We start from the raw sequence: 115,343 nt of genomic DNA, 5'->3' as shown, positions 1-115,343 counted from the left end.
GAGTTCCATCGCTGGCGTTGTGAATATCCGTAAGAACGTTTGCAGCGGCCTTGTCCAGCAGATACTGCACGTCATCCACAATAAGCGGACGCCGGGATGTTGAAAGCTGAACCGCGATCTGATCGACCATGTCCGACAGAGTGCGACCGGGCAGAATACTCATATCCCGTAAGACGGCCCCCAAGAAAGCTTTCTTGGTCCAGACCTCTCGGCACTCCACGTAGTAGCAGCGGTGCTGATTTGCTGCAAAGGCGGCGGCGGCACTCTTGCCGTAACCAGTTTTGCCATACAAAACAACTATTCCTGGCAAATCCGTTGGGCGAGCTTGTGCACGCCCCATTGCCCCAGAAAGCAGACCGACATTTGTCAAAGGAACGATTTTGGTTACACTCACTGTGCTTCTCCTGTTTGTCTGGCGTGTTGGCGCACGCCGACTTCTTCCTAAACGGGCTTTGCTTAGCCCGCCTGTTGTTGAAATACCCGTTTCATCGCGACGAAGTCTGGATGGCTTGGATAGCGTTCATGCCACCTGGCTTCGTCTGCGGTGATTTCTTCTCCAGCGTTCTTCCGTTGATCCAACCGAACCCAAAGTCGATACCGCGCCACGTCGTCGCTCGGAACCACAAAGCTCGGCTTTTGTTGCTCAAGTGTTTTTGCGTACTCTCGGGCTTCCTCCAGGGCCTCCACCGAAAGGTTTGCGGACGGAGCTGTCGTAGGTGCGATCATTTCAACCCGATGACCTGTCAGCGTCTCCACCTTGCCCACCGCACGCTTGAATTGGCCCTGCTGTCTTTTTTCACGGGCTTTCTCAAGCATCGTTTGAGGCATGTAATCGGTGCTGTTTCCATCAAGTTGGGCGGCGCCAATCAGCTCGCCTTCAAGCGTGTATGCCCAGACCTGGCTAGCATCTCTAACGTCGTAGGCAACGCGTATTTCTTGTCCATGCAAGTGCGTTAGATCTGCCATGAAGTAGTTATTACCAGCCCAAGAAATTTCCCCTCGGCGGGTAGTTCTAATCACTTGCGGCCGCATCAAGGACTCAACCAATTCCGGGGTGGCGACTATTGGCTCCCAGCCTTGATTAATCGCGGCCTGCCAGGCCTCGTCGGGGCTCGGATGCCGCTGAATTCCCGTATAAGGGTCACGAATCTTTTGTAAGCCCCGATGCGGTGTTCTGTTGTAGGTGGCTATCTCGTCCTCAACCCCAGCCATGAACTCTCCGAAGGTCGGCATCAGACGCGTAGTGCCAGTTTCCTTGAGTTGCTTGCGGCTCAGTCGGTGCACTCGGGTACCCGCGTGCTTATCCATGTCTACGCCGATATAGCTCGTCAGCTTCTTGGCTGCCCGAACCCACATCGTCTGGTGGCCACGCTCCGACAGCCCCCGCGCCTGGCTGTTGTATGGGATAGAGTGCTGCATTGTGCCGCCCAGACGGTCGACCACCTCTCGAACCATGTCATTGTCGAAGCCCGAGCCGTTGTCGACATAAAAGATGCCGAACATGCATTTACGCACTGCGTCACGCAGGGCATCGAGTACCCCGATTGCAGACTCAGCTTCGCCAACAGAAATGCCGACCACACGGCGCGTCGCGACGTCCAGGACGGTAGTGATCTCCGGCCTATACGGTTTTCCCGTAATCGGATTAATGATTTCCGCATCGAACTTGTGACCGTCTGCCGTGTACACATCGCCAGGAAACAAGTTCTTCGTATCCCGGCGCCGGAAGGGCTGGAGCATCTTCAGCTCTTGAGGGCTCATCCGGCCGGCTTGCAGGGCCTCAGGGGATAGTTTTTTCAAGAAACGTTGTACAGCGTGGATGCTGGGCACGGCGCCTTTATACCCACGCGCAAACTCGGTGTAGCTCGCAGCAACGCTGGGTTTAGTTGGCCGCTGGTAGCAACGCAGAAAATCCTTGGCCCAATCAGGAATAGTCAGGTCCTGCCGTTGGCGTAGCGGGGCAAGCCCAATCTCTCCGTTGGTGCGATATGCAGCGATCCAGCGTTTGAGGCTACGCTCCGATAGAGTCCTGCCACCCGACTTCTTGTGATTTGCCAGTTCAAGACGATCTTTCAGATACGGGCTCAATGCGCCGTCATGCGCCTGTCTGACCAGTATCTCAATCGCCCGTCTCTGGGTGCCCACGACACTCATCCGTTCAACTTCACGAATGAAGCAGAGTCGAGCCAGCATGACTTTCCTTTGCGAGTCATTCAGCCGTGACACCGATTTAGGTGCTACCGGCTTTGTTTTAGCCGCTAAAACCTCTTTCGACGGAGCAGTCGCAGGCGCTTCTAGTGGCACCGCCTCGGAAACTGACTGAGCCATCAATGCAGCCTGGGTTTCGGCTGGCAAGCAGGCAAAGGGGTACTCAACTGCCTTGCTTCCCGCGCGTTTCTGCCCTTCCCATCCAAGGCGCAAGGCAAGCTTTCGTATACCAGGCACGGAGCCTGGGAGCCCTGGGAGTCCTGCAAGCTCTTGCGACGAATACCAGTTACGCATCGGAGTCTTTCCGCTGGGTTTTACTGTGACCAACCGGACCTTTTTCGGTATGCTTTCGATATACCGAATTGGACTCAGCTCGGTTCGGACGCTGGCGAATTGGCATGCCATCTTCTTTCCAGCGCTCTGGCCAGATCTGAACCGGCTCAAGGCCTAGGGCCTTGGCTATTGCCCGCTCCACGCTCGGATATGGTCGTTTCTTTGCGTTGCGGATCGCCCGGTCGTTGAGACCGTGGTCTCGTGCCAGCTCGGCAAGATTTGTTCCGCGTAAACGGAGCTGGAACTTTATCCACTCCCAGCGAGCCTCGATATCAAGCGGTATGTCGAAGGGTTTCATTGCACAACCATCATTTAAGGGTGGTTTTTTTCGGCCTTCTAACGGCCGGTTCAGGACAATATATCCCGTATGCGGGATGCAGTAAACCGAATTCGGGAGTTTTTATTTCCGTATTCGGGTCTTCACATCGGTAGCACTGGGAAAAAACTCGTGGAATCAGTGACTTACACAGAAAAGAAACATCCGCCGCTGGGCGAAAACGCAGTTTCTTTTCCGAATACGGGAATAGAAACCCGTATTGCGGCAGTGGCTGACCTTTTCGAATCCCGAAAACAGGCTGCCGCAGCAGCGAACGTCGGTTTGTCCTCGCTCCATCGCTGGATTGCGGGGGAAGGTGTGCCAGCGTTTAACTCGTTGGCCCTTCTTGCGTCGGCAGTCGGGGTGTCCTTGGACTGGATTGCGTCGGGACGAGGGGAGATGCGGCCTAGCGAGGGCCTGCCGGCGCAGGCGGACAATGACGACGTGTACGCCTATGTCCCTTTATATGACGCCTACATCAGCCAAGGTCACGGCGCATGGAGTGAGGGCGCCCGAATCCTGACAATGTTGGCGTTTACTAAGTACAGCTTGCGCAAGAAAGGCCTGGTGCCTTCGGAGCTTGCAGCAGTGCGCGTGGATGGCGATTCGAACGAACCATTCATGAAGGACGGCGACACTGTAATGGTTGACCTTTCCCGCAACGTCATCCAGGGAGAGGGGTTTTATGTGATACGGCTCGACGATCTGCTTTACGCCAAGCGGCTACAGCGTCAGTTGGACGGCGGTGTCATGGTGATCAGTGCCAATACCGCCTACCCTCCGATCAGTGTTTCGGCAGATCGCCTGGAGCGCCTACAGGTTGTCGGCAGGGTTGTCTGGTCAGGCGGCTGGATGATCTAACCCAGTGCCAAAAGGCCCGCTAAAAGCGGGCCTTTTCATTCTTGCCAGGTTGTTTTGCTTTCGCACCTCAATTGGCACTTATTTGACCTGCCTAAGAGGTTCAAACCCCCGTCCTTCCTGCCTCACCCAGTTTCTTCCCTGTTCTTCCCACCAGTTTCCTTTAGTGCCATATCTCTCACCGCCTCACAAGAGATCGGGCCCGACAGACGCCAGCCCTCCTGATTGTAAGCATTTTCACAAAAAGACTTGGTTTATGGATGTAACACTAATTAGAATCAGTCTCATTAACACCCTTACGCTCAGGTTCTCTCCCATGATTGAAGCCACGACGCCAACGGAGCACACCCTGCATACCCTGTACCGCGATCACGGCAGCTGGCTGGAAGGCTGGCTGCGGCGGCGCATGGGCAACGCCTGGGATGCCGCCGACCTGAGCCAGGACACCTTCCTGCGGGTGTTGTCCAGCGCGCAGCCGCTGGTCGAGCTGCGTGAGCCGCGGGCGTTCCTGTTGACGATCGGCAAGCGCCTGCTGAGCAATTTCTACACCCGACGCAGCCTGGAACAGGCCTATCTGGAAGCCCTGGCCCAGTTGCCCGAGGCGTGCGTGCCGTCGCCGGAGCAGCGCTGGGTATGGCTCGAAACCCTGCAGGCCCTGGACGAACTGCTCGATGGCATGCCGGCCGTGGTACGCCGCGCCTTTCTTTGGAGCCAGCTCGAAGGGTTGGGCTATCGCCAGATCGCCGAGCGCCTGCAGGTCTCGGAGCGGACCGTCAAGCGCTACATGGCCCAGGCCTACGAACACTGCCTGCTGGTGGAACTCTGATGTATTCCAATGCTACGCCCGAGGCCCGTGCCGTGGCCCGCGCCGCGGGGCAATGGCTGGCGCTGATGGAATCGGGTGCGGCCAACGAGGATGACCGCCGCAAGCTGCAGCACTGGCGCGAAAGCAGCAGTGCCCACGAGTCCGCCTGGCAGAAGGCGCAGTTGTTGCGCCAGCGTTTTTCCGGGTTGCCCACGGCGCTGGCCATGGCCACCCTGGATCGTCCGGATCCGGGGCGACGTGCCGTGCTCAAGCGTGCCCTCGGCGTGGCGGCGCTGGTACCGGCCGCCTGGCTGATCGGTCGGCAACTGCCGCTGGAGGTCTGGCGGGCCGACCTGCAGACCTCCACCGGCGAGCGCAAGCGCATACCGCTGGCCGACGGCAGCACCCTGCAACTGAACACCGCCAGCGCGGTGAACGTCGACATGAAGGCCCGGCGGCTGACCCTGGTGCGTGGCGAAATGGCCCTCAAGGTGCCGGGCGGCGACGCCCTGACCATCCAGGCGCCGTACGGGCGTATCGTCGTCAGCCGCAGCGAGGTCTGCGTGCGCCTCAATGCCGAGGATTGCCGGGTGTCGGTGGTCAGCGGTTCGGTGCAGTTGCAGCCGTTGCAAGGCCCGGCGCTGTCGTTGGGCGAGGGCCGGGAAATCAGCCTGCGTGCCTCCGGCGCGGGCGCGGTGGGCGCCTTCGACGGGCAACTGCCGGGCTGGCGCGACGGCGTGCTGATGGCGCAGAACCAGCCGCTGGGCGACTTCCTGCGTGAACTGGGGCGTTATCGCAGCGGCCTGCTGCGCTGGGAGCCGGCCCTGGAAACGCTGCGCCTGACCGGCAGTTTCCGCCTCGACAACACCGATCGCATCCTCGAGCTGTTGACCGCCAGCCTGCCGGTGGATGTGCACATGCGCACCCGCTATTGGGTCACCCTGGTACCTCGTAAAAAAGTCGCGGAAAAAAATATTGCCTGAAGGCTGTCCCTTTTTTTCACCTCGCCGGTCATTCCAGGTAAGTGAACAAAATATGAGAGCTTTCTCCCATGTCCGCAGTGCCTCCCTTGCGTTTGCGTCCCCTGTTGCGTTTCGGCCTCGTGCTGAGTCTGAGTTCCACACCGTTGCTGGTTGCGCCCGCCTGGGCGGAGAACGGTGTCCGTCGTAGCTATGAAGTCCCGGCTGGCAGTCTCGGCGCGGCCCTGACCCGTTTCGCCGGGCTGGCGGGGGTCAACCTGTCGGTCGACCCGGCGCTGGTCAGCGGGCACAACAGCAACGGCCTGTCCGGCGAGTACGAGGTGGAGGAAGGCTTCGCCCGCCTGCTGCAGGGTTCGGGGCTGCAACTGGTGCCGGTGGGCAACCAGGCCTACACCCTGGTGCCGGCCCCGCAGGGCAGCGGCAGCGTACAGTTGCCGACCACCTCGATCCTCGGTGCCGATGGCGCGGCCGGTGGCCAGGCCTATGCCGGTGGCCAGGTCGCGCGCCGTGGTTCGCAGGGGATGCTCGGCTCACGGGACTTCATGGAAACACCGTTCAGCATGACCACCTACACCAGCGAGGCGGTCAAGAACCAGCAGGCCCGTACCCTCGGCGACCTGATCGCCAGCGACCCCTCGGTTCGCGCCACCAACCCGGCCGGCGGGCGCTACGAGCAGTTCACCATCCGCGGTTTCAGCCTGTTCAACAGCGACGTGTCCTATAACGGCCTGTATGGCGTGCTGCCGACCTACACCATCGACATGGAAATGGCCGATCGGGTGGATATCCTCAAGGGGCCGACCCAGTTGATCAACGGTATCTCGCCGCGTGGCAGCGTCGGCGGTGGCATCAACGTGGTGCCCAAGCGGGCCACCGACAAGCCGATCACCGAGTTCACCGGCAGCTACGCTTCCGACAGCCAGACTGGCGGTGCCGTGGATATCGGTCGGCGGTTCGGTGACGAGAACCAGTTCGGTGTCCGTTTCAACGGGGTGAAGCAGTCCGGCGACACCACCTGGGATCACCAGAGCGTCGATCGCGAGATGGCGGTGCTGGGCCTGGATTTTCGCGGCGAGCGCCTGCGCCTGTCGACCGATATCGGCCATACCGAACGTGACACCGACGCGCCGCAGGAGCGGGTACAGATTGGCGCCAACGCCAAGGTGCCCAACCCCAACGACGTGCACAGGAACTATGCGCAGGCCTGGAGCTGGGCGCACACCAAGGACACCTTCGGCACGCTGAACGGCGAGTACGACCTCAGCGATTCGGTGATGGTCTACGGCGGTGTCGGCCTGCGCAAGAGCAACCACGACTTTCTGCGCCACGCCGTGTCGATCACCAACAATGCCGGAGATTTTACGGTCTCGCCGCGGGATTTCACCCGGGACGAGAATGTCCGCACCGCCACGGCGGGCGTGCGCAGCTGGTTCCACACCGGCTCCGTCAGCCATGAGCTGAACCTGGCGGCCAGTGACTTCTACATGGACTTCACCAACGGCGGGGCGCGTTACGCGACGGGCCGAAGCAACCTCTACAACCCGGTGCAGACACCGGACCCCCTGACGCCCACCCGCTACGACGACAAGGTTTATACCGAGAACCGCTTCACTGGCGTGGCACTGTCCGATACCCTGGGCTTCTTCGATGACCGCCTGCTGCTGACCCTCGGCGCCCGCTGGCAGCGGGTCAAGGTCGACGACTGGACCAACGGCGTCAAGGGCGATACCTCCTACGACGAGGAGAAGGTCTCGCCATCGGGTGGCATCCTGTTCAAGGCCACCGACGAGCTGTCGCTGTACGCCAACTACATGGAGGGCTTGAGCCAGGGCAAGATCGCCCCGTCGACCTCGATCAACGAGGACGAGATCTTCCCGCCGTTCATCAGCCGCCAGCTCGAGATCGGTGCCAAGTATGACTTCGGCCCTGTCGCCCTGACCGCCGCGGCCTTCCAGATCCGTCAGCCGGCCTACGAGACCAATGCCGTTTCGCGGGTCTTCGGCCCGAACGGCAAGCGCCAGAACCGCGGTGTGGAACTGAGCGTGTTCGGCGAACCGCTCAAGGGCTTTCGCCTGCTCGGTGGTGTGATGTACATCGACAGCAAGCTGAACAACACCACCAACGGCGCCTTCGACGGCAACCGCGCGCCGGCCACCCCCGAGTACAACGTCAACCTGGGCGCCGAGTGGGACATCCCCGGTGTCGAGGGGCTGACCCTGACCGGCCGTGGTATCTATACCAGTTCGCAGTACCTGGATCAGGCCAACAGCAAGGAAATCGACAGTTGGGAGCGTTTCGACGTCGGTGCCCGCTACGCCTTCAAGATCGACGACAAGTCCATCACCTTGCGCGCCAGCGTCGAGAACGTGATGGACAAGCGCTACTGGAGTTCGGCCGGTGCCTCGGATGACAGCGAGCCCGGCCTGACCCTGTCGACCCCCAGGACCTATCTGCTCTCGGCCACCGTCGGCTTCTGACTCGGGGCGGGTGCGCCAGGGATCGGCGCCTGCGCAGGATCATTGCGCGTTCCGCGGTTCGGCAACAGCAGCGAATCATTTGACGATATGCAAGTTGGATAATGCCTTGAACATATAACGGCACCTGTTGTTTTTATATTGAAGATGCATAACGCACGCCGCGCATCTTTGCATATTACAAGTTTATAAGACTTGGGTATCCGGCTGTCTGATGTTTTTTGCGAAGTTTCCGCAAGTTTCATGAATTTTTAAATATTCAGGAACTAACAGTTGCACTTGTCAGTCATTGGTAATAATTTTCATTCAGGAATTATGGAGGGTGAGCAGATGTTGAATGATGGCCTATTGCATTCTAATCCTGTGCGGCAAACCAATGCCGATTATCTGGCTCGTCAAGGCAAGTTCGAATCCAATGTGCGCAGTTATCCGCGCAAGTTGCCGCTGGCGATTGCCAAGGCCCATGGCGTCTGGGTGACGGATGTCGAAGGCCATACTTACCTCGACTGCCTGGCCGGTGCCGGCACCCTGGCGCTGGGGCACAACCATGCGGCGATCATGGGTGCCCTGGACAGTTTCCTGTCTTCGGGCCTGCCGATGCACACCCTCGACCTGACCACGCCGGTCAAGGATGCCTTCAGCGAAACCCTGCTCGGCCTGCTGCCGGGGCAGGGACGGGACTACTGCCTGCAGTTCTGCGGGCCGTCCGGGGCGGATGCGGTGGAGGCGGCACTCAAGCTGGCCAAGACCTTCACCGGGCGCAATACGGTGATCAGCTTCAGCGGCGCCTATCACGGCATGACCCATGGCGCCCTGGCGCTGACCGGCAACACCGCGCCGAAAAATGCCATCGCCACGCTGATGCCGGGGGTGCAGTTCCTGCCGTATCCCCATGAATACCGCTGCCCGCTGGGTATCGGTGGCGAGGCCGCGGTCGAGGCGCTGGGCTATTACTTCAGCCAGTTCATCGAGGACGTCGAAAGCGGCGTGTCCCTGCCGGCCGCGGTGATCGTCGAGGCGGTGCAGGGCGAGGGCGGGGTCAACAGCGCGCCGGCCAGCTGGTTGCGCCGGATCCGCGAGGTCACCCGCCAGCACGGCATCCTGCTGATCCTCGATGAAGTGCAGGCCGGCTTCGCCCGTACCGGCCGGATGTTCGCCTTCGAGCACGCCGGGATCGAGCCGGACATCATCGTCATGTCCAAGGCGGTCGGCGGTGGCCTGCCCCTGGCGGTGCTGGGGCTCAGGCGCGAATTCGATGCCTGGTCGCCGGGCAACCACGCCGGTACCTTCCGTGGTAACCAGATGGCCATGGCCACGGGTCTGGCGACCTTGCGCGTACTGCAGAAGCAGGACCTCGCGGCCCAGGCCGAAACCCGCGGCCGCTGGCTCAAGGAGCAACTGCAGTTGCTGCAGGCACGCCACCCGGCCATCGGCCAGGTCCGCGGGCCGGGCCTGATGCTGGGTATCGAGATCGTCGACGAGCGCCAGCCGGCCGACCGTCTCGGCAGCTTCCCCGGTGATCCGCAACTGGCGGTGGCGATCCAGCAGCACTGCTTCCGGCAGGGGCTGCTGCTCGAACGCGGCGGACGCCACGGCAACGTGATTCGCCTGTTGCCGCCATTGATCATCGATGACGAACAATGCGGACTGGTCATCCAGCGGTTTGAAAAGGCCCTGGCGGCCGCCCTGTTGCAGGTACGCGGCTGAAGTTGTTCGCGACACTGTTTGCCCAATATTGATGAATGCTGAAAACCCACCGCGATGATTGATGCGGTGCACTTGGCTGTTGCCTGGCTCCGGTCATCAAGGGGCAACTTCAGGTAGTTGCAGAGTTTGTCGAATATCCACTTCGAGTTATCTGCTTATTATGGAAAGAAACTGGCTGTTTTCTGGCAATGAATGCCACGTGTCGTCATTGCGATATCACGTCCCCGGTGAGGCTGCGGCCAATGTGGAGCGACCATGAATAATCCCGATCGTGCTGTTATTTCGAAAATGGTGAGTGAGTTGGCGAGCACTCGCGCGTTGCTCAATTGCCTGATCAAGGAATTCGCGCTACCCGAGAACTGCCTGCGTTATGAATGGCCGCAGCAGATGGAGGGCATCGCTCCCGGCTGTTACCTGGAGGGGCTGGCCTGGAAGGGCATTCCGCTGACCATCAGCCTGCCGAACCAGCAACAGTTCTTCGTGCTGGTGGATCGCCGCGACCGCCTGGGCAGCCATCGCTACCTGTCCGACGTCTATGCGCGCAAGGGGCCGGGTGTCTGGCATTGCCTGGCGTTCCCCGAATTCGTCGAACAGCTGCTGGCGGCCTGCGAGCACATGACCAACGCCAGCAACGACGAACTGCTCGATCAGGTCCTGCAGAGCCAGCACCTGACCGCGGCCATCGTCGCGCACAATCTCGACGAGCAACGGCCGGACCCCCTGCGCGACTACCTCGCCAGCGAGCAGGGGCTGTGGTTCGGTCATCCCAACCATCCCGCCCCCAAGGCGCGCCTGTGGCCGGCCCATCTGGCCCAGGAAACCTATGCCCCGGAGTTCCAGGCACGCACGGCGCTGCACCTGTTCGAGGTACCGCTGCAGGGCCTGCGGATCACTGCCAACGGCTTGAGCGAGGAACAGGTGCTGGCCGGTTTCGCCGACCAGCGCCGGGCCCGGCCAGGCCACGCCATGCTGTGCATGCACCCGGTACAGGGGCAACTGTTCATGCAGGACCGTCGGGTCCGGCGCCTGCTGGAACAGGGCCAGATCTTCGACCATGGCACCACCGGTCCATTGGCCAGCCCGACCGCCTCGATGCGCACCTGGTACATCGAAGGGCATGACTATTTCATCAAGGGTTCGCTGAATGTGCGCATCACCAACTGCGTGCGCAAGAACGCCTGGTACGAACTGGAAAGCACGCTGATCATCGACCAGTTGTTCCAGCGCCTGCAGCAGAGCACGCCGCAGACCCTGGCTGGCCTGTCGACCGTGGCCGAGCCCGGCTCGGTGAGCTGGGCACCGCAGCAGGCCGACGAAGCCGATGCCCACTGGTTCCGCGAACAGACCGGGGCGATCCTGCGGGAGAACTTCTGTCGCCGGGCCGGTGCCGATCGCAGTGTCATGGCCGGCACGCTGTTCGCCCGCGATATTCATTCGCGGCCGCTGGTGCACGGCTTTCTGCAGGGTTTTCATGACCAGCCGCTGGAAGACAGCCAGTTGCTGGACTGGTTCGAGCGCTACCAGGCCCTGCTGCTGAGGCCGGTGATGGCGCTGTTCTTCAACCACGGTGTGGTGATGGAGCCGCACCTGCAGAACACCGTGCTGATCCACGACGCCGGCCAGCCCCGGCAACTGCTGCTGCGCGACTTCGAGGGCGTCAAGCTGACCGAGGAGCTGGGTGCGGGCCATATCGAGGTCGGCCTGCATCCGCGGGTCCGGCAGTCATTGCTGTATTCCCGTGCCCAGGGCTGGAGCCGGATCAGCTATTGCCTGCTGATCAACAACCTGTCCGAGGCGGTGCTCGCCCTGAGCTGGGAGCGGGCACACCTGGCCCCGCTGATGTGGCGGCAGGTGGAACGGCAACTGCGCAGCATTCGCGAAGAACTGGTCGGCCCGGCGCCGGAGCTCGACGCGCTGATCGCCGGCCAACCGATCGCCTGCAAGACCAACCTCAAGGTGCGGCTGGCGGCCGCGGCTGACCGTCAGGCGGGTTACGTCAACCTGCATTCACCCTGGAGCGAGGAGGTTCGCTATGGCTGAGTTGCCTGAAACCGTTCTGGGCGCGATTCGGGACGCCCGGGCCATGAGCAGCGATCCGCTGGCGGTGTTCATCCACGACCTCGATGCGCTTGTCGGGCATGTGCACCAGGTGATGGCGGCGCTGCCGGCCGGCGTCGAGCTGTACTACGCGATCAAGGCCAACAGCGAGGCGCCGATGCTCGAAGCCCTGGCGCCGCTGGTGAGCGGTTTCGAGATTTCCTCGGGGGGCGAGATCGAGCGGGTGATGGCCTGTCCGACCCGCAAGCCCTACGTGTTTTCCGGCCCGGGCAAGCTCGACTCCGATCTGCGTGCGGCACTGGAGCATCAGGTCGAGGCCATCCATGTGGAAAGCCTCAACGAGATCGAGCGCCTGCAACGGCTGGCCAACCAGGTCGGACGGGTGCAGCCGGTGTTCATCCGGGTCAACCCGCAACTGCCACCGACCCTGTCGAGCAAGCTGGCGATGGCCGGCACTGCCACGCCGTTCGGCATCGACGAGGCGGACCTGGCCCTGGCGGTGCAACGGGTCGACAGTGCCAGTCACCTGAGCCTCAAGGGCTTCCATGTGCACGCCATGTCCCATCAGTTGTCGGTGGAGCGCCATGAGCAACTGCTGGATTTCTACCTGCAACGCTGGGAGCAGTGGCGGGCGCTGGCGGCCTATCCCGAGCAACTGACGCATTTCAACGTCGGCGGTGGTATCGGTGTCGACTACCTGGGCGGTCCACAGTTCGACTGGCAGCGCCTGTGCCGCTACCTGGAGCGCCGGCTCGCCGGGCAGGCCGATGCCCCGGTGCTGCGCTTCGAGCCCGGGCGCTTCATCAGTGCCTTCTGTGGCTACTACGTGATCGAGGTGCTGGACCGCAAGAGCAGCCACGGCGTGAACTTCCTGGTCTGCCGTGGCGGGACCCACCAGTTCCGCCTGCCGGCGGCGCAGAGCCATGATCATCCGGTGTTGCACTTGCCGCGCACGGCAGTGTCGGCCCATGCGCCGCAACGGCTGTACACGGTGGTTGGCCAGCTGTGCACGCCCAAGGATGTGCTCAGCCGCGCCCGGCCGCTCAAGGGGGTCGAAGTCGGTGACCTGCTGGTACTGCCGCTGGCCGGGGCCTACGGCTACAACATCTCCCATGCCGACTTCCTCTGTCATCCCAGGCCGCCGCAACTCTTCGTGCGCCAGGGCGAACTGCTGCGGGGCAACGGCCAGTGGGCGTGAGGTTCGCCGTGCCGCGGCGCTGGGTGGTGTTCAACGTCCTGTTGGGGACGCTGACGGTCAGCCTGAGCAACAGTTCGCTGAACCCGGCGTTGCCGATGTTCATGAACGTGTTCGGGATCGGCCCGTTGCTGGCGACCTGGATCGTCGCCGGGTTCATGACCAGCATGGGCATGACCATGCCGCTGACCAGCTTCCTCAGCCAGCGTCTGGGGCGCAAGCGCCTGTACCTGTGGGGCGTGGCACTGTTCGTCGGCGCCTCGCTGCTCGGCGCCGTGGCCAATTCGATCAGCCTGGTGATCACCGCCCGGGTGGTGCAGGGCATTGCCAGCGGGCTGATGATTCCGCTGTCGCTGGCGATCATCTTCTCGGTCTACGCCAAGCCCGAACGGGGGCGGGTCACCGGCCTGTGGAGTGCGGCGGTGATGCTCGCCCCGGCACTCGGGCCGCTGTGCGGCAGCCTGCTGCTGGAGTGGTTCAGCTGGCGCTCGCTGTTTTTGATGAACGTGCCGATCGGCCTGCTGGCGCTGGTGCTGGGGATGGTGGTGCTGCCGGATTCGGAGCCCGCCGAGCGGCAGCCGTTCGACCTGGCCGGCTACCTGCTGATCGCGGCTGGTATCGGTCTGCTGATGGTGTCCATCAGCGGCCTGCGCCACGCCAGCACGCTGCTCGATCCCCTCGACCTGGGCATGCTGCTGGCCGGTCTGCTGTGCCTGGTGGCGTTTGTCCGGGTGGAGTTGAGCCGCCAGGCGCCGCTGCTGAACCTGCGGATCTTCGCCCTGCGCGGTTATCGCCTGAGCGTGGTGATTGCCGTGGTGCAGTCGGTCGGCATGTTCGAATGCCTGGTGCTGTTGCCGTTGCTGGTGCAGGTGGTGCTGGGCTACAGCGCCATCTGGACCGGCCTGGCGCTGCTGTGCACGGCGGCGTTCGCCAGCCTGTTCGGGCAGATGGGCGGACGCATCCTCGACCGCCACGGACCGCGCACGGTGGTGGCCTGCGGTCTGCTGCTCACTGGCCTGTCGACCCTGGCTCTGGGCCTGCTCAAGGCCGACGCGGCGATCGCCGTGGTGTTCGCCCTGATGATGGTCCGCGGCGCCGGCCTGGGCCTGTCCTACATGCCGGTGACCACCGCCGGGCTCAATGCCTTGCCCGAGCCGATGGTGACCCAGGGGGCGGCGATGAACAACATCTCCCGGCGCCTGGTGGCGTCCCTGGCCATCGTCATCGCCTCGCTCTGGCTGGAGTGGCGCATGGGGCCGGCAGGGCAGGCGGCCAGCCCGGCGGCCATCAGCGAGGTGTTTATCGCCACCGGCATCCTGATCCTGCTGGCGCTGCCATGCGCCTGGCGTTTTCCGCAGCACGACGAAACGGCCGAGGCCCGGCCCGCCGCCGTCGAGCAGCGATGACTCTTCTTTTGACACTCTTTTTCAAGGTACGGACATGACGACTTTCGAATTGGCAACCGCTCAATGGCTGAAAACGCCACTCGGCCACCCGGCCAGCACCGCCTGGCTGGCCACGGTCGACAAGCGCTGCCGGGTCACCGTGCAGCAGCGGGTGGTCGGGCAACTGCTGCAGACCCTGCTGTATGAAGCGGTTCTGCCCTATGAGGCGCAACCGCTGGGCGACGGCCTGCATCGTTTCACCGTACACGGCCGTGATGCCCGACAGGCCGCAGTGCAGTACCACTGCAATGGCCTGCTCAGCGACAGCTTCGCGGTGATCCGCCTCGAACATGGCAGCCTGGAGCGGGTCGACGGCAACGGTCAGCGCAGTACCCCGGACCTGCACCAGGCCCTGGCCGAATGGCTCGGCGAGTTCCGCGACAGCCCGCACCTGGCCCGTTTCATCCTCGAACTGGAGCAGACCCAGCTCAAGGACCTGCAGGCCCGCAGCCAGGGCTATGCCGCCGCGGTGCCGGCCCATGAACTGGACGTGGATGCCCTGGAGCAGCATTTCATGGACGCCCACAGCTATCACCCCTGCTACAAGTCGCGCATCGGTTTCTCCCTGGCGGACAACCTCCGCTACGGGCCGGAGTTCGCCACGCCGATCGCCGTGGTCTGGCTGGCGGTGGCCAACTCGCGGGCGGCGGTCAACCACTCGCGCAACCTCGACTTCGCGGCGTTTATCCGCCAGGAGTTCGGTGCCGCGCGCTGGGAACAACTGGCCAGCAGCCTGGCCGGGCAGGGGCGCAGTATCGACGATTACCAGTTGCTGCCGGTGCACCCCTGGCAGTGGGAGAACACCATCGTCGCGACGTTCTACCCGGAACTGCTCAGTGGCGAGCTGATCTACCTGGGCACCTCCGACGATACCTACAAGGCCCAGCAGTCGATCCGCACGCTGGCCAATGCCAGCGTCAGGGAGCGCCCGTACGTCAAGCTGGCGATGAGCATGACCAACACCTCCAGTACCCGCATCCTGGCGCGGCATACGGTGATGAACGGACCGATCATCACCGACTGGCTGCAGCAGCTGATTGCAAGCGACGCCACCGCCCGCGCGCTGGATTTCGTCATCCTCGGCGAAGTCGCCGGGGTCAGCTTCGACTACGACCACCTGCCCGAGTCCCGTGCGCCGCAGACCTACGGCACCCTCGGGGCGATCTGGCGCGAGAGCCTGCACCCGTACCTCAGGGCCGACGAGCAGGCGGTGCCGTTCAACGGCCTGAGCCATGTGGAGAATCGTTACGGCGAGGGCACGCAGGCGCCGTTCATCGATGCCTGGATCCGCCAGTACGGCCTGCAGGCCTGGACCCGCCAGCTGCTGCAGGTCACCGTGCCGCCGATCATCCACATGCTTTACGCCGAGGGCATCGGCATGGAGTCCCACGGCCAGAACATCGTGCTGATCGTCAAGCAGGGGTGGCCGCAGCGTATCGCCCTCAAGGACTTCCACGACGGCGTCCGCTATTCGCCGGCCCATCTGGCGCGCCCGGAACTGTGCCCGACCCTGGTCCCGCTGCCGGCCAGCCACGCCAGGCTCAACCGCAACTCGTTCATCATCACCGACGATGTCGAGGCGGTACGCGACTTCTCCTGCGACTGCTTCTTCTTCATCTGCCTGACCGAAATGGCGATCTTCCTGCGCCAGCAGTACCAGTTGGACGAAGCGCTGTTCTGGCAGATGACCGCCGAGGTGATCCTGGCCTACCAGGCGGCCCATCCGCAGCACCGTGAGCGTTTCGCGCTGTTCGACGTATTCGCGCCCAGCTACGAGGTCGAGGAGTTGACCAAGCGCCGGCTGCTCGGTGACGGCGAGCGGCGCTTCCGCTCGGTACCCAACCCGCTGCACGCCTACAGGCCGCAAGCATGCTGAGGACCAACCAGCTCAAGCGCAAGTTGCAGGCGGGCGAGACGGTCTACGGCCTGATCAGCTCGATCCCGGCGGCGGCGGCCATCGAGCTGATCGCCGAGGCCGGTTTCGACTTCGTGATCATCGACATGGAACATGTGCTGATCAATCCGGAAACCGTCGAGCACATGATTCGCACCGCCGAATCCTATGGTCTTACGCCACTGGTGCGGGTCGCCGATCTCAACCCCAAGACCCTGCTGCGCCTGCTCGATGGCGGAGCCCAGGGCATCGTCCTGCCGATGATCGAAAGCCCCGGGCAACTGGCCGAGGCCATCGCCGCCTGCAAGTACCACCCGCTGGGGCGGCGCAGCCTCAACGCCGGGCGCCCCGGCGCGTTCGGCAAGCACAGCCTGGCGCAGTACGTCGGCGAGGCCAATGAGCAGATCATGCTGGTGGCGATGATCGAGAGCGCCGAAGGCGTTCGTCGCGCCGCCGAGATCGCCGCGGTACCGGGCCTGGACATGATCCTCGAAGGCGCCGCCGACCTGTCGCAATCGCTGGGCATGCCCTGGCGGATCGACCAGCCGGCCGTGCAGCAGGCATTGCTCGACACCTGGCAGGCCGCGCAGGCCGCGGGCGTGCCGTATTGCACCATCCCCCGACAACCCGGTGATGCCGCCCGCTGGCAGGAACGGGGCGTGCGCGCCTTTGTTCTCGGCGATGAGCGCGGTATTGCCTTCCGGGCGCTGCAAGCGCGCCTGGCCACCCTTTCTGCAGAAGGAAAATGACTCGATGAACTTCACTTCACGTGCCGCCGATCTGGTGATGCAGGATCTGGTCGACTGCCTGCTGGCGGAAGACTTCTTTGGCAGCGAACCGCTGAACCTGGTGGACACCGCCCACTGGCAACTGGCTCATCCGCAGGCGCCGCTGCTGGCCGAGGCGAGCCCGCAGCAGCGTATCTGGGAGTGGTGTTGCGATGCGGCGGAGCAGCGCTTCATCAGCATCGCCCTGCGTCCCGGCATCACCCAGCAATGGGAGAAGGTGCCAGGTACGCCGGTGCTGGCGCGCCAGGGCGAAAGCTGGGCCCGGCTGTCGCCCGAGGACTTCATGCAGCGGGTGTTCAGCGGCCTGGCGCCGCGCCTGCAGGACAATGAAAAGGGCCTGGCGCTGTTTCTCGAAGTGCTGCGCATCAGTGTCTGGCAGACCGCGCTGTCGCTGGAACACCGCATCGACCACCAGGACCTGATGGCACAGGATGGCGCGACCTTCTTTCGCACCATGGAGCAGTGGGCGTCGCTGCGCGATCGTCCGTACCACCCGCTGGCGAAGGCCAAGCAGGGCCTGGACGAGGACGAGTACCGGCGCTACCAGGCCGAGTTCGCCCAGCCGGTGAGCCTGCATTGGGTCGCGGTGGACAAGACCCTGCTGCAATGCGGCGACGGGGTCGGGGACCTCGAACAGTCCTTCCCGGCGCGCTACCTGCTGCCGGAGAACCTGCAGGCCGAGCTGGAACAGGAACTGCGTGGGCTGGGGATCGAGCGCAGCCACGTCGCCCTGCCGGTTCACCCCTGGCAGTTCGAACATGTGCTGGAGGCACAGCTGGGCTCGGCGTTCGCGCGCGGTGACTGCCGCCGCCTGGCCTTCCAGGGCGCGCCGGTGTTCGCCACGTCGTCGCTGCGGTCCATGACCCCGTGCTTCGCGAGTGCCGACTACCTCAAGTTGCCGATGGCGATCTACTCCCTCGGTGCCTCGCGTTACCTGCCGGCGGTGAAGATGATCAACGGCGGCCTCAGCGAGAACCTGCTGCGCCAGGCGCTGACCCGCGACGAGACCCTGGCGCGCTCGCTGCACCTGTGCGACGAGGGCAAGTGGTGGGCGTTCATGCCGCCCGAGGCGACCTTGTTCGACGAGGCGCCGCGGCACCTGTCGGCGATGGTGCGGGGCTATCCGAAGGCATTGCTCGACGATCCCGAGTGCCGCCTGCTGCCGATGGCCGCGCTGGGCACGCCGCTGCCCGACAGCGACCGGCACTTCTTCGACGAGTGGCTGGAGTATCGCCAGTTGCCGCGCAACCAGGCTTCGGTGCTGACCCTGTTTCGCGAACTGAGCCACAGCTTCTTCGACATCAACCTGCGCATGCTGCGCATCGGCATGCTCGGCGAGGTCCATGGGCAGAACGCGGTGCTGGTGTGGAAGGCCGGCCAGGCCCAGGGCCTGCTGTTGCGCGATCATGACTCGCTGCGCATCTTCGTGCCGTGGCTGGAGCGCAACGGCATGGCCGACCCGGTCTACCGGATCAAGAAGGGCCATGCCAACACCCTTTACCACGAGCGTCCCGAGGATCTGCTGTTCTGGCTGCAGACCCTGGGCATCCAGGTCAACGTGCGGGCGATCATCGACACCCTGGCGCAGGTCTATGCGGTGCCGGTGACGGCCTTGTGGACGGTGTTGCGCGATGTGCTCGAAGGCCTGTTGCAGAGCATCGAATTCGACGACGAGGCCCGGGCGATGATCCAGCGCCAGTTGTTCGAGGTACCGCGCTGGCCGCAGAAGCTGCTGCTGACGCCGATGATCGCCCGCGCCGGTGGGCCGGGCAGCATGCCGTTCGGCAAGGGCGAGGTGGTCAACCCGTTCCACAGGTTGCGCCGTGAAGTCTGAGCGTTCCTGGCATCCTTCCAGGCGCAGCGTGCTGCGCCTGTCCCTCGGCCTGCTGGCCCTGCCGACCCTGGCCCGGGCCGAGGGGCCGCGGCTGGTCACGCTGTTCCAGGGCGCCACCGACTGCGCCGTGGCCCTGGGGCTGACGCCGGTCGGCGTGGTCGACTCGCCTACCGAGAAACCGACGTTTCGCTACCTGCGTCCGGCATTGGCCGGTGTCGCCCATGTCGGCCTGGAAACCCAGCCGAGCCTGGAGGACATCGTCCTGCTCAAGCCGGACGTGATCGTCGCCTCGCGGTTTCGCCACCAGCGTATCGCGCCGTTGCTGGAGCGCATGGGCAGGGTGCTGATGCTCGAAGAGGTTTTCGAGTTCAAGCGGACCCTGGCGCTGATGGGCGTGGCGCTCAACCGTCAGCAGGCGGCCAGCGACCTGCTCGGACAGTGGCAGCAGCGGGTCATCCGCCTGCGCGAGCAGTTGCAGGCGAAGTTCGCCGGGCGCTGGCCGCTGACCGTCTCGGTGCTGGATGTGCGCGAAGACCATGTGCGCAGCTACCTGCCGGGCAGCTTCGCCGGCTCCGTGCTCACCGAGCTGGGTTTCGACTGGAATCCGGTGGCCCGTGGCGCGCATGGCACCTATATGAAACTCACCAGTAAAGAGAGCCTGCCTGTGGTCGATGCCGACCTGTTTTTCGTTTTCCAGCGCACGGACAGCCAGACCGTGCAGCACAACTATGAGCGTCTGCTGCATTACCCGTTCTGGCAGCACCTGCGCGCTCCGCGGGATGGCCAGGTCTGGCGGGTCGACAGCATCGCCTGGAGTTTTTCCGGCGGTATCCTCGGGGCCAACCAGATGCTCGATGACATCGCCCGGGTGGTGGCCTCCTCATGAGTCGTGGTTCGAAACTGAGCCTGGCGCTGCTGCTGATGTTGCTGTCCTGCCTGTTGAGCCTGGCGGCGGGTGCCACCTGGATCTCTCCGGCACAGCTGTTGAGTGGCCTGATGCAGGCCGACAGCCTGAGCGCCGGCGAGCAACTGATCGTCAGCACCCGCCTGGCGCGGACCCTGATGGCGATCGCGGTCGGCTCCAGCCTGGCCGTGGCCGGCGCGCTGATGCAGGCATTGACGCGCAACCCGCTGGCCTCGCCGGGGCTGTTCGGGGTGAACGCCGGTGCGACCTTTTCGATCATCCTCGGCTCGTCGCTGTTGGCCCTGTCGTCGATGCAGCAATGGCTGTGGTGCGCCTTTCTCGGCGCGGCGCTGGCCGGCGCCCTGGTGTGGCTGATCGGCAACCGGGGCGAGAGCAGTCTCAGCCCGTTGCGTATCGTGCTGGCCGGGGCGGCGGTGACCGCGCTGTTCTCCGCCTTCAGTCAGGCCTTGCTGGTGGTCAACGAGGAGGGCCTGGACACGGTGCTGTTCTGGCTCGCCGGTTCGCTCTCCGAGCGTGATCTGGCGATGGCCGCACCGCTGCTGGTCGGCGTGTCGTTCGCGTTGTTCGGCGCCTGGCTGCTGGCCGGCCAGGTCAATGTGCTGAGCGCCGGCGAGGCGATCGCCACCGGGCTGGGGCAGCGTACCGGCTCGATCCGCCTGCTGATGAGCGTGCTGATCGTCGGCCTGGCCGGCAGTGCGGTGGCACTGGCCGGCAGTATCGGTTTCATTGGTCTGCTGGTGCCGCACATGGTGCGCAAGAGCCTGTCCGTCGATCATCGCTGGCTGCTGCCGGGCTGCGCGGTGCTCGGCGCGACGCTGCTGTTGCTGGCCGATACCCTGGCGCGGGTGGTGATCCTGCCGCAGGAGGTGCCAGTGGGGGTGATGACCGCGTTCTTCGGGGCGCCGTTCTTCATTGTCCTGGCTCGACGGGGGGCTCGTCATGGCTAGGCCTGTGACCGTGCGTAACGGGGTCTTTTCCCGGCAGCTCGACCTCTCCAGCCTGGGCCGCCTGGTGCTGGCGTTGCTGCTGACCCTGCTGGTGATGCTCGGCGCGCTGGCGCTGGGCAAGATCAACCTGTCGCCGCTGACCGTGTTGCGCGTGCTCGCCGGCGGCGCGGACCCGGGGCTGACCTTCATCGTCGAGCAACTGCGCCTGCCCCGTCTGGTGCTGGCGGCTCTGGTGGGGGCGGCGCTGGCGGTGTCCGGGCTGATCCTGCAGAGCATCATTCGCAACCCGCTGGCCTCGCCGGACCTGCTGGGCATCACCAGTGGCGCCAGCGCCGCGGCGGTGGGCTATCTGTCGTTCTTCTCGCTGGCCCTGGGCTCGCAGTTCCTGCCGCTGGCGGCGATGGCCGGAGCCGGCCTGGCCGCGCTGGCGATCTACCTGCTGGCCTGGAAGCAGGGCACGTCGCCGCTGCGCCTGGTGCTGATCGGCGTCGGCGTGTCGGCGCTGCTGGCGGCGGTGACCACCTTCCTGCTGGTGTTCAGCCCGTTGACCACCACCCTGTCGGCCTATGTCTGGCTGACGGGCAGTGTCTACGGCGCCAGTTGGCCGGAGCCGCGGGCCCTGGCCGGCTGTCTGCTGGCGATCCTGCCGTTGCTGCTCTGGCTGGCCCGGCAGGTGCGGGTGCAGCAACTGGACGACGACCTGGCCCGGGGTATCGGCGCCCGGGTGCAGTGGCTGCGCGCCGGGCTGTTGCTGGTCAGCGTGGCCCTGGCCGGTGCGGCCGTGGCCTGGGGCGGGGCGATCGCCTTCGTCGGGCTGGTCGCCCCGCATATCGCCAAACGCCTGGTGGCGCCGGGGTTTGCCGGGCAGGCGCTGATGTCGGCGCTGGTCGGCGCGAACCTGGTGATGCTGGCCGACCTGGTCGGGCGCACGCTGTTTCTGCCCCTGGACCTGCCCGCGGGTATTTTCGTCGCGGTGCTGGGCACACCGTTCTTTCTCTATCTCCTGATCAACCAGCGGCACTGAGGAATTGCAGATGGCATCCATTACAGCCCAAGGCCTGACCCTGAGTTACCAGCGCCAGGCAATCATCGAAGGGCTCGACTTGCAACTGCCCCAGGGCCAGGTGTCGGTACTGATCGGCAGCAACGGCTGCGGCAAGAGCACCCTGCTCAAATCCTTCGCCCGGCTGCTCAAACCGCAGCAGGGGCGGGTGATCCTCAACGGCACCGACATCCATCGCAAGTCGACGGCGACGGTGGCCCGCGAACTGGCGATCCTGCCGCAGATGCCGAGCGCGCCCGAGGGTATCAGCGTGCGGCAACTGGTGGCGCTGGGGCGCTACCCGTACCAGAACTGGATGCAGCAGTGGTCGCAGCAGGACGAGGCGATGGTCGAGCGCGCCCTGCAGCAGACCGGCACGCTGGAGTTGGCCGAGCGTCCGGTGGACGCGCTGTCCGGCGGCCAGCGGCAGCGGGCGTGGATCGCCATGACCCTGGCCCAGGACACCGAGATGGTCCTGCTCGACGAGCCGACCACCTTTCTCGACCTGGCTCACCAGATCGAAGTCCTCGACCTGCTGCGCGACCTCAATCGCCAGGAGGGCAAGACCATCGTCATGGTCCTGCACGACCTGAACCTGGCCTGCCGCTACGCCGACCACATGGTCGCGGTGCACCAGCGCACGGCCTTCGCCCAGGGGCGCCCGACGGACATTCTCAGCGAGGCGCTGGTCAAGCAGGTGTTCAACCTCAACTGCCGGATCATCAGCGACCCGTTCTTCGGAACACCGCTGTGCATCCCGTTTGGCCGGGAATTGCCGCAATGACCCTGGCCCATCTGTTCACCGACGCACAGTGGGCGCTGCTGTCCGGGGCGCTGCGGCTCAAGCCGTTACAGCAGAGCGACCCGCGTTCGCTGCCGGCGCGGGCCCTGCTCGATGAGACGACCTGCGAAGACCTGCTGCAGGCGCTGGGACCGGTGATCGGTTCGCCGACCCTGGCGATCACCGCTTCGCTGCTGGCCAAGCGTTTCTCCTTTCTCGGCACCGGCGCCTGCCTGTACGCGATGTCGGTGTACGACAAGGGCCTGCTGCTGTCGCTGGACAACTGCCGGGTCGAGTACGGGCATGATGATGGCCTGTGGACCTCGTCGATGCCGCTGGATCAGCCCCAGGCGTTCGGCTACGCGCCGGGGCAGCGCGAGGCCTGGCGCGAGTCCATCGTCTCCAGCCTGTTCGCCGGAACGTTCCAGCCGCTGTGGCAGACTTTCTACCGAGTCACCGGCATTTCCCGCAGGATTCTCTGGGAGAACACCGCGGTGCGGGTCTATTCGCTGTACGAGAAGCGCATGGCCAAGGTCGAGGACCCCTTTATTCGCCAGCGCTGCGAGGCTGATTTCCACTGGCTGCTGAACGAGGCCGAGCCGGCCTTGTTCGGCCTGGACTACAACCCGCTCCGGCATTTTCGCCGACCGCCGACGATCCTTGAAAACGAAGGCAAGCGCATCCGCTTTCGACGCACCTGCTGCTTCTACTACGAGGCGAGCCATCCGGTCGAATACTGTTCCACCTGCCCCCTGCTGAGGCCGAAGAAATGTCGCTGAACCCACGAATCGCACCGCGTCGGCAACTGGTCGACGCAGCACTGCTGCTGCAGTACCGGAGTATTTCCAGCTCCACCATCGGCCATGTGCTCGACACGGGCTACCTGCGGGGCCTGAGGCCGTTGTTCGAGGGCATCCACATGATCGGCAACGTGGTGACGGCCAGGCTGCGCACACCCGATGGCAGCATCCTGCGCGATGCCTTGCTGTGTTGCGAGCCGGGTGATGTGCTGGTGATCGAATGCGAGGGCGACCGCGAGTGTGCCTGCTGGGGCGAGTTGCGCACCCTGGCGGCGCTGATCAAGGGGTTGGCCGGCGTGGTGGTGTCCGGCGCGGTGACCGACGTCGCGGCGCTGCGCGAGCACCGTCTGCCGATCTTCAGCCGAGGCGTCAGCGCACTGACCACCCGCAGCCTGGGGCAGAGCGGCGAACTCAACCTGCCGGTGCGGGTCGGTGACGTCCAGGTCCAGCCGGGTGACCTGGCCATCGGTGACGATGATGGGGTGTTCATCCTCACGGCGCAGCAGGCCCGGGAACTGTTGCCGCAGTTCGTGGCGAAGGAAAATGCCGATCGCCTGCGCCGGGCGGGGCTTCTTGCCAAGTTGATCGCCAAGGGGGCCTGATTCTGCAAGGTGGAAAGCAAACGGTGACAACGATCGCAGCGGACGACAGACAACTCTGGTAAAGTTCGTTAGCTTACTACATATCCAGTTGCCTACCTGTAATCGAGACACCCGCAATGAGCAATGTCCTGAGCGAAGAGGAGATGCGCCTGGCGCTGTTCGGCTCCCTGCGCCCGAGTGCTGAACCGATCTCCCCGCAAGTACCTGAACCCAAGCTTGTCGTCACCCCGGCAGCGCCCGCCAAACCCCGGCCCGTCGCCAAGGCTCTGTCGCCAAAGCTGCGGGTGATCCTGCACGCGACCAAGGAGTTCGAAGGCGAGATCGAGGAGTTGGTGTACGACGCCAACACCCTGAGCACCTTCACCGCCGAGCAGGAGGCCAAGGCCGCGGCGAAAAAGAAGAAGTTTCGCTACTTCGAGGTGATTTCGATCAAGCCGATCTAGGTCTTCAGTCCCGCTCCTGATAGTCCCTGGGCGACTCGCCCAGCAGGCGCCTGAACATCGCCGAAAAGGCGCTCGGGCTGGCGAACCCCAGGCTGTCGGCAATGCGATTGACCGGTTCGCCAGCCTCCAGCAGGGTCAAGGCCCGGGCTACCCGGACCTGCTGTACCCACTGCCGGTAGGTGATGCCGGTTTCGCTGATGAATAACCGGATCAGCGTCCGGCTGCTCGCGCCGACCACCTCGGACCATTGCTCGATGGTCTGTGCCTTGCCCGGCTCCTCCAGTATCTGCTGGCAGATCGTGACCAGACGGCGGTCCCGGGGCCAGGGAATCTCCAGCGGCACCGTCCGCGAATGTTCCAGCTTGTGCAGGATCAGCGTGACGATGCTGCGGTTGGGCGGGTCGTCCGGATACAGCATCGGCTGCTCGGCCAGGGCCAGGATCAGCTCGCGCAGCAGCGTGTCGACCTCGATCACCTTGACCCGCTCACCGAACCGTTCGGCCTGGCTGCGCTCGACGTAGATCGTGCGCATCCGCGTGTCGCTGAGCATCACCTGGTCGTGCACCACCCCCGCCGGAATCCACAGCCCGCGCTGGGGTGGGATGTACCAGATGCCCTGCTCGCTGGCGACCCGCATCAGGCCCTTGCTGGCATAGAGAAACTGCCCCCGCGGATGGCTGTGCGGCGCGTTGTAGCTGCCGGCCGGCTGGTCGCGGGAGAACGCGGTGATCACCCGGGGCAGGTCCTGATAGTCGTGATGATCATCGCTGTGCCCCTCGGCTTTGCGGCTGTCACTTTGGCGACGAATATTGGCATTCATGCAAAACCGTCCAGGTCGGTGGCGAACTTAGTATTTGCCACACAAATCAGTTCAGCGATAGATACCTGGAGGCAGCACATGTCAGTCGCCGTTGCACAGAGAACGCGGGCAATCGAATTGATGGCGGGCCTCGGCCTGTTCATCCTGGCGCTGTCGCTGCGACCGGGCATCGTCTCGGTCGGGCCGCTGATCGGCGCGATACAGGCCGAATTCGGCCTGCGGCACGCCCAGGCGGCGCTGCTGACGGCGATACCGGATGTGTGCATGGGCCTGTTCGCCATTTTCATTCCGCGCATTGGCCGTCGTTTCGGCAACGACCGGGTGGTGCTGTTCTCCCTGGCCCTGCTTGGGGTAGCGATGGTCCTGCGGGCATTCGCCGGGTCATCGACCAGCCTGCTGTTTTCGACCTTCCTGGTGGGGGTGGGCGTTGCCATCTCCGGCCCGCTGATCGGCGGCTGGATCAAGAGCCACTTCGCCAGCAACGCGGCCATGCTCATGGGCATCTATGCCGCCGGTCTCGGCATCGGCGCCACTCTGGCCGCGGTGGGCAGTGAATACGTGGCGCTGGCCGAGAGTGGCTGGCGTGTGGCGGCGGGTATCTGGGCGGTGCTCTGCGTATTGGCGATGATCAGTTGGCAACGTCTGGCGACGGCGTTCCCGTCCCGACCGCAGGCTGTGCAAAGCGCCAGCGCCCCTGTCAGCCAACCGGCATTTCGCAGCGGCCGGGCCTGGCTGATCGCGGTGTACTTCGGCCTGGGCCAGTTCGTCTGCTATGCCTGTTTCGCCTGGGTGGGGGAGAGCAGTCGGGAACTGGCGATCAACAGCCTGGGATCGGGGCTGAACCTGGGCCTGTTCGCCGCCATCATCGCGATCAGCAGTTTCGTCTCCGGGGTCATGACCCGCTCCACACCGGATCGCCGTGCCTGGCTGGGCGGGTCGGCGGTTCTTTCGGCCGCTGGTGCGGCGGCGCTCTGGCTGGCCCCGGCCCTGCTTGGCGCACTGCCAGTGGTGGCGATTGCCCTGGGGCAGGGCACCTGCTTCGCCCTGGCAATGACCTTGCCACTGGACAACACCCGCACTCATGAACAAGCCGGCCAATGGACCGCCTTCATGTTGTTCATCGGCTACCTGGTGGCTGCCCTGGGGCCGTTTGCCTTCGGCTTCCTGCGCGATCACACCGGAACCTTCGAGGCGTCTTACGGCCTGCTGGTGGTGGCCTCGCTGGCGATGCTGGTGCTGACTCCGCTGCTCAAGCCGCACAGGCATTGATGGCGTGTCAGGTTTCGCCGTCGACAACTGCCGAGGTGAAGCCCCAGCGCTGGAATTCCGGTTCGAACTCCTGCAGTTGCACCAGGCCCAGGCACGGCATCGCCCCGGTCCGGAGGATTTCCCCCTTGGCCAGCTTGCAGGCCAGCAGCACGGTGGCCATGCAGGGAATCTCCGGGCCGTTGCCGCCGGGGGCGGTCAGTTGCCAGGTCAGGCTGCCGGGTGTGCCGTCCTGGCGCAGGCCGCGCAGGTGCACGCGCATGGCGCCCAGGTCGCTGCCGAAGCGGTCCAGGGCCTTTCTCGACAAGGCATCCAGCTGTGCGGCGAACCGGCTGATCGGCAGTGGCATGCCCAGGCGCCGCAAGGCTGCCGCCAGCCACAGGCCGGCATGTTCCAGGCGCAGTTCCAGGGCGGCATGGAATTCGACATCGCGGACCCCGGCATAACGGCTTGGGAACAGTGCCAGGTCCGGCACATCACAGGCCGCGCCCCAGCGGCGTCCCAAGTCGGCGAAGCGGAAGGTGCGGATGTCCTGCCAGCCGTACTGCTTTACCCAAGCCCCGCCATTCCAACGGTCGAAGGCCAACCCGGCATAGCCGAATACCGCCTGGATGGTTGCTACGCCGCGAGGCGCCTGCTGGCCGCGGCAAGGCGTTGCTCGAAATCGGCGGCTTCGATATCAAGCCGCAGGGTGGCGACGGTCTGCCCATTGTCGAAGCGGTGCCGGCCCGCGCTGGCGCTGCGGCTGGCGGCAATCGGCTCCAGGCCGGGCTCCAGCGCCAGGCGCCGACAGATCCGCGCGCCGAAATTGCCCAGGCCGCCGATGACGATGATACGCACGATTCATCCTTGAATGAGGGAAGAGGGCGGCAGTATATGGGAGCTGCCTTGCAGAAGGAGATTCTGTGAATACTGCCGGCTTGGACTGCCCCAAGTCGTTACTGCTGGTCGCTCCAGACCGCCAGTTCGTAGCCATCCGGGTCGATGAAGTGGAAGCGGCTGCCACCGGGGAACGAGAACCGTGCCCGGCTGATGGTCGCGCCCGCGGCTTCGATCTTCTGCTGGATGGCATCCAGATCCTGCGCATAAAGGATGACCAGTGGCCCACCAGGACGTACCGGTTCACCGGTGGTGAATCCGCCGGTCAGGCGGCCGTCGCTGAACTCGGTGTAGCTGGGGCCATAGTCGACGAAGCTCCAGCCGAACACTTCGCCATAGAAGGCCTTGCTGCGCGCGATGTCGCTGACGTTGAACTCGATGTTGTCGATCTGCCGGTCCTTGCCTCGAACACTCATGTGTTACTTCCCTGTTGATGGAGGTTGGAGAGTCTAACCGAGATTCGTCCCGACAGCCTCAGCCGGTGCCCAGCGCCCGCAGGCCGATCGGGCTAGCCTGGAGCTATCGATATTTCCCTGGGTGCGCCCCCATCTTCCAGGAATCACCCCGGCTTACACCATCGCCAACCGATGCTTGCGCTTGGGCGGCATGAACACCCGGTCGATGGCGTCCAGGTCGTGTTCGTCCAGCTCCAGTTGCACCGCAGCCGCGTTGAGCCGCACGTGTTCCAGGTTGACCGCCTTGGGAATCGCCAGCACACCTTCATGGCGGATCACCCAGGCCAGCGCGACCTGAGCCGGGGTGGCGTCGTGGCGAGCGGCGATCTGCTGCAGCGTCGGGCTGTCGAGCAGGGCGCCGCCCTGGCCGACCGGGCAGTAGGCCATCAGCGGCAGGTTGTGCTGTTGCCACCAGGGCAGCAGGTCGAACTCGATGCCGCGCTCTTGCAGGTTGTACAGCACCTGGTTGGTGGCGCAGAACGGCGAGGCCAATTCCTGCAGGTCTTCGACATCGAAATTGGACACGCCCCAGCGACCGATCCGGCCCTGCTCGCGCAGGCGCTCGAAGGCTTCGACCGTCTCTTCCAGCGGATACTGGCCGCGCCAGTGCAGCAGGTACAGATCGATGTATTCGGTGCCCAGGCGCCTGAGGCTGCGTTCGCAGGCCAGGGGAATGCCCTTGCGGCTGGCGTTGTGCGGATAGACCTTGCTGACCAAGAACACCTTGTCGCGTTGCCCGGCGATGGCCTGGCCGACCACTTCCTCGGCACCGCCGTCGCCATACATCTCGGCGGTATCGATCAGGGTCATGCCCAGGTCGATGCCGGCCTGCAGGGCACGCACCTCATGGGCGCGCTGCTGCTGATCCTCACCCATGCGCCAGGTGCCCTGGCCGATGACGGGGACGGCCACGCCGGCCAGATCGAGCGTTCGCATTGAAGTCTCCTTGAAATACCGGGGGTATCCGTGTGGCAACGGTCGGTCCGCGAGGTTCCGCCATGCCGGTTTCCGAAAGCTGATTCTAGCCACGCAGGAAGGGTGTTCAGGAAGATTCGCTGACTTATTTCCTAAAGGAATAAAATGATGATTATTAATTCCTTTTGAAAAAATAGAGAAAGGTGCACCTTATCCACGAACCGCACGACGTTCGTGCCACTCTCCCAGACAGGAAGCTGCCCCATGACCATCAAGGCTATCAACGTCCGCAACCAGTTCCGTGGCGTCATCAAGGAAATCAACCTCGGTGAGGTGCTGTCCGAGATCGACGTGCAGACCGCTTCGGGCATCGTCACTTCGGTGATTACCACGCGCTCGGTGCGCGATCTTGAACTGGCGGTCGGCGGCGAGGTGATCGCCTTCGTCAAATCCACAGAAGTGTCCATCGCCAAGCTATGAGTACGACCGCCGGGCGGTCCGGCCCGATCCTGACCCTGCCGCAGGGTGAAAAGGACCCGTTGTCGATTCGCGCCAAGGCCCTGGTATTCGCCGACCCGCGTTCGCGGCAACTGCTCGATTACCTGCAGAGGGTCGGACCGAGCGAAGCGCCGGTGCTGATCAATGGCGAGACCGGCACCGGCAAGGAACTGGTGGCGCGCTATATCCATTCGGCCAGCGGTCGCACGGGTGCCTTCGTTCCGGTGAACTGCGGGGCGATCAGCGAAACCCTGGCCGAGAGCGAGTTCTTCGGGCATGAGGCCGGGGCCTTTTCCGGAGCGGTCGGGCGGCGTGCCGGCTGGTTCGAGGAGGCCGATGGCGGCACGCTGTTTCTCGACGAAATCGGCGACCTGCCGTTGCCGTTGCAGGTGAAACTGCTCAGGGCGCTGCAGGAGCAGGAGATCGTCCGGGTCGGCTCGCGCAAGCCGATCAAGATCAATATCCGCCTGGTGACGGCGACCAACATCGACCTGGAACAGGCGGTGGAGGCGGGCAATTTCCGCCTCGACCTGTTCTACCGGATCAACGTCGCCCAGGTCCGCGTACTGCCGTTGCGCGAGCGGCCGCTGGACATCCTGCCGCTGGTGGAGCACTTCCGAAAGCTCTACAGCCAACGGCTGAAAATCGTCGAACCGATGCTCTCCGAGGCGGCTACCCAGGCGCTGCTCGACTATCCCTGGCCGGGCAACATCCGCGAGCTGGAGAATGTCGTGCACCTGGCCTTGCTGGTGGCGGGCGACAAGCCGATCCGCCCCGAGCACCTGAAGTTTTCCGCCGGCCTCAGTGCCGCGCGCAGTCCCAGTGCCAGTACGGTGGCGCGGGTACCCCAGGAGGTGATCCGCGAGCAGTTGCTGCGGTTGTTCGAGGTGCCGGGCGAGAGCCTGCTGCATGACATCGAAGACCTGATCGTGCGCGAGGCGTTTGCCTTTTCCGGGTTCAACCAACTGCGCAGCGCTCAATTGCTGGGGATTACCCGTAACGCGATGCGTACCTTGCTGGTCAACCACGGCATGCTCAAGGGCCGAGCGAAATCCTGAGTCGGTGGAGGGGCGGTAGTTTGGTGCAAGGAGTGCCGGCCTCTTCGCGGGCAAGCCACGCTCCTACAAAGGTTGTGTCGTACGCCGGTCTTGCGCACAACATGGCTCTGTAGGAGCGTGGCTTGCCCGCGAAGAGGCCGGTTCAGGCAAAGTCGCACCCATGGGGCCCATTCAAACTCGTTGTTCGGTTTGTCGCTGCATCGCACCGATGCGCCGCAACTGCGGCAACAGCTCGCTACCCAGGTGAATCGCCTCTTCCAGATGCGGAAAACCCGACAGGATGAAACTGTCGACCCCTAGCTGGTGATACTCCTCGATCCGCTGCGCCACTTGCTCATAGCTACCCACCAGCGCGGTTCCGGCGCCCCCCCGCACCAGGCCGACACCGGCCCACAGGTTGGCCGAAACCTCCAGCTCCCGCGCCCGTCGGCCACGGCCCTGGACCAGTTGCGTCTGGCGGCTCTGGCCCACCGACTCGTACGCCGCCAGTTGCAATTGCGCCCGGTCGATGGCCTCCTTGGGAATCTCCTCCAGCAGCTTCTCGACATGGGCCCAGGCCTGATCGTCGGTGGCCGCGGCGAAGATGTGCAGGCGCAGGCCGAAGCGCAGCGTGCGCCCCTGTAGCGCCGCCAGTTCGCGCATGCGTTCGATCCGTTCGGCGATCATCGCCGGCGGTTCGCACCACATCAGGTAGGTCTGGGCGTGGGTGGCGCCAACCTGTTCGGCCGCCGCCGAGGCTCCGCCGAAGTAGATCGCCGGTGCCGAGGCATAGGGACTGATCGGCGTGGCGCTGGTGCTGCGGTAGTAGCGCCCGTGGAACGGCAGGCCCTTGCCGGCCCAGACCGCCTGGAACACCTGGAGGAATTCCGCGGTACGGGCGTAGCGCTCGTCGTGTTCGAGGTAGTCGCCCAGCGAGCGCTGCTCGAAGCGGCTGGAACCGCTGACCACATGCAGGGCCAGGCGGTTATCGCTGAGCAGTTGCAGGGTGGCCGCCCGGTGCGCGGTGTAGGCGGGCAGTTCGAGGCCGGGGCGCAGGGTCAGCAGGAACTTCAGCCGACGCACTTCCTGGGCCAGTACCGCGGTGATCAGCCAGGGGTCCTCGAAGCCGCTGGCGGTCGGCACCATGATCGAGTCGAAGCCGGCCAGTTCGGCGGCGCGGACGATCTGGCGCAGATAGTCCAGGGGCGGCGCGCGCTCGCCGGCCTGCAGCAGTCCGGTGCGGGGCAGGCCGCTGCTGGTGAGGTGGCGGCCGTCACCGTTGGTGGGCAGGAACCAGTCGATTTCCAGGGCCGAGCGGTATTCGTGGGGCATGCTAGCAGCGCTCCTTGCGCAAGCCTTGAGCCGTCAGCAACGGCAGGATCTGTTCGCCGAACCGCAGCACCTCGCGCACCGCCGGCTCCCCCTGGACGATCACCTGACCCAGGCCCAGTCCGTGCAGTTGCTGCAGGCGGGTGGCGACCTGGTGCGGACTGCCGACGATGTACAGCGGTTGGTCGCTGTGGGGTTGCCACAGATTCGGATGGATCTCGAAGCGCCGTGCCGGGTGCTGCTGGCGCTTGAGCGGCAGGACCCGCGACGGGACGTCCGGGACCTGCAAGGGGGGCTGTTCCAGGGTGGCCTGGGCGGCCTCCCAGGCTTCGTCCTCGGTGTCGCGCACGATCAGCCCGAAGCGGCTGGCGAAGGTCAGCCGGCCCTGGCTGTCGCGCAGGCGTTCGATGGCCTGCTGCAGCCAGTGCGGTGCGCCCGAGCGCAGCAGGCAGACCTGCGCATGGCGGGCGATCAGCGCGGCGTCCTGGGAGTCATCGAGCACCAGGGGCGGGGCGGGCAGCGGGCGGCGACCGACGCCGGCGTTTTCCAGTTGGAAGTAGCGGCCGTCGTAGTTGAATTCGTCGCCGTCGGGTTGCAGCAGTGGACCGAGGATTTCCAGGTATTCGCCGATACGCTCGTTGCGCTGGTCGCGGTTGAGCCATTCGCCGAAGGCGCTGCGCAGGCTGCCTTGTTCGCTGTCGGGCAGGTGCAGTCGCACGCGGTGGCAGCTGATCGATTGCAGGCTCTGGACAGTGGCGGCGAGGGCGGCGGGCAGCATGACTTCCGGCGGTACGCTGACGGTCAGGTGCAGGTGCCGGGTATGGGCGCAGAGCGCAGCGGCCACGCCGAGGCTGTCGGCGCAATGGGCGCCACCAGGGATCCACAGGCCGTCGAGCCCTGCGTACTCCGCCGCCTGGGCCAGTTGCATCCACTGGCCGGGCTGCTGGGCCCAGCCCGGCGTCTGGCCGGGACCGCACAGGGGGAGTTGCCAACTGAATTCAAGTGCCATGTGGGGTTCCCGGACAGGAATGGGGTTGTGCCTGATACTGCGCGTTGTTGTCGATCGCCAGCAAGCGGAGCACCGATCGGCCCGCTCCTCCAATGGATCGAGTCGTAGGCGGCAAGGAGGCATGACGCACATCCGTAGGAGCCGGGCTGGCCCGCGAATGGGCCCCCCGGCCTTGCAGCGTCGGTGCATACGCCACCGCCAGCCAGGGTTGCGCTGTGCTCATGCGCGACGCCAGCCAAGGGCCGGGGCGATTTCGCCGGCGAGGATTTCCAGGCGCCGGAGGATCTGCGCCTGGGTCGAGCTTTCGGCCTGGACCACGGCGATCACGTAGTCGGCGTAGGGCAGCAGCGACGGGTCCTGGCGCAGGCTGGCAATCACTTCGTCGGGGTGGCCGTGATGCACGTTCATCAGCCGCAGGTGTTCCTGCAGGTCCACCGCCTCATCGATCAGCCCCTCGCGCTTGAGACGCGGGATATGTCGTTCGATGTCCACCGCCAGTTCGGCCTGGGCGCTGGCGCGGTCGGCCGCCGGAAAGATCGCCCGGACCACACCGATGCGCGGCGGTTGCCCGGTATGCTCCCAGGCTTGCAGGTAGGCATCCGCCAAAGGCTTCTGCACGGTCAGCGGATCATGGGTCGCCGTCCCCAACAGCAGGCCATTGCCCTGCCGGGCGGTGTAGGCCGCGCCCTCGACACTGCCGTGGGAATGCCAGAGGCGTCGGGCCAGGCCCGCTGCCGGCGGTTGCAGGGTCAGGTCGCTTGAGGTGTCCACCGGGCCGCCCCTGAGCAACTGCTGCAGCCGTTGCTGGTGTCGGGCGAAGTCCTGTTGACGTTCCTCGGCGTCGCGCCGGAAAGCGGCGAAGTTGTCGAGGTTGGCACCACCACTGCCCAGTCCCAGCTGCACGCGACCCCCACTGAGACTGTCGAGCACGCTGGCGTCTTCGGCCAGGCGCACCGGGTCCTCGAAGGGCAGCACGATGACACCCGTGCCCAGCTCGATGGTGCGGGTGCGTTCGGCGATCGCCGACAGCAGGATCAGCGGCGAGGGCAGGCGGCCGAAACCGTTGCTCAGGTGGTGTTGGGCGATCCAGCCACCGTCGAAGCCGAGGGCTTCGGCGACCTCGAACTGTTCGATCAGGTCGCGATAGACCTGCTGCGGATCATCGCCAAAGGCATGGCTGAGGAAACCCAGCTTGAAGGGACGGACGCTGCTCATGGATGCGGTTTCTCCAGGGACGAGGGACGCTGCGGGGTCGGCTGCCAGCCCAGCGCCGGGGCGATCCGTTCGCGGATGATCTGCAGTGCGCGGATGGCCTCGCGCGGTGGCGTGCTGGCGGTCTGCACCTGCACGACCAGATGGTCGTGGGCACCCAGGCGCGGTCCCTGGGCGAGAGCCTCGACGATCCGCTCCGGTGCTCCGTGAAGCACCCCGAGACGGGCGAGCACCTGGTTGAAGTCGGCATCGATTCCGGCCCGATAGACACCGATGCTCTGCTGGCGACGCACGTAGGCGAGGATATCGCCGTGCAGCGTCGATCCCGGCGCCGCCGCATCCGCGTCAGGGAAGACCGCCTGAACCCGGACCACCCGCGCCGGGGTGCCGTTGTCGCCGGTCCAGGCCTGGCGATAGCGCTCCACCAGCTCCACGCCGGCCTCGGGCGGCAGGTGCGGATTGGGTGCCATGATCAGCCCGTTGCCGCGGGCGGCGACCTGTTCGACCCGTGAAGTCGCCTCCCACAAGCATCGCCCAAGTCCTTCGGCACGGGGCAGCAGGCGCGCGCCGTCGGCGCTCAGCGGTGCGTTGCCCAGAGCCGAGCGCAGGCGTTGCAGGCGGGTTTCGTAGTCGCGGTGGCGCTCACCGTGATCTAGGCCGAAGGCGTCGTAGGTCTGCGGGTCGAAGCCGGCACCCAGGCCCAGTTCCAGGCGGCCGCCGCTGAGCAGGTCGAGCACCGCCGCATCCTCGGCCAGGCGCAGCGGGTCCTCCTGTGGCAGCACGATAATGCCGGTGCCCAGGGCGATGCGCCGGGTGCGCTGGGCGATGGCGGCCAGCAGGACCAGTGGCGAGGGCAGGCGGCCCTGTTCGCTGGCGAAGTGGTGCTGGGCCACCCAGCCACTGTCGAAGCCCAGCTCCTCGGCAACGCGGAACAGCTCCAGGGTGTCGCGGTAGACCTGCGGGTCGAAGGCCGGGCGGTAGACGCGGCTGAGAAAGCCCAGGGAGAAACCGCCGCTCATGATCGGCTGAACCGGTTGGCCGGCCGTGGCAGCCCGAGGTTTTCCCGCAAGGTGCGGCCTTGGTATTCACGACGGAACAGTCCACGCGCCTGCAGCAGTGGCGTCACCTGGTCGACGAACACCTCGATGGCACCGGGGAAGTACGGGAAGAACACGTTGAAGCCGTCGCAGGCGCGGGCCTGGAACCAGGCCTCGAAATGATCGGCGATATCGGCGGCGGTGCCGATCACCGGGTTGCCGCCGGCCAGGCGCAGGTACAGCTGGCGGATGCTGAGGTTTTCCTTGCGCGCCAGCTCCAGCACCTTGTCGCGACGGCTGCCGCGCTGGCCGACCGGGGTCTCGGGCAACGGGCCGTCGAGGTCATGGCCGCTCAGGTCGATATCTTCGCCAAGGGTGTCGGCCAGCAGGCGCAGGCCGAGTACCGGGTCGATCAGGGCCTGGAACTCGTCGAACAGCGCCTGGGCCTGTTCGCGGGTCTCGCCGATGAAAGGCGTGATGCCGGGGAGAATCTTGATGTGGTCCGGGTCGCGGCCAAGATCGGCGGCGCGGGCCTTGATGTCCTGGTAGAAGGCCTGGGCATCGGCCAGGTCGCTGGCGGAGGCGAAGATCACTTCGGCGACCCGCGCAGCGAGGGTCTTGCCGGCTTCCGAGGCGCCCGCCTGGACCAGTACCGGGTGGCCCTGGGGTGGCCTGGCGACGTTCAGCGGGCCGCGTACGGAAAAGTGTTCGCCACGGTGGTTGAGGGTATGCAGCTTGTCCGGGTCGAAGTACTGGCCGCTGGCCTTGTCGCGGGTGAAGGCGTCGTCGTCCCAACTGTCCCACAGGCCCTTGACCACGTCGTGGAATTCCTCGGCGCGCTGGTAGCGGTCGCCGTGGTCGATGTGCCGTTCGCGGCCGAAGTTCCAGGCCTCGTCGGAGACCACCGAGGTCACCAGGTTCCAGGCCGCACGACCGCCGGAAAGGTGGTCGAGGGAGGCGAACTTGCGGGCGATATGGTACGGCTCGTTGTAGCTGGTGGTGGCGGTGGCGATCAGGCCGATGTGGTTCGTCACGGCCGCCAGTGCGGACATCAGCGTCAGCGGTTCGAAATGTTCGGCGCGGGCGGTGCGGCTCAGGGCATCGTGGTGGTGGCCCCAGAGCGCAACCACGTCGGCGATGAACAGGGCGTCGAACCGGCCACGTTCGGCGGTTTCGGCAATCGTCTTGAAGTGGGCGAAGTCCAGGCTGGCATCGGCCTGGGCCAGGGGATGGCGCCAGGCGGCGACATGATGGCCGCTGTTGGCGAGAAAGGCTCCGAGCTTGAGTTGATCGGTTCGGCGGGTCATTAACGGGCTCCCGTTGAGCAGGCAAGGCCGGCGACGCAGGTGATCGCCGGCAGCGCCAGGTGGGTCAGAAGTTGTAGGTCACGCCGGTGTACCAGTAGCCGCCGGTGGTCCCGTAGGGCGAGAAGTTGCCGTAGGGGAAGCCGCCCGAGCTGCTCGCCAGCCTGGTGCGTTCCGGGTAGATGTTGAACAGGTTGTTGGCCCCGGCGGTGAGGGTGATGGCCTTGGTCACGTGGTAGTCGACGTTGAGGTCGGTGATCCAGGTCGGCGCGAAGGTGCGGTCGTAGATCGCCGAGGTACCGTATTGGGTGTACTCGCCATAGCGGGTCAGGTTCAGGCCGATGTCGAACTTGTCGACGGTCCAGGTGCCGCCCAGCAGCAGCTTGGATTCCGGCGTGCCGTGCTTGAGGTTGCCCTGGCGCTGGCGGTCGTAGCCGCCATCCGGGCCGAGGGCCTGCTGGGCCACGTCCGAGGCGTGGATCGCATCGATCTCGGTGGTGTTCCAGTTGAAGCCCAGGGTGTAGCGCAGGCTGCCGTAGGCGCCGAGGTCCTGGCGGTAGTCGCCGACCAGGTCGATGCCGCGGGTGGTGGTGTCCAGGGCGTTGGTGAAGTAGGTGACCGCCTGGTTGGTGTTGAGTCCGGCCGCGGCGAGGATCGCGTTGATCTGCGGGGTTCCGCCAAGGTAGCCGGTCTGGGCGATGCGGTCCTTGATTTTGATCTGGTAGGCATCGAGGGTGATGCTGGCGTTGTCCAGCGGTTGCAGAGTCAGGCCCAGGCCGAAGTTGGTCGATTTCTCCGGCTTGAGGGTTTCGGCGCCAAGGGCCTTGGCCACGGCCGAGTCGACGGCGACGTTGCGGTAGTCGATCAGGTTGCCATTGACGCTGCTCTGGGAGGTCGAGCTGTAGATTTGCTGGGCCAGCGACGGTGCGCGGAACCCGGTGCTGAAGCTGCCGCGCACGGCGAGAATCGGCGTCAGCTGGTAGCGGGTGGCGAGCTTGCCGTTGGTGGTGGTGCCGGAGCCGTCGTTGTAGTGCTCATAGCGCCCGGCCAGGTCGACGTGCCACTTGTCGGTCAGGTCCTGGCCGATCTCGGCGTAGGTGGCGACGCTGGTACGGCCTTTTTTGGCGGCATCGGCCGGCGTGGTACCGGCCCCGGAAATGGTCCCCGGGGCGATCGGGTTGCCGCTGGCGCCGGTGCTGAAGTTGCCCAGGGCATAGGACTCGTAGTCGCCCTTGCCGATCTTGTAGTTTTCATAGCGCTGTTCCAGGCCCCAGGAAATCTGCGTCGGCTTGGCCAGGCCGAGGTCGAAGGCGCGGGTCAGGTCGAGGTTGTTGGTCCACTGGCTGAAGGTCTTGACCCCGGTGTCGACGGAGGTCGGCGAGTCCGGTCCGTAGCTGAGGTTGTAGGTGTGGCGCAGGGTCGCCTGGGCATGGTCCTGGCCGTAGGTGCTGGACAGGTCGTAGTCCCAGCCGGCGACCTGGCCCTTGCCGCCGAAGGCGACCTGGAAGTCGTTCTCGATGAAACGCAGGGTGTCCTCGACCCCTTCGGGGAACGGCGTGGCGATGCCGTCGAAGCTGGCCGGCTGGTGGAAGGCCAGGGGTTTTTCCGAGTTGCGCCGGGTGTAGGTGGAGAACGAGTAGAGGGTCAGGGCGTCGTCCACCGGCAACTCGGCGTTGTAGCCGAAGCTGAAGTTGCGCGCTTCCGGCAGGCCGGTGCCGTAGTAGGTGTGGCGCAGGCTGGTGTTGCCGGCGCTGTCGGTGTAGGGCGCGGCGTCCGAACGGTCGGAGACGTTCTGTTTCTTCACGTCCAGGGCCAGGTTGATGAAGCCGTCGTTGGGCAGCGACAGGCCGAGGTTGCCGGTCTGGCGGGCGGTCTCGCCGTCACCGTTCTCGAAGTTCTGGCCGTAGGTGGTGGACAGGCTGCCGCCGTGGTCGGTTTGCTTGAGCACGATATTGACCACGCCGCCGATGGCGTCGGAGCCGTACTGGGCCGAGGCGCCGTCACGCAGGACTTCGACATGATCGACCAGGGCGGTGGGGATCATGTCCAGATCCACCGGTTGCGAGCCGGAGTTGAGGAAAGTGCCGTTGTTGAGCAGGGCGCTGTTGTGGCGGCGCTTGCCGTTGACCAGCACCAGCACCTGGTCGCCGTTCAGGCCGCGCAAGCTCACCGGGCGTACCACCGAGGCCGAACCGTAGCCGGAGGAGGCCGGCAGGTTCAGCGACGGCAGGACCTTGCTCAGGGCGCGGGTCAGGTCGCCCTGACCGGTGGCGAGCAGTTGCCTGGAGGAAATGACGTCCACCGGGGCCGGACTTTCGGCCAGGGTACGGGCCTGGCCGCGGTTGCCGATGACCACCACGGTGTCCAGCGGGTTGTCGCTGGCGGGGGTGTCGGCGGCAAGGGTCAGGCTGCTGTAGCTCAGGGCCTCGCAGACGGCGAGGAACAGCAGGCTGTGGGTGAAGGTGGTACGGGCCTGGCGGCCGGCGGCGCGTGTCGAACTCATGATGTGAATCGCTCCAGTGGTTCCCCGGTGTGGCCCCTGGCAGGGCCCACCTTGTTCGGGTAAGGCGACGGTGTCGTGGCGGGTCGTCGCAAGCGTGGTCAGTGACGGCTTGTTGCCGGACCGGCGCGATGGCCGCGGTCTCAAGCTCTGCTGAAGGCCGTGGAGCAAGGCCTGTGCCATGTGTTTTAGCCCTTTAAAATCAAGGTTTTGGCTCGTATGACGAAGCGGATCTGGTGTTTTTCCAACGGCGGCGATTCAGGCTGTTGGTTTTTCTACAGCGCGCGGTGGGTGGGCGTAGCGGGGAAGGCGAGTGTTGATTTGTCAGCAGTCGCGATGGGGGCTGTTGAGTTAGCAACAGGCCTTCGCCAGCCATGCCGAGCCGACATGGGGTCATCGATGGCTGGCACATCACTTGCTCAATGGATCCGATACATGTGCTGTGGGAGCTGGCTCCCGCAAGGGCAGGACACCGATATTCTTCAACTCAGGAAATGACCATGCCGTTACCGGGACCCCGTAACCTGTTGACCGATGTACCTGGCGTTCGCGTCGGACACGCCACCGACCTGCGGGTCGACACCGGCGTGACGGTGATCCGCACCGATGGCGCCTGGACGGCCAGCATCGATATTCGTGGTGGTGGTCCGGGGGGGCGGGAGTCGGCGGCGCTGGAGCCGCAGAACATGGTCGGGCAACTGCATGCGCTGGTGTTCGCCGGCGGTTCGGTGTTCGGCCTGGGCGCGGCGGATGCGGTGGCGGCGGCGCTGTCGCAACAGGAAGTCGGCCTGCACCTGAAGGCCGGTGCACCGGCGATTCCGATCGTGCCGGCGGCGGTGCTGCATGACCTGGCCAACGGTGGCGACAAGCATTGGGGGCTGGAGCCGCCGTACCGCCGCCTTGGCTTCGAGGCACTGGACAATGTCGGTGAAGACTTCGCCCTGGGTTCGGTGGGGGCCGGTCGTGGAGCGATGGCCGGCGTGCTCAAGGGCGGGCTCGGTTCGGCTTCGCTGGCCCTCGAGGACGGGCTGGTGGTGGCGGCCCTGGTGGTGGCCAACCCCATCGGCTCGGTGTACATGCCGGACGGACAGACCTTCTGGTCCTGGCCCTGGGAGATCGCCGGCGAGTTCGGGGGCGCGCGGCCCACCGCGGTGACGGACGCCAGCGACCCGATGCCGGAGTTGTCGCGGCTGGACAGCATGGGCCGCCTGCAGGCCGGTGCCAACACCACCCTGGTGGCGGTGGCCTGCAACGCCCGGCTGACCACTGCCGAGTGCAAGCGTGTGGCGATCATGGCCCAGGACGGCATTGCCCGGGCGGTGCGGCCGGCGCACCTGCCGTTCGATGGCGACACGGTGTTCGCCCTGGCCTCCGGGGAGTTGCCGCTGGTGGACGGGCCGCGTCGGCAGGTGCAGATCGGCTATATCGGCTCGGCGGCAGCCGATTGCGTGGCGCGGGCGATTGCGCGGGGGGTGTTCGAAGCGCGCAAGTGATTGCGCCAAGCCTTCATGCGCCTGCGAGCTACCGTGGGCTTCATCCGCGAGGCTCTTGGCGGTCTCCAGGTCCTCTTCGCGGATGAATCCCGCGGTTTTACGGCGTCTGCTGTAATGATCGTCCGGTCGGTCAGTGTTCGATCCGTGCCCTGGCCCGCTTGGCCTCGGACGGCAACCCCAGCGCCTCATACACCCGTACCAGATGCCGATTGGTCGGCACATCCAGCGCATCGTAGCCTCGGCGCAGTTCCAGGGTCTGCTGCGCCGCTCGCCAATCGCCCGCGTGCAGCCGTGCATCCAGTTCGATCTGGGTGAACAGGTCGCGCTGGGCGTGGCTGCCGCCGATATCGTTGAGGCGCGGCAACACGCTGCCCAGGCGTAGCGCTGCGGTATGCCAGTCGCCACGGGCATGGGCCAGCAACCCTTCGGCCAGGGGTAATGTCACCTGGGCCCAGGTGTCGCGGCTGAAAGCCGGTGCGCTGTGGCTGCGTTCGCGCAGGGCCTCGAGCAATCGGTCCGCCTCGGGCAACCCGGCGCGCGCCAGGCCATATAGGTACTGCACGCTGAGAAACGGCTGCACCGTGTCTGCGACCCGCACCCGCAGGTAGGCCGCCACGGCCTGCCAGCGTTGGCCGACATCCACCCCCGCCAGCTCCAGGCGGGCCAGCAGCGACACCGCGCCGATCTGGTCCTGGGAGTATTCCGGGAGGATGCCCCACACGTGTCGATCATAGATTTCCAGCACTCGCTGATCCTGCCCACGGGCCAGGTAGAACAGCGCCAGGTGCCACCAGTTGTGGGTGTACATGAACGAGTTGAGGCCTTGCCAGTGGTGCTTGACGCTTTCCAGGAAGTCGATGCCTTCCTCGATCCGCCCGCGGGTCAGCAGCACGTGGGCGAGGGCGTGCTGGGCCCAGGCTTCGTCGGCCTGCAGCGCCAGGGCCTGGCGGGCGGCGGCCTCGGCTTCATCGAGCAGGTGGCACTGTTCATAGGCGAAGGCCAGCAGGCCATGGCTATGGGCGATTTCCGGCGCGGCGTCGCGGGCCTTGAGGGCAATGCGCAGCAGCGCCGGCCAGTTGCCGCGGTTGAATTCCACGTACTGGTTGAGCTTGGCGGCGAACAGGTCGCGGGGGAAGCTGTCCAGCAAATGCTCGGTCAGGCCCAGTACCCGTTCCAGATCGTCGGCGATCCAGGCATCGAGGGTCGCCAGGTAGAGGTCGGCACGGCGGTGAGCGACGTGCACGGCATCGGCCTGCTGGCGATAACGCTCGGCCAGGCGCGGCCCGTCGGGAGACTCGCTGAACATCAGCAGGATGCCGGCCAGGGCATTGGCCAGCCGCGAGTTCGGGTCGGCATCGGCGGCGGCGAGAATGTTTTCGGCGCGTGGGTGATAACCGAGGAAACCGCCGATGAAGTCGTCGATGCCGCGTCGGGTGGTGGAGAGGTCGCTATCGATGGGGTTGCCCAGGTAATCCAGAAACATGGGAAGAGGCTCGCGGGTTCGAAGATCGCAGTTGTCGCAAGGGTTGTGCCAGGGCAGGGCAATGGGTTTTCTCGGGGAGCCGCGACTGGTGTTTTTGGGTGCCAGCAAGCCGGTTCCCAACGATGAGACAGGGGAGGCTGCTGCTTTTTCCACAGTGCCCGGCACGGGTTGTGGTTTTTTCATCACTGCGCGGCAACCCGGTACCGCGCAAACACGGGCGCAAAAGCACTGGCACAGGCCTTGCTAAAACCCTCGAAAGGGCCGGTCGCACACCCTGTGCCGTGCCTGCCGAATCTTTCCTGCGGAGCCCGCCATGCCTGATTTTTCGCCGACCCCTTCATCTCGCACCCGGCCCCTGCGCCGGGCCCTGCTCGGCCTCGCCGCCAGTGCGCTGATCCTGGCTGGCAGCGTGCAGGCACAACCCCGCGATGGCGGTGTGCTCAACCTGGTGGCCCAGCCGGAACCGCCATCGCTGATGCATGGCGTGGTCTCCCATGTTTCGACCCAGTATGTCAGTGGCAAGATCCTCCAGGGCCTGCTGACCTACGACACCCACCTGCAACCCAAACCGGTGTTGGCCAGGAGTTGGACTGTCTCCGCCGACGGCCTGACCTACACCTTCGACCTGCAGGACGGCGTGCGCTGGCACGATGGTCAGCCGTTCACCGCCGACGACGTGGTGTTCAGCTTTCGGACCTTCTACCCGGAAGTGGACAAGCGCCTCGGCGGGGTGTTCACCGAATTCGTCGCCTCCATCGACGCCAGCGGCCCGCTGCAGGTGACCTTCCACCTGAAGAAGCCTTTCGCACCGCTGCTCTCGTCCCTGGGCAGCGGCCTGCGCCCGGTGGTGCCCAAGCACCTCTACGAAGGCACCGATTTCCGTAACAACCCCTATAACCTCAAGCCGGTCGGCACCGGTCCGTTCGTGTTCCAGGAATGGAAACGAGGTGCCTATATCAAGCTGGGCAAAAACCCCGACTACTGGAAAAAGGGCCTGCCGCACCTGGACGGTATCGTCTTCCACGTGATCCCCGACGCTTCCTCCCGGGCCGCCGCCTTCGAGCGTGGCGACGTGCAGGTGCTGCGCAGCGGCGATGCCGACTACTCCGACCTCAAGCGCCTGAGCGGCCTGCCCGGCGTGCAGTCTTCGGAGCAGGGCTGGGAACTGTACTCCGGGCTGGCCTTCCTGCAGATCAACACCCGCAAGCCGCCGCTGGACAACCCCAAGGTACGCCAGGCGATTCTCTATGCGCTGAACCGGCCGTTCATTGTCGACAACATTTTCTTCGGCACGGGCAAGGTGGCCCAGGGACCCTTCGTCTCCAGCTCGCCGTATCACGATCCACAACTGCCGCAGTACAGCTATGACCTGAAGAAAGCCAGGGCGCTGATCGCCGAGTCCGGCGTCGATGTCGGCGCGGTGCGCATCCGCCTGCTCAACGGCGAGAAGGGCGGTGCCTGGGAACGCGCCGCCGAGTACACCAAGCAGGCTCTGCAGCCGCTGGGCTTCAAGGTCCAGGTGGTCACCTCGGACGCGGCCACCTGGTTCCAGCGGGTCAGCGACTGGGATTTCGACCTGACCTACAACTTCATCTTCCAGGTCGGCGATCCGTACCTGACCACCGCCTACCTGTACCGCTCCGACTACATCCTCAAGACCTCGCCGTTCGCCAACGTCAGCGGCTACAGCAGCCCGCAGGCGGATGCGCTGTGGAGCAAGGTCGCCAACACGGCGGACGGCGAGCAGCGTCGCCAGGTCTACAGCGAGCTGGAGAACCGCCTGAACACCGACCTGCCGATCCTGCCGATCTTCGAGATGCGCTATCCGACGCTCTACCATAGCCAGGTCAGGAACCTGCTGCAGACCGCCACCAGCCTCAACGAAGACGACGAAAGCGTCTACCTCGATGCACCGACACCATGAGCGGGCTGATCTTCCTTGGCTCGCGGCTGCTGCGGGCGCTGGCGATGGTGCTCGGGGTGCTGGTGCTGAGCTTCCTGCTGATCCGCCTGGCACCGGGCGACCCGGCGCTGATGCTGGCCGGCGAAGCCGGGGTCGATGACGCCCGGTACATCGCGCAGTTGCGTCAGGACATGGGGCTGGACAAGCCGGTGGCCCAGCAGTTGCTGATCTATCTGGGCCATATCGCGCGACTGGACCTGGGCTATTCCTATCGCAACCAGGCGCCGGTCTGGTCGCTGATCGCCGAGCGGCTGCCGGCGACCCTGGCACTGATGGGCTCGGCGTTCCTGCTGTCATCGCTGGCCGGCATCGCCCTGGGCGTGCTTGCAGCGTGCAGCCGGGAACGCCGGCCGTGGCTCGACCGGCTGATTGCCCAGGGCGCGCTGCTGCTCTATGCCACCCCGTCGTTCTGGCTGGCGATGCTGCTGATCCTGCTGTTCTCGGTGAGTCTCGACTGGTTGCCGGCCTTCGGCATGGAAACCGTCGCTGCCGACTACCAGGGTCTGGCCTGGTGGGCTGACCGTTTGCAGCACCTGGTGCTGCCATGCCTGTCCCTGAGCTTTCTGTTCCTGGCCCTCTACATCCACCTGACCCGTGCCGCGACCCTGGAAGCGCTGGGCCAGGAGTACGTGCGCACCGCGCGGGCCAAGGGCCTGTCGCCGCGGCGGATTCTCTGGGCCCACGTGCTGCGCAATGCGTTGCTGCCGGTGGTGACTTTCGCCGGCCTGCAACTGGGCCAACTGGCCAGCGGCATCCTGCTGATCGAGGTGGTCTATTCCTGGCCGGGCATCGGTCGGCTGATGTACGAGGCCTTGGCGCAGCGCGACTACGGGGTATTGATGGGCGGCTTCCTGGTGATTTCGATCATGGTGGTGAGTTTCAACCTGCTGACCGACCTGGCCTGTCGCTGGCTCGATCCGCGAATCGGCGCCGGAGGGCAACACTGATGCAACGGCATTCGTTCCTGCGCCGGTTCCTTGCGCAGCCGTCCGCACTGGCCGGGCTGCTGTTTCTGCTGGTGCTGGGCCTGCTGGCGCTGGCCGCTCCCTGGCTGACCGACAGCCAGCCCTGGGAGATGAACAGCCAGCCGCTGCTCGCACCGTTCCACGACCCGGCACACTGGCTGGGCAGCGACATGCTCGGTCGCGACCTCGGCAGTGGCCTGCTGTATGGCGCGCGGGTGTCCCTGGCGGTGGCGGCGCTGGCCAGCCTGGCGACCCTGCTGGTGGGCGCCCTGGTCGGTGCCCTGGCCGGCTACTTCGGGGGCTGGCTCGACGCTGTGCTGATGCGCATCGCCGAGTTCTTCCAGATCGTGCCGCAACTGGTGCTGGCGGTGATCCTGGTGGCGGTGCTCGAACCGTCCCTGGGTTCGATCGTCCTGGCCATCGCCCTGGTCGCCTGGCCGGCGGTGGCGCGCCTGGTGCGCAGTGAATTCCTCAGCCTGCGCCAGCGCGAATTCGTCCAGGCGGCGCGGGTGCTCGGGCAGTCGTCGACGGCGATTATCTTCCGCCAGATCCTGCCCAATGCCCTGGCACCGCTGCTGGTGACCCTGACCTTCGTCATGGCCACCGCGATTCTCACCGAAGCGGCCCTGGCCTTTCTCGGCCTGGGCGATCCCGAGGCGATGAGTTGGGGCTACATGATCAACGCCTCCCGCGGCCTGCTGCGCGATGCCTGGTGGATGAGCCTGTGGCCGGGCCTGGCGATCCTGTTCAGCGGGCTGGCGGTGAACCGCGTCGGCGAGGGCCTGCGGGTGGCCTGCGCGCCGCTGCGGCAACCAGGAGCCCACTCATGACAGACCGCCACAATCCCTTGCTGAGCATCGAGCACCTGCGCATCGCGCTGCCGGCCGGTGCCGATCGCAGCCATGCCCTGTACGACCTGTCGCTGCAGCTCGAACGCGGCGAACTGCTCTGCGTGGTCGGTGAGTCCGGCTCGGGCAAGTCGATGCTGGCCAAGGCCCTGCTGCGGATGTTGCCCGAGTCGTTGACGCTGGAGAGCGGCCGCATCCGCTGGCGCGGCGATGATCTGGCCGGACTCGACGAGGCGAGCATGCGCCAGTTGCGTGGACGCGATATCAGCATGGTTTTCCAGGAACCGATGAGCGCGCTCAATCCACTGCTGAGCGTCGGCCGGCAGATCGACGAAACCCTCGCCGCCCATGGTGTGAAGGCGGCGGCCAGCCGTCGTCGGCGAGTACTCGAACTGCTCGGTTACGTCGGCCTGCCGGACCCGGAACGCCTGCGCCACGCCTATCCCTTCGAATTGTCCGGCGGCCAGCGTCAGCGGGTGGTGATCGCCATGGCGCTGGCCTTCGACCCGGCGCTGCTGATCGCCGACGAGCCGACCTCGGCGCTGGATGTCACCACCCAGGCGCAGATCCTCGCACTGCTGCGACGGATCCAGCGCGACAAGGGCATGGCGGTGCTGTTCATCACCCATGACTTTGCCGTGGTGCAGGCGATTGCCGATCGCGTGCTGGTGCTGGAAAAGGGCCATCTGGTGGAGCAGGGCAGTGCGCCCCAGGTTCTACAGGCTCCGGCGGCGGAGTACACCCGGCGGCTGCTGGCGGCGGTCTCGGCCAGCCCGCTGGCGCCGCGTCCGCCGCTGAGCCAGGTGTCGACGGTGCTCGCGGCGCGGCAACTGGAGAAATCCTACACCGGACAGGGCGGCTGGTGGCGCAAGCGCGCCAGTCGGGCCCTGGCCGGCGTCGATCTGTACCTGCGTGAAGGCGAGACCCTGGGCCTCGTCGGCGAGTCCGGTTCGGGCAAGTCGACCCTCGGGCGTTGCCTGGTGCGCCTGCTGCAACCGGACAGCGGGCAACTGCAATGGCAGGGGCGGGAGGTCGCCGGTTTGTCCCAGCGCCGCCTGCGGCCGTTGCGGGGCGAGATCCAGATGATCTTCCAGGACCCGTTCGCCTCGCTCAATCCGCGCCAGAGCGTGGGCCAGATCGTCATGACCGGGCCGCTGGCCCAGGGCGTGCCGGCTCGCCAAGCGCAGCAGCGCGCCCGCGAGATGCTGGAACTGGTCGGCCTGCCGCCCACCGCCTTCGAGCGTTACCCCCACGAATTTTCCGGCGGCCAGCGCCAGCGTATCGGCATCGCCCGGGCGCTGGCGGTGCGGCCGAAGATTCTCATCGCCGACGAATGCGTGTCGGCGCTGGATGCACTGATTCAGGTGCAGATCCTCGAATTGCTGGAGGACTTGCAACGCCGCCTGCGCCTGAGCATCGTGTTCATCACCCACGACCTGCGGGTGGCGGCGCGGCTGTGTGATCGCATCGCGGTGATGCAGGGCGGGCGGATCGTCGAGCAGGGCGAGACGGCGCGGCTGTTCGCCGAGCCGCAGCACACCTACACCCGCGCGTTGCTCGGCGCCTCATCGGTGCTCGCCGAAGCGTCCCGCCCGGCGCAGAGTCGCGAGGGCGCCTGGTGAACCCATCCCTTTTCCATCCGACAGGACCCACAGCGCATGGCTGAAGCCTTTTCCTCCGTTGATCTGCCGCAGGTGCGCGGCGAGTTGCTCGAGATCCGCCCGGGTCGCCACTTGAGCGTGGCTCACCAGCCCGGCCAGGCCCAGGCCGACACCGTGGTGTTTTTCTGCCACGGCGCCGGCGGCAACAAGGACCAGTGGCGCCATCTGTGGCAGGCACTGGGCGAGGAGGGCTACGGCCTGGTGGCCTGGGACCTGCTCGGTCATGGCGCCAGCGACAAGCCGCGCCGGTCAGCGGCCTATGCCTGGGCCGAGCTGGTGGCCGACTACCTGGAACTGCTGCGGCGTTTCGGCGGCAGGCGCAACCTGATCGTGGCGCACTCCTTCGGCACCGGCCTGTCGATGAGCGCGTTGCTGCAATCGCAGGCGGTCAGTGGCGCGCTGTTGCTGGGCTCGCAACTGCACCGGCCGCTGAGTCGCGGTGGCCTGATGGCGTTGCCGGCCTGGGTGCTGGAACTGATCCGGCCGGTGTTGGCCAAGGGCTTTCGCCAGCGTGCCTGGCATCCGGCGGCCGACCGGCAGTTGGTGGCCTACGAGGAGAAGATCACCGAGAACAATCGGTTGTATGTGTTCAAGGGGCTGCTCGAAGGCGTGCAGTGGCCGGATGCCGGGCACCTGGCGAGCCTCAGGTTGCCGATCGAGGTGCTCTGCGGCGACAGCGACGGGCTGACCCCGGCCAGCGGCGGCGAGGCCCTGGCCCGGCAGTTGCCCCAGGCCGGGTTCGAGGTGCTGCGCGACTGTGGGCACCAGTTGATGCTGGAGAAACCCCGGCAGGTGCTGGAAGCCTTCGGCCGCCTGCGGCAGCGGCTCGATTCGGTCTGATTCGGTGACCGACCGGTCATTCGTCGGAACCTTGCGCCAGAGCCTGCGGATCGCCGTCGCTGGTCTACGCTGAAGGTTTTTGAGGCGCCGACTGCCAGTCGGCGGTGATCAACCTTGGAAAGGAGTGGCCCCATGAAAAAGGCGTACATGGAAGACAATGGCGATGAGTTCCCGATCAACAACCTGGTGCGCTGCGGGCAGACGCCCTATGTCGCCGAGTTTGGGGGAGAGGCGCCAGTGCAGGAGACTTCGACTCGGACCAGCCAATCGGCACCGGGAGGGTTGTTGAGGCGACCCTATTTTCCCAAGGCCAGGCCGCGCCTGAAAAAACTGGCTTAAGGCCTTTGTCGGTGGTGAATCGAGGCCGCCGAGCCCAGGAAAAATCCGGAGTCCGAAGGGGCTCCGGTTTTTTTTGGCTGGGCCGTGGGGGCGGGAAATAGGCTTTTGGGCGATTTTCTGAAGACAAATCAGCGCGTTAGCTGCTTTTCGGGGACGCCGGATACAAAAAATTTCAAAACTCGCGTGTACAGCCATTCAAACCTCGGCGTATTTTCGCCCCCAGTTGTTCGATCAGCGGTATAGGTCTGTAAGGGAATTCAGCCTAGCAAGCCCGGAGCACAAGCGTGTCATGGGTTTGCACATAACAATTAGAGGGAGCTAATTCGTGAACTGCATTTTCTGCGCGATCGTCGCCAAGCTGGCACCCGCAAGCATCGTCCATGAAGACGAACAGTGCCTGGCCTTTCTGTCCATCCAGCCGATCACTCCCGGTCATGTGCTGGTCATTCCCAAGGCCCATGCCAGCGGCCTGGGCGAAATTCCTCCGGAAACCGCGGGCCACATGATGGTGGTCGGCCAGCGCGTGGCAACGGCCTTGCGCAACAGTGGTCTGCGGCTCGACGGCCAGCCGTGCGAGGGCATCAACCTGCTGCTGTGCGATGGTGCGGTGGCCGGGCAGACCGTCGGTCATGCCCACCTGCATGTGATCGCCCGGTTCGTCGGCGACGGTTTCGACCTTGCCCACGGCGATATTCCCCTGGCCAACCCGCAGGTGCTGGGTGAACGGGCCGAGCTGATTCGTTCGGCCCTCGAACAACGCTGAACAAAAGGTAGCGTGCGGCAGCCGACTGGGGAGTCGGCTGTTCAGGTGCCGTTGTCTGTCTGTTATTGCGCGTCAACGTTTATTGCCAGCCAGTTGGCGCTCACAGAGTGCATTTGGAACTTTTATCCGGCGCAGAACTTGTCGGGGCCGGGCTTGCCCGCGAATAGGCCCTTGGCTCTTGCCAAATTTCAGTCTCTTGCACATCGGGTTTGGCAGCATCGTTGTATCAGGAAGTGAACTCATGAGTTGAATCATGGGTTCTGTATCGTGTGTCTGGTTGAGAGAAACAATACGAAGCATAATAATAAAGGAGCGTCTCATGTCGTCATACGGAAGTAACAAGGCGGTATTGCCGTTCACCCCCATGCAACTGGTGAAAGATGATTCGGCCGGTGCGGCGATTCATGCCTTCTACGATTCGGTCCTGCAGGAACATTGCCAGTCCGATAAGGTAAAGATCAGGCAAGTTGTAACGCCTGAGCAATTTTCCGAGTTGTCGCGGGCCCGGTATCGTCTCTATGGTCAGCGCAAGGTGTATTACCGTACCTTGTTCGGTGACGCGGTCGATGAAACCGTCTGTCTCGACGAGTACGACTCCCGTTCTTATGTGTTCGCTTGTTACTACGACGGTGAAATCATCGGTACCCAGCGGTTTACGCCGTTTCCCCATGAGTCCGGTGAATACATCGACCACCAGCGCCTGGTGCAGTTCTCCGGCCCCGGTTACGAGCGGGAGTGCATCGAGCTTTCACGCCTGATCGTCGACAAGCACGCCCCGGTCGGCAACGTGGTCACCGCACTGGCCATGACCGGCGCCTCGCTGGTGGCGTTGCTGGGCGGCTACAGGACCTTCATCACCTATGTGAAACCGCGCCTGGCACCGAAATTCGAGAGTTCGGTGTTCGACCAGGACGGCATCCTGTTCAAGATCCCGGAACGCGGCGACCACTACTACGCGGTGTACAAGGGCGAGCTGCTGCCCTCGGTGACCCCCTATTTCGGCCTGGAACAGTGCCCGGCCGATCTCGGCGATATCGATGCACTGATGCGCCATACCCTGGCCGCCCGTGCCAGCCGCCAGGTCCTGGCGGTCTGAAAAGCATAATAAAACGACAATAATGAGGTTGATCTCAGATGGAAGCCCAGAACAAGGCCGTGGTTATCGAGTTCTATGAACGCATGTTTGCCAAGCGTGAACTGGCGGTCGCCGATACATTGATTGCCGAAGACTATGTACAGCACAACAATGTGTTCATTCCACCGCGTCGTGAAGGTTTCAAGAAGTACTTTGCACAGTTCTTCAAGACTTTCCCGGAGTCCGGCACGCATATCAAGCAAGTCTGTGCCGAGGGTGACTATGTCTTCCTCTATGCCACCCATTGGGCGAAACATCGGTTCTTTACCGTGAAGTACAAGGTGATCGATATCTATCGGGTGGAAAATGGAGTGTTGATGGAGCACTGGGACACGATCGAAGGTCTCGGGTTCTTCTCGAAGTTCATGTACATCATCAAGTCCGTATTGCGTCTGTAATCCATAACAAATGTCATAAGCGATTCATGAACCAACAGGGAAAGAGTGAAATGACTGAGTTTCGTACCGAGTTGAAGGCCGTCTGCGACGCCGAATGGGCCAAGATCAAGGCCGGGCGTTTCTTCCAGATGATGAAACGTCCCGAGTTGCAACGGGAGCTGTACATCAAGTCGATCGTGCAGGTGTATCACTACACCAAGAACAATGCGATCAACCAGGCGGTGGCCTGCTGGAACCAGGATCACAAGAAGGTCGGCCTGCTGCGTTTCGCCATGAAGCATGCGCTGGAAGAACTGGGCCATGAAAACATGGCCTATAACGACCTGATCGCCATCGGCGTGGACCCGGCCGAGTTCGAAAAACCGATGCTGCCGGCCACCGAGGCCTTCTACGGCTACCTGGACTACGTCTCGGTCTGCCGTGGCATCATCCCGCGCCTGGGCTACAGCTTCTGGGCCGAGGACTCCTACGAGCACCTCGAGCCGATGATGGACATCTGCAAGAACAGCCTCAAGCTGACCGACAAGCAGATGACCTTCTTCGTCGCCCACGCGATCATCGATGCCAAGCACTCCGAGGAGGTCAACGCGGCAATCGACCGTTGGGTGGTCACCGATGAAGAGAAGGAAGCGGTGAAGCAGGTGGCGCGTACCACCGTGTACCTGATGGGCAAGATCCTTGAGTCGGTTGCCGACGAATTCTGATCCCGCGCCGTAGGAGCCGGCCTGGCGATAGCAGTAGCCCAGGCAACAGCATTCTCATTGAATGGTCGCCTGCGGCGGATCGCCAGCATGCCGGCTCCTACAGGTCTTGCGTCAGCCTGGGCTTTCAGCGCTGGCGCAGGCTGTTCTCCATCCGGCTGATCCCTTCTTCCAGCAACGCCCGCGGGCAGCCGAAGTTCAGGCGGACGAACTGCCGGGCCTCGTCGGCGAATTCGACGCCGGCGCTCAGGCCGACCCTGGCCTTGTCGAGGAAGAACTGGTACGGATCTTCCAACCCCAGTGCACTGCAATCGAGCCAGGCCAGGTAGGTGCCCTGGGCCGGCTGCAGGACGACGCCGGGCAGGCGAGTTTCCACCGCGTGCTGCAGGTAGTCGCGGTTACCCTGCAGATAGTCCACCAACCCCTTCAGCCATGGCCCGCATTCGCGGTAGGCGGTCAGCGTGGCTTCCAGGCCAAGGGCGTTGACGCTGTCGACCATGCCGCCACGGGCGGCGTTGAAACGCTCGCGTACGACCGGGTCCTGGATGATCGCGTACGCGGTCTTCAGGCCGGCGATGTTGTAGGCCTTGCTCGCCGACATCAGGGTGATGGTGCGCTTGGCAATCTCCGGGCTCAGGGACGCGGTCGGCACATGGCGGCGGCCGTCGTAGCAGAGATCGGCGTGGATCTCGTCGGAAATGATCAGGGCTCCGCGTTCCAGGCAGGCCTCGGCCACCTGTTGCAGTTCCTCGCGGGGGAAGACCTTGCCCAGTGGGTTGTGCGGGTTGCTCAGCAACAGCGCACCGCCGTCCTGCAGTGCGTCGCGCAGGGCGGCGATGGGGGTGATGTAGTTGCCCTGGGCGTCACGCTGGAAGGGCAGTTCGACCTTCGGCAGGTTCCAGTTGCCCGGGGCCAGGCGCAGCGGGCGGTAGTTCGGGGTTTGCACCACGACATTGCGGCCCGGTTGCACGAAGGCGCGCAGGGCCATGTTGAAGCCCGGCTCGACGCCGGGCAGGAACACCAGTTCCTGAGGCTCGATCCGCCAGGCGTACTTGTTCCACAGGTCGACGACGATGGCTTCGCGCAGGGCATCCTGGGCCACGCTGTAACCCAGTTGCGGGTGTTCCAGGCGCTTGTGCAGGGCCTGGGTGATCTCGTTCGCCACCGGCAGGTCCATGTCCGCCACCCACATGGGCAGGACATCGGCGGGATAACGGCTCCACTTGGTGCTACCGGTGTTGCGGCGGTCGAGCAGGGTGTCGAAGTTGAAAGTCATGCTGGCGGAAAGTCTCGCGGGAAGTCCCCGAAGTCGTCGGGTGTTCGGAATCTGCAGAGGCGGGCGCTGGCTGGCCCGTTGTCTGTCACGTGTAGGCCAGTCTACCCGGTCGTGGTGGCCGGCGGCACTGCTTCGACACGATTGCGCCCCTTGCCCTTGGCCCGGTACAGGGCCAGGTCGGCTTCCTTGAGGGCCTGGGCGACGGTCTCGCCGTCCCGCGGCCAGTCGGTGACGCCGAGGGACACCGTGACCGGGATGCCGTTCGGGCTTTCGGTGTAGGCCATGGCCGCACGCAGCCGTTCGCCGACCTGAAGCGCCTGGTTCAGCGGTATACCGGGCAGCAGCATGAGGAATTCCTCGCCGCCCTGGCGGCAGAGCACGTCGCTTTCGCGCGAGTGTCGGCGCATCTGCTGGGCCACGTGCTGCAGCACCAGATCACCGGCACTGTGCCCGTAGTTGTCGTTGACCTGCTTGAAGTGATCGATATCCAGGGCCAGCACCGAAAACGGTTGGCGGTGGTTTTCCCAGTCCTCGAGGATCAGTTGCAGGCCGCGCCGGTTGGTCAGGCCGGTGAGCGAGTCGGTGACGTTCTCCAGGTTGAGCCGGCCCAGTTGCTGGTGCAGGGACAGCAGCGCCTTCTGCATGGCGTTTTTCAATTGCGCCGCCTCGTAGTACCAGGCCCTGACCTTGCTCACCGATTGCGCGGCGCTCGAGGAGCCCCAGTGCTCGGTCGAATTGGCCAGCTGCCAGAGCGGCTTGGTGATCAGTGAAGTCAGCCACCAGATGGCCAGCAACGACAGCAGCGACAGCGGCACGGCGTAACCGGCAACCTCCAGCATCAGTCGCTGCAGGCCTTCGAGGGTGATGTCGGTGGGCCGCTGGCTGATCACTCCCCAGCCGATACGGGGCACCGGCGCATAGCCGGTGAGCATGTCGATACCCTTGGAGTTGGTCAGCCGCCGGCTGCCGGTCTGTCCGGTGATGACCGCGTCGATCGCCGGATTGCCCTTGATCACCTCGCCAATCCGTGTGGGGTCCTGGTGGTAGATCAGCCGGCCCTGGGTATCGACCACGTAGAGATAGGAGCCGTCGCGGTAGTAGTGCTCGCCCAGCAGCGAATGCAGGATGTTCGGTTCGTTGAGGTAGATCCCGGCGCCGAGGTAACCCAGGTAATTGCCCTTGCCGTCGAAGATCGGATGGGAGATCTGGATCATCAGGTGGTTGTTGTTGCCCACATACGGGGTCGAGATATAGGGCTGGCGCGAGGCGCTGGCCTGGCGGGTTCCTTCGCTGACGGAAAGGGTTCCGGTCAGGTGCATCGACAGTGGCGAGGAGGCGATGATCCGGTCGTCGGCGCGAATGACCACCACCGAATTGAAGCTGTTGGTCTGGCGGCGCAAGCGGCGCGCCTCCTGCCACAGTCGGTCCGGCTGGTCCCAGATCTCCGGCAGCAGGTTGGCGCTCAGGGCCAGTTGCTGCTGGGTCGACTTGAGGAAGTCATCGGTGGAGCTGGCCAGCTTCACGGCGTAGATGCGGTTGGCTTCCAGGGTCTGGGCCATCAGGAAGTTGCGCTGGGTCTGGTAACTGGCGAAGAACAGGTTGCCGGCGGTCAGGGTGACAACGGCAAGCGAGAGCAACAGGATCAGTCGGCGCAGGTCGATACGTGGCATGAGTTTCTTATGAGAATGGCGAAATCGTTGGCCGATGGAGCCTGGGGGTAATGATAGAACAGTGCGGGCTGCAGGACGAAAGGACATCAGGCCGGCGAGTAAAAAAATGCCGTTCCACGACGAACGTTTTTTCTCGACGACGCCCTAATGTCTTGATTATCCGACCTGAAAAGGACAGCGGTATGACACTTTTCCTGATCATCGCCCTCGAGTTCGGCGCCATCGGGGCAGCCATCTGGGCACTGGGACATTTCGACAGGCGGCCGCAGCGGCGCTGGGCCATGCGCCAGCCCAGTGTGAGTTGGGAGTATGGCCCGGAGCGGGAGGGCTCCCTCGAACTGTTCGGGGAAGCCATCCTGGTGGTTTCGCTGGTGTTGCTGGCGGTGTATCTGTTTCTCTGACTCAGAAGATGTAGTCGGTGGTCAGGAAACTCGACTCGCGATTACGGATGATGTCGCTGATCAGCGCCTTGTTGCTTTCCTGGAACTTGGTCGCCACCAGCGTGCGGATCGAGAACACCCGTAGCGCGTCGTGAACCGAGAGAGTGCCCTCGGCGGAGTTCTTGCGGCCGTTGAACGGGTAGGTGTCCGGGCCGCGCTGGCACTGGGCATTGATATTGATCCGCCCGACCTGGTTGGCGAAGGTGTCCACCAGCCGCCCGACCTGGGCCGAGTGGGTACCGAAGATGCTCAGTTGCTGGCCGAAGTCCGATTCCAGCACGTAGTCGATCACTGTCTCCAGGTCGCGATAGGGCACGATCGGCACCACCGGGCCGAACTGTTCCTCCTGGTACACGCGCATCTGCGCGTTCACCGGGTACAGCACCGCCGGGTAGAAGAACGAGGCACGGGTCTGGCCGCCGCCGGGATTGACCACCCGCGCGCCCTTGGCGACCGCATCGGCCACCAGGCCGTTGAGATAGTCGACCTTGCTCGCTTCCGGCAGCGGCGTCAGTGCCACGCCATGGTCCCAGGGCATGCCGGGCAACAGGCTCTGCACCTTGCGATTGAATTTCTCGATGAAGGCCTCGACCACGTCCTCGTGGACGAACAGGATCTTCAGCGCGGTGCAGCGCTGGCCGTTGAACGACAGCGAGCCGGTCACCGATTCGTTGACCGCGTTGTCCAGGTCCACCTCCGGCAGCACGATCCCCGGGTTCTTCGCGTCCAGGCCCAGGGCCGCGCGCAGGCGGTGGGGGCGCGGGTGCAGTTTCTTCAGGTCGCTGGCGGCCTTGTTGGTGCCGATGAAGGCGAAGATGTCGATCTTGCCGCTGGCCATCAGCGCGCTGACGGTTTCCCGGCCGCTGCCGTAGATCACATTGATCACCCCGGCCGGGAAGCTGTCGCGGAAGGCTTCCAGCAACGGGCGGATCAGGAGCACGCCGAGCTTGGCCGGCTTGAACACCACGGTGTTGCCCATGATCAGTGCCGGGATCAGCGTGGTGAAGGTCTCGTTCAGCGGGTAGTTGTAGGGGCCCATGCACAGCGCCACGCCCATGGGCGCGCGGCGGATCTGGCCGAGGGTGTCCTGTTCCAGCTCGAAGCGGCTGGAGCGGCGGTCCAGCTCCTTGAGGGCGTTGATGGTGTCGACGATATAGTCGCAGGTGCGGTCGAACTCTTTTTCCGAGTCCTTGAGGTTCTTGCCGATCTCCCACATCAGCAACTTGACCACCGCCTCGCGCTGTTCGCGCATGCGCCGCAGGAAGGCTTCGACATGCTGGATGCGTTCGGCCACGCGCAGGGTCGGCCATTGGCCCTGGCCACGGTCGTAGGCGCGGACCGCCGCATCGAGGGCGGTGAGGGCGGTTTCAGCGTCCAGCAGCGGGGTGCTGCCGAGGATCACCTGCTCGTCGCCGTCGGGGCCGGCCAGATACACCGGGCTGCGCACTTGCGCCAGTGGGCCGCTCCAGGTACGCAGGGCGCCGTCCACCAGGTATTCGCGTTGTTCCAGTTGGCCGTCGAGCCGGTACTTTTCCGGAATGTCCGCGGCGGTGGGAAACAGTGAGTCGAGCAGCTTCTGATCGGTCATGAGGCAATACCCTGTCTGATGGGAAGGACGCTGAAACGCTTCAGTGCATGCTGGTGTTTTATCACGAAACATCTTAGTCCCGTCCACTACAAACGACAGGTCGGTTGAAGGGCAGGGGCGCAGGCCGCAAAATGGCACTCTTTTTTCTTTTCAAGGCGATCTTCATTTATGACGCTGGCAACGTTGCTTCTGTTCCTGATCAGTGCGGCGGCGATCATCGCCATGCCGGGCCCGACGGTCCTGCTCGCCCTGCATAACGGCTCCAACCACGGCGTACGGGCGGCGGCCTGGGGCATGGGCGGGGCGGTGCTGGCCGATGCCTTGCTGGTCACGGCGGTGGCCTGTGGCCTGGGCATCCTCCTGCAGGCCAGCGAGACGCTGTTCCAGGCGGTGAAATGGGTGGGGGCGGGCTACCTGGTGTGGCTCGGCTGGAAAATGCTGCGTTCGAGCGCAACCCTGGCCGAACTGCCGGTGGAGCAGGGCTCCAGTCGCAGCGTCGGGTTGTTCGTGCGCTGCTTCGTGGTGGCCCTGACCAACCCCAAGGCCTTGCTGTTCATGTCGGCCTTCCTGCCGCAGTTCATCGACAGCACGCAGCCGCAACTGCCGCAGTACGCGGCGCTGGCCGTGGTGCTGACGCTGCTCAATGTCAGCATCATGCTGTTTTACGCGCTGTGCGGGGCCCGCTTGCTCAGTCGCTTGCAGGGCGGGCACCTGCGGGCGTTCAACCGGGTGACCGGTGGACTGCTGATGACCCTGGGTGGGGTGTTGGCGTTTTATCGGCGGGGGAGTACGGCCTGACGAGCCAGGCCGTTGGATCGAGTGGTCTTCTCAGCAAGCCGCGGCGTTGATGAATGCCTCATCGAGCGTACGGGCGCTGTAGCTGTCACGAAATGATTGCCCATCGGCAAAGCGCCTGAACTGCTTATGACTGATCATGTAGAAACAGTCACAGTGTTCGGCGATCTCATTGACGTTGTGCGACGAAACCAGAATGGCCTTCCCACTCTGAGCCGCACCATGCAGGCACTGCCAAATGTAGTGCCTGAACTCCGGGTCTACACCCGCTGTTGGCTCATCAAGAATGATCAGGTCAGCCTCTATCGACAGTAAAGAAAGGGTGAAGAACCAGCGTTTTTCTCCATAACTGCATAGCGATGACTTCTTCTTCCAGATCTCCTGATAGCGTTCCGTGATGCTCGGGCTCCATGATGAAAGCCTGCTCAACACCTGTGCCTGGGAGATCTGTTTGGATGAGCACAGCAGGTTGGTCATCCTGAATATGTCGAACATGCGCAGGGCGGGAGGCGTTGTGAGTATCTGTGAGAGATAGAGCTGCTTGGCGAAGGTATTGATCACCTTGCCTCTGGCGGGTTTTCTCAGTTTGCAGATGATGTCGAAGAAGGTGGTTTTCCCTGAGCCGTTCGAGCCGAGCAGGCCGGTAATCGCCCCGGCTTCTGCCGTGAGTGAAGCCTCCTTGAAAATGACCTTGTTCTCATAGTTGAAGGACAGGAGATTGGCTTGCAGGGAGTTCATCAGTACCGGCTCCATACAGGGTTGATGCGGAGCAGCTTGACGCTGATTGCCATGCTGACGGTAAACAGGACGATAGACAGCAGCACCCACTCATATTGCTGGTTGAGCCCCAGCGCCATCAGTTGCGATGCATGCCACAAGGGATTGCTGGTGTTGAGCGCTGCAAGCATGGAGTTCTCGGAAACACCGCGTGACAGGCCAAGTACCAGCATGACCAGCGACACCGCCGATAACAGAGTATTGGCGTTCTGGAAGTTGATGGGCAGTAGCGCTAACAAAACTCCTAGTGAGCAGAAGAACAGGTAATTGACCTGGAATCTTATCAGGATAAGACTGAATTCGCGGATTGAGTAGGATTCGAAAGGCAGGCGCGTGCTCAGATAAAAGGTGGCGCAATAGATGGTTGCAATGGTCAGGTAGGCCAAGTTCTGGGCAATGAGGAAAACCAGCCTTGCTTTACGGTTGTAGACGAATGAGCGGATGAACCCGCTCTCCCGACGGCCAATGATGTAGAAGGAAAAGCCGAATAGGGCGACATTTGAGGCGACGTAGGCGTAGAACCAGGCGGTGCGCTGGATATAGTCATGGGAAAAGGCAAGGCTTTCTCCCTTGAACAGTACCAGCAGGTAAAAGGCTGCACAGGGGGAAATGATGATCCAGAAGAGCGCTATGGGCTCCTTGAGTTGTTCCTTGATGAATAGCAGGGCCAAGTTTCCTGCACGATAGGCGGTACAGGCTTTCATGTGGCTGCATCCTGAGTGGTGGGGACACTATCTATAGTGGCTGGGAGGAGGTGCTGCCACTCAGGAGGTTCTTTCTGTGGGAATTTTCTTTATGGAGTTTTTCTTCAGGTGGATAGGATTTCGTCAAGCTCTGTCGTTTTCAAGATGGAATAAGAGGGGATGGGGACGTTGTTGTAAGAGACTTCCTTCAAGAGAAAAGGAGATCTTCAATTGTCGGTTTGAGATTACCGCTCCACTGGCCTGAACTGGAAAATGGAGCGGTAGGATGGACTTATTGCCTCAGACCTTCGGATCCTCATGCGCCTTGAGCGGGTGCGCATACTGCGGCTTGAGCTTGCCGTCCTTGTCCAGCAGCCAGGCGTCGAGGATCTCGCGTACCACGGGGCCGGCGACGCGGCCGCCGGCCTCGCCGTTCTCGATCATCACCGAAATCACGATCTGCGGATCCTCCGCCGGGGCGAAGCCGACGAACAGGGCGTTGTCGCGGTGACGCTCGGCGGTCTTGAGGCGGTCGTAGCGCTCGCCCTGCTTGATCGCCACCACCTGCGCGGTACCACTCTTGCCGGCGATGCGGTATTGCGCACCCTGCGCCGCCGCCCGGGCGATGCCGCGAGGGTCGTGCATCACCAGTTGCATGGCGTAGTTGACCTGTTCCCACTCCCGCGGATCGCGCAGCACCAGGTTCGGAATCGGATGCTCGTCCACCGGCGCCTCCTGGCCGATCGTCTTGGCCAGGTGCGGGCGGTTCCACACGCCCTTGTTGGCGATCAGGGTGGTGGCCTGGGCCAGTTGCAGCGGGGTGACCTGCATGTAGCCCTGGCCGATGCCGAGGATCACCGTCTCGCCCGGGAACCAGGCCTGGCGGCGAGTGGCGCGTTTCCACTCGCGGGACGGCATCAGGCCGGGGGATTCCTCGAACATGTCCAGGGAGACCTTCTGGCCGAGGCCGAACTTGTCCAGGTACTCATGCAGGCGGTCGATGCCGAGCTTGTTGGCCAGGTCATAGAAGTAGGTGTCGTTGGAGCGCATGATCGCCGCGTTGAGGTCGACCCAGCCGTCACCGCTGTGGTTCCAGTTACGGTATTTGTGCTCGACGTTCGGCAGTTGGAAGTAGCCGGGGTCGAACACCCGTGTCGTCGGCGAGATCACGCCGCTGTCGAGGCCGGCGATCGCCACTTCCGGCTTGATCGTCGAGCCCGGCGCATAGAGCCCGCGCAGGGCGCGGTTGAACAGCGGGCGGTCGATGGAGTCGCGCAGGGCCGAGTAGTCCCTGGCGCGGATGCCGGTGACGAACAGGTTGGGGTCGAAGCTCGGCTTGCTGACCATCGCCAGCACTTCGCCGGTCTTCGGATCGATGGCCACCACCGAGCCGCGGCGGTCGCCCAGGGCGTTTTCCGCAGCTTCCTGCAGCTTGATGTCCAGGCTCAGGACGATGTTCTTGCCGGGAATCGGATCGGTGTGCCTGAGCACCCGCATCACCCGGCCCTGGGCGTTGGTCTCGACTTCCTCGTAGCCGACATGGCCATGCAGTTCGCTCTCGTAGAAGCGCTCGATGCCGGTCTTGCCGATGGACTGGGTGCCGCGGTACTCCACCGGGTCGAGCTGCTTGATTTCCTTCTCGTTGATCCGCCCGACATACCCCACCGAGTGGGCGAAGTGGTCGCCCAGCGGGTAATGCCGGACGAACTGCGGCTCGACCTCGATCCCCGGCAGCTTGAATTCGTTCACCGCCAGCAGGGCGATCTGCTGTTCGGTCAGTTCGTAGAGCAGGGTCACCGGCTCGAACGGATGGCGTGACTGCTTGAGCGCCTTGGCGAACATCGCCCGGTCTTCTTCCGGCAGGTTGAGCACGTTCATCACCGTGTCCAGCACCTGGGCGACATTGCCGGCGCGCTCACGGGTCAGCGTCATGTTGAAGCTGGGCTGGTTGTCGGCCAGCACTTCGCCGTTGCGGTCGAAAATGATCCCGCGCTCCGGTGGAATCGGCAGCACGTGAACGCGGTTGTTTTCCGACACGGTGGAGTTGTAGCTGAACTCGACGACCTGGAGGAAGTACAGGCGGCCCACGAGGGCGCCGGCCAGGCCCAGCACCAGCAGCCCGCAGGCGATCAGGCGCTTGTTGACCAGGCGTTTTTCGGTCTCGTGATCCTTGAGATGAATGGGATCGGACATGCGGAACCTGTCTCGTGCAAAGGAAAATGACTATGAAGGCGGCGGCTAATAGGGAAAATGCATAGCTGGCTATTTAAAACGGCGCACAAGATAGCAAGAAGCACCGGATTTAGGGACGTTATTGCCGCAGCATCCGCCAAAAGGCGGCGAGGGCGGGGCGGTTCGAGCCTGCAATCCCTTCGGTTAAACCACGGTACAAACGTTTCAAGATGTTTCTTTTATTGATGTTATATCGTATCGAAATTAGATTCTGCCGCCTCATCCCTCTCCGTAAGCTATCGATATGACGCCCACTTCCGGGCCGTTCGCCTCATCGGCCGGTCCCAACCTCCGTCTCTGTGCCATCGATGCGCTGCGTGGCTTTGTCATGCTGTGCATGGTGCTCGATCATGTTCGTGAAACTTTTTTCATGCACCGCCAGGTCAGCGACCCAGTCGATGCGCTGACGGTCGCGCCGGACCTGTTCTTCACCCGCCTGCTCGCCACCCTCTGTGCCCCGGTGTTCATCTTCCTCACCGGTCTGTCGGCGTTTCTCTACAGCCAGAAACACAGCGCCCGCGAGACGTCGATCTTCCTGCTCAAGCGCGGCGTCTTCCTGGTGCTGCTGGAGCTGACCCTGGTCTGCTTCGCCTGGAACGGCGAGTTCCCACCCAAGACCCTGTGGCTGCAGGTGATCTGGTGCATCGGCATCTGCATGATCGTGCTGGCCGGCCTGCTGCACCTGCGGCGGGCCTGGCTGGTATGGCTCGGGCTGGTGATCGTCGGCGGGCACAATCTGCTTGATGGCATAGTGCTGGGGCCCGAGTCGCCGTTCTTCATCCCCTGGTCGGTGCTGCACCAGAAGGTCTTCATCCAGCTCACCGAGTACACCCGTGCCCGGACCACCTACCCGGTACTGCCGTGGATCGGCGTGATCCTGCTCGGCTGGAGTATCGGTCCCTGGTTCGCCAGCGGCGTCGAGTCGGCGGTGCGTCGTGCCCGCCTGCTGAAACTCGGCGGTGGCCTGCTGCTGGCCTTCGTGCTGATCCGCTACCTGAACGTTTATGGCGACGCACCCTGGGTGCACACCGGCGATAGCCTGCGCACGATCATGAGTTTCCTGAGTGCGAAGAAGTATCCACCGTCGCTGATGTTCCTGCTGCCGACCCTGGGCGTCGGCCTGTTGCTGCTGGCCCTGTTCGAGCAGTTGCAGCAACGCAAGGTGGTGGCGATCCTGGCGATCTATGGCGGGGCGCCAATGTTCTTCTACCTGTTGCACCTGTATGTGCTGAAGGCGATGTACCTGCCGGCCTTTGCCTTCTGGGGCGCGACCGAGGGTGGGGTCTATGCGTTCAGCCAACTCTCCAGCGTCTGGCTGCTGAGCCTGCTGCTGGGCTTCGCGCTGTTCTTCCCGACCCGCTGGTTCGCCCGGCTCAAGCAGCGGCGGCGGGATATCGCCTGGCTCAAGTACTTCTGAGGCGTGCAGGGTGGGCCATGGCTGTGCCAATTCGTCGCAAGGCCGCAGCCGCCTTTATCCGTGACTTCGTCGAACGGCGCAAAGTCGAAGGTTTTGTGCGCTCTGCGTTGGTCCAGAGTGGCCAGAGCGATGTTACTGTGGCACCGCCTGCGTGAAAAACCGGGTCCGTCCCCTGACAACAACTGCAAGACGCGCGAAAGCGCTTGTCGAGATTGAGGTAGATAAATGGCCAAGGCCGCCGATGTCGTTGTGCAATGCCTGGAAAACGAAGGTGTCGAGTATGTGTTCGGCATTCCTGGCGAGGAAAACCTCGACCTGCTGGAATCGCTGCGCAAGTCGCCGATCAAGCTGGTCCTGACCCGCCACGAGCAGTCCGCCGGCTTCATGGCCGCCACCTACGGCCGCCTGACCGGCAAGACCGGCGTCAGCCTGTCGACCCTCGGCCCCGGCGCGACCAACCTGGTGACCGCCAGCGCCTACGCCTACCTGGGCGGCATGCCGATGATGATGATCACCGGCCAGAAGCCGATCAAGAAGTCCAAGCAGGGCCGGTTCCAGATCATCGACGTCTGCGGCATGATGGACCCGATCACCAAGTACACCCACCAGTTCGCCTCGGCCGACAACATCCCGGCGCGCATGCGCGAAGCCTTCCGCCTGGCTGAAGAAGAGAAACCCGGTGCCGTGCACCTGGAACTGCCGGAAGACATCGCCGCCGAGCAGACCGACTCGATGCCGATCCCGCCGAGCCTGCACCGCCGCCCGCTGGCCGAGCACAAGGCCGTCGAAGCTGCCGTGGAGAAACTGCAGAAGGCCCGCAGCCCGATCCTGGTGATCGGCGCCGGTGCCAACCGCAAGATGACCGCCAAGGTCCTCAAGCAACTGATCGACCAGACCGGCATCCCGTTCATCACCACCCAGATGGGCAAGGGCGTGGTCGACGAGCGTCACCCGCGTTTCCTCGGCAACGCCGCGCTGTCGTCCGGCGACTTCGTCCACCGCGCCGTCGAAGCGGCCGACCTGATCGTCAACATCGGCCACGACGTGATCGAGAAGCCGCCGTTCTTCATGGTCCGTGGCGGCACCGAAGTCATCCACATCAACTTCCGCTCCGCCGAAGTCGATGCGGTGTACTTCCCGCAGATCGAAGTGATCGGCGACATCGCCAACGCCGTCTGGCAGATCGGCGAAGCCCTGGGCGACAACCCGCACTGGGACTTCAGCCGCCTGATGGCGATTCGCGAGGCCAACGAAGCGCAGATCGCCGAAGGCGCCGACGACAACCGCTTCCCGGTGTACCCGCAACGCCTGGTCGCCGACATCCGCCGGGTGCTGCCGTCCGAAGGCATCGTCGCGCTGGACAACGGCATCTACAAGATCTGGTTCGCCCGCAACTACAAGGCGCACAAGCCCAACACCGTGCTGCTGGACAACGCCCTGGCGACCATGGGCGCCGGCCTGCCCTCGGCGATGGCGGCGCACCTGGTGCACCCGGACCGTCCGGTGATCTCGGTCTGCGGCGACGGCGGCTTCATGATGAACAGCCAGGAGCTGGAAACCGCGGTACGCCTGGGCATGCACATCACCGTGGTGATCCTGCGTGACGACGGCTACGGCATGATCCGCTGGAAGCAGGCGAACATGGGCTTCACCGATTTCGGCCTGGACTACGGCAACCCGGACTTCGTCAAGTACGCCGAAGCCTATGGCGCCAACGGCCACCGCGTGGAAAGCGCCGAGGGCCTGCTGCCGCTGCTCGAACACTGCATCAAGACCCCGGGCGTGCACGTGATCGACTGCCCGATCGACTACTCGGAGAATGACTTCATTCTCAACAACGAGCTCAAGCGTCGCGCATTGCTGGTCTGATCTAGATCACATGAGCCCGGTGCAATTCGGTCAGTGACAGGGCCTTGAGGTCGGCCAACTGCGAATCGCGACGATCGCGAGGATGTGGCAGGTCGACCGCCAGGGCCTGGCGAATGCGGCTGGGGCGGTTATCCATCACCAGCACCCGGTCGCTCAGGTACAACGCTTCGTCGACATCGTGAGTCACCAGCAACAGCGCGATGCCATGCCGCCGAGCCAGTTGCAGGAGCAAATCCTGCAACTTCATGCGGGTAAAGGCGTCGACCGCGCTGAATGGCTCGTCGAGCAGCAGCACCCGTGGTTTCGAATACAATCCGCGTGCAATCGCCACCCGTTGCGCCATGCCGCCTGACAGTTGCTTGGGCAAGGCCTGGGCGAAACCACTCAGACCGACCTCCTCGATCAGTTGTGTCACCCAGGCGCGGTCGTAACCCTCGTCTTCACTGAAGCCGATGTTCTGCTCCACCATCAGCCAGGGCATCAGGCGGGGTTCCTGGAAGACGAAAGCGATGGGCGAGGTCGTGTGTTTCAGTTCACCTTCGAAGTCCTTTTCCAACCCGGCGACGATCCTCAGCAGCGTGCTCTTGCCGCAGCCGCTGGGGCCCAGCAGGCTGACGGTTTCCCCTGCGTGCAGTTGCAGACTGACCTGCCTGAGCACGGTGGTCTGGGCAAACGCCTTGCGTTCGACGTAGAGGTCCAGCAGTGTTTCGCTCATGTTCAAGACTCCCGGTCCTGGCCATTGAAAGTGTCGCGCCAGGACAGCCAGCGTTTTTCCAGGCCGGCCAGCAGGCCGTCGCTGAGTTTGCCGAGCAGGGCCAGAACGATAATCGCCGCCAGCACGATATCCGGGCGCGAGGTTTCCCGGCCGTCGCTGAGCAGGTAACCCAGGCCCTTGGTTGCGGCGATCAACTCGGCGGCCACCAGGAACATCCACGCCAGACTCATGCCGCTGCGCAGGCCGGTGAACAGCCCCGGCAGGGCCGCCGGCAGCAGGATTCGGCGCACCAGCCGGTAACGGCTGAAGCCGAGCATCTGTCCGACCTCGACCAGTTTGCGGTCAATATTGCGGATCGCCGCGACACCGTTGAGGTACACCGGGAAAAATGCGCCGATGGCGATCAGGACGATCTTCGAGGTTTCATCGATGCCCAGCCATAACAGCAGCAGGGGCACCCAGGCCAGGCTCGGGATCGAGCGCAGTCCGGCGAACGTCGGTTCCAGGTAGGCTTCGGCTTCGCGGCTGAGTCCGACCCAGGCGGCGAAGAGCAGGGCCAGGCCGGTACCGATGGCGAAGCCGCTGAGCACCCGCAGCAGGCTGGCGCCAATGTGTTTCCACAGAGCTCCCTGACCGAGATCGCGCAGGGTCAGGACGATATCGCTCGGTGCCGGCATCTGATACGCGGGCACCCACCCGAGGCGCACCACTCCCTCCAGCAGGGCGATGATCAGCACCGGCAGCACCAGCCCCTTGAGTCGCCGAGGCCAGACCGACGTGGTGCCGGCGGCGGGGGCGGGTGTGTCCAGGGCGGCAGGCAGGGCTTTGCTTTTGGCGTTCATGGGGGCTCCCGGGACGCGCTTACTGGCGGGCGACCGCGACAGGGTTGAACCGGGTTTCGATCAACTGGTCGATGACCTGATCGACATTCACCCCACGACGAACCAGCTCCTCGGATACCAGGATCGGGGCGGCGGCTTTCGAGGCCACCAGGTCCTGAGGGCCGAGACGGGCGTTTTTCAGGTCGGTGCGCGACAGTTGCAGCTTGGCCACATCCAACGGCAGGCCGGATTCGCTGGCCAGCAGGCCGGCCAGTTCGTCAGGGTTGTGCAGGGCCCACTCGCGGGCTTTTTCATAGGCGCCGATTACGGTTTCGATGGTCTGTGGATGTTCCTTGGCAAACTTCTCAGTGACGCTGATCACCCCGTAGCTGTTGAAGTCGGGATTGCGGTAGAGCAGGCGCGAACCGGCCTGGAGTTCGCTGGCGGCCATGTGCGGATCGAGCCCGGCCCAGGCGTCGACGTCGCCTTTTTCCAGGGCGGTGCGGCCATCGGGATGCTGCAGGTGCACCAGTTCCACGTCGTTCTTGCCCAGGCCGGCCTGCTGCAGGGCGCGCAGGGTGAACAGGTAGGGGTCGGTGCCCTTGGTGGCGGCGATCTTCTTGCCCCTGAGGTCGGCGAGGCTCTGGTAAGGCGAGTCCTTGCGCACCAGCAGTGCGGTCCACTCGGCGCGACTGTAGACATAGATCGACTTGATCGGGCTGCCGTTGGCCCGGCTGAGTACGGCAGCCAGGCTGGCTGAGGAGCCGAAGTCGACGCCACCGCTGTTGAGGTATTCCAGGGAACGGTTGCTGCCCTGGCTCAGGACCCAGGTGACCTTGGTCTGCGGCAGGGCTTTCTCCAGCCAGCCGAAATGCCGCAATGCCAGGCTGACCGGCGAGTAATAGGCGTAGTCCAGTTTGACTTCGGCCGGGGTGGTTTCGGCGGCCTGCGCCAGCGGATGCAGGCCCAGTACCAGCGCCGTGGCGGCGGCCAGAAGGCGGGCGGCCTTGGTGATCGGGTTGAGGGATTTCATCGAATGCTCCAGGGAGAGGGACTGCAGGGCTTATTCTTAATTAAGCAGTCATGGTGATGATGAGCTGCTTAAAAGGAATAATGCAGTCTCTATGCCAGCTGCAGGGCTTGCCCTCAAAGAGCCTACGATGACGCTCTGTGTGGGAACGATCCAATGAAAAGGAGGGTGCCAGCGCGATAGCTATTGCCGGCAATCCGGCTCCTGCCGGGGGGGCGCTGGTGTTTGTTCGCATGCACTTTGTTGAACGGCTGTTGCTCCAGCAACATGACAAACATGTTTCAAAAAATGTTGCGGTCGATCGTTTCGACCCGGCATGCTGACGGGCTTGTTCCACCACGCGAAGATCCTGCCCTCATGTCAGCCGTGGCCGCTCACTCGACCGACTCCGCCTCCCGCCGTGCGGCGATTGTCCTGGCACTGTGTCTGCCCAGCGATGTCCTGCTGTACCTGCTGCTGCCGATGAACACCCAGGCCTTTGGCGTGACCCTGGCCCAGGCCGGGGTGTTGCTGGCGGCCAACCGGCTGGTGCGGATCTTCGGTTACGGCCATGTGCTGCGCTATTACGCCCGCCAGGGCGACCGCGCCACCCTGATGCTGGCCGCGGCCGTCAGTGCCGTGTGCGCCCTGGGCAATTCGCTGATTTCAGGGTTCTTCTGGCTGCTGCTGTTGCGCCTGGGCTGGGGCCTGTCGTTTGCCGCGTTGAACCTGTCGACGCAGGTGCTGGCGACCCTCGAGCCTGCCGGCGCGGCACGCCGGGCAGGGCGCTCGCGGGGGATCATCGCCATCGGTCCGATGATCGCCCTGGCCCTGGGGGGCTGGTTGAGTCTGCAGATCGGCCCGCGGCTGATTTTCCTGCTGCTGTGCGCCACTTCATTGATCGGCCTGTGGGTGGCGCACGGCCTGCCGAGCCAGGGGCACGAGCTGGCGGCACCGGTCGGGCGACGCTTCAAGTGGCCGGACAGTGTCGCGCTCTGGTCCTTCGTCGAAGGGGTAGCGCTGGACGGGCTGTTCATCTTCGGCCTGTCGCTGCAGGCCAGTGCCGTGCTCGGTGGCGATGCGGTGGTGATCGCCGGCGGGCTGATGGCTTTGCGCTATGTCTCGGAAATGTTCCTCAGCCCCCTCGGCGGGCGGGTGGCCGACCGCTATGGCGTGGTACGCATGCTGTTGCTGTTCTCGATTCTCAGCGGTCTGGCCCTGGCAGCCTTCGGCAGCCACTGGCTGATTCTCGGCGCCGGTTCGGTGCTGGTCCTGCGGGCGCTGCAATTGCCGCTGGTGGTGACCCTGGTGGCCGAGCGCAATCCCGGCGCCGGGCGTGTCCAGGCCCTGGCCTCGAATGCGGTATGGCGCGACATCGGTGCCGGTGTCGGCCCGTTACTGGCGGGTGTGCTGCTGCCGGTCGCCTCGGCCAGTTGGGTCTATTCCCTGGCCGGCCTGGCCATTGCCCTCAGTGCACTGGCCTGCGCGCGTTACAAGGCTGATTGAGTCGTTCGAATGCTGCATCCGTTCCCCTGATGATTGCACCCTGCGCAAGAGTCCGGTGTGGCGATCGACGCGGCTGCCGGGTATGCTCAGCCCATGCAAATACCTGATCTGAATCTGCTGGTAGCCCTCGACATCCTGCTCGAAGAAGGCTCGGTCACCGCGGCCGCCCGGCGCATGAACCTCAGTGCCCCGGCCATGAGTCGCACGCTGACGCGCATCCGCGAAGCCCTCAATGACCCGATCCTGGTCCGCTCCGGGCGTGGTCTGGCGCCGACCCCGCGGGCGCTGGAGCTGCGCGAACAGGTGCGCGGCGTGGTGGAGCTGGCCCATGGGGTCTTCGCCCCCGGCCAGGAAACCGACCTGACGACCCTGGAGCGGACCTTCAGCGTGCGGGCCAACGACATGTTCTTCGGCGCTTTCGGCAACCAGTTGCTCGAACGCCTGGCCCGGGACATGCCCAACGCCACGCTGCGCATGGTGCCGGAAGGCGATACCGACGACGATGCGCTCAACGAGGGGCGCATCGACCTGGCGATCTGTGCCCCTCGCAAGTTCGGTGCCGATATCAAGGTGCAACGTCTGTTCAACACTTCGCTGATCGGTATCGCCCGGGCAGGTCATCCGCTGTTCGACGAGGAACTGGATGCCGAGCGCTTTGCCCGCTACGACCATATCAGCGTGTCGCGCCGTGGCCGGGCGCGTGGGCCGATCGATGCGCTGCTGGCCGAGTTGAATCTGCGGCGGCGGGTCTCCCTGGTGCTGCCGACCTTTCATGCGGCGATGTTCGCCGTGGCCGGCTCCGACCTGATCCTGCCGTCGATACCGCGGCCAATGGTGCGCAACCTGATAAGTCTGGGGCTGCCCCTGCGCACTTTCGAATTGCCGGTGCCGGTGGAAACCATCGTGGTGATCCAGGCCTGGCATCCCCGGCTGGACAATGACCACGCCCATCGCTGGTTGCGCCGCACGCTGAAGGACATGTGCGACGCTACGCCGGCGTAATCATTGCGTCTGGCGCAATCCATTTGTAGATATTTGTCAATTTTTATAGCTTCAGGCCCTGCATAGACTCGGATTTCCCAGTGAAACCGGAGTTTTTGCGATGTCTCTTCCCTCCGAGCCTGCCCGGACGGCCGGCTCATGACCGCCCTGCAAACCAGCCTGCCGCTGGCGGCCGCAGCCAGGCCCGCAGCGGCCGCCACACCTTTGGGCCTGCGCATCGGCGTCGGCCTGGTCGGCGTGTTGCTGGCGGTGCTGGCCTCGGGCTTCAACGAAAACGTGACCAAGGTGGCGATGGCCGATATCCGCGGCGCCATGGGCCTGAGCTACGACCAGGGTACCTGGCTGATTGCGGCCTACGCAGCGATGTCGGTCAGCGCCATGGCCTTTGCCCCCTGGTGCGCCGTGACCTTTTCCCTGCGCCGCTTCACCCTCTGCGCCATCGGCAGCTTGCTGGTACTGGCCCTGCTGGCGCCGTTCGCACCCAATACCCAGGTGCTGATGCTGATCCGCGTGGTTCAGGGCTTTGCCGGCGGCGCCTTGCCGCCGATGCTGATGTCGGTGGCGCTGCGCTTCCTGCCGCCGGGCATCAAGCTCTATGGCCTGGGCGGCTATGCCCTGACCGCGACTTTCGGCCCCAGCTTCGGCACGCCCCTGGCCGCCTGGTGGGTGGAATACGCTGGCTGGCAATGGGCGTTCTGGCAGGTCATCCCGCTCGGGCTGGTGGCCATGGCCTGCGTGGCCTGGGGCATACCGCAGGACCCGCTGCGCCTGGAACGCTTGCGCCAGTTCGACTGGCGCGGGCTGCTGCTGGGTTTTCCCGGCCTGGTGATGCTGGTGCTCGGCCTGCAGCAGGGCGAGCGCCTGGGCTGGTTCGATGCGCAGCTTATCCGGGTGCTGGTCGGCGGTGGATTGCTGTTGCTGGTGCTGTTCTTTATCAACGAATGGGCGCACCCGCTGCCGTTCTTCAAGTTGCAGATGCTCGGCATCCGCAACCTGACCCACGCGCTGGTCACCCTCGGTGGCGTGCTGTTCGTGCTGCTGGCGGTGATCATGATCCCGTCCAGCTACCTGGCCCAGGTCCAGGGCTACCGGCCGTTGCAGACCGCGCCGGTGCTGCTCTGGGTCGCCGTACCGCAACTGCTGGCGCTGCCGCTGGTGGTCGCGCTGTGTAACAACCGGGTGGTGGATTGCCGCTGGGTGCTGGCCACCGGGCTGTTCCTGCTGGCATTGGTCTGCGTGATCGGCTCCCAGGTCACCGTGGCCTGGAACCGCGAGAACTTCTACCTGTTGCAGGCCATTCAGATCGTGGCCCAGCCGATGGCGGTGATCCCATTGCTGATGCTCTCGACCGGCAGCATCACCCCGGCGGATGGGCCGTTCGCCTCGGCCTGGTTCAACACCGTCAAGGGCTTTGCCGCAGTGGCGGCGGGCAGCCTGCTGGAAACCCTGACGGTGCGCCGCGAGCACTTTCACTCCAGTCACCTGGTCGACCGCCTGGGCAGCCAGCCCTGGCTGGCGGACTCGGTGGAGCCTGGGCAACTGGCCCATCGGCTGCACGAGCAGGTGGTGACCCTGACCAGCGCCGACCTCTACCTGTGCGTGGCGGGCCTCGCCATCGCGCTGATCCTGTTGATCCCGATCCTGCCGACGCGCATCTACCCACCGCGCGCCGCGGCCTGATCTCCCCCTTTTTCGGACACTGACCATGAATACTTCAATTTCACGCAAACCCCTGCTGATCCTCGCCGTGCTCCTGGCCGGCGCCTTGCTTTACGGACTCTGGTACCTGCTGCTCGGCGGCGGCCCGGTGCAGAGCACCAACGATGCCTACGTCAACGCCGACTACACCCTGGTGGCACCGAAAGTCGCCGGCTTCATCGGCCAGGTGCTGGTGCGTGACAACCAGCGGGTAGAGGCGGGGCAGGTGCTGGTGCGCATCGATGACCAGGACTACCAGGCCGACCTGGCGGCGGCCCGCGCCGGTGTCGCCAGTGCCCGGGCACAGCTGGCCAATGCCGCGGCGAGCCTCCTGCGCCAGCAGGCGCTGATCGAGCAGGCGCGGGCGGTGGTCGACTCCGATCAGGCCGATGTGCAGTTCGCCGCCCATGAGTGGCAGCGTTACCAGCACCTGGCCGGGCAGGGCGCCGGCACCCTGCAGAATGCCCAGCAGGCCGAGACCCGCCAGCGCACCGCCGCGGCCCGGCTGGCCGAACACCGGGCGGCCCTGGAGGCGACCCGCAAGCAGACCGATGTCCTGCTGGCCCGGCGCGATACCGCCCAGGCGGCCGTACAGCAGGCCGAGGCACGCCAGGCACGGGCCGAACTGGACCTGGCGCACACCGTGCTGGTGGCGCCGTTCGACGGCGTGGTCGGGCGGCGCAGTGTGCGCCAGGGCGCCTATGTCAAGCCTGGCGATGTGCTGCTGGCCGTGGTGCCGGTGAACGCAGCCTATGTCGTGGGCAACTTCCTCGAAAACCAGATGACCCATGTCAGCCCCGGCCAATCGGTGAGTATCACCGTCGACACCTTTGCCGATACGCCGCTGACGGGCCAGGTCGAGAGCATCGCCCCGGCCACCGGCGTGACCTTTGCCGCGATCGCTCCGGAGAATGCCAGCGGCAACTTCACCAAGGTGGTTCAGCGTATTCCGGTGAAGATCGTCCTCGACCGTGGGCAGCCGCTGCTTGAGCGCCTGCGGCCGGGCATGTCGGTGGAGGCGCGAATCGATACCGCTTCGACGGCCGTGCGTGAGGTCAGCTTGCGATGAACCGGTATTTCCCCTGGTTATTGATCACCACGCTGCTGGTACAGGGTTGCACGCTGGGCCCCGACTTTGAGGCGCCGAAGCCTGAGTTGGGTGAGCGTTGGCACACCCGACAGGGCGAGCCCGGGCACAGCCAGCCGGCTGAGGGGGCGACCGAAGCCGCCTGGTGGGAGGGTTTCGCTGATCCTCAACTGGCCGCGCTGATGCGCCAGGTCCAGGCGGGCAATCTCGATCTGCAACGGGCCGCCAGCCGACTGGCGCAGAGTCGCGCGGCACGGCGCAGTATCGCCGCCGATGAACTGCCGAAGGTCGACGGCGCCGCCGGCTACAGCCGCGCGCGCAACAGCAGTCGGGGCCTGAGCGACCCTTCCGGCGAGAACGGCCGGCACGACTACAACCTCTGGAGCACCGGCCTGGGCATCAGTTGGGAGGCCGATCTGTGGGGGCGGGTGAAACGTTCGGTGGAGGCGGCCGACGCCAATGTGCAGGTCGCCGAAGAGGACCGCCGCGCCGTGCTGGTGGCGATCCTGGCCGAAACCGCCCGCGATTATATCCAGCTGCGGGCGCTGCAGAACGAGCAGGCGGTGACCCGGCAGAACCTGGAGATTGCCCGACGGACCCGGGCCCTGACGCACCTGCGTCGCGACGAGGGCGTGGCCACCGAACTGGAAGTGGCCCAGGCCACGGCGCAGGTCGCCACCATCGAGGCGCAACTGCCGGCCCTGCAACAGGGCGAAGCGCGGTTGATCAATGCCCTCAGCCGCCTGATGGGGCTCGAACCCCAGGCCCTGGCCGGGCAGTTGCAGGCGGCGACGGCGATTCCCGTGCCACCCGCCAGCGTGCCGATCGGCCTGCCCAGCGAACTGGCACGACGGCGCCCGGACATCCGTCGGGCCGAGGCCGACCTGCATGCGGCCACGGCGGCCATTGGCATGGCCCGGGCGGACTTTTACCCGCGTATCAGCCTCTCCGGCAACCTCGGCTTCCAGGCGCTGCAGTTGTCCGACCTGGGCAGTTGGGGTTCGCATACGCTGGCCGTGGGGCCCAGCCTGAGTGTGCCGCTGTTCGAGGGTGGGCGCCTGCAAGGGCAGTTACAGTTGCGCGAGAGTCGCCAGCAGGAAGCCGCCTTGCGCTACCGGCAGACCGTGCTGGATGCCTGGCATGAGGTGGACGACGCGCTCAGTGCCTACCAGGCCGGGCAGCGTCGGCGCGACAGTTTGCGCCAGGCGGTGGAGCAGAGCCGCCTGGCCCTGGCCAGTGCCCGCCAGCAGTACGAGCAGGGCACCGTGGACTTTCTCAACGTGCTGACGGTGCAGGGCGCCTTGCTCGCCAACGAGGACGCGCTGGTGGATAGCACGGCGGCGGTGTCGCTGGCGCTGGTCGGACTGTACGGGGCCCTTGGCGGTGGCTGGGAGCAGGCGCTGCCCGATCGCGCGATTCCGTGACGCTCCCGATGACAGCCTTCCCGGCGGCCCGGGTGGCTACACAAACTTCCTGCTGCGCGGTTATTCTGAAGGTTCAGAGCGACCAGGCGACGGGGGAAGGGTGTCATGGAAAAAGTCATCGTCATCACCGGTGGTAGCCGTGGTATCGGCGCGGCGACGGCGTTGTTGGCGGCACGGCAGGGCTACCGCATCTGCATCAACTACCTGCGGGACGAAGATGCGGCCCACCGGGTGCAGGAACAGGTACGGGCGCTGGGTGCCCAGGCGATCACGGTGCGCGCGGATGTCAGCGACGAGGACGGGGTGATCCACCTGTTCCAGCGGGTCGACGCCGAACTCGGACCGGTCACCGCACTGGTGAACAATGCCGGGACGGTGGGGCAGAAGTCGCGGGTCGACGAGATGTCCGAGTTCCGCATCCTGCAGACCCTGAAGACAAACGTGCTGGGGCCGATGCTCTGCGCCAAGCACGCGGTGCTGCGCATGTCGACACGGCATGGCGGGCAGGGCGGCAGCATCGTCAACGTGTCGTCGGCGGCGGCGCGGCTCGGTTCGGCGAACGAGTATGTCGACTATGCGGCGTCCAAGGGCGCACTGGACACCTTTACCCTGGGGTTGTCGAAGGAGCTGGCAGGGGAGGGGATCCGGGTCAATGCCGTGCGTCCCGGGTACATCTTTACCGAGTTTCATGCGCTGAGCGGCGACCCGGACCGGGTCAGCAAGCTGGAGCCGGGAATTCCCATGGGACGCGGCGGGCGTGCCGAAGAGGTGGCCGAGGGCATCATCTGGCTGCTTTCGGACAAGGCGTCCTACACCACCGGGACCTTTCTCGACCTCGCCGGTGGGCGCTGATTTCATGACCGGGCGCAAGGCTTGACGGCCTATTCGCGGGCAAGCCCTGCTCCTACAGAGTGGGTCTGGTAATCCTGAGTACGACTCCGGCCTGTAGGAGCAGGGCTTGCCCGCGAATAGGTCCGCTCAGAACGAACGCACGATCCGCCCCAGGGTCTCCATGGCCTTCTCCGACGTTTCATCCCACGGGCTGCCGTAGTTCAGGCGGATGCAGTTGCGAAAGCGCCGCGCCGGGGAGAAGATCGGTCCCGGTGCGATGCTGATGCCCTGGGCCAGCGCCATCTGGAACAGCTTCAGCGAATCCATCTGTTCCGGCAGCTCCAGCCAGAGGAAGTAGCCGCCAGCCGGCTGGCTGACCCGGGTCTGTGCCGGGAAATAGCGGGCGATCGCCGCGAGCATCGCACTCTGCTGTTCTTCCAGGGCATAGCGCAGGCGGCGCAGGTGGCGGTCGTAGCCGCCGTGCTGCAGGTAGTCGGCAATGGCCGCCTGGGCCGGCATCGAGGCGCACAGCGAGGTCATCAGCTTCAGCCGCTCGATCTTCTGCGCATACCGCCCCGCCGACACCCAGCCGATGCGGTAGCCGGGCGCCAGGCTCTTGGCGAACGAACCGCAGTGCATCACCAGCCCTTCGGTGTCGAAGGCCTTGGCCGGCTTGGGCGCCTGCTGCCCGTAGTACAACTCGGCGTAGACATCGTCCTCGATCAGCGGCACCTGGTGCTCGCGCAGCAACTCCACCAGTGCCTGTTTCTTCGCCTCGGGCATGGTCGCGCCCATCGGGTTCTGGAAACTGGTCATGCACCACACGGCCTTGATCGGATGCTTTTCGAGGTTCTGCGCCAGCACGCCGAGGTCGATACCGTCACGCGGGTGCACCGGGATCTCCACGGCCTTGAGCTTCAGGCGCTCCAACACCTGCAGACAGGCATAGAACGCCGGGGCCTCGATGGCCACCAGGTCGCCGGGTTCGGTCACCGCCTGCAGGCACAGGTTCAGCGCCTCCAGGGCGCCGTTGGTGATCAGCAGCTCCTCCATCGGCAGCATCAGCCCGCCGACCATGTAGCGCAGGGCGATCTGCCGGCGCAGTTGCGGGTTGCCCGGTGACAGGTCGGTGACCACCATGCGCGGGTCCATCTCGCGGCTGGCGCTGGCCAGGGAACGGGCCAGGCGTTGCAGCGGGAACAGCGTCGGGCTGGGGAAGGCCGAGCCGAAGGGCACGGTGGTCGGGTCCTTGATCGAGTCGAGCACCGAGAACACCAGTTCGCTGACGTCGACCTCGGTGGACTCGTGCACCTGGCTGCTGATCACCGGCTCCGAGAACGGGCTGGGCGCATGGGTGTTGACGAAGTAGCCCGAGCGCGGCCGGGCCCGGATCAGCCCACGGCGTTCCAGCAGGTAGTAGGCCTGGAACACCGTGGACGGGCTGACGCCGTAGGTCTGGCTGGCATAACGGACCGACGGCACCCGCTGGCCGGGGCCGAGGACGCCGGAGCGGATCAGTTCAGCGATGTCGTCGGCGAATTTTTCGTAGCGTTTCATGGTGGCTTGGCTCATTGGATACGGGCACGCAACGGCAGGTTTTCGGTTGTCTTGTTGGAGCTGGCTGTTGTAACTGTCGGGACACTAACCTGTGGGAGCCGGACCGCCGGCTCCCACAGTGTTGCGTCCCACACTCCCCGCGGGCCCTGGGGTTGGCGCCCCGGGGATTCTAGGTCATCAGCGGTTCATCGGGGCGACGAAGCGGCTGTTCGCCACGCTGTAGACGCCTGGCTCATCGATGTCGACCAGGCGGAAGACGAGCTCCTGGGAGCTGCTCTTCGCCCGCTCGGTGGTCATCGCCACCGAGACCGGGAAGTCGGCGATCTCGCCGGCCGCCAGGCTCAGTTCGGTGCGACCCTGCAGCTGGAAGCCGTCGCCGTCGATCAGTTCCAGGCGGTACTGCTGGCGCTGCTGGGTCTTGTTGATGACCTTGAGGCTGTAGATGTTCTCGATCTGCCCCAGGCTGTTCTCGCGGAACAGGCCACGGTCCTTGCTGACATCCAGCGAGACCATCGGCCGCTGCACCAGCGCCACTGCCAGCGCGCCGATCATGATCAGCAGCACGGCGCTGTAGCCGACCAGGCGCGGCCGCAGCAGGTGGGTGCGGCCGCCCTGCAACCGGTGCTCGGAGGTGTAGCTGACCAGGCCGCGGGCGTAGCCCATCTTGTCCATGATCGAGTCGCAGGCGTCGATGCAGGCGGCGCAGCCGATGCATTCCATCTGCAGGCCGTCGCGGATGTCGATGCCGGTGGGGCAGACCTGCACGCACATGCGGCAGTCGATGCAGTCGCCGAGGCCGACGCTGGCCGGCGCCACTTCGCGCTTGCGCGGGCCCCGGTTCTCGCCGCGGGCAGCATCGTAGGAGATGGTCAGGGTGTCCTTGTCGAACATCACGCTCTGGAACCGCGCATAGGGGCACATGTGCATGCACACCGCCTCGCGCAGCCAGCCGGCGTTGATGTAGGTGGCGCCGGTGAAGAACAGCACCCAGAACAGGCTGACCCCGCCCAGTTGCAGGCTCAGCAGTTCCTGCACCAGCGGGCGGATCGGGGTGAAGTAGCCGACGAAGGTCAGCCCGGTGATCAGGCTGATCGCCAGCCACAGGGTGTGCTTGGCGGCGCGCCGGGCCAGCTTGTTCGGCCCCCAGGGCGCGGCCTGCAGCTTGATCCGCTGGTTGCGCTCGCCCTCGGTGACTTTCTCGCACCACATGAACAGCCAGGTCCAGGAACTCTGCGGGCAGGTGTAACCGCACCAGACACGTCCGGCGAACACGGTGATGGCGAACAGGCCGAAGGCACAGATGATCAGCAAGGCCGAGAGCAGGATGAAATCCTGCGGCCAGAAGGTCGCGCCGAAGATATGGAACTTGCTGTTGGCCAGGTCCCAGAGCACCGCCTGGCGGCCGCCCCAGTTCAACCAGACGGTGCCGAAGAACAGCAGGAACAGAAAGCCCGCGCCGCTGATGCGCAGGCTGCGGAACAGGCCGGTGAAACTGCGGGTGTGAATCAGGTTGTCGCTCGACTTGGCCTTCATCTTGTTGGGGCGCGAAGGCTCGAAGGTGTCAACTAACTGGACGGGGATTCTTTCGCTCATGATCTGTCGCTCGTCAGCCTCCATCAGGCCAGGACACTATGCCGAGCGAACTGTTTGCATAACAGACTCAGGTATCTGAATAAAAAGCGGATCAGATGGCGCCGGAAAAACCCCTGCGACAACTTGTCATCCCCGGTGCAGGCCACGCCGGCGCGCGCCTGCCGGCGCCTGGCACAGGTGCCGGGCGGGCAGGCTGACACGGGTCAATCAAATCACCGAATCACTCGACGTCGCCTTCACATGGTGACGGCCGTCGAAGGCGCCGGCGACGGTCAGGGCGTCGGCTTCGGCCTCGGTGATCCAGATCTGCCGGCCATCGAGTTCGGCGCGGGACATGCTCCTGGCGTCGTCGGTGGTGATTTTCACATCCCTGGCCAAGCCGCTGATCCGGGTGTCGTTTTCCTGCAGGGTGCAGGTCTGGCTGGCGCGATCGATTTGCACGGGCATGGTGTTCTCCTCATTTCTCCGGGCTGACAGGATTTAGGGTGCGGGCAGGGGGCTTCGTTCGCCGCAGCCGATTAGCGGTCAACGGTCGAACCGTTGCCCGCGATCCGCTGTCCACCGTCTGTCGAGCTCAGAGAGGTTGGGGACATGGACGCCGTGTTGCACACCGTATGGGTAACGCTGCAAGCCGAATTCGCCGATATCGGCGATATCCGCGAGGTCACGCGCATCACCCTGCGCCTGCTGATCGCCGCGCTGCTGGGCGGCCTGCTCGGTTTCGAGCGCGAACAGAAGGGCAAGGCCGCGGGTGTGCGCACGCACATGCTGGTGGCCCTCGGTGCGGCGCTGTTCGTCCTGGTGCCGCAGGTGTCCGGTGCCCAGGCCGATGCCATGAGCCGGGTGGTCCAGGGGGTGATCGCCGGCATCGGTTTCCTCTGCGCCGGTACGATCCTCAAGGGGCATGCCGACGAGGCGGGGCAACACGTCAAGGGCCTGACCACCGCCGCCGGGCTGTGGATGACCGCCGCCATCGGCGTGGCGGTGGGCCTGGGGCGCGAGGCCACGGCGGTGCTCAGCACGCTGCTGGCGCTGGCGGTGTTCAGCCTGATGCCGGGAATCGTCCGGCTGCTGGAAAAGGATCGTCGCTGATCCCATTCACCCAGGCATTGTGGCGCCGACACTACCGCTTTCGCGGGCAAGCCCGGCTCCTACGGGAGCGTGTCCGTCAGGGACGTGTCCGTGTTCAGGCTTGACTATGCTTGTTCCGCGATCACCGGCGGCATGGTCGTCGGTGGATCGATCTTGGGCGGCGGTGTGCTCTCCGGGGGTTCCTGCTCGGGAACCGGTTGCGGTTCGGTGGGGGGCAGGGTCGGCTGGTCGATATTGGGATCGGGGGTTTCCGCCGGAATCGGAATGTTCATGGGCACTCCTGGGTGCATGGCCATCAGGTGCTGCGGTTGACCCCGTTGCAACGCAATCGACTGCATTTTCTGGACGAGCGGCCCGTTCGCCAAATCCGTCTGAACTTTTGCGCGACCGACCGGCTCCGAACTTGAGCGGCCTTTACAGGACGAAGCCGGATGATCACGCAAGGTAGAGCGTCCACAGGACGTAGGGAGCGATGCTCGATGACAACTGATAAACCGCTGGATGAGCAGGTCGCCGAAGTCCTGCCGTTGTCCCAGGCGCTATTGCTGCCGCGCATCGCCATCGAGAATGTGATGCCGGCCATCGACGGCGGCCAGTTCGCGGTCAAGGCCGTGGTCGGGCAGGAGGTGACCGTGACGGCCCGGGTGTTCGTCGACGGCCATGACAAGCTGGCGGTGCTGCTGGCCTGGAAGCCGCTCGAGGCCGAGGATTGGCAGCGCGCGGCGATGACCGACCAGGGCAACAACCATTGGCGGGGCCGGCTGCGCGTCGGCGGCCAGGGCCGTTACGTGTACCGGATCGAGGCCTGGATCGATCAGTTCGGCAGTTACTGCTATGAACTGGAAAAGAAATTCGTCGCCGCGGTGCCCATCGACCTGGAATTGCAGGAGGGCCGCGAGCACGTGCGCCAGGCCAGCGAGCGCAGCCAGGGCGAGCTGGCCGAACGCCTGGCGGCGCTGTACGACGAGCTGTCGCAGCGTTCGAACGAGGGGCAGGTGGAATGTTTCCTCAAGCCGGCCACCGCCGTGCTGATGCGCCAGGCCGACCACCAGGCCTATCTCAGCCTCAGCCAGGACTTCGCCCTGGATGTGGAGCGCCAACGGGCGCAATTCGCCAGTTGGTACGAGCTGTTTCCGCGTTCGGTCACCGACGATGCCGCGCGCCATGGCACCTTCAATGATGTGCATGCCCGCCTGCCGGCGATCCGCGACATGGGCTTCGATGTGCTGTACTTCCCGCCGATCCATCCGATCGGCCGTCGTCATCGCAAGGGACCGAACAACTCGCTCACCGCCGGCCCCGACGACCCCGGCAGTCCCTACGCCATCGGCAGCGAAGAGGGCGGGCACGAGGCGATCCATCCGCAACTGGGCACTCGCGAGGACTTTCGCCGGCTGGTGGCCGCCGCCGCCGAGCACGGCCTGGAGATTGCCCTGGACTTCGCCATCCAGTGTTCCCAGGACCACCCCTGGCTGCAGCAGCACCCCGGCTGGTTCAACTGGCGCCCGGACGGCACGATCAAGTACGCCGAGAACCCGCCGAAGAAATACCAAGACATCGTCAACGTCGACTTCTATGCCGCCGACGCCGTGCCCAGTCTGTGGATCGAGCTGCGTGACATCGTGGTCGGCTGGGTCGAGGAGGGCGTGAAGATCTTTCGCGTCGACAACCCGCACACCAAGCCGCTGCCGTTCTGGCAATGGCTGATCGCCGACGTTCGTGGCCGTTACCCCGAGGTGATCTTTCTCGCCGAGGCGTTCACCGCACCGGCGATGATGGCGCGCCTGGGCAAGATCGGTTATTCCCAGAGCTACACCTATTTCACCTGGCGCAATACCAAGGCCGAGCTGGCCAGCTATTTCACCGAGCTGAATCAGTCGCCATGGCGCGAGTGCTACCGGCCGAACTTCTTCGTCAATACGCCGGACATCAACCCCACCTTCCTGCATGAGTCGGGGCGGGCCGGGTTCCTCATCCGGGCCGCGCTGGCGACCATGGGCTCGGGCCTGTGGGGCATGTACTCGGGGTTCGAGATCTGCGAGTCGGCGCCGTTGCCGGGCAAGGAGGAATACCTCGACTCGGAGAAGTACCAGATCCGTCCGCGGGACTACAGCGCGCCGGGCAACATCATCGCCGAGATCGCCCAGCTCAACCGCATCCGCCGCCAGCATCCGGCGTTGCAGACGCACCTGGGGTTACAGGTCTACAACGCCTGGAACGACAACATCCTGTATTTCGGCAAGCGCACCGCGGACCGTAGCAGCTTCATCCTGGTGGCGGTCAGCCTCGACCCGCACAACGCCCAGGAGGCGCATTTCGAGCTGCCGCTGTGGGAGTTCGGCCTGCCCGACGACGCCCAGACCCGCGGCGAAGACCTGATGAATGGCCATACCTGGACCTGGTACGGCAAGACCCAGTGGATGCGTATCGAGCCCTGGCACCAGCCGTTCGGGATCTGGCGCATCCAGCCGCTCTGATGAGCAGGCGCTAACCAAAGGAGTTCGCCATGGCGAAGAAATCCCGCCCTGCAACCTTCATCAACGACCCGCTCTGGTACAAGGACGCGGTCATCTATCAGGTCCATGTAAAGTCCTTTTTCGATTCCAACAACGACGGGATCGGCGACTTTCCCGGGCTGATCGCCAAGCTCGACTACATCGCCGATCTGGGCGTCAATACCATCTGGCTGCTGCCGTTCTACCCCTCGCCACGTCGCGACGATGGCTATGACATCGCCGAGTACCGCGGGGTGCACCCGGACTACGGCACCCTGGCCGACGCCCGGCGCTTCATCGCCGAGGCGCACAAGCGCGGCCTGCGGGTGATCTGCGAACTGGTGATCAACCACACCTCCGACCAGCACCCGTGGTTCCAGCGGGCGCGCCGGGCCAGGCGCGGTTCCAGTGCGCGGGATTTCTACGTCTGGTCCGACACCGATGACAAGTACGACGGCACCCGGATCATCTTTCTCGACACCGAGAAGTCCAACTGGACCTGGGACCCGGTGGCCGGCCAGTACTTCTGGCACCGTTTCTATTCCCACCAGCCGGACCTGAACTTCGACAACCCGCAGGTGATGAAGGCGGTGCTGTCGGTGATGCGCTACTGGCTCGACATGGGCGTCGACGGCCTGCGCCTGGACGCCATCCCGTACCTGATCGAACGCGATGGCACCAACAACGAGAACCTGCCCGAGACCCACGATGTGCTCAAGCGCATCCGTGCCGAGATCGACGCCCATTACCCCGACCGCATGCTCCTGGCCGAGGCCAACCAGTGGCCGGAAGACACCCAGTTGTATTTCGGCGAGCAGAAGGGCGACCACGGCGACGAATGCCACATGGCCTTCCACTTTCCGCTGATGCCGCGCATGTACATGGCGCTGGCCCAGGAGGACCGTTTCCCGATCACCGACATCCTGCGCCAGACCCCGGAGATTCCCGCCAACTGCCAGTGGGCGATCTTCCTGCGCAACCACGATGAGCTGACCCTGGAGATGGTCACCGACCGCGAGCGCGACTACCTGTGGAACTACTACGCCGCCGATCGCCGGGCGCGGATCAACCTTGGCATCCGCCGGCGCCTGGCGCCCCTGCTGGAGCGCGACCGCCGACGCATCGAACTGCTCAACAGCCTGCTGCTGTCGATGCCGGGCACGCCGACCTTGTACTACGGCGACGAGATCGGCATGGGCGACAACATCTACCTGGGCGACCGCGATGGCGTGCGCACGCCGATGCAGTGGTCGATCGACCGCAACGGCGGCTTCTCCCGCGCCGACCCGGCGAGCCTGGTCTTGCCGCCGATCATGGACCCGCTCTACGGCTATGCGTCGGTGAACGTCGAGGCCCAGGCCGGCGATCCGCATTCGCTGCTGAACTGGACCCGGCGCCTGCTGGCGGTGCGCAAGCAGCAGAAGGCTTTCGGCCGTGGCAGCCTGAAGATGCTCTCGCCGGCCAACCGCCGGATTCTCGCCTACACCCGCGAATACACCGATGCCGAGGGCAAGAGCGAAATCATCCTCTGCGTCGCCAACGTCTCGCGCACGGCTCAGGCGGCGGAGCTGGAGCTGTCGCAGTTCGCCGGCCGGGTGCCGGTGGAGATGCTCGGTGGCAATGCCTTTCCGCCGATCGGTCAACTGAACTTCCTGCTGACCCTGGCGCCCTACGGCTTCTACTGGTTTCTGCTCGCTTCGCAGACCCAGATGCCCGCCTGGCACGTGGAGCCGCCGCAGTGCATGCCGGACTTCACCACCCTGGTGTTGAAAAAGCGCCTTGAAGAACTGCTCGAAGCGCCGGCCCGCACCAGCCTGGAGCAGACCTCGCTGCCCGAATGGCTGCCGATGCGCCGCTGGTTCGCCGACAAGCATGCGCCGATCGAGCAGGTGCATATCGCCTATGGCCTGCGTTTCGGCGAGCCGCAGCAGCCGGTGCTGCTCAGTGAAGTGCACGTCACCGTCGGCGGCCAGGTCAGTCGCTACCAGGTGCCGTTCGGCCTGCTCGCCGAGGAGCAGATCAACGCCGCGTTGCCGCAGCAACTGGCTCTGGCCCGGGTGCGCCGTGGACGGCAGGTGGGGCTGATCACCGATGCCTTCAGCCTCGACAGCTTCGTGCGGGCGGTGATCCAGGGACTGCAGGAGGGCCGCGTACTGAGCGGCGAGGCCGGCGAGCTGCACTTCCAGGCCACCGCCGAATTGCTGGCGCAGCCGCTGCCGGCGGATGCCGAAGTGCGTTACCTGTCGGCCGAGCAGTCCAACAGCTCGGTGGTGGTGGGTGAGCGGGTGATGCTCAAGCTGATCCGCAAGGTCAGTGCCGGTATTCACCCGGAACTGGAAATGAGCGCCTACCTGGGCGCCGGCGGCTACCGCCATATTTCGCCATTGCTGGGCTCGGTGGTGCGTCGCGACCCGGCGGGCGAGGAGAGCCTGCTGATGATTGCCCAGGGCCTGCTGAACAACCAGGGCGATGCCTGGATCTGGACCCAGAACAACCTGGAGCGGGCGATTCGTGACGAGCTCGCCGATGGCACGGCGGAGCACGAGGTGTCCATCGATGCCCACGACGAACTGGTGAATTTCGCCGGCCTGCTCGGCCAGCGTCTGGGCGAAATGCACCAGGTATTGGCCGCACCGACCGACAACCCGGCCTTCAGCGCCGAGGTCAGCACCGGCAAGGACGGCCAGGCCTGGGGCAAGCATATCGGCAGCCAGGTCACCCGTGCCCTGCAACTGCTCGAACAGCACCAGGCGCAGTTGCCGGCCGCGGACCAGGCCCTGGTCGCCCGGCTGGTCGCCGGGAAAAAGGCCATCCTCGCCCATGTCCAGGCCCTGGCCGTCCAGGCGGTGGGCGGCTTGCGCATCCGCGTGCATGGCGACCTGCACCTGGGACAGGTGCTGGTGGTGCAGGGCGATGCCTACCTGATCGACTTCGAGGGCGAACCGGCGCGTTCGTTGCAGGAACGGCGGGGCAAGCACAGTCCGTACAAGGACGTCAGCGGCGTGCTGCGCTCGTTCGACTATGCCGCGGCGATGGCCCTCGACAGCTCCCACAGCGTCGACTCTTCCGAGGTGGCGCAAGCTGCGTTGACGCGGGTGACCGAGCGCTACCTGAAGGAATCGCGGCAGGCCTTTATCCGGGCATATGAGCAGGCAACGACTAGTCTTGCTCATGAGTGGCAGGATCCGGCGGGCGCGCAAGCGGCCCTGGCCCTGTTCAGTCTGGAGAAGGCTGCCTATGAAATTGCCTATGAGGCACAGAATCGTCCGACCTGGCTGCGGGTACCGTTGCACGGTCTGGACAGACTGTTGAGTGAGGTGAAAACCTTGTCCGGTGGAGAGTCCTTATGAGTTCAAGCAAGGAACAAGGTAAAGCCAGGGTCGGCCTGTTGCCGGCGGCCCGTGATATCGAGGCGCTGGTGCGGGCCGAACACCAGGACCCGTTCGCCGTTCTCGGGCCCCATGACGACGGGGCGGGCGGGCAGATCATCCGTGCGTTCCTGCCCGGTGCGCTGAGTGTCGAGGTGCTGGCCCGGGAGGACGGCCAGGTGCTCGGCGCCCTCGGTGAAACCGAAGTGCCGGGGCTGTATGCCGGCCGGTTCGAGCCGCCCCGGCCCTATCTGTTGCGTATCCAGTGGGCCGGCGGCGAACAGGTGGGCGAAGACCCCTACAGCTTCGGCCCGTTGCTGGGCGAAATGGACCTGTACCTGTTCGCCGAGGGCAACCACCGTGACTTGAGCACGTGCCTGGGGGCGCAACTGACCCAGGTCGACGGCATCGACGGTGTGCGCTTTGCCGTGTGGGCGCCGAATGCCCGACGGGTGTCGGTGGTCGGCGACTTCAACAGCTGGGATGGCCGCCGCCACCCGATGCGCCTGCGTCACCCCAGCGGGGTCTGGGAGATCTTCATCCCGCGGCTGCAGCCCGGCGAGTCGTACAAGTACGAGATCCTCGGGCCGCATTCGATCCTGCCGCTCAAGTCCGATCCCGTGGCCCTGGCCACCCAGCTGCCGCCGGACACCGCCTCGCGGGTGGCGGCGCCGTTGCGGATCGACTGGCAGGACCATGAGTGGATGCAGTCCCGGGGCGAGCGGCAACGCACCAGCGCCGCGCTGTCGATCTACGAACTGCATGCCGGCTCCTGGCAGTGCGAGACCGACGAGGTTGGCGAGGTTTCCCGCCGCTACGGTTGGGCCGAGCTGGCCGAGCGGCTGATTCCCTATGTGCAGCAGTTGGGCTTCACCCATATCGAGCTGATGCCGATCATGGAGCATCCCTTCGGCGGCTCCTGGGGTTACCAGCCGCTGTCGCAGTTCGCCCCGAGTGCCCGCTACGGCACGCCGGAGGAGTTCGGCGCGTTCGTCAACGCCTGCCACCAGGCCGGTATCGGCGTGATTCTCGACTGGGTGCCGGCGCATTTCCCCACGGATGCCCATGGCCTGGCGCAGTTCGATGGCACCGCCCTGTATGAGTACGGCAACCCGCTGGAGGGTTTCCACCAGGACTGGGACACGCTGATCTACAACCTCGGGCGCACCGAAGTGCATGGCTTCATGCTGGCTTCGGCGCTGCACTGGCTCAAGCACTTCCACGTCGACGGGCTGCGGGTCGATGCGGTGGCGTCGATGCTCTACCGCGACTATTCGCGCAAGGCCGGCGAGTGGGTGCCCAACCGCCACGGCGGTCGGGAAAACCTCGAGGCCATCGATTTCCTGCGCCATCTCAACGACGTGGTGGCCCTCGAGGCGCCGGGGGCGCTGGTGATCGCCGAGGAGTCGACGGCCTGGCCGGGGGTCAGCCAAGGCACCCAGCAGGGCGGCCTGGGCTTTGCCTACAAGTGGAACATGGGCTGGATGCACGACTCGCTGCATTACATCCAGCAGGACCCGGTGTACCGCGCCCATCACCACAATGAACTGAGTTTCGGCCTGGTCTATGCCTGGTCCGAGCGCTTCATCCTGCCGATCTCCCATGACGAGGTGGTGCATGGCAAGCATTCGCTGATCGACAAGATGCCCGGTGATCGGTGGCAGAAGTTCGCCAACCTGCGGGCCTACCTGAGTTTCATGTGGGCGCACCCGGGCAAGAAACTGCTGTTCATGGGCTGCGAGTTCGGCCAGTGGCGTGAGTGGAACCATGACCGGCAACTGGACTGGTACCTGCTGCAGTACTCCGAGCACCTGGGAGTGCAGAAGCTGGTGAGCGATCTGAACCAGCTGTATCGCCAGGAGCCGGCGCTGCACGAGCAGGACGACCTGCCCCAGGGCTTCCAGTGGCTGATTGGCGATGACGCGAGCAACAGCGTCTATGCCTGGTTGCGCTGGAGTCGCGAAGGTCGGCCGCTGCTGGTGATCGCCAACTTCACGCCGGTACCGCGGGAGGGCTACCGCATCGGCGTGCCGTTCGCCGGGCAGTGGCAGGAGGTGATCAACAGTGATGCGGCGATCTATGCCGGATCCAACTATGGCAATGGCGGCGGGGCATTCACCGAGGACATCGCCAGCCATGGGCAGGGCTCCTCGCTGGTGCTGAACCTGCCGCCGCTGGCGGTACTGATGCTGCAGCCGGTGTCCTGATGTCGACATGACGCCGGGAGCCGGACTTGTCCCGGCTCCTCGTGCCTACAGGATGGGGTTCGGCGGCCTCAGATGAACACCATTTCGAACGGCTGCCGGGCCTGTTCGATCAGGTTGGGCTTGAGGACGGGCGGGATGCCGCTTTCCGGGTCGCCCTGCAACTGGCTGTGAAAGGCGTGCAGCGCATGTTGCTTGCGTGCCACGCCCCAGGTGTTCAGGCGTATCTTGCGGGCCCGGTGCCAGGGCAGCAGGTATTCCTCGCGCAGCGGGCGGAACCAGGTCCAGACCGGCACCTCGACCAGCCGCGCGCCCGTGGCGGCACAGGCCCTGGCACTGGCGCGACCGACCGCGTCATGGTCACTGTCGCCGTCCTCGCGCCAGGTGGTGAAGACCACGTCGTCATGGCGCAGATAACGCCGCAGATACTGGCAGATCGCATCCTCCTGCTGTTCCAGCGCGCCGTGGCGAAAGCCGCCACGTATCCACTTCAGGCAGTGCAACTCGATCCCCAGGCGCCGCAGCGCCTCGGCGGTTTCCTGGGGACAGACCACGCTCAGGCGCTGTTCCGACCAGAGCTGGGAACCGGGATAGATGGCGCAGCCATCGGTCAGGGAAATCAGTTGCAGGGGATGCCCGAGGGTCGAGAGCATCTGCAGCACGCCGCCGCAGGCATGGATTTCATCACCGGGATGGGGGGCGATGACCACGACCCGTCCGCCCGGTTCGACCAGGCGGTTGAGGTTCAGGCACGGCACCCTGGCCAGTTGCCGGGAAGCACTCCAGATCGGCGGCGCGGCCTGATGTCGTGCAGCGGATTGATATTTCATGGGTTCCACATCCTTGTGCGGGAAGTTCGTGCAGCCCCTGGTGGAGGGGCTGCGGGCGCCTCGATCCTGAAGCGCCGAATTCAAGTATCGCTCATGTGGCCCGAAATGCGACTTTTTATTGTCGCTTCGAGACGCCGCCCCCTATTCCCGGTGCAATTCGAACAGCACCAGTGAACGCCCGGTCACGGTGTACTCGCGGTCGAAGTCGAACTGCTCGCGGCCATGGATCTGCGCGTCGTTGGTGTCGAGCATGCAGGTCCAGTAGCGGCCCTGGGGCACGGCCGGCAGGCGGAAGTTGACCCCGTCATGGTGGGCGTTGACCACGATCAGCAGGGTCGCGTCGGCCCCGGTGCGGCGCAGGCCGGAGACCTGGGCGCGGCCGTCGAGCAGGATACCCAGGCAGCGGCCGTGGCGGTCGTGCCACTGTTCGGTGGTCATTTCGTTGCCATCGGGTGACAGCCAGGTGACGTCCTTGACCCCGAGTTCCTCGTTGTAGCGGCCGACCAGGAAACACCCGCGCCGCAGAATCGGGTAGGCCAGACGCAGCTTGGCCAGGCGTTTGACGAAGGCGAGCAGGGAGTGGCCGTCGTCGTCCAGGTTCCAGTTGACCCAGCCGATTTCGCTGTCCTGGCAATAGGCGTTGTTGTTGCCGTGCTGGGTGCGGGCGAATTCGTCGCCGGCGACGATCATCGGCGTGCCCTGGGCCAGCAGCAGGGTGGCGAAGAAGTTGCGCATCTGGCGCAGGCGCAGCGCGTTGATCGCCGGGTCGTCGGTGGGGCCCTCGACGCCATGGTTCCAGGACAGGTTATTGTTGCTGCCGTCCTGGTTGTTCTCGTCGTTGGCCTCGTTGTGCTTGTCGTTGTACGACACCAGGTCGTGCAGGGTGAACCCGTCGTGGGCGGTGATGAAGTTGACCGAGGTGTAGGGGCGTCGGCCGCGCTGGTTGAACATCTCGCCCGAGGCGGTCATGCGCGCGGCGAAGTCGGCGAGCTGGCCGTCGTCGCCTTTCCAGAAGGCGCGCACGGTGTCGCGGAAACGATCGTTCCATTCGACCCAGCCCGGCGGAAAGCCACCGACCTGGTAGCCGCCGGGGCCGCAGTCCCAGGGCTCGGCGATCAGCTTGACCTGGCGCAGCACCGGGTCCTGGCGACAGGCGACGAGGAAGCTGTGGCGCTCGTCGAAACCGTCGTGGTAGCGCCCGAGAATGGTCGCCAGGTCGAAGCGGAAACCGTCCACGTGCATCTCCGTGGCCCAGTAGCGCAGCGAGTCGGTGACCATCTGCAACACGCACGGGTGGCTCAGGTCGAGGGTGTTGCCGGTGCCCGAGTCGTTGATGTAGTAGCGCTTGTCGTCGGGCATCAGCCGGTAGTAGGAGGCGTTGTCGATGCCGCGCATGGACAGCGTCGGGCCCTGCTCGTTGCCTTCGGCGGTGTGGTTGTAGACCACGTCGAGGATCACCTCCAGGCCGGCCGCGTGCAGGTGCGCGACGGCCTCCTTGAACTCGGCGATCTTGCCGCTGGCGAGGTAGCGTGGGTCGGGGGCGAAAAAGGCGATGCTGTTGTAGCCCCAGTAGTTGGTCATGCCCTTGTGCAGCAGGTGCTGGTCATTGACGAAGGCGTGGATCGGCAGCAGTTCCACCGAGGACACGCCGATGGAGCGGATGTGCTCCAGCACTTCGTCGACCATCAGCCCGGCGAAGGTGCCACGGATCGCCTCGGGAACGGCGGGATGGCGCTTGGTCAGGCCGCGCACGTGGGCCTCGTAGATGATGGTGCGCTCCCAGGGCACGTTGACCCGCTGGTCGCGGCCCCAGGTGTGGGCGGGGTCGATGACCTTGCTCTTGGGCACGAAGGGCGCGCTGTCGCGTTCGTCGAAGCTGAGGTCGCCGTCCGGATGGCCGATGGTGTAGCCGAACAGCGCCTCGGACCATTTCAGTTCGCCGACCAGTTGCTTGGCGTAGGGGTCGATCAGCAGCTTGTTGGGGTTGAAGCGGTGGCCGTTGCCCGGGTCGTAGGGGCCGTGCACCCGGTAGCCGTAGATCAGTCCGGGATGGGCGTCGGGCAGGTAGCCGTGGTAGATCTCGTCGGTGTACTCGGGCAGCTCGATGCGCTCCAGTTCCACCTCGCCGCTGGCGTCGAACAGGCAGAGTTCGACCTTGGTGGCATGGGCGGAGAACAGCGCGAAATTGACGCCCAGGCCGTCCCAGGTGGCCCCGAGGGGGAAGGGCAGGCCCTCGCGGATACGCGAGACCTGGGGAGTGGGTTTGTCGTGCTTTGGCTTGCTCATGGGTGCTCCTGCTGAGAGTGGTGGCCCTTCAAATATCCCCGACACCGTTCGGACTTTTGTGGGGGCATGCCTGAGGGGGCAATTGGCGGGCAAGCCCGTTCCCGCCCCCGATCCATGGGCGACTCGGACCCTGTGGGAGCCGGCAAGCCGGCTCCAGCGAGAGGAGGATCGAGGTGTTCTTCAGCGGCTCAACTGGCCGCCGGTTTGCGTGGCGCCCGGGGCTTCTTGACGGCCGGCTCCGTGGCCTTGGTCGCCACCGGCTTGGCCGTGCTCTTGGCGGCCGGCTTGGCCGCGGTGGTGGCGGCCTTGGGCTTGGCCTTGGCGGCCGTGGCCGGCCTGCTCGGTGCCAGGGCCTCGGCCTCGGCCAGCTTGCGGGCCATTTCCCAGTGGCGGGCCTCCTGGCCGTCGGGACGGCCCTCCGACTCCCAGATCTGATAGGCAAACTCGCGGATGCGTTTTTCGTCGGTACTCATCGCCATGCTCCTGAACAGAGACTCAAGTTTGGGTAAAGAGATTGACCGGGAAGTCTCCCAGTGCGTCACCGACCATAAGCTCCCCATGGGGTGTGACTGCACCTGCGGAAAAAAGTCCCTTTAATTTGCCGTGCGGGGCGGCGAGCGGCAGTTTTATCCGGGTATTACCCCACGTCGCCGGGGCTACCCAGGGCCGACCGACCTCGGCCAACAACCCATGTGCCAGCCTTGGCACCACCACGATGGCCTGTTGCGTCGCGTTGCCACGACGCAAGGCCAGTACCTTTTCGGCGTGTTCGCCACACACCTCCAGGGGCTGATAGTCGCCACGACGGAACAGTTCCGGGTGCCGGGCCCGCACGGCCAGGGTCTGGGCGATCAATGCCTGCTTGATCCGTCCGCTGCGCCAGTCGTCGATCAGTTCCGCGGGCGTGCCGGCTGCCTGAAGTGCCGCTTGCCGGGTGGCGAAATCCACCGGGCGACGGTTGTCCGGGTCGACCAGGCTGAAGTCCCAGAACTCGTTGCCCTGGTACAGGTCCGGCAGCCCCGGCACGCTCATGCGCAGCAGGCATTGCGCCAGGCTGTTGAGCGCACCGGTCGGGGCGATGGTGTGCACCGCGGTGGCGATCGCCGTGCGCAGTGCCAGCCCTTCGGGCTTGAGCAGCAGCGCCTGGAGAAAGTCGTGGCAGGCGTTTTCATAGGCCTCGTTCGGCGCGCTCCAACTGCTCTGCAGCTTGGCTTCGCGCAGGGCCTTGCGCTGCCATTGGCCGAGACGTTCGGCGTAGTCGCGCAAGGCGGCCTGGTCGTCGACGGCCAGGTCCAGGGGCCAACTGCCGAGCAGGGTCTGGTAGAGCATCAGCTCATCGCCAGCCGAAGGCGCGTCCGGGCTGCTGCGCAGCGCAGTCGCCAGCTCACGCCAGTGTCCGACCCAGCCGGTATAGGTGTCGGCGCATTCACTCAACACGGCCAGACGCGCCCGGCTGTCCTCGCCGCGCTTGTGGTCATGGGTGGCGCTGGTCAGCAGGTTGTCGGGGAAGGCTGCCAGCCGTTGCCGGTTGGCCTGGTGGAAGTCCGCCGGCGGCGCGCTGAACTGTTCGGTGGAAAAGCCCACGTCGTTGCGCGACAGCAGGACCGCCGAGCGATAGAACGCGGTGTCCTCGACGGCCTTGGCGGCGGTCGGCGAGGTCAGTTGCTGGAAGCGCACGCTGGCGTGGCGCAGCAACTTGCGCTCGCGGCCCGGTGGACGCTGGCGCCAGGGTTGGCCGCCGAGCCACTGCTGCAGATAGTCGAGCACCGGCCAGTCGGCTTCGCCGAGGGTGGTACGGGCTCCCGCCAGGGCCTGCTGGAAGAACGGCTCGTCGTCGGCCGGGCGGCCGCAGGCGTTGATGTAGGTGCGATACACCGGGTAGTGCACGATCAGTTCCTGCAGCGCCCGGCGGATCGCACCGAGGGTCAGGTCGCGGCTCATGACATTGTCCCGGGCGACCTGCAGCAGGGCCTGGGCGACGCTCTCGAAGTCGCCGGCCAGCGAGCCGTTGAGCATCTGCTGGCGCGCCAGCCGGGCTTCTTCGCCGAACGCGGCGGGCCGCTCGCTGAGCTGGCTCCAGAGCCTGGCCAGCGGTTCGGCCCCGCGGGGATCGTGCTGCAGCAGCGACAGCTGGTTCATGAATTCGTAACCGGTGGTGCCATCGACCCTCCAGTCGCGGTGCAGTTGCTCGCCCTGGCCAAGGATCTTCTCGACGTAGATCGGCAGGTGTCGCCCCGGCGCCAGGGCGTCTACCCGCCGCCGCAGTCGGCGGCAGTAGCCGCGGGGATCGGCCAGGCCGTCGACATGGTCGATACGCAAGCCGTCGACCAGGTCTTCCTCGACCAGCTGGAAGATCTTCTGGTGGGTGGCCTCGAACACCGCCGGACGCTCGACGCGCAGGCCGCCCAGTTCATTGACATCGAAGAAGCGTCGCCAGTTGATGTCATCGCCAGCGGTGCGCCAGCTGGCGAGCCGGTAGTGCTGGCGTTCGAGCAGCCGGTGCAGCCGCTCGAAGCCTTCCGGTTCCCGGGCGTCGTAGCGTTGCAGGCTGGCCTCGATGACGGGGTGGCTGGCGGTGCGGCTGGCCAGTTCCGCGCGCAACTGCCGGGCCCGGCCGTAGGCATCGGGCAGGGTGTTGAGGGCCTTGAAGCGGGCGGCGAGGTCGTCCAGTTCCGGCAGGTCGGCGAGGATCTGGCCGTAGTCCCGCGGGCAGATCGGGAAATGATGCTGGTAGTGCTCGACATGGAAGCCGCCGCGTTCGGCATCGAAGCGCAGCACCACCGAGCCTTCCTGCAGGGCCGCGCCGTAGTCGTTGCCGAGAAAGGGCATCAGCAACTGGCCTTCGAGCAGCGGGTCCGGTGAATGCCACTGGATGTCGAAGAACTCCCCGTAGGGGCTGCGTCGTCCCCATTCGAGCAGGTCGAGCCACCAGGGGTTGTCGGCACCGCCGACGGCCATGTGGTTGGACACGATATCGAGGATCAGGCCCATGCCGTGTTCGCGCAGGGCCGCCACCAGCCGTCGCAGCGCCGGCTCGCCTCCCAATTCCGGGTTCACCCGGGTCGGGTCGACCACGTCATAGCCGTGCATCGAGCCGGCGCGGGCGCAGAGCAGTGGCGAGGCGTAGAGGTGGCTGATGCCCAGGCGGGCGTAATAGGGCACCCACTCGATGGCGGCGTCCAGCGGGAAACCCTTGTGCAGTTGCAGGCGCAGCGTGGCGCGCAGGCTGCTCATCGGTCACGCTCGGCGGCCTGCAGCCGGGCGCAGGCCAGCAGTTCGAGACGCCGGGCGGCATCGACATCGTCCAGCAGCTGGCTGCTGTAGCCCGGCAGCCGCCGGCGCCAGTTGGGGTGGGTGTCGATGGTACCGGGCAGGTTCGGTTGCTCTTCCACGCCCAGGGCATCCTCCAGCGGCAGCAGCACCAGCGGGGCGCGGGTGTGGCCGAGGAAGCGCACGCTGGCGTCGACGACCTGGTCGGTCTCGTGGGCTTCGTCGCGAAAGTTCTGCGGGTCGTTGCTCAGGGCCCGGTGCAGCCCGTCGCGCTCATGTTGGCGGATCTGGCGCCAGTGGTCGGCGGTGGCGGTGTCGATCAGCCCGAGGCGGATGTTCCAGTCGATGTCGCGGGCGTGCCACCAGCCATTCAGGGTCGGCAGGTCGTGGGTGGTGGTGGTGGCCAGGGCATTGTCCGGCCAGTCGAGGATAGGTTTGAAGCGATGGCCGTATTCCTGTTCGAACAGCAGCACGCGCATGCCGAGGATCGAGCGGGCGATCAGCTTTTCCCGCAGGCCATCGGGTACCGTGCCGAGGTCTTCGCCGAGGACGATCGCCTGGTGCCGCGACGACTCCAGGGCCAGCAGGCGCAGCAGGTCGTCGATCGGGTAATAGAGGTAGGCGCCGTCGCTCGACGGCGAGCCGAGGGGAATCACCCAGAGCCGTTGCAGGCCCATGATGTGGTCGATGCGCAGGCCGCCGGCATAGGCGAAGTTGGCCCGCAGCATTTCGATGAAGGCGCGGAAACCGTGGCGCTTGAGGCCTTCGGGGGCGAAGGCGGAGATGCCCCAGCTCTGGCCCGAGCGATTGAGCACATCCGGCGGTGCTCCGACGGTGAGCTCTGCCAGCAGTTCGTCCTGCCGGCTCCAGGCCTGGCTGCCGCCGCCGTCGGCCCCGACGGCCAGGTCGGCGATCAGCCCGATGGCCATGCCGCTGCTGCGCGCGGCCTCCTGCGCACGCTCCAGGCTGCGGGTGATCAGCCATTGGCTGAAGGCATGGAATTCGATGTCTTCGGCGTGTTCCTCGGCGAAGCGGGCCAGGGCCGGGCTGTCCGGTTGCCGCCACTCCTGCGGCCAGTGGCGCCAGTCGCCGCTTTCGCCACGGGCGACGCAGCGCGTTTGCAGGGCCTCGAACCGGCAGTGGTTTTCCAGGGCTTCGCCGCCGGCGCGGCGGAAGCTGGCGAAGTCCTCGCCCAGAGGATGGTCGCCGAGCCGGAAACCCTCGTAGAGCGCGCGCAGCAGGCGGTACTTGGCCCGTGCGGCGCGGGGCCAGTCGATCAGCGACAACTGCTCCAGCGCGTGCAGCTCATCGGCCAGCCCGGTGCTGTCGATCGCCAGGCGCAGGGCGCGTTCGCCGAGGATCGCCCCCGGTGCGGCATACAGGCTGTTGAGGAACAGCCGGCTGGACGGTGAGTACGGGCTGTAGCGGCTCGGGTCGCTGCTGAACATCGCGTGCACCGGGCTGATCGCCAGGGCATCGGCCCCGCGCTCGCCGGCGGCCCGGGCCAGTTCCTCCAGGGCTTGGGTGTCGCCGAAACCACCGTCGGCCGTGCGTTGCAGGCTATAGAGCTGTACCCCGAGGCCCCAGGCCCGGGCCGGGCGGGTGTCGGTGGCCGCGTCGACGCTGAAGCAGGTGGCGGGGGCCACGGCCAGGGTGAACTGCTGGCCGTCGATGCGCACCGTCTGATAGCCGACCGGCACCACCCCGGGCAGGACCGCTTCGTTGTCCAGCCGCAGACGGAGCACCGAGCCGTTTTCCAGGTGGACCTCGCAGGGGGTGTCGGGGGCGAAATAGCGGGCCAGGTCCAGGCCCTTGTCGACGTCCGCCGTCAGCAGTGGCGGCAGTTGCTGGTCCTGTTGCGCCAGTTGCAGTTCCAGCAGGCTGGCCTCGATGGCGGCCTCGTCATGGGCCGGGTGGCCGAGGCCGGCCAGCACCTTGCGCAGGACCTCGGGCCGGACCTTCTGCGGCCGGCCATTGGCGTCGATCCAGTCAACGGCCAGGCCCGCCCGGCTGGCGAGTATTTCAAGTTGCGCATCGCTCATGGGCGTTCTCCATCGAGGGTCGACGGGTCATCGTCGTTGCTCAGGCCGACCAGCGCGCAGTAGGGCGCCAGTTGGCCTTCATCCAGTTGCCGGGCGGCCCCGGCGGTGCTTTCGAACAGCCAACGGATCACTCCGTCGGCGCCCTGTTCGACCGGCTCGGGCCCCAGGTTCAGGTCGATACGCAGCAGGCTGCCATCGCCCAGGCGCCAGCGTGCGCTGATGGCTCCCTCGGCCAGCACCTCGGCGTCCAGTGCCTGGGTGCCGGGCAGGCGGGGCAGCAGTTCACGGTGGCGGATCTGCAGCAGTTGGCGGTAGAGCTGCGCGGTGGCGCCACGGTTGCCCTCGGTGGTCGGGACCAGGTTCGGTCGCGAGGTTTCGAAGGTGGCCGCGGCGTTCGGGTCGGGAATCCGCGCGCGGCGTTGCGGGTCGGCGAAACCGGCGAATTCGGCGAATTCCCCGCGCCGGCCTTCACGTACGGCATCGGCCAGTTCGCCGTGGTGGTCGGTGAAGAACAGGAACGGTTCCTCGGCGCCGGTTTCATCGCCCATGAACAACAGCGGGATCATCGGCGACAACAGCAACAGCACGGTGGCCGCGCGCAGGGCCTGTGGCGGGCACAGCTGGTTGAGGCGTTCACCGAAGGCGCGGTTGCCGATCTGGTCGTGGTTCTGCAGAAACAGGATGAACGCGCTGGGCGGCAGGTGGGCGCTGGGTTCGCCGCGGCAGCGACCGTGGCGGTTGGGGTGGCCCTGGTAGACGAAACCCTGGCTCAGGCAGCGCGCCAGCTTGTGGGTGGTTTCCTTGGCATAGTCGGCGTAATACGCCTCGGTCTCCCCGGTCAGCAGCACGTGCAGGGCGTTGTGGCCGTCGTCGTTCCATTGGCCGTCATAGGCTTCTTCCAGGAGGCTGGCCTGGTTGAATTCGTTCTCCACGGTCAGCCACACGTGGCGCGCCGGGTCGACCTGACGGCGCACCTGCCGGGACAGTTCGCGCAGGAAGGTCGAGTCGTCGATCGCGTGCACCGCATCCAGGCGCAGGCCGTCGAAGCGGTACTCCAGCAGCCACATCAGCGCGTTGTCGATGAAGAAGCTGCGCACTTCGCGGCGCTGGAAGTCGATGGCGGCACCCCAGGGGGTCGTGCGGTCCTCGCGGAAGAAGTCCCGGGCGTAGCGCCCCAGATAGTTGCCGTCCGGGCCGAAGTGGTTGTAGACCACGTCGAGGATCACTGCCAGGCCATGACCGTGGGCGCTGTCGATCAGGTGCTTGAGGTCTTCGGGCGTTCCATAGCTCGATTGCGGCGCGTAGGGCAGTACGCCGTCGTAGCCCCAGTTGCGTTCGCCGGGGAACTCGGCCAGGGGCATCAGTTCGATGGCGGTGATGCCCAGTTCGGCCAGGCGCGGCAGGTGCTGCTCCACCGCGCGGTAGCCGCCGAGGGCGCCGACATGCAGCTCATAGATGATCGCGGTGTGCCAGGGCCGTCCCTGCCAGTCCTTGTGTCGCCAGTGATAGGCGAGGGGGTCGACCACCTGGCTCGGTTCGGCTATCCCGCCGGCCTGGGAGCGGGAAGCCGGGTCGCAGACCTGCAGTTCGCCGTCGATGTTGTAACGGTAGCGGGTCCCGGCGGCGCAGCGGGTTTCCAACGTGAACCAGCCGTCGTTCTGCGGCAGCATGGCCAGGGAGCGGCCATCCTCCAGCTCGACGCTGACGTAGAAGGCGTCCGGTGCCCACAACGCGAAACGGGTGTGTTCCGCGTCGAGCATGACCGCGCCGTGGGACCAGGTTTCCAGAGTCCTTAGTGACATCCGTGGCCACTCCTCAGTGCTTGCCCGACCTGCTCCGGGAATTGGCGACCAAGGTTTCATAGAGCTCGGCGTAGGGCTCCACCGCCTTGCACCAGTTGAACGGTGCGGCCATGGCGCGGCAGCGCATGGCATTGAGCAGCGGCGGGTAGGCGAACACCTTGAAGGCCCGGCGCAGCGCCGACTCGTAGCTTTGCACGGTGGATTCGTCGAAGAGGAAACCGGTCACGCCGTCCTCAATGGTATCGGCCAGGCCGCCGGTGTTGCGCGCCACCGGCAGCGAGCCGAAGCGCTGGGCATACATCTGGCTGAGGCCGCAGGGCTCGTAGCGCGAGGGCATCAGCAGGAAGTCGCTGCCGGCGAACATGCGTCGGGCATCGGTTTCGTTGAAGCCGATGCGTACGCCGATCCGACCGGGGAAGCGCAGGGCCAGCTGGCGCATGGCTTCCTCTTCCTCCGGCTCGCCACGACCGATGATCGCGATCTGGCCGCCGGAGCGGACGATGAACTCGCTCACCGCCTGGGTGAGGTCCAGGCCCTTCTGGTAGACCAGCCGCGAGACCACGGCGAACAGCGGGCCGGTGGATGCTTCGAGGCCGAACAACTGGCGCACGTGGGCGGCATTGACCGCCTTGCCCTCCCAGTCGCCGATGTGGAAGGGCTGGACCAGGTGATGGTCGGTGGCCGCGTCCCAGCTTTCGTCGATGCCGTTGGGGATGCCGCTGAGCAGGCCCTGGTAGGTCTTGCTGGCAAGGAAGCCGTCCAGGCCGCAGCCGAATTCCGGGGTGGTGATCTCCTCGGCGTAGGTGGCGCTGACCGTGGTGATGTGGCTGGAGTAGGCCATGCCGGCCTTGAGGAACGACAGTTTGCCGTAGAACTCCATGCCTTCCTGTTGCAGGGCGTGGGCCGGAATACCCAGCTCCGGGCAGCAGGCCAGGCTGACCACGCCCTGATAGGCGAGGTTGTGGATGGTGAACAGGGTCGGCGTGCGCTGGCCGCGCCAGTGCATGTAGGCCGGGGCCAGGCCGGCGGGCCAGTCATGGGCATGGACCAGGTCCGGGGTCCAGTGGATCTGGCCCAGGTTGGCGGCGATGTCGGCCGCGGCCAGGCCCAGGCGGGCGAAGCGGATGTGATTGTCCGGCCAGTCGCGGCCGTTGTTGGCACCGTACGGGGTGCCATCGCGCTCGTAGAGTTCGGGGCAGATCAGCACGTAGATCACCAGGCCGTCGGGCATGTCCATGCGCCCGATCCGGCAGGGGGGCAGAGCCGCGTGGCCGGCGAGCTCGCCGACGATATGGATCGGGTTGTCGCTGTCCAGCACTTGCGGGTAGCCGGGAATCAGCACCCGCACATCATGCAGGTGGCGCATGGCCCGTGGCAGCGCCGCCGAGACATCGCCCAGGCCGCCGGCCTTGACCAGGTCGGCGAACTCGGAGGTGACGAACAGCACTTTCTTCTTGTTGGGGTTGACGCTTACCACCGATGACAACGTCTTCCCTCCCGTTGAAGGGACGGGCACGTGGACCGGTTCGCTGACCTGAATCAAACCTTCTCCCTGAATCTCCAACGCAGCGCTGATCATGTGCCTCTCCCGTTTTATCCGATCTGATCCATGGCTTTCACGCAGCGTGCCCAAACCGCTTCCTTTTGTCGGACACGCCCGCTCGGGTGGTTGGGGCACGAGGCCGCTCGACGCACCTGAGCAAGAAAAAGAGTGGGGTGGCGCCTGTGCCTGTTCCACCCGGATCAGGCGCCTTACCTTTAACCTGACTGACGACCGGTTCAGAAGGTTCGATTTTTTTTCCGAGGAAATGACCGGCTGGTCAGTAGGCCCAGAAACACAGTGTAGGAGAGATGTTGCCGACTGGTGGGGCGGTATTTAGACGACAAATTTCAAAAAGTTTCCTACTGGATATAAGGCGCGTGGTTCACGACAACTTTCGGGAACAAGCGGGTAGGGAGGTCTGCACCCGATTGGCGCGGGGCGAGGGGCGGATGGGCGAGAAGGGGGCGCCGACCGCGCCCGTACAAGGCACGGGCGTGGCCGGTTTCGGGGCGTCAGCCGAGGACGCGGATCGGTGCGCCGGTGGCCCAGGCCTGGATGTCCTCGATCATCTGGCTGTAGAACATCCGGTAGTTGTTCTGGCTGACGTAGCCGACATGGGGCGTGGCCAGGACGTTGTCCAGGGTGCGGAACGGGTGGCCGGCCGGCAGCGGTTCCTGTTCGAATACGTCGAGCGCTGCGCCGGCGAGCCGGCCCTGCTGCAGGGCACTGATCAGCGCCGCCTCGTCGACGATCGGGCCACGGGCGGTGTTGACCAGGTAGGCGGACGGCTTCATCCAGCCCAATGCCTGGGCATCCACCAGGCCGCGGGAGCGATCACTGAGCACCAGATGCACCGACAGCAGGTCGGCCTGCTCGAACAGCGCCTGCTTGCTGACGTATTCCACGCCCGCTTCGGCGGCACGTTCGGCGGTGAGGTTCTGGCTCCAGGCGATCACCCGCATGCCGAAGGCCTGGCCGTAGCGGGCGATCTTCTGGCCAATGCTGCCCAGGCCGAGGATGCCCAGGGTCTTGCCGTAGAGGTCGTTGCCCAGCCCCACCTGCCAGTCGCCGGCGCGCAGGGAGTTGGCTTCCCGGACCAGGTTGCGGCTCAGGGCCATGGCCAGTGCCCAGGTCAGTTCCGGCGCCGCATGCTTGTAGCTCTCGGTACCGCAGACCTGGATGCCCAGGGCGCTGGCCGCCTGGATATCGAGGGCGGCATTGCGCATGCCGCCGGTCACCAGCAGCTTGAGGCGCGGCAACCGGCGCAGCAGGGCTTCGTCGAAGGTGCTGCGTTCGCGCATCACGCAGATCACGTCATAGCCGGCCAGGCGCTCGGCCATGACCTCGGTGGCGGCGGGGTAGTCATGCAGGAAGCTGACCTGGCCGATGCCGTCCAGCAGCGACCAGTCCACCACCTCGCCGGCCACGCCCTGCCAGTCATCGATTACCGCAATCTGCAACGTCATCGGGTGCTCCTCATGATTGTCGTGCGGCCAGCCAGCCGAGCAGGGTCTTGTGGAACCGGTCGGGTTCCTCCATCTGCGGGGCGTGGCCCAGGCCGGGGAATTCCACCAGTGTCGAGTGCGGGATCAGCCTGGCCACCTGCTTGCCGAGCACGTCGTAGCGGCCCAGGCGCGCCTTGACCTCGGGCGGTGCGATATCGCTGCCGATCGCCGTGGTGTCGGCGGTGCCGATCAGCAGCAGTGTGGGCACCTTGAGATCCTTGAATTCGTAGTACACCGGCTGGGTGAAGATCATGTCGTAGATCAGCGCCGAGTTCCAGGCCACCGCGACGTGCCCCGGGCCCTTGTTCAGCCCGGCGAGCATGTCGACCCAGCGCTCGAACTCGGGCTTCCAGCGCCCGGCGTAGTAAGTGTTGCGCTCGTAGTTGCGAATGCCCTCGGCGCTGAGTTTCAGCTCGCGCTCGTTCCACTGGTCGACGGTGCGGTACGGCACGCCGAGGGCTTTCCAGTCCTCCAGGCCGATCGGGTTGACCAGTGCCAGGCGCTCGACCTGCTGCGGGTAGAGCAGGGCGTAGCGGGTGGCGAGCATGCCGCCGGTGGAGTGGCCGAGCAGCACGGCCTTGTGGATGCCGAGGCTCTCCAGCAGGGCATGGGTATTGGCCGCCAGTTGCTGGAAGCTGTACTGGTAGTGGGCGGGTTTGCTGGAGGTGCAGAAACCGATCTGGTCCGGCGCGATGACCCGGTAGCCGGCTGCGCTCAGGGCCTTGATCGAGTTGTCCCAGGTGGCGCCGCAGAAGTTCTTGCCGTGCATCAGCACCACGCTCTGGCCGTTGGCCGGCGCACTGGGTTTCACATCCATGTAGCCCATCTGCAGGGATTGGCCCTGGGACTGGAAGGCGAAGTGCTCGAGCGGATAGGGATAGTCGAAACCTTGCAGCTGCGGCCCGTAGGCCGGGCCTTCGGCGGCGTGGGACAGGGCCGGCAGCGAGGCGGCGAGCAGCAGGCTGCCAAGGACAAGGGAGCGTGACGTGGGCATGGGCGACCTCCTGGGGAATCCGCCCGATGCTGCGCAGAAACGATTAACGGCCGATTAAGGCGCTCAGCGCGCCGGGTAGTCGGCGATCACCTGGTCGGTGCCGTACTTGGTCAGGCCGATGACCTGGAAGGCGTCCTGGCGATCCCCCATCTCCATGCCCGGCGAGCCGATGGGCATGCCGGGCACGGCAATGCCGCGCAGGTCGGCGCGCTGGCTCAGGGCCTTGATCTGTTCGGCCGGCACGTGGCCCTCGACGAACTTGCCGTTGATCACCGCGGTGTGACAGGAGGCCAGTCGGGGTGCCACGCCCAGGCGTTGCTTGACCGCGCTCATGTCCGCCTCGACGTGGTCGTTGACCTGGAAGCCATTGGCCTGCAGGTGGGCGATCCACTGCTTGCAGCAGCCGCAGTTGGCATCGCGATGGACATCGATGGACAGCGGTTCGGCGGCCTTGGCCAGGGAGGCGATCAACAGGGCCGAGAGGGCGACCATGCGCAGTGGGGTTTTCATGGGCAGATTCCGGAAGGCTGGGTGAGAGGGCGACATTTTCGCCGATAACGCCAATCGCAAGGGGTTCTGAAACAGTCAGCAACATTCTTGCGGGCGGGAGAGGCGGCGACGGGCATCGATGATGCGCCGTCGCCGCTGTCGGCAACCTGAGGGGAAGATGACGGATTTGTCAGGCAAGGGTATGGCGCGAGGTTTCCAGGACGTACTTGAGGTTGTTCAGTGCCCGGGTCGACAGTTCGTGCATGCGGCCTTGCAGGCCGTTGAGGTTGAGTTCGGTGATGTACTGCAGGGTTCGGCAGAAGTGGGTGCCGCGGCCCTGACGCTGGAGTTCGTAATAGATGCAGCCGTCGACGACGGAGGAGGTGAAGGCGGTCTTGAAGGTGTGGGGCGGGTCGGCCACGACAACACGGTAGTTCATGTCGACGCGCAACCCGAGCAGGTCGATGACCTCGGTGAAGCGATGATCCCTGGGCACGGGACCGTGCATGCCGGTTTCGGCGCTGACGGAGGTCGGGTGCCATTCGTGCCAGCGATCCGGCTGGGTCACGTAGGCGTAGACCACGGCAATATCGGCTTCTATATGGATCTCGTTGCTCAGGCTTTTGGCATAGGTCTGGAAAGAGGGCTGTTCCATGTTAGCTCCTACTGCATTCCTTGTTTAAAGGGAAGAAGCAGCAGTGAGCATAGGCGATGAGCCAGCATTGCACCCGGGCAGTCGATGAGTGTTGCAGTACCCCACGCCGAACGGTCGCGGGGTACTGCGTTGTGGCGGGTCAGCGGACCTTGAAGCGTCCCATCAGCGCGCTGACGCGGTTGTTGGCCTCCAGCAGGCTGCGGGTGTTGGCGTCGGTGGCCTGGCCGCTGTGCACCAGTTCCTCGACCATGTGCCGGATCTGCACCATGCTGCGGTTGATCTCCTCGGTCACCGCGCTCTGCTGCTCGGCGGCCGTGGCGATCTGCGTGCTCAGGCTGTTGATGTGGCTGACCGAGCCGGCCATTTCGTCCAGCCCGGCGTTGACCCGGGCGGTGGCGTCGGCGGCCGACTGGCAACTGGCCTGGGTGTTTTCCATGGCGCTGACCGAGGAGCTGACGCCCTGGGTCAGGCGGGTCAGCATTTCGTTGATTTCCGAAGTACTGGCCTGGGTCCGGGCGGCGAGGGCACGGACTTCGTCGGCGACCACGGCGAAACCGCGACCCTGCTCGCCGGCCCGGGCGGCCTCGATGGCGGCGTTCAGGGCGAGCAGGTTGGTCTGCCCGGCAATGGCGCCGATCACCCCGAGAATCTCGGTGATGCGCTGGGCATCCTCCTGCATGCTCCCGACCTTCTGGGTGGCACTGGAGACTTCGTCGATCAGCGCGATCACGCTGCTGGAGGCTTCGCCCACCACCACCCGCGAACGGTCGGCGTCTTCGTTGGCGCGGCGGGTGAAGGCGGCGGTTTCGGCGGCGTTGTGCGCCACGGTTTCGGCGGTGCTGCTCATCTCGGTGATGGCGGTCACCGTCTGGTCGGTCTCCGAGGCGTGGCGAGCGAGAATCTGGTTGGTCTGCGCCGACGTCTGCTGGAGTTTTTCCAGGCTGCTGGACATGTCGCCGGTGGCCTGGGTGACTTCGCCGATCATGTTCTGCAGGTAGACGATGAAACGGTTGACCGAATGGCCGATGGCGCCCAGTTCGTCCTCGGCGCGAATGACGATGCGCCGGGTCAGGTCGGCATCGCCACTGGACAGCGCATCGATATTGCCCTTGAGCACGCGCATGCGCTGCACCAGCTTGCGGATGGCGTAGATCTGCAGCAGCACCAGCAGCACGATCATCGGCACCTGCAGCAGGCTCAGGGTCTTGAGCACGTCGTCGCGCTGGGCGGTGATCGACTGGGTCGGCAGGGCGGTGGCGAGGAACCACGGCGAACCTTCGATGGGGCGCATGAAGAAGGTGCTGGCGACACCGGCGTTATCGAACTCCACTCGCCGCCGGCCATTGTCGCGTTCCTGCAGGGCGGCCTTGATCTGGGCGGCGAAGGGCGAGTTGCCGGCCAGGTCGTTGATGTTCTTGAGCACCACCGGGCTGCTGATGTGGGTGCTGTTGCTGATGATCTTGCCGTCGGCCTCGACGATCAGCATCTCGGCGCCCAGGTCTTTCTCCTTGCGGGCCACCAGGTCGTTGAAGAAGCCCAGGGTCACGTCGATGGTCGATACGCCGTAGGGCGCGCCGTTGCGCTGGATCGCCATGGCGCAGTTGGTGCGCGGTTCCTGGCTGGCGTCATCCTTGTAGGCCGCCGCCCAGGCGCACTGGCCGCGTGGCGTGGCCATGCCGCCCTTGTACCAGGGCTGGTCGTAGTAGTTGGGGGCCTCGGCACTGTTCCAGAAAGTATTGACCTTCAGTTGGCCGTTGGCATCGCGGTGCCAGAAGGTACTGTGCTTGTTCTGCCCCGGCGTGCGCTGGCCGGGCAGGGGCCAGATGCCGCCGCCGAACACCTTGAGCTCCCCGTACTGGTCCACCAGGCCGGGCAGGACCTTGTCGATGGCGTCGCTGTCGAGCAGGGGAATGGTCTGGGTGATGCTGCGTTGCTGGGCCTGGACCTTGTTCAGTTCGCCCTGGATCTGCTCCGCCACTTCGGCAATGCGATTGAGTGCCACCTGCTCTTCGGTGTGGCGCAGCTTGGGTGCGACCAGTTGTCCGATGCCGACCACGGTCAGGACGAACAGCAGCAGGACAAACAGGACCAGAAACAGCGTATAGCGGGCTTGGATCGTACGGAACGTGGGCATGGGACCTGTCCTTGCAGAGCGGCTTTTATTATTCGTCAGCTTTTCAGGGCTGCGAGAGGTTATCGGCCTGGTCTGGAGGGTCTTTAGGTACGATCGTGCAGGATTGTGGGGTTCTGGCACCGGCTTTCACCCGGTGGGAGCAGGCGCCATCTTTATGTAATGGAATGTAGATAGATTGTATCCTGATTGGAACATTGACTAGAATTTCGCTTTTCACACCTAAATCAGGGACGTTTCCTATGACTGCCTCACCAGCACGTCAACCGCAGCAGCAGATTTTCACTCACCTGAGCCAGGGAGTCCGACCATGAGCATGGGGACGGTAGGGGCCTGGGCCTCGGCGGCGGGTCTGAAGATTTTTGTCAAGGACGGCGCTCCCGCGCAGCAGAACAAGATCCAGAGCGAGAAGGCCCAGCAACTGCTGCGTACGGTCGGCAAGGACCCGCTGGCACTCGATCTCGGCAAGATGGCGGCCGCCAAGCTGCGGCCCAAGTTCAAGGACTTCAACCCGGAACAGGTCACGCCCGCGCAGTTGGGAAAAATCAGTACCTTCCTGAAGGACAATGGCCTGATCGATACGTTCACCGCCAGCCTGATGCTCAATGCCGGTGAGGATTTCGACAAGTTCGGGGTGCAGAAGAACCCCGACGACAAGTTCAATGCCCTGGAATACTTCGCGACCCAGATCACCACGATCCAGGACCGCGCCATGAAAAAGGACGCGTATTCCAACTACATGGTTCCGGCTTACAAGAAGGCCATCAACGTGCTGCAGAACCTGCAGCAGTTCGGCAGCACCGGCGCTGCCGTGACGGTCAATACCAAGGCCTGACCGGCCCCCTGCCAAGGCATGCACTCCTGCCGGGGGCATGCCGGGCCCTCCCGGGTGTGTCGGCGCTGAAATAAAAAGTAGCATTTGTTGACGTCAAGGATACGTCTCTCTACCATCGCGCCACCATTTTGCTACCAGTTGTTTTTCGAGGGATCGAACATGTCTCCACTCGCCTTCGGGACGAGGATTTGCGTTGCGTTGCTGTGTGTTTCCGCTCTGAATACCGCTCAAGCCGCTTCTCTTGATAATATCCCCGGTATCACTGACCTGATCCGCGATCGTCAGGATCGCCTCCTCGAAGAACAGCGCCGCCGTCTCGAAGAACTCAAGGACCTGCCTGGCAAGAGTGCCACCCCCGTGGCACCCCAGGCACCGGTGGACAGCCGCTGCTTCCCGATCAAGACCATCGACCTGCAGGGCGCGGACTCGCTCTCCAGCGGTGAGCGCGAGCGTCTGCTCAAGCCCTACATCGGCCAGTGCCTGGGCGTGCCGCAACTCAACGAACTGCTCAAGGTCATCACCGACCTCTATATAGAGAAGGGGTTGGTCACCAGTCGCGCCTACCTGCCACAGCAGGACCTGTCCAGCGGCAACCTCAAAGTGCTGGTGGTCGAAGGCAAGCTCGAAGGGCTCAAGGGCGCCGAGGGCAGCGGCATTTCCGAGCGCGAGTTGAAGATGAGTTTTCCCGGCCGGCAGGGCGACCTGCTCAACCTGCGGGAAATCGAGCAGATGGTCGACCAGTTGAACCGCCTGCCGTCGAACCAGGCCCAGATGGAGTTGGCTCCGGGCAGGGAAGTGGGCGGCAGCGAGGTACTGGTCAGGAACAACCCGCAGAAACCCTGGCGGGTCGGCCTGTCGCGCCACAATGATGGCCAGCGCAGCACCGGCGAGCAGCAGTGGGGCACCAGCCTAGATTGGGATAACCCGCTTGGCCTGGCCGACCAGTTGTCGCTGCGTGCCGGCCACGATGCCATCAGCGATCACCAGAAGACCTCGCGCAACGCAATGTTCTATTACAACCTGCCGTTCGGCTGGTGGAACCTCAGCTACACCTACAGCGAAAGCGAATACCGTTCCCTGGCCAAGGCCAGCGGCTTCGACTTCAAGCAGACCGGCGACAGCCAGAACCACCAGTTGAAGCTGGAACGGGTGATCTACCGCGATGCGATGAGCAAGACCTCGCTCAACACCGGCGTGTCCTACCTGCGCACCAACAACTTCATCGAAGACAGCAAGCTGGCGGTCAGCAGCAACCGCATCAGCGAAGCGCAGTTCGGCATCAACCATGGCCGGCGCATCGGCGGCGCGTTCGTCAACGTCGACCTGGGCATGCAGAACGGCATCGGTGCCTTTGACGCCCAGGCCAACCACGACCCCAAGCCGGGTCAGGCCGATGCCCGCTACCGCAAGTACACCGCCACCGTCAGCTACCTGCAGCCGTTCAAGCTGTGGGGCGAGTCCTTCAGTTTCAGCAGCCTGATGACCGGCCAGCGCAGCGAAGACGTGCTGTTCAGCCCGCAGCGCATGAGCCTGGGCGGCCAGTCGTCGATTCGCGGCTACAAGGACCAGACCCTGGCAGGGGACAGTGGTGGCTACTGGCGCAACGACCTGCGCTGGAGCCGGCCGGTGACCTGGGACTGGATGCGTCCGGTCTTCGCCGAGTACGGCACCAGTATCGGTTATGACCAGGGCGTGATCCGCCGCGACCGCTACAACGCCGAGCAGCACGGGCGCATGACCAGCGACTCGCTGGAACTGTTCGCCCGCGGCCAGCACGTGGCGGCGACGGTGACCTTTGCCCATTCCCTGGAACGGCCGGCCCCGATTACCGAGCGCGAGGCGCCGATCTACTTCCGCCTGGACTTCTTCCTTTAATTTTTTGCTTCGACCGATTCGAGATTTTCCGACATGGACGTTCGCCAGTTCGCCTTCCTCGCGGGGCAGCCTTCTGCTGCCCTGAAAAACCGTGACCATTTCCTCGGGTTGCCCAAGCGCGGGGTCGCCTTCCTGCTGGCGAACGTGATGTTCTGGCAGCCGTTGTGGGCCCAGGCCGATGGCATCGTCGTCAGTGCACCGGGAACCACGCTCGGGCAGGCGGGCAATGGCGTGCCCATCGTCAACATCGCCGCCCCGAATGCCAACGGGCTGTCGCACAACCAGTTCAAGGACTACAACGTCGGCAGCAACGGCGTCATCCTCAACAACGCCACCGGCCGCACCCAGTCTACCCAGTTGGGCGGGATCATCCTCGGCAACAGCAACCTCAACGGTCGTGCCGCGTCGACCATCCTCAACGAGGTCAACGGTGGTAGCCCGAGCCAACTGCGTGGCTATACCGAAGTGGCGGGGCAGTCGGCCCACGTGATCGTCGCCAACCCCTATGGCATCAGTTGCAACGGTTGCGGTTTCATCAATACCCCGCGGGTCACCCTCAGCACCGGCAAGGCGGTCATCGAGAATGGCCGGGTCGACCATTTCCAGGTGGATGGCGGGGCCATCGACATCGACGGAGCGGGCTTCAAGGCCGGGACCGTCGAGCAGTTCGACCTGATCACCCGCAGTGCCCGGATCAACGCCGAAATCTACGCCAGGCAGCTCAACGTCATCACCGGCCGCAATGATGTAAAGGCCGATGATCTGACCGCTGTGGCGCGGGCCGACGACGGTAGTGCGGCCCCGGCGCTGGCCATCGACAGTTCCGCCCTGGGCGGCATGTATGCCGGGGCCATTCGCCTGGTGGGCACGGAAAAAGGTGTGGGTGTACGCCTGGCCGGCAACATGGCCACCAGTGCCGGCGACATCCAGATCGATGCCAACGGCAAGCTGACCATGGGCCAGGCCATTGCCAGCGAGGCGGTCAAGGTCAAGGCCGAGAGCCTGGAAACCAAGGACGCGGTCTATGCCGGCAGCCAGCTCGATATCAAGACCACCGGCGACCTGCAAAGCAGCAAGAGCCTGGCGGCCCATGACGGCATCCGCCTGGAAAGTGGCGGCCAACTGGTCAACAGCGGCAGCATCGATGCCGGGGTCAACCAGGATGGCAGTCGGAACGTCGAAGGCAATGTCACGCTGTTGGGCAAGACGATCCGGAACAGTGGCAATGTGATCGCCAGCCGCAAGATCGACGCCAAGGCCGGGCAGACCCTGGACAACCGTGGCGGCCAGTTGGTATCGGCCGAGACCGAGGTGCGCGCAGCCCGCATCGACAACCGTCAGGGCCTGATCAACGCCAACAGTGGCGCGGCCAAGGTGCAGGCCGACGAGCAACTGGACAACACTGACGGCAAGCTGCTGGCCGGTACCGATCTGTTACTGACGGGCGGCGAGGTCATCAACCGCAACGGCGCCCTGATCGCCAATAGCCTGACCGCCGATATCCTGAGCCTCGACAACAGCCTCAAGGGCCGTGTCAGTGCCGAGTCCGGCACGCTCAAGATCACGGCCCGACAGGACCTGAACAACCAGGGCGGTCGCCTGCAGTCCACCAGCGGTGCAGTCGACGTGACGGCGACGAACCTCGACAACCGCGAGGGTGTCGTGGTCGGCGAGCAGGTCCAGGTCTCGGCTGGCCAGGGCCGTATCGACAACCGCAATGGCCAGGTCCTGGCCCGCCGGATCGAGCTGTCGGCCGCCGAGATCGATAACAGTGGGCAAGGCAAGGTCCTGGCCGGCAGCGAAGGACTGAAGCTCGCCGCCAACAAGGTGCTGAACCAGCAGGGCAACCTGCTTGCCGAAGGCAGCCAGGTTTCGCTGCTGCTGAACAAGGGCTCGCTGGACAACCAGGCTGGCAGTATCAAGGGTTCGGACGTCCAGCTCATTGCCGGGGATCTCGACAACAGCGCCCTCAACGGACAGTTGGGCCTGATCGCCAGCCTCAAGGGCAACCTCGAACTGACCGTGGACCGGATCATCAACCGGGGCGGCCTGGTGGAGTCGGCGGGCAACCTGACCGTCGACGGCGACAGCCTCGACAACAGCGCTGGTCAGTTGCGCGCGCTCAAGGGCGACGCCAGCCATATCGCGCTCAATGGCGAGTTGAATAACCAGAATGCTTCGATCGTTGTCGGTGGCACCACTTTCGGCCTCTCCGCGGCATCGCTGAATAATACCGGCGGCCGTATCGAGCACGGTGGCCAGGGGCTGTTCAGCCTGGGTCTTGCCAGCCTGCGCAGCGGCCAGGGCCGCATGATCGGCCTGGGCGCTGGCGATTGGAAGATCGGTAGCGTGGAGGGTGTGGGCACCTGGCAGCTCAATGGCGGGCTGACCTACATCAGCAGCCAGGCCCTGGCGCTCGCCGCAGGCGAGCGTATCGCCAGTGCCGGTGCGTTGAAGTTCGACGTCGCCAGCCTGAGCAACGCCGGCGAACTGGTCAGCGACAACGACCTGACCCTCAAACTCGCGGGCAACCTGAGCAACAGCGGGGTGATCTCCTCCCTCAAGGCGCTGGAGATCACTGCTGTCGACCTGAACCAGTCCGGTGGTCGTCTGGCGAGCGGTGGCGATACCCGCCTCACGCTGCAAGGCACCCTGGAAAACCTCGGCCGACTGGTGGCCGACCAGGCCCTGGCGATCCAGGCGGCACGGATCAACAACCACGGCACCCTCGGTGCGCTTGGCGCCGTCAGGCTGACGGCGGCCAACGGCGTCTACAACGACAAGGACAGCCTGCTGTTCAGCGGCGCCGACCTGCGCGTTCGTGGCGACAGCCTGAGCAACTTCTACGGCGACATCTATAGCAAGGGCGACCTCAGCTTCGCCGCGCTGGATGACGGCAAGGCCAGTGTGTTCAGCAACCTCTCCGGCAGCGTCGAGAGCGAAGGCAATATCGACCTCAAGGCCAGCGAGCTGACCAACGCCAAGGCCGAGTTCGAGATGAGCAAGGGCGGGGCGGTTTCCGGCAGCCTGTCCTGGGTCTGTGGCCAGCACTGTGGCGGGCATGACTCGTTCAAGCGCGGCACCATCACCATCACCAAGGTCTTCAACGAACAGGCGCTCAAGGACTCGGCGGCAGCGCGCCTGGTGGCGGGCAAGGGCTTCACGGCCCAGGTGGACAAGATCGAGAACCGCTACAGCCTGATGGCGGCCAACGGCGACCTGACCCTGACCGCAGGCAGCCTGCTCAACCAGGGGGCGGTATCGCGCAAGGGCTACAACGTCATTCAGATCGGCACGCCAGGCCGGATTGATACCGGCTACTGGGACCAGATGGAGTCCTCCGACGTGCCGGCTTTCAACGCCGCCGTCGCTGCTGGCCATTTCGACGAGGCGCGTTTCAACGAGCTGATCAGCCGTTCCTCCGATAGTCGTTTCAGCCTGATGAGCGACGTCACCACCTGGAGTGCGGATGGCAACACCGTCTATGCCGCCACCATCCAGGCGGGCGGCAAGGTCAGCCTGAACGTCGCCCAGAACATCCAGAACGGCAGCCTGGTGGACAACACCCTGGCGCAACTGACGGGCACCTTGGGCGACAACCAGCTGGGCGCGAAAGTCGGCGGTATCGACATCGCGGTCAACGCGAGCAGCCCGCCGGCCCAGGCACCGAAGGATGTGACGCGGGTCGAGCACGTCAATGCGGATGGTAGCGTCGAAGTCAGCTTCGTGCCGGCCGACTTCAGTGGCTCGCCATTCGTGTCCGTCGATCCGACGGCGCTGCCGACTTTCCGCCTGCCCCAGGGCGACTACGGGATGTTCACCCAGAGCCGTAACCCCAAGGGCCAGTACCTGATCGAGACCAACCCGCAACTGACCGACCTGAAGAGCTTCTTCAGCTCGGACTACATGCTCGGGCAGTTGGGCTATGACAACCAGCAGGCCTGGCGCCGGCTCGGTGACGGCGGCTACGAAACCCGATTGGTCAGCGACGCGGTATTCGCCCAGACCGGCCAGCGTTTCCTGGCCAACGGCCTGACCAGCGAGTACGACCAGTTCCGCTACCTGATGGACAACGGCATCGCTTCGAAGGACCAGCTCAACCTGACCGTCGGTGTCGGGCTGACCTCGGCTCAGGTAGCGTCGTTGACCCACGACATCGTCTGGATGGAAGAGCGCGAGGTGCAGGGCGAGAAAGTCCTGGTGCCGGTGCTCTACCTGGCCAAGGTCGATTCCCGCGACATTCGCGGCGGCAGCCTGGTCCAGGGGCGCGACATCAGCGTGATTGCCGGCAATAACCTGGTCAGCGTCGGCACCTTGCGTGCCAGCAACGATGCCAGCGTGATCGCCGGCGAAAGTGTGTACAACGGCGGCCTGATGGAAGCCGGCCAGCATTTCTCGATGATGGCCCAGGACAGCATCCGCAATGCCATGGCCGGCGACATCCGCGGCAACCAGGTCAACCTGACGGCGCTGAACGGCGACATCGTCAACGACCGCACCGCCATCCTGGTCAGCGATGGCAGTGGCCATCGCACCATTCTCGACGACGGCGGCCATATCTCGGCCACCAGCAGCCTGAGCATGATTGCCGGGCAGGACCTGACCAACAAGAGCCAGATCAGCAGTGGTGGTGATGCGACGCTCAAGGCCGGTCGCGACATCAACCTGCTGGCGGTGACTGACAGCAGCGAGACCCATGTCATCAAGAACGGTGGGCATAACAACACCGTGACCACGCGGGTCAAGAACCTCGGTTCCGGCGTGAGCGCCGAAGGTGACCTGGTGCTGGAGGCGGGGCAGGACATCAACGCCGTCGCCAGTACCGCCAAGGCGGGCAAGGACCTTGAAGTCAGCGCCGGTCGTGACCTGACGCTGATGTCGGCCGAAGACGAGGACAGCGCCGACACTCGCAGCAAGAAAGGCAAGAAGCGCATCCACGAGCTGGACAGCCATACCCAACAGGTCGCGAGCGAGTTCACCGCTGGTGGCAACCTGACGGCGCAGGCCAAGCAGGATGTGACGCTGGTCGCCAGTAACCTGAAGTCGGGCGGCGATGTGGGGGTGAATGCGGGGAACAACCTGCAACTGCTGGCGGCGCAGAACACCGACCATACCCTGTACGACATGAAGGAGAAGGGTGGCTTCGGCAACCTGAAACTCAAGCATGACGAAGTGACCCAGGTCACCCACGTCGGCAGCCAGATCACCACCGGCGGCGACCTGACGCTCAAGAGCGGTGGCGACCAGCGCTACCAGGTGGCGCAGTTGCAGAGTGGCAAGGACATCACGCTTGACAGTGGCGGGGCCATCGTCTTCGAGGGCGTGAAGGACCTGCACGACGAGAGCCATACCAAGACCAACAACAACTCGTTCTGGAACTCGGCCAAGGGCAAGGGCAACACCGACGAAACCCTGCGCCAGACACAGATGATCGCCGAGGGCAAGATCACCATCAAGGCGGTCGAAGGCCTGAAGATCGACGTCAGGGAGGTCAACCAGCAGACGGTCAGCCAGACCATCGACGCCATGGTCAAGGCCGACCCGAAACTGGCCTGGCTGAAGGATGCCGAGCAGCGCGGCGACGTGGATTGGCGGCAGGTGAAGGAGATCCACGAGTCCTTCAAGTACAACACCTCGGGGCTGGGGCCGGCTTCGCAGCTGATTATCGCCATCATCATGGCGGCAGTGGTCGGGCCGGCAGTCATGACCGCCATGGCGGGCAGCTCGCCGGTGTTGGCGGCAGGTGTCGCTGCGGTGTCGACCAGCGCAGCGACCAATGCCACCACCAGCTTCATCAACAATGGCGGCAACCTGGGCGCGGTGTTCAAGGACGTGACCTCGTCCGATGCGATGAAGGGGTATGCCGTTTCGTTCGCGACCGCCGGGGTGACGCAGAGCCTTGGCTACAGTCCCGACAAGATAGGCTTCGACCTTCCGAGCGCGCAGACCGTTGCAATGAAGGTGACGGCCGATGCGCTGATCAAGACGGCGGTGTACGGGGGTAGTCTCAAGGACAACCTTGCCAGTGCCGCGACGAGCACGGCAATCAGCATCGGCGGCGCGGTGGGCGCCGGGAAGATCGGTGACCTTGGCCTCGACGAGGGCAGCCTGGAGAAGATCCTCCTGCATGCTGGCCTGGGTGGTCTGCTCTCCAAGGCAATGGGCGGCGACTTCCAGACCGGGGCGATTTCGGGTGGGATCAACGAGATATTGCTCGGTGCGGTTGGCGACAAGTTGGTGCCAAAGAACCTCGTCGAGGGGACCCCCGAGTACATCCGGGCTCAAGCGAACCTGATGGCGCTTTCGCAGATCGTTGGGGTGCTGGGAGCGGTTGCTTCGGGAGGCGATGCCGGTCAGGCGGCTAACGTTGCGGCTAACGCTACTCAGTACAACTTCCTGGGTAATCACTCTCAAGCCGCGCGTGATCGGGCTCGCAAGGAGTTCGAGGAAACGGGAAGCATAGAGTCAGCTAAGAAGCTGTCTGCATTGCAAGGTGCCGATGATCGCAGTGACGGTCTGTTGGCCAAGTACCACAACGATCCAAAGTCCCTGTCTACAGCTGAAATGAGCGAGCTGTCGGCATACCTGCAGGTCTATGGCTACGAACTGCAGATGAAGTATGGACGTGAAGTCGCAGAGTCCAGCATCAAAATGTTGGTGGAAAACGGCCCGGTTCCTTTCCGTGAGTACCCGTTTGCAGGGATTACCGAGGACAAGATTGCCTACGCCGATGCCTTGCGTGAGCAGGATGGCGTCTCTGTTTTCAATCCATTCTGGAGTCGGGACAAGACAGCCAACGAGCTGGTTTACAGGGATGCGCAAGGCTACCTGCGGATCAACAACGAACAGCAGGGTCTAGCCAATATCGGTACGCCGGCACTGTATGCGATGTCGGGGCCATTGGGGGCGGCAGTCCGTATTGCTGCGGCTGCCAACGGTGTGCTGCAGGCAGGCTATGGCGTAAACCAGGTCATTGATGGTGATACCTGGAACGGGGTTGGCAACATGGTTGTCGGGGCGCTGGGTGCTGCCAGTGTCAAGTTCCCGGGTAGCAAAACGAGTGTTGCCAGCAATGAGATCAAGGGCACTACGAAAGGTGAACTCATTGGTCCTTGCTGTTTTGCCGCAGGCACGATGGTTGCGACTCCTTCGGGCGATCGGGCGATTGACACGCTCAAAGTAGGCGACATCGTCTGGAGCAAGCCAGAGAAAGGTGGGGAACCGTTTGCTGCGGCAATTCTGGCGACTCACGTGCGGACCGATCAGCCGATCTATCGCTTGAAGCTGGAGAGCCTTCATGCTGATGGTGTAGCTGAGAGCGAAACACTGCTGGTGACAGGTGGGCACCCGTTTTATGTTCCGGCGCAAAAAGGTTTTGTCCCGGTTATAGATCTCCGAGGGGGTGATCTGCTTCAGTCGTTGGAGGATGGAGCCAGCGAGAACGTCTCGACCAGAGTCCGCTCGTTGGAGCTGTTTCAACCAGAAGGCAAGACGTTCAACCTGACGGTTGACGTTGGGCACACGTTTTATGTCGGAAAGCTTAAAACGTGGGTGCACAACGTCGGGCCCTGTGACATAAACAGACCTGCTACTTCTGCCGTTGCGGGTGCTGGGTTGCGTGAAGATCTGGCGGCGCAGGCAGGTCTTCCACGTGATATGGTCGGAAATCCGAGTAGCGTTTGGGGTAAAACCATTGAGCAGATCAAGCAGGCTCTGACCATGGATGGTGCGAATGCAACGGTTTCTATAAAGAAGAATACGTCCGGTAATGCTCAGGTATACGAAATTGAAGGCAGTGCAACAGGAATTGTTAAAATTCAATATAGTCCGTCAACTATGGGGCGGGATGTTCCACGATCGCTGCACACTGGTGAGTATTATAAGTTGACATATAAGGATGGGAGTGAAGTTAAGGTTATTGATCCTGTGGGGTATCGGCCAAAATTTTACGGTCCGGATAGGCCTATTATTGAGTCTCATGTGACTTATTTGAATCCGGCGGGGCAGGAAGTTAAGTTTATTCCTAAAACTAATACGTGGGTTCCTAAGTGATGGTTATTGATGACTTTTCAGTTTCTTGGGATGCGCCTATTGTTCCATCGGTATCTCTTGGAGGAATTCCTCTAGGTGCTGGTGTTAGGGCTCTTGAACATGTTTTGAGCCGGTATGTGGTTGATGAGAATTTGTTATTGTATAAGTTTGAGCGGGGGCCGCTTCTTCGTTTAATTTGGTATGGCTTTGAGGAAGGCACTGGCGCTGGAGGGTATTCGTTTTCAATTTTTAATGAGGATGGTGTCAAGGATGAGTGCGCTCTATATATAATGTTGAGGGCGCACGAAGTATATGCGATAAAGGTATATGGCCTAGGATTTGCCAGTGAGGATATTCGCCGGTCTTCATATCAGGGAGTGCTGCCCTGTGGTGTTGGTTTGGGTGCATTGGTTGTGGATATTCTGCCTTTCGCTACTCTTGAGTTTGATTCCGCTGAAGAGTGGTTCTATGCAGGCGGAGGATACAATGGGTTGGAAGTTTCTGGTTGGGGAGTTCGTTTGGAGGATGAACCAGATCAAATCATTACTGCTATGTGTGTGATTCCTGGGGAATGATTGCTTTAGGCTGTGTACGAAATAGTTTGAAACGCAGGTTAGGCAA

Annotated in this window: 89 protein-coding genes and 2 pseudogenes (1 of these 91 cut by a window edge); 50 read left to right on the top strand and 41 right to left on the bottom strand. The window is 64.6% G+C overall.

Annotated elements, in window-relative coordinates; translation table 11 throughout:
- The 3 genes from PF66_RS10975 to PF66_RS10965 all read right to left on the bottom strand — a co-directional run.
- On the bottom strand, nucleotides 1–394 hold the 5' portion of the coding sequence (locus PF66_RS10975) for an AAA family ATPase (RefSeq protein ID WP_054062690.1). It extends 329 nt beyond the left edge of the window; the window shows 394 of its 723 coding nt (coding positions 1–394); its start codon is at nucleotides 392–394; its stop codon lies off the left edge, out of view.
- A gap of 62 nt (nucleotides 395–456) precedes the next feature.
- Entirely contained in the window at nucleotides 457–2,502 is a 2,046-nt protein-coding gene (locus tag PF66_RS10970; protein ID WP_054062689.1) for a Mu transposase C-terminal domain-containing protein, read from the bottom strand.
- The gene (locus tag PF66_RS10965) at nucleotides 2,495–2,839 is read right to left on the bottom strand and encodes a helix-turn-helix domain-containing protein (protein WP_054062688.1); all 345 of its coding nucleotides are present in this window, start codon (nucleotides 2,837–2,839) and stop codon (nucleotides 2,495–2,497) included. Before PF66_RS10965 ends, PF66_RS10970 begins: the two co-directional genes overlap by 8 nt.
- A 69-nt stretch (nucleotides 2,840–2,908) precedes the next feature.
- Between PF66_RS10965 and PF66_RS10960 the strand changes: the two genes are divergently transcribed.
- The 18 genes from PF66_RS10960 (at nucleotide 2,909) to PF66_RS10875 (ending at nucleotide 24,435) form a co-directional block, all read left to right on the top strand.
- On the top strand, nucleotides 2,909–3,718 hold the full coding sequence (locus PF66_RS10960) for a LexA family transcriptional regulator (protein ID WP_081009830.1): 810 nt from the start codon (nucleotides 2,909–2,911) through the stop codon (nucleotides 3,716–3,718).
- A gap of 313 nt (nucleotides 3,719–4,031) precedes the next feature.
- The gene (locus tag PF66_RS10955; RefSeq protein ID WP_054057388.1) at nucleotides 4,032–4,541 is read left to right on the top strand and encodes a sigma-70 family RNA polymerase sigma factor; all 510 of its coding nucleotides are present in this window, start codon (nucleotides 4,032–4,034) and stop codon (nucleotides 4,539–4,541) included.
- Complete coding sequence (locus tag PF66_RS10950) at nucleotides 4,541–5,503, top strand: FecR domain-containing protein (protein ID WP_054062687.1); 963 nt, start codon at nucleotides 4,541–4,543, stop codon at nucleotides 5,501–5,503. Before PF66_RS10955 ends, PF66_RS10950 begins: the two co-directional genes overlap by 1 nt.
- 68 nt (nucleotides 5,504–5,571) lie before the next feature.
- Nucleotides 5,572–7,977, top strand: a complete 2,406-nt coding sequence (locus PF66_RS10945) for a TonB-dependent receptor (protein ID WP_054062686.1) — start codon at nucleotides 5,572–5,574, stop codon at nucleotides 7,975–7,977.
- Between the two features lie 327 nt (nucleotides 7,978–8,304).
- Nucleotides 8,305–9,681: a diaminobutyrate--2-oxoglutarate transaminase gene (locus PF66_RS10940; protein WP_054062785.1), complete on the top strand. Its 1,377-nt coding sequence runs from the start codon at nucleotides 8,305–8,307 to the stop codon at nucleotides 9,679–9,681.
- Nucleotides 9,682–9,936: 255 nt separating this feature from the next.
- A complete protein-coding gene (locus PF66_RS10935; RefSeq protein WP_054062685.1) occupies nucleotides 9,937–11,721 on the top strand; it encodes an IucA/IucC family protein in 1,785 nt (594 codons plus the stop codon).
- Nucleotides 11,714–12,937, top strand: coding sequence for a type III PLP-dependent enzyme (locus PF66_RS10930; protein WP_054062684.1), 1,224 nt, complete (start codon nucleotides 11,714–11,716; stop codon nucleotides 12,935–12,937). Before PF66_RS10935 ends, PF66_RS10930 begins: the two co-directional genes overlap by 8 nt.
- The gene (locus PF66_RS10925) at nucleotides 12,934–14,340 is read left to right on the top strand and encodes a DHA2 family efflux MFS transporter permease subunit (protein ID WP_152973000.1); all 1,407 of its coding nucleotides are present in this window, start codon (nucleotides 12,934–12,936) and stop codon (nucleotides 14,338–14,340) included. The genes PF66_RS10930 and PF66_RS10925 overlap by 4 nt, the downstream gene beginning before the upstream one ends.
- A gap of 34 nt (nucleotides 14,341–14,374) precedes the next feature.
- Nucleotides 14,375–16,255, top strand: a complete 1,881-nt coding sequence (locus PF66_RS10920) for an IucA/IucC family protein (protein ID WP_054062682.1) — start codon at nucleotides 14,375–14,377, stop codon at nucleotides 16,253–16,255.
- Complete coding sequence (locus tag PF66_RS10915; protein WP_054062681.1) at nucleotides 16,249–17,022, top strand: HpcH/HpaI aldolase family protein; 774 nt, start codon at nucleotides 16,249–16,251, stop codon at nucleotides 17,020–17,022. Before PF66_RS10920 ends, PF66_RS10915 begins: the two co-directional genes overlap by 7 nt.
- Nucleotides 17,023–17,026: 4 nt before the next feature.
- Complete coding sequence (locus PF66_RS10910; protein ID WP_054062680.1) at nucleotides 17,027–18,895, top strand: IucA/IucC family protein; 1,869 nt, start codon at nucleotides 17,027–17,029, stop codon at nucleotides 18,893–18,895.
- Complete coding sequence (locus PF66_RS10905) at nucleotides 18,885–19,781, top strand: ABC transporter substrate-binding protein (protein ID WP_054062679.1); 897 nt, start codon at nucleotides 18,885–18,887, stop codon at nucleotides 19,779–19,781. The genes PF66_RS10910 and PF66_RS10905 overlap by 11 nt, the downstream gene beginning before the upstream one ends.
- Complete coding sequence (locus PF66_RS10900; protein ID WP_054062678.1) at nucleotides 19,778–20,767, top strand: FecCD family ABC transporter permease; 990 nt, start codon at nucleotides 19,778–19,780, stop codon at nucleotides 20,765–20,767. The genes PF66_RS10905 and PF66_RS10900 overlap by 4 nt, the downstream gene beginning before the upstream one ends.
- Nucleotides 20,760–21,791 carry a FecCD family ABC transporter permease gene (locus tag PF66_RS10895; RefSeq protein ID WP_054062677.1) on the top strand — a complete coding sequence of 344 codons (1,032 nt, stop codon included), beginning with the start codon at nucleotides 20,760–20,762 and terminating at the stop codon, nucleotides 21,789–21,791. Before PF66_RS10900 ends, PF66_RS10895 begins: the two co-directional genes overlap by 8 nt.
- A gap of 10 nt (nucleotides 21,792–21,801) precedes the next feature.
- Entirely contained in the window at nucleotides 21,802–22,593 is a 792-nt protein-coding gene (locus PF66_RS10890) for an ABC transporter ATP-binding protein (protein ID WP_054062676.1), read from the top strand.
- A complete protein-coding gene (locus tag PF66_RS10885; protein WP_054062675.1) occupies nucleotides 22,590–23,369 on the top strand; it encodes an IucA/IucC family C-terminal-domain containing protein in 780 nt (259 codons plus the stop codon). The genes PF66_RS10890 and PF66_RS10885 overlap by 4 nt, the downstream gene beginning before the upstream one ends.
- Nucleotides 23,360–23,992 (top strand): RraA family protein, encoded by a 633-nt coding sequence (locus PF66_RS10880; protein WP_054059380.1) that lies wholly within the window; start codon nucleotides 23,360–23,362, stop codon nucleotides 23,990–23,992. Before PF66_RS10885 ends, PF66_RS10880 begins: the two co-directional genes overlap by 10 nt.
- Nucleotides 23,993–24,108: 116 nt before the next feature.
- Nucleotides 24,109–24,435: a hypothetical protein gene (locus PF66_RS10875; RefSeq protein ID WP_054059381.1), complete on the top strand. Its 327-nt coding sequence runs from the start codon at nucleotides 24,109–24,111 to the stop codon at nucleotides 24,433–24,435.
- 4 nt (nucleotides 24,436–24,439) lie between these two features.
- Here the strand turns inward: PF66_RS10875 and PF66_RS10870 are convergent, their stop codons facing one another.
- Nucleotides 24,440–25,255, bottom strand: a complete 816-nt coding sequence (locus tag PF66_RS10870; protein WP_054059382.1) for an AraC family transcriptional regulator — start codon at nucleotides 25,253–25,255, stop codon at nucleotides 24,440–24,442.
- Between the two features lie 78 nt (nucleotides 25,256–25,333).
- On the opposite strand from PF66_RS10870, the gene PF66_RS10865 reads away from it, so the two are divergent.
- A complete protein-coding gene (locus tag PF66_RS10865) occupies nucleotides 25,334–26,524 on the top strand; it encodes a CynX/NimT family MFS transporter (protein ID WP_241494322.1) in 1,191 nt (396 codons plus the stop codon).
- A 7-nt stretch (nucleotides 26,525–26,531) separates the two neighbouring features.
- On the opposite strand, the gene PF66_RS10860 is transcribed toward PF66_RS10865, so the two are convergent.
- From PF66_RS10860 to PF66_RS10850, 4 genes are all read right to left on the bottom strand, one after another.
- Nucleotides 26,532–27,107, bottom strand: coding sequence for a hypothetical protein (locus PF66_RS10860; RefSeq protein ID WP_241494320.1), 576 nt, complete (start codon nucleotides 27,105–27,107; stop codon nucleotides 26,532–26,534).
- A 32-nt stretch (nucleotides 27,108–27,139) separates the two neighbouring features.
- Nucleotides 27,140–27,361, bottom strand: a complete 222-nt coding sequence (locus PF66_RS33420) for a hypothetical protein (RefSeq protein WP_241494319.1) — start codon at nucleotides 27,359–27,361, stop codon at nucleotides 27,140–27,142.
- A gap of 98 nt (nucleotides 27,362–27,459) precedes the next feature.
- A complete protein-coding gene (locus PF66_RS10855; RefSeq protein WP_054062673.1) occupies nucleotides 27,460–27,816 on the bottom strand; it encodes a VOC family protein in 357 nt (118 codons plus the stop codon).
- A 153-nt stretch (nucleotides 27,817–27,969) separates the two neighbouring features.
- Nucleotides 27,970–28,791 (bottom strand): aldo/keto reductase, encoded by an 822-nt coding sequence (locus PF66_RS10850; protein WP_054062672.1) that lies wholly within the window; start codon nucleotides 28,789–28,791, stop codon nucleotides 27,970–27,972.
- A 243-nt stretch (nucleotides 28,792–29,034) separates the two neighbouring features.
- Here PF66_RS10850 and PF66_RS10845 point away from each other — a divergent pair, with 243 nt between their 5' ends.
- Both PF66_RS10845 and PF66_RS10840 read left to right on the top strand, forming a co-directional pair.
- A complete protein-coding gene (locus PF66_RS10845; RefSeq protein ID WP_054059386.1) occupies nucleotides 29,035–29,250 on the top strand; it encodes a TOBE domain-containing protein in 216 nt (71 codons plus the stop codon).
- Nucleotides 29,247–30,326: a sigma-54 interaction domain-containing protein gene (locus tag PF66_RS10840; protein ID WP_054059387.1), complete on the top strand. Its 1,080-nt coding sequence runs from the start codon at nucleotides 29,247–29,249 to the stop codon at nucleotides 30,324–30,326. The genes PF66_RS10845 and PF66_RS10840 overlap by 4 nt, the downstream gene beginning before the upstream one ends.
- Before the next feature lie 171 nt (nucleotides 30,327–30,497).
- On the opposite strand, the gene PF66_RS10835 is transcribed toward PF66_RS10840, so the two are convergent.
- The 6 genes from PF66_RS10835 to PF66_RS10810 form a co-directional block, all read right to left on the bottom strand.
- Nucleotides 30,498–31,637 carry an LLM class flavin-dependent oxidoreductase gene (locus PF66_RS10835; RefSeq protein WP_054062671.1) on the bottom strand — a complete coding sequence of 380 codons (1,140 nt, stop codon included), beginning with the start codon at nucleotides 31,635–31,637 and terminating at the stop codon, nucleotides 30,498–30,500.
- 1 nt (nucleotide 31,638) lies between these two features.
- On the bottom strand, nucleotides 31,639–32,643 hold the full coding sequence (locus tag PF66_RS10830; RefSeq protein ID WP_054062670.1) for an LLM class flavin-dependent oxidoreductase: 1,005 nt from the start codon (nucleotides 32,641–32,643) through the stop codon (nucleotides 31,639–31,641).
- A 219-nt stretch (nucleotides 32,644–32,862) separates the two neighbouring features.
- Nucleotides 32,863–33,858 (bottom strand): LLM class flavin-dependent oxidoreductase, encoded by a 996-nt coding sequence (locus tag PF66_RS10825; RefSeq protein ID WP_054062669.1) that lies wholly within the window; start codon nucleotides 33,856–33,858, stop codon nucleotides 32,863–32,865.
- Entirely contained in the window at nucleotides 33,855–34,874 is a 1,020-nt protein-coding gene (locus PF66_RS10820; RefSeq protein WP_054062668.1) for an LLM class flavin-dependent oxidoreductase, read from the bottom strand. The genes PF66_RS10825 and PF66_RS10820 overlap by 4 nt, the downstream gene beginning before the upstream one ends.
- On the bottom strand, nucleotides 34,871–36,199 hold the full coding sequence (locus tag PF66_RS10815; protein ID WP_054061118.1) for an LLM class flavin-dependent oxidoreductase: 1,329 nt from the start codon (nucleotides 36,197–36,199) through the stop codon (nucleotides 34,871–34,873). The genes PF66_RS10820 and PF66_RS10815 overlap by 4 nt, the downstream gene beginning before the upstream one ends.
- A 64-nt stretch (nucleotides 36,200–36,263) precedes the next feature.
- Nucleotides 36,264–38,699 carry a TonB-dependent receptor plug domain-containing protein gene (locus tag PF66_RS10810; protein ID WP_054062667.1) on the bottom strand — a complete coding sequence of 812 codons (2,436 nt, stop codon included), beginning with the start codon at nucleotides 38,697–38,699 and terminating at the stop codon, nucleotides 36,264–36,266.
- Between the two features lie 497 nt (nucleotides 38,700–39,196).
- Here PF66_RS10810 and PF66_RS10805 point away from each other — a divergent pair, with 497 nt between their 5' ends.
- The gene (locus tag PF66_RS10805) at nucleotides 39,197–40,189 is read left to right on the top strand and encodes a P1 family peptidase (RefSeq protein WP_054062666.1); all 993 of its coding nucleotides are present in this window, start codon (nucleotides 39,197–39,199) and stop codon (nucleotides 40,187–40,189) included.
- A 130-nt stretch (nucleotides 40,190–40,319) separates the two neighbouring features.
- Here the strand turns inward: PF66_RS10805 and PF66_RS10800 are convergent, their stop codons facing one another.
- The gene (locus PF66_RS10800) at nucleotides 40,320–41,672 is read right to left on the bottom strand and encodes a tetratricopeptide repeat protein (RefSeq protein WP_054062665.1); all 1,353 of its coding nucleotides are present in this window, start codon (nucleotides 41,670–41,672) and stop codon (nucleotides 40,320–40,322) included.
- 313 nt (nucleotides 41,673–41,985) lie between these two features.
- Here PF66_RS10800 and PF66_RS10795 point away from each other — a divergent pair, with 313 nt between their 5' ends.
- The 10 genes from PF66_RS10795 to PF66_RS10750 all read left to right on the top strand — a co-directional run bounded on the left by PF66_RS10795 (nucleotide 41,986) and on the right by PF66_RS10750 (nucleotide 51,288).
- Nucleotides 41,986–43,596, top strand: coding sequence for an ABC transporter substrate-binding protein (locus PF66_RS10795; protein ID WP_054062664.1), 1,611 nt, complete (start codon nucleotides 41,986–41,988; stop codon nucleotides 43,594–43,596).
- Entirely contained in the window at nucleotides 43,593–44,582 is a 990-nt protein-coding gene (locus PF66_RS10790) for an ABC transporter permease (protein WP_054062663.1), read from the top strand. Before PF66_RS10795 ends, PF66_RS10790 begins: the two co-directional genes overlap by 4 nt.
- Nucleotides 44,582–45,430, top strand: a complete 849-nt coding sequence (locus PF66_RS10785) for an ABC transporter permease (protein ID WP_054062662.1) — start codon at nucleotides 44,582–44,584, stop codon at nucleotides 45,428–45,430. Before PF66_RS10790 ends, PF66_RS10785 begins: the two co-directional genes overlap by 1 nt.
- The gene (locus PF66_RS10780; protein ID WP_054062661.1) at nucleotides 45,427–47,070 is read left to right on the top strand and encodes an ABC transporter ATP-binding protein; all 1,644 of its coding nucleotides are present in this window, start codon (nucleotides 45,427–45,429) and stop codon (nucleotides 47,068–47,070) included. Before PF66_RS10785 ends, PF66_RS10780 begins: the two co-directional genes overlap by 4 nt.
- A 36-nt stretch (nucleotides 47,071–47,106) precedes the next feature.
- Complete coding sequence (locus PF66_RS10775; RefSeq protein WP_054062660.1) at nucleotides 47,107–47,949, top strand: alpha/beta fold hydrolase; 843 nt, start codon at nucleotides 47,107–47,109, stop codon at nucleotides 47,947–47,949.
- Between the two features lie 132 nt (nucleotides 47,950–48,081).
- Entirely contained in the window at nucleotides 48,082–48,288 is a 207-nt protein-coding gene (locus tag PF66_RS10770) for a hypothetical protein (RefSeq protein WP_054060276.1), read from the top strand.
- 325 nt (nucleotides 48,289–48,613) lie between these two features.
- On the top strand, nucleotides 48,614–49,051 hold the full coding sequence (locus PF66_RS10765; RefSeq protein ID WP_054062659.1) for an HIT family protein: 438 nt from the start codon (nucleotides 48,614–48,616) through the stop codon (nucleotides 49,049–49,051).
- Between the two features lie 319 nt (nucleotides 49,052–49,370).
- Complete coding sequence (locus PF66_RS10760) at nucleotides 49,371–50,147, top strand: N-acyl amino acid synthase FeeM domain-containing protein (RefSeq protein ID WP_239688074.1); 777 nt, start codon at nucleotides 49,371–49,373, stop codon at nucleotides 50,145–50,147.
- 38 nt (nucleotides 50,148–50,185) lie between these two features.
- Entirely contained in the window at nucleotides 50,186–50,584 is a 399-nt protein-coding gene (locus PF66_RS10755) for a nuclear transport factor 2 family protein (RefSeq protein WP_054060278.1), read from the top strand.
- A 50-nt stretch (nucleotides 50,585–50,634) separates the two neighbouring features.
- Nucleotides 50,635–51,288, top strand: coding sequence for an iron-containing redox enzyme family protein (locus PF66_RS10750; RefSeq protein WP_054060279.1), 654 nt, complete (start codon nucleotides 50,635–50,637; stop codon nucleotides 51,286–51,288).
- A gap of 124 nt (nucleotides 51,289–51,412) precedes the next feature.
- Here the strand turns inward: PF66_RS10750 and PF66_RS10745 are convergent, their stop codons facing one another.
- Together PF66_RS10745 and PF66_RS10740 are read right to left on the bottom strand one after the other, a co-directional pair.
- Complete coding sequence (locus PF66_RS10745; RefSeq protein ID WP_054060280.1) at nucleotides 51,413–52,561, bottom strand: MalY/PatB family protein; 1,149 nt, start codon at nucleotides 52,559–52,561, stop codon at nucleotides 51,413–51,415.
- A gap of 101 nt (nucleotides 52,562–52,662) precedes the next feature.
- Complete coding sequence (locus PF66_RS10740; RefSeq protein WP_054062658.1) at nucleotides 52,663–54,231, bottom strand: sensor domain-containing diguanylate cyclase; 1,569 nt, start codon at nucleotides 54,229–54,231, stop codon at nucleotides 52,663–52,665.
- 182 nt (nucleotides 54,232–54,413) lie between these two features.
- Here PF66_RS10740 and PF66_RS10735 point away from each other — a divergent pair, with 182 nt between their 5' ends.
- A complete protein-coding gene (locus PF66_RS10735; protein ID WP_054060282.1) occupies nucleotides 54,414–54,632 on the top strand; it encodes a hypothetical protein in 219 nt (72 codons plus the stop codon).
- A 1-nt stretch (nucleotide 54,633) separates the two neighbouring features.
- Here PF66_RS10735 and PF66_RS10730 read toward each other — a convergent pair whose 3' ends face one another.
- Nucleotides 54,634–56,259 (bottom strand): NADP-dependent glyceraldehyde-3-phosphate dehydrogenase, encoded by a 1,626-nt coding sequence (locus tag PF66_RS10730; RefSeq protein ID WP_054062657.1) that lies wholly within the window; start codon nucleotides 56,257–56,259, stop codon nucleotides 54,634–54,636.
- A 168-nt stretch (nucleotides 56,260–56,427) separates the two neighbouring features.
- Between PF66_RS10730 and PF66_RS10725 the strand changes: the two genes are divergently transcribed.
- Complete coding sequence (locus tag PF66_RS10725; protein ID WP_054062656.1) at nucleotides 56,428–57,057, top strand: LysE family translocator; 630 nt, start codon at nucleotides 56,428–56,430, stop codon at nucleotides 57,055–57,057.
- A gap of 30 nt (nucleotides 57,058–57,087) precedes the next feature.
- Here the strand turns inward: PF66_RS10725 and PF66_RS10720 are convergent, their stop codons facing one another.
- The 3 genes from PF66_RS10720 to mrdA all read right to left on the bottom strand — a co-directional run bounded on the left by PF66_RS10720 (nucleotide 57,088) and on the right by mrdA (nucleotide 60,707).
- A complete protein-coding gene (locus PF66_RS10720; protein WP_054062655.1) occupies nucleotides 57,088–57,792 on the bottom strand; it encodes an ATP-binding cassette domain-containing protein in 705 nt (234 codons plus the stop codon).
- Nucleotides 57,792–58,535 carry a hypothetical protein gene (locus PF66_RS10715; RefSeq protein WP_054062654.1) on the bottom strand — a complete coding sequence of 248 codons (744 nt, stop codon included), beginning with the start codon at nucleotides 58,533–58,535 and terminating at the stop codon, nucleotides 57,792–57,794. Before PF66_RS10715 ends, PF66_RS10720 begins: the two co-directional genes overlap by 1 nt.
- 279 nt (nucleotides 58,536–58,814) lie before the next feature.
- Entirely contained in the window at nucleotides 58,815–60,707 is a 1,893-nt protein-coding gene (mrdA, locus tag PF66_RS10710; protein WP_054062653.1) for a penicillin-binding protein 2, read from the bottom strand.
- Nucleotides 60,708–60,990: 283 nt separating this feature from the next.
- On the opposite strand from mrdA, the gene PF66_RS10705 reads away from it, so the two are divergent.
- A complete protein-coding gene (locus PF66_RS10705) occupies nucleotides 60,991–62,163 on the top strand; it encodes a DUF1624 domain-containing protein (RefSeq protein WP_054062652.1) in 1,173 nt (390 codons plus the stop codon).
- A gap of 225 nt (nucleotides 62,164–62,388) precedes the next feature.
- On the top strand, nucleotides 62,389–64,032 hold the full coding sequence (locus PF66_RS10700; protein ID WP_054060289.1) for an acetolactate synthase large subunit: 1,644 nt from the start codon (nucleotides 62,389–62,391) through the stop codon (nucleotides 64,030–64,032).
- Nucleotide 64,033: 1 nt separating this feature from the next.
- Here the strand turns inward: PF66_RS10700 and PF66_RS10695 are convergent, their stop codons facing one another.
- Genes PF66_RS10695 through PF66_RS10685 form a run of 3 tightly spaced genes read right to left on the bottom strand, consistent with a single transcriptional unit; the run spans nucleotide 64,034 to nucleotide 66,601 of the window.
- Nucleotides 64,034–64,747: an ABC transporter ATP-binding protein gene (locus PF66_RS10695; protein WP_054062651.1), complete on the bottom strand. Its 714-nt coding sequence runs from the start codon at nucleotides 64,745–64,747 to the stop codon at nucleotides 64,034–64,036.
- 2 nt (nucleotides 64,748–64,749) lie between these two features.
- Entirely contained in the window at nucleotides 64,750–65,589 is an 840-nt protein-coding gene (locus tag PF66_RS10690) for an ABC transporter permease (RefSeq protein WP_054060291.1), read from the bottom strand.
- A gap of 19 nt (nucleotides 65,590–65,608) precedes the next feature.
- On the bottom strand, nucleotides 65,609–66,601 hold the full coding sequence (locus tag PF66_RS10685; RefSeq protein ID WP_054060292.1) for an aliphatic sulfonate ABC transporter substrate-binding protein: 993 nt from the start codon (nucleotides 66,599–66,601) through the stop codon (nucleotides 65,609–65,611).
- A gap of 354 nt (nucleotides 66,602–66,955) precedes the next feature.
- On the opposite strand from PF66_RS10685, the gene PF66_RS10680 reads away from it, so the two are divergent.
- From PF66_RS10680 to PF66_RS10655, 6 genes are all read left to right on the top strand, one after another.
- Nucleotides 66,956–68,083, top strand: coding sequence for an MFS transporter (locus tag PF66_RS10680; RefSeq protein ID WP_054060293.1), 1,128 nt, complete (start codon nucleotides 66,956–66,958; stop codon nucleotides 68,081–68,083).
- A gap of 93 nt (nucleotides 68,084–68,176) precedes the next feature.
- Nucleotides 68,177–69,085, top strand: a complete 909-nt coding sequence (locus PF66_RS10675; protein WP_054062784.1) for a LysR family transcriptional regulator — start codon at nucleotides 68,177–68,179, stop codon at nucleotides 69,083–69,085.
- 138 nt (nucleotides 69,086–69,223) lie between these two features.
- Nucleotides 69,224–70,765, top strand: a complete 1,542-nt coding sequence (locus tag PF66_RS10670; protein ID WP_054062650.1) for an MFS transporter — start codon at nucleotides 69,224–69,226, stop codon at nucleotides 70,763–70,765.
- Nucleotides 70,766–70,790: 25 nt separating this feature from the next.
- The gene (locus tag PF66_RS10665) at nucleotides 70,791–71,852 is read left to right on the top strand and encodes an HlyD family secretion protein (protein WP_054062649.1); all 1,062 of its coding nucleotides are present in this window, start codon (nucleotides 70,791–70,793) and stop codon (nucleotides 71,850–71,852) included.
- Nucleotides 71,849–73,294 (top strand): efflux transporter outer membrane subunit, encoded by a 1,446-nt coding sequence (locus PF66_RS10660; RefSeq protein WP_054062648.1) that lies wholly within the window; start codon nucleotides 71,849–71,851, stop codon nucleotides 73,292–73,294. Before PF66_RS10665 ends, PF66_RS10660 begins: the two co-directional genes overlap by 4 nt.
- 105 nt (nucleotides 73,295–73,399) lie before the next feature.
- The gene (locus tag PF66_RS10655; RefSeq protein WP_054062647.1) at nucleotides 73,400–74,146 is read left to right on the top strand and encodes an SDR family oxidoreductase; all 747 of its coding nucleotides are present in this window, start codon (nucleotides 73,400–73,402) and stop codon (nucleotides 74,144–74,146) included.
- A 126-nt stretch (nucleotides 74,147–74,272) separates the two neighbouring features.
- On the opposite strand, the gene mapR is transcribed toward PF66_RS10655, so the two are convergent.
- The 3 genes from mapR to PF66_RS10640 all read right to left on the bottom strand — a co-directional run bounded on the left by mapR (nucleotide 74,273) and on the right by PF66_RS10640 (nucleotide 77,722).
- Entirely contained in the window at nucleotides 74,273–75,682 is a 1,410-nt protein-coding gene (gene mapR / locus PF66_RS10650) for a GntR family transcriptional regulator MpaR (RefSeq protein WP_054062646.1), read from the bottom strand.
- 177 nt (nucleotides 75,683–75,859) lie between these two features.
- Nucleotides 75,860–77,275 carry a cytochrome c oxidase accessory protein CcoG gene (gene ccoG, locus PF66_RS10645; RefSeq protein ID WP_054062645.1) on the bottom strand — a complete coding sequence of 472 codons (1,416 nt, stop codon included), beginning with the start codon at nucleotides 77,273–77,275 and terminating at the stop codon, nucleotides 75,860–75,862.
- A 207-nt stretch (nucleotides 77,276–77,482) separates the two neighbouring features.
- Nucleotides 77,483–77,722, bottom strand: a complete 240-nt coding sequence (locus PF66_RS10640; RefSeq protein WP_054056939.1) for a DUF3203 family protein — start codon at nucleotides 77,720–77,722, stop codon at nucleotides 77,483–77,485.
- Between the two features lie 144 nt (nucleotides 77,723–77,866).
- On the opposite strand from PF66_RS10640, the gene PF66_RS10635 reads away from it, so the two are divergent.
- Nucleotides 77,867–78,367: an MgtC/SapB family protein gene (locus tag PF66_RS10635; RefSeq protein ID WP_054062644.1), complete on the top strand. Its 501-nt coding sequence runs from the start codon at nucleotides 77,867–77,869 to the stop codon at nucleotides 78,365–78,367.
- Nucleotides 78,368–78,471: 104 nt separating this feature from the next.
- Here PF66_RS10635 and PF66_RS33145 read toward each other — a convergent pair whose 3' ends face one another.
- Nucleotides 78,472–78,639 carry a hypothetical protein gene (locus PF66_RS33145; RefSeq protein ID WP_193394198.1) on the bottom strand — a complete coding sequence of 56 codons (168 nt, stop codon included), beginning with the start codon at nucleotides 78,637–78,639 and terminating at the stop codon, nucleotides 78,472–78,474.
- Nucleotides 78,640–78,846: 207 nt separating this feature from the next.
- On the opposite strand from PF66_RS33145, the gene PF66_RS10630 reads away from it, so the two are divergent.
- From PF66_RS10630 to glgB, 3 genes are read left to right on the top strand one after another with little or no spacing between them, the layout of a single operon-like run.
- On the top strand, nucleotides 78,847–80,844 hold the full coding sequence (locus tag PF66_RS10630) for an alpha-1,4-glucan--maltose-1-phosphate maltosyltransferase (RefSeq protein WP_054056941.1): 1,998 nt from the start codon (nucleotides 78,847–78,849) through the stop codon (nucleotides 80,842–80,844).
- Nucleotides 80,845–80,873: 29 nt separating this feature from the next.
- Nucleotides 80,874–84,212 (top strand): maltose alpha-D-glucosyltransferase, encoded by a 3,339-nt coding sequence (gene treS, locus PF66_RS10625; RefSeq protein ID WP_054062643.1) that lies wholly within the window; start codon nucleotides 80,874–80,876, stop codon nucleotides 84,210–84,212.
- Entirely contained in the window at nucleotides 84,209–86,437 is a 2,229-nt protein-coding gene (gene glgB, locus PF66_RS10620) for a 1,4-alpha-glucan branching protein GlgB (RefSeq protein WP_054056942.1), read from the top strand. Before treS ends, glgB begins: the two co-directional genes overlap by 4 nt.
- 68 nt (nucleotides 86,438–86,505) lie before the next feature.
- Here the strand turns inward: glgB and PF66_RS10615 are convergent, their stop codons facing one another.
- The 13 genes and pseudogenes from PF66_RS10615 to PF66_RS33895 form a co-directional block, all read right to left on the bottom strand.
- Entirely contained in the window at nucleotides 86,506–87,264 is a 759-nt protein-coding gene (locus PF66_RS10615; RefSeq protein WP_054056943.1) for a PIG-L deacetylase family protein, read from the bottom strand.
- Nucleotides 87,265–87,405: 141 nt separating this feature from the next.
- Nucleotides 87,406–89,550: a glycogen debranching protein GlgX gene (gene glgX, locus PF66_RS10610; protein WP_054062642.1), complete on the bottom strand. Its 2,145-nt coding sequence runs from the start codon at nucleotides 89,548–89,550 to the stop codon at nucleotides 87,406–87,408.
- A gap of 188 nt (nucleotides 89,551–89,738) precedes the next feature.
- Nucleotides 89,739–90,023 (bottom strand): DUF2934 domain-containing protein, encoded by a 285-nt coding sequence (locus PF66_RS10605; RefSeq protein ID WP_054062641.1) that lies wholly within the window; start codon nucleotides 90,021–90,023, stop codon nucleotides 89,739–89,741.
- Nucleotides 90,024–90,045: 22 nt separating this feature from the next.
- Nucleotides 90,046–92,784 carry a malto-oligosyltrehalose synthase gene (locus tag PF66_RS10600; RefSeq protein WP_054062640.1) on the bottom strand — a complete coding sequence of 913 codons (2,739 nt, stop codon included), beginning with the start codon at nucleotides 92,782–92,784 and terminating at the stop codon, nucleotides 90,046–90,048.
- The gene (malQ, locus tag PF66_RS10595) at nucleotides 92,781–94,862 is read right to left on the bottom strand and encodes a 4-alpha-glucanotransferase (protein ID WP_054062639.1); all 2,082 of its coding nucleotides are present in this window, start codon (nucleotides 94,860–94,862) and stop codon (nucleotides 92,781–92,783) included. The genes PF66_RS10600 and malQ overlap by 4 nt, the downstream gene beginning before the upstream one ends.
- Nucleotides 94,859–96,664: a malto-oligosyltrehalose trehalohydrolase gene (treZ, locus tag PF66_RS10590; protein WP_054062638.1), complete on the bottom strand. Its 1,806-nt coding sequence runs from the start codon at nucleotides 96,662–96,664 to the stop codon at nucleotides 94,859–94,861. The genes malQ and treZ overlap by 4 nt, the downstream gene beginning before the upstream one ends.
- A 13-nt stretch (nucleotides 96,665–96,677) precedes the next feature.
- Nucleotides 96,678–98,243 carry a glycogen synthase GlgA gene (glgA, locus tag PF66_RS10585; RefSeq protein WP_054056711.1) on the bottom strand — a complete coding sequence of 522 codons (1,566 nt, stop codon included), beginning with the start codon at nucleotides 98,241–98,243 and terminating at the stop codon, nucleotides 96,678–96,680.
- A gap of 476 nt (nucleotides 98,244–98,719) precedes the next feature.
- On the bottom strand, nucleotides 98,720–99,673 hold the full coding sequence (locus tag PF66_RS10580) for a D-2-hydroxyacid dehydrogenase family protein (protein ID WP_054056710.1): 954 nt from the start codon (nucleotides 99,671–99,673) through the stop codon (nucleotides 98,720–98,722).
- Between the two features lie 10 nt (nucleotides 99,674–99,683).
- The gene (locus PF66_RS10575) at nucleotides 99,684–100,706 is read right to left on the bottom strand and encodes an alpha/beta fold hydrolase (protein ID WP_054062637.1); all 1,023 of its coding nucleotides are present in this window, start codon (nucleotides 100,704–100,706) and stop codon (nucleotides 99,684–99,686) included.
- Nucleotides 100,707–100,769: 63 nt separating this feature from the next.
- On the bottom strand, nucleotides 100,770–101,216 hold the full coding sequence (locus PF66_RS10570; RefSeq protein ID WP_054062636.1) for a DUF411 domain-containing protein: 447 nt from the start codon (nucleotides 101,214–101,216) through the stop codon (nucleotides 100,770–100,772).
- Between the two features lie 169 nt (nucleotides 101,217–101,385).
- Nucleotides 101,386–101,850 (bottom strand): SRPBCC family protein, encoded by a 465-nt coding sequence (locus PF66_RS10565; RefSeq protein ID WP_054056707.1) that lies wholly within the window; start codon nucleotides 101,848–101,850, stop codon nucleotides 101,386–101,388.
- A gap of 139 nt (nucleotides 101,851–101,989) precedes the next feature.
- Nucleotides 101,990–102,511 (bottom strand): annotated as a pseudogene (locus PF66_RS33900) (methyl-accepting chemotaxis protein); the annotation flags it as partial.
- Between the two features lie 339 nt (nucleotides 102,512–102,850).
- Nucleotides 102,851–103,984, bottom strand: a pseudogene (locus PF66_RS33895) (cache domain-containing protein); the annotation flags it as partial.
- Nucleotides 103,985–104,291: 307 nt separating this feature from the next.
- Between PF66_RS33895 and PF66_RS10555 the strand changes: the two are divergent.
- The 4 genes from PF66_RS10555 to PF66_RS31925 all read left to right on the top strand — a co-directional run bounded on the left by PF66_RS10555 (nucleotide 104,292) and on the right by PF66_RS31925 (nucleotide 115,297).
- Nucleotides 104,292–104,816, top strand: coding sequence for a hypothetical protein (locus PF66_RS10555; RefSeq protein WP_054062634.1), 525 nt, complete (start codon nucleotides 104,292–104,294; stop codon nucleotides 104,814–104,816).
- Between the two features lie 159 nt (nucleotides 104,817–104,975).
- On the top strand, nucleotides 104,976–106,691 hold the full coding sequence (locus tag PF66_RS10550) for a ShlB/FhaC/HecB family hemolysin secretion/activation protein (protein ID WP_054062633.1): 1,716 nt from the start codon (nucleotides 104,976–104,978) through the stop codon (nucleotides 106,689–106,691).
- A 33-nt stretch (nucleotides 106,692–106,724) separates the two neighbouring features.
- On the top strand, nucleotides 106,725–114,743 hold the full coding sequence (locus tag PF66_RS10545; RefSeq protein ID WP_054062632.1) for a DUF637 domain-containing protein: 8,019 nt from the start codon (nucleotides 106,725–106,727) through the stop codon (nucleotides 114,741–114,743).
- Nucleotides 114,743–115,297 (top strand): hypothetical protein, encoded by a 555-nt coding sequence (locus tag PF66_RS31925; protein ID WP_239687892.1) that lies wholly within the window; start codon nucleotides 114,743–114,745, stop codon nucleotides 115,295–115,297. The genes PF66_RS10545 and PF66_RS31925 overlap by 1 nt, the downstream gene beginning before the upstream one ends.
- Nucleotides 115,298–115,343 lie beyond the last annotated feature (46 nt).

This window comes from Pseudomonas asplenii, from assembly GCF_001293465.1.
In the GTDB taxonomy this organism is placed as follows: Bacteria; Pseudomonadota; Gammaproteobacteria; order Pseudomonadales; family Pseudomonadaceae; genus Aquipseudomonas; species Aquipseudomonas fuscovaginae_B.
The sequence above is the reverse complement of the archived record's forward strand: the minus strand, read 5'-3'. Positions and strand labels throughout refer to the sequence as shown.

What these genes read in the sequence shown, in the direction of transcription:
- PF66_RS10970 (WP_054062689.1), bottom strand. Translation starts at nt 2,502, where the DNA reads ATGCGTAACTGGTATTCGTCGCAAGAGCTTGCAGGACTCCCAGGGCTC.
- PF66_RS10965 (WP_054062688.1), bottom strand. Translation starts at nt 2,839, where the DNA reads ATGAAACCCTTCGACATACCGCTTGATATCGAGGCTCGCTGGGAGTGG.
- PF66_RS10960 (WP_081009830.1), top strand. Translation starts at nt 2,909, where the DNA reads ATGCGGGATGCAGTAAACCGAATTCGGGAGTTTTTATTTCCGTATTCG.
- PF66_RS10955 (WP_054057388.1), top strand. Translation starts at nt 4,032, where the DNA reads ATGATTGAAGCCACGACGCCAACGGAGCACACCCTGCATACCCTGTAC.
- PF66_RS10950 (WP_054062687.1), top strand. Translation starts at nt 4,541, where the DNA reads ATGTATTCCAATGCTACGCCCGAGGCCCGTGCCGTGGCCCGCGCCGCG.
- PF66_RS10945 (WP_054062686.1), top strand. Translation starts at nt 5,572, where the DNA reads ATGTCCGCAGTGCCTCCCTTGCGTTTGCGTCCCCTGTTGCGTTTCGGC.
- PF66_RS10940 (WP_054062785.1), top strand. Translation starts at nt 8,305, where the DNA reads ATGTTGAATGATGGCCTATTGCATTCTAATCCTGTGCGGCAAACCAAT.
- PF66_RS10935 (WP_054062685.1), top strand. Translation starts at nt 9,937, where the DNA reads ATGAATAATCCCGATCGTGCTGTTATTTCGAAAATGGTGAGTGAGTTG.
- PF66_RS10930 (WP_054062684.1), top strand. Translation starts at nt 11,714, where the DNA reads ATGGCTGAGTTGCCTGAAACCGTTCTGGGCGCGATTCGGGACGCCCGG.
- PF66_RS10920 (WP_054062682.1), top strand. Translation starts at nt 14,375, where the DNA reads ATGACGACTTTCGAATTGGCAACCGCTCAATGGCTGAAAACGCCACTC.
- PF66_RS10915 (WP_054062681.1), top strand. Translation starts at nt 16,249, where the DNA reads ATGCTGAGGACCAACCAGCTCAAGCGCAAGTTGCAGGCGGGCGAGACG.
- PF66_RS10910 (WP_054062680.1), top strand. Translation starts at nt 17,027, where the DNA reads ATGAACTTCACTTCACGTGCCGCCGATCTGGTGATGCAGGATCTGGTC.
- PF66_RS10900 (WP_054062678.1), top strand. Translation starts at nt 19,778, where the DNA reads ATGAGTCGTGGTTCGAAACTGAGCCTGGCGCTGCTGCTGATGTTGCTG.
- PF66_RS10895 (WP_054062677.1), top strand. Translation starts at nt 20,760, where the DNA reads ATGGCTAGGCCTGTGACCGTGCGTAACGGGGTCTTTTCCCGGCAGCTC.
- PF66_RS10890 (WP_054062676.1), top strand. Translation starts at nt 21,802, where the DNA reads ATGGCATCCATTACAGCCCAAGGCCTGACCCTGAGTTACCAGCGCCAG.
- PF66_RS10885 (WP_054062675.1), top strand. Translation starts at nt 22,590, where the DNA reads ATGACCCTGGCCCATCTGTTCACCGACGCACAGTGGGCGCTGCTGTCC.
- PF66_RS10880 (WP_054059380.1), top strand. Translation starts at nt 23,360, where the DNA reads ATGTCGCTGAACCCACGAATCGCACCGCGTCGGCAACTGGTCGACGCA.
- PF66_RS10875 (WP_054059381.1), top strand. Translation starts at nt 24,109, where the DNA reads ATGAGCAATGTCCTGAGCGAAGAGGAGATGCGCCTGGCGCTGTTCGGC.
- PF66_RS10870 (WP_054059382.1), bottom strand. Translation starts at nt 25,255, where the DNA reads ATGAATGCCAATATTCGTCGCCAAAGTGACAGCCGCAAAGCCGAGGGG.
- PF66_RS10865 (WP_241494322.1), top strand. Translation starts at nt 25,334, where the DNA reads ATGTCAGTCGCCGTTGCACAGAGAACGCGGGCAATCGAATTGATGGCG.
- PF66_RS10855 (WP_054062673.1), bottom strand. Translation starts at nt 27,816, where the DNA reads ATGAGTGTTCGAGGCAAGGACCGGCAGATCGACAACATCGAGTTCAAC.
- PF66_RS10850 (WP_054062672.1), bottom strand. Translation starts at nt 28,791, where the DNA reads ATGCGAACGCTCGATCTGGCCGGCGTGGCCGTCCCCGTCATCGGCCAG.
- PF66_RS10845 (WP_054059386.1), top strand. Translation starts at nt 29,035, where the DNA reads ATGACCATCAAGGCTATCAACGTCCGCAACCAGTTCCGTGGCGTCATC.
- PF66_RS10840 (WP_054059387.1), top strand. Translation starts at nt 29,247, where the DNA reads ATGAGTACGACCGCCGGGCGGTCCGGCCCGATCCTGACCCTGCCGCAG.
- PF66_RS10835 (WP_054062671.1), bottom strand. Translation starts at nt 31,637, where the DNA reads ATGCCCCACGAATACCGCTCGGCCCTGGAAATCGACTGGTTCCTGCCC.
- PF66_RS10830 (WP_054062670.1), bottom strand. Translation starts at nt 32,643, where the DNA reads ATGGCACTTGAATTCAGTTGGCAACTCCCCCTGTGCGGTCCCGGCCAG.
- PF66_RS10825 (WP_054062669.1), bottom strand. Translation starts at nt 33,858, where the DNA reads ATGAGCAGCGTCCGTCCCTTCAAGCTGGGTTTCCTCAGCCATGCCTTT.
- PF66_RS10820 (WP_054062668.1), bottom strand. Translation starts at nt 34,874, where the DNA reads ATGAGCGGCGGTTTCTCCCTGGGCTTTCTCAGCCGCGTCTACCGCCCG.
- PF66_RS10815 (WP_054061118.1), bottom strand. Translation starts at nt 36,199, where the DNA reads ATGACCCGCCGAACCGATCAACTCAAGCTCGGAGCCTTTCTCGCCAAC.
- PF66_RS10810 (WP_054062667.1), bottom strand. Translation starts at nt 38,699, where the DNA reads ATGAGTTCGACACGCGCCGCCGGCCGCCAGGCCCGTACCACCTTCACC.
- PF66_RS10805 (WP_054062666.1), top strand. Translation starts at nt 39,197, where the DNA reads ATGCCGTTACCGGGACCCCGTAACCTGTTGACCGATGTACCTGGCGTT.
- PF66_RS10800 (WP_054062665.1), bottom strand. Translation starts at nt 41,672, where the DNA reads ATGTTTCTGGATTACCTGGGCAACCCCATCGATAGCGACCTCTCCACC.
- PF66_RS10795 (WP_054062664.1), top strand. Translation starts at nt 41,986, where the DNA reads ATGCCTGATTTTTCGCCGACCCCTTCATCTCGCACCCGGCCCCTGCGC.
- PF66_RS10790 (WP_054062663.1), top strand. Translation starts at nt 43,593, where the DNA reads ATGAGCGGGCTGATCTTCCTTGGCTCGCGGCTGCTGCGGGCGCTGGCG.
- PF66_RS10785 (WP_054062662.1), top strand. Translation starts at nt 44,582, where the DNA reads ATGCAACGGCATTCGTTCCTGCGCCGGTTCCTTGCGCAGCCGTCCGCA.
- PF66_RS10780 (WP_054062661.1), top strand. Translation starts at nt 45,427, where the DNA reads ATGACAGACCGCCACAATCCCTTGCTGAGCATCGAGCACCTGCGCATC.
- PF66_RS10775 (WP_054062660.1), top strand. Translation starts at nt 47,107, where the DNA reads ATGGCTGAAGCCTTTTCCTCCGTTGATCTGCCGCAGGTGCGCGGCGAG.
- PF66_RS10770 (WP_054060276.1), top strand. Translation starts at nt 48,082, where the DNA reads ATGAAAAAGGCGTACATGGAAGACAATGGCGATGAGTTCCCGATCAAC.
- PF66_RS10760 (WP_239688074.1), top strand. Translation starts at nt 49,371, where the DNA reads ATGTCGTCATACGGAAGTAACAAGGCGGTATTGCCGTTCACCCCCATG.
- PF66_RS10755 (WP_054060278.1), top strand. Translation starts at nt 50,186, where the DNA reads ATGGAAGCCCAGAACAAGGCCGTGGTTATCGAGTTCTATGAACGCATG.
- PF66_RS10750 (WP_054060279.1), top strand. Translation starts at nt 50,635, where the DNA reads ATGACTGAGTTTCGTACCGAGTTGAAGGCCGTCTGCGACGCCGAATGG.
- PF66_RS10745 (WP_054060280.1), bottom strand. Translation starts at nt 52,561, where the DNA reads ATGACTTTCAACTTCGACACCCTGCTCGACCGCCGCAACACCGGTAGC.
- PF66_RS10740 (WP_054062658.1), bottom strand. Translation starts at nt 54,231, where the DNA reads ATGCCACGTATCGACCTGCGCCGACTGATCCTGTTGCTCTCGCTTGCC.
- PF66_RS10735 (WP_054060282.1), top strand. Translation starts at nt 54,414, where the DNA reads ATGACACTTTTCCTGATCATCGCCCTCGAGTTCGGCGCCATCGGGGCA.
- PF66_RS10730 (WP_054062657.1), bottom strand. Translation starts at nt 56,259, where the DNA reads ATGACCGATCAGAAGCTGCTCGACTCACTGTTTCCCACCGCCGCGGAC.
- PF66_RS10725 (WP_054062656.1), top strand. Translation starts at nt 56,428, where the DNA reads ATGACGCTGGCAACGTTGCTTCTGTTCCTGATCAGTGCGGCGGCGATC.
- PF66_RS10720 (WP_054062655.1), bottom strand. Translation starts at nt 57,792, where the DNA reads ATGAACTCCCTGCAAGCCAATCTCCTGTCCTTCAACTATGAGAACAAG.
- PF66_RS10715 (WP_054062654.1), bottom strand. Translation starts at nt 58,535, where the DNA reads ATGAAAGCCTGTACCGCCTATCGTGCAGGAAACTTGGCCCTGCTATTC.
- mrdA (WP_054062653.1), bottom strand. Translation starts at nt 60,707, where the DNA reads ATGTCCGATCCCATTCATCTCAAGGATCACGAGACCGAAAAACGCCTG.
- PF66_RS10705 (WP_054062652.1), top strand. Translation starts at nt 60,991, where the DNA reads ATGACGCCCACTTCCGGGCCGTTCGCCTCATCGGCCGGTCCCAACCTC.
- PF66_RS10700 (WP_054060289.1), top strand. Translation starts at nt 62,389, where the DNA reads ATGGCCAAGGCCGCCGATGTCGTTGTGCAATGCCTGGAAAACGAAGGT.
- PF66_RS10695 (WP_054062651.1), bottom strand. Translation starts at nt 64,747, where the DNA reads ATGAGCGAAACACTGCTGGACCTCTACGTCGAACGCAAGGCGTTTGCC.
- PF66_RS10690 (WP_054060291.1), bottom strand. Translation starts at nt 65,589, where the DNA reads ATGAACGCCAAAAGCAAAGCCCTGCCTGCCGCCCTGGACACACCCGCC.
- PF66_RS10685 (WP_054060292.1), bottom strand. Translation starts at nt 66,601, where the DNA reads ATGAAATCCCTCAACCCGATCACCAAGGCCGCCCGCCTTCTGGCCGCC.
- PF66_RS10680 (WP_054060293.1), top strand. Translation starts at nt 66,956, where the DNA reads ATGTCAGCCGTGGCCGCTCACTCGACCGACTCCGCCTCCCGCCGTGCG.
- PF66_RS10675 (WP_054062784.1), top strand. Translation starts at nt 68,177, where the DNA reads ATGCAAATACCTGATCTGAATCTGCTGGTAGCCCTCGACATCCTGCTC.
- PF66_RS10670 (WP_054062650.1), top strand. Translation starts at nt 69,224, where the DNA reads ATGACCGCCCTGCAAACCAGCCTGCCGCTGGCGGCCGCAGCCAGGCCC.
- PF66_RS10665 (WP_054062649.1), top strand. Translation starts at nt 70,791, where the DNA reads ATGAATACTTCAATTTCACGCAAACCCCTGCTGATCCTCGCCGTGCTC.
- PF66_RS10660 (WP_054062648.1), top strand. Translation starts at nt 71,849, where the DNA reads ATGAACCGGTATTTCCCCTGGTTATTGATCACCACGCTGCTGGTACAG.
- PF66_RS10655 (WP_054062647.1), top strand. Translation starts at nt 73,400, where the DNA reads ATGGAAAAAGTCATCGTCATCACCGGTGGTAGCCGTGGTATCGGCGCG.
- mapR (WP_054062646.1), bottom strand. Translation starts at nt 75,682, where the DNA reads ATGAAACGCTACGAAAAATTCGCCGACGACATCGCTGAACTGATCCGC.
- ccoG (WP_054062645.1), bottom strand. Translation starts at nt 77,275, where the DNA reads ATGAGCGAAAGAATCCCCGTCCAGTTAGTTGACACCTTCGAGCCTTCG.
- PF66_RS10640 (WP_054056939.1), bottom strand. Translation starts at nt 77,722, where the DNA reads ATGCCCGTGCAAATCGATCGCGCCAGCCAGACCTGCACCCTGCAGGAA.
- PF66_RS10635 (WP_054062644.1), top strand. Translation starts at nt 77,867, where the DNA reads ATGGACGCCGTGTTGCACACCGTATGGGTAACGCTGCAAGCCGAATTC.
- PF66_RS33145 (WP_193394198.1), bottom strand. Translation starts at nt 78,639, where the DNA reads ATGAACATTCCGATTCCGGCGGAAACCCCCGATCCCAATATCGACCAG.
- PF66_RS10630 (WP_054056941.1), top strand. Translation starts at nt 78,847, where the DNA reads ATGACAACTGATAAACCGCTGGATGAGCAGGTCGCCGAAGTCCTGCCG.
- treS (WP_054062643.1), top strand. Translation starts at nt 80,874, where the DNA reads ATGGCGAAGAAATCCCGCCCTGCAACCTTCATCAACGACCCGCTCTGG.
- glgB (WP_054056942.1), top strand. Translation starts at nt 84,209, where the DNA reads ATGAGTTCAAGCAAGGAACAAGGTAAAGCCAGGGTCGGCCTGTTGCCG.
- PF66_RS10615 (WP_054056943.1), bottom strand. Translation starts at nt 87,264, where the DNA reads ATGAAATATCAATCCGCTGCACGACATCAGGCCGCGCCGCCGATCTGG.
- glgX (WP_054062642.1), bottom strand. Translation starts at nt 89,550, where the DNA reads ATGAGCAAGCCAAAGCACGACAAACCCACTCCCCAGGTCTCGCGTATC.
- PF66_RS10605 (WP_054062641.1), bottom strand. Translation starts at nt 90,023, where the DNA reads ATGAGTACCGACGAAAAACGCATCCGCGAGTTTGCCTATCAGATCTGG.
- PF66_RS10600 (WP_054062640.1), bottom strand. Translation starts at nt 92,784, where the DNA reads ATGAGCAGCCTGCGCGCCACGCTGCGCCTGCAACTGCACAAGGGTTTC.
- malQ (WP_054062639.1), bottom strand. Translation starts at nt 94,862, where the DNA reads ATGAGCGATGCGCAACTTGAAATACTCGCCAGCCGGGCGGGCCTGGCC.
- treZ (WP_054062638.1), bottom strand. Translation starts at nt 96,664, where the DNA reads ATGTCACTAAGGACTCTGGAAACCTGGTCCCACGGCGCGGTCATGCTC.
- glgA (WP_054056711.1), bottom strand. Translation starts at nt 98,243, where the DNA reads ATGATCAGCGCTGCGTTGGAGATTCAGGGAGAAGGTTTGATTCAGGTC.
- PF66_RS10580 (WP_054056710.1), bottom strand. Translation starts at nt 99,673, where the DNA reads ATGACGTTGCAGATTGCGGTAATCGATGACTGGCAGGGCGTGGCCGGC.
- PF66_RS10575 (WP_054062637.1), bottom strand. Translation starts at nt 100,706, where the DNA reads ATGCCCACGTCACGCTCCCTTGTCCTTGGCAGCCTGCTGCTCGCCGCC.
- PF66_RS10570 (WP_054062636.1), bottom strand. Translation starts at nt 101,216, where the DNA reads ATGAAAACCCCACTGCGCATGGTCGCCCTCTCGGCCCTGTTGATCGCC.
- PF66_RS10565 (WP_054056707.1), bottom strand. Translation starts at nt 101,850, where the DNA reads ATGGAACAGCCCTCTTTCCAGACCTATGCCAAAAGCCTGAGCAACGAG.
- PF66_RS10555 (WP_054062634.1), top strand. Translation starts at nt 104,292, where the DNA reads ATGAGCATGGGGACGGTAGGGGCCTGGGCCTCGGCGGCGGGTCTGAAG.
- PF66_RS10550 (WP_054062633.1), top strand. Translation starts at nt 104,976, where the DNA reads ATGTCTCCACTCGCCTTCGGGACGAGGATTTGCGTTGCGTTGCTGTGT.
- PF66_RS10545 (WP_054062632.1), top strand. Translation starts at nt 106,725, where the DNA reads ATGGACGTTCGCCAGTTCGCCTTCCTCGCGGGGCAGCCTTCTGCTGCC.
- PF66_RS31925 (WP_239687892.1), top strand. Translation starts at nt 114,743, where the DNA reads ATGGTTATTGATGACTTTTCAGTTTCTTGGGATGCGCCTATTGTTCCA.